At 66.8% G+C, this 113004-nt stretch carries 105 protein-coding genes, 1 tRNA gene and 1 pseudogene (2 of these 107 only partly in view); 37 read left to right on the top strand and 70 right to left on the bottom strand.

The genetic code is table 11. The annotated features are described in order from the left end of the window. On the bottom strand, window positions 1–25 hold the 5' portion of the coding sequence (locus MKD50_RS22120) for a hypothetical protein (RefSeq protein WP_115705011.1). The gene continues 221 nt to the left of window position 1, outside the view; the window shows 25 of its 246 coding nt (coding positions 1–25); it begins with the start codon at window positions 23–25; the stop codon falls past the left edge of the window. A 167-nt stretch (window positions 26–192) separates the two neighbouring features. Between MKD50_RS22120 and hemA the strand changes: the two genes are divergently transcribed. The 6 genes from hemA to MKD50_RS22090 all read left to right on the top strand — a co-directional run bounded on the left by hemA (window position 193) and on the right by MKD50_RS22090 (window position 5315). Next, entirely contained in the window at window positions 193–1497 is a 1305-nt protein-coding gene (gene hemA / locus MKD50_RS22115) for a glutamyl-tRNA reductase (protein ID WP_116296233.1), read from the top strand. A 99-nt stretch (window positions 1498–1596) separates the two neighbouring features. Continuing rightward, window positions 1597–2679 (top strand): peptide chain release factor 1, encoded by a 1083-nt coding sequence (gene prfA, locus MKD50_RS22110; protein ID WP_252668657.1) that lies wholly within the window; start codon window positions 1597–1599, stop codon window positions 2677–2679. 192 nt (window positions 2680–2871) lie between these two features. Continuing rightward, entirely contained in the window at window positions 2872–3201 is a 330-nt protein-coding gene (locus tag MKD50_RS22105; RefSeq protein WP_018005248.1) for a hypothetical protein, read from the top strand. A 155-nt stretch (window positions 3202–3356) separates the two neighbouring features. Then, the gene (prmC, locus tag MKD50_RS22100) at window positions 3357–4250 is read left to right on the top strand and encodes a peptide chain release factor N(5)-glutamine methyltransferase (RefSeq protein ID WP_252668655.1); all 894 of its coding nucleotides are present in this window, start codon (window positions 3357–3359) and stop codon (window positions 4248–4250) included. A 121-nt stretch (window positions 4251–4371) separates the two neighbouring features. Next, window positions 4372–4683 (top strand): Grx4 family monothiol glutaredoxin, encoded by a 312-nt coding sequence (gene grxD, locus MKD50_RS22095; protein ID WP_012354019.1) that lies wholly within the window; start codon window positions 4372–4374, stop codon window positions 4681–4683. A gap of 8 nt (window positions 4684–4691) precedes the next feature. Then, a complete protein-coding gene (locus MKD50_RS22090; RefSeq protein ID WP_252668653.1) occupies window positions 4692–5315 on the top strand; it encodes a UbiX family flavin prenyltransferase in 624 nt (207 codons plus the stop codon). Window positions 5316–5343: 28 nt separating this feature from the next. On the opposite strand, the gene MKD50_RS22085 is transcribed toward MKD50_RS22090, so the two are convergent. From MKD50_RS22085 to MKD50_RS22075, 3 genes are all read right to left on the bottom strand, one after another. Further along, complete coding sequence (locus MKD50_RS22085) at window positions 5344–5538, bottom strand: hypothetical protein (protein WP_112776756.1); 195 nt, start codon at window positions 5536–5538, stop codon at window positions 5344–5346. A 144-nt stretch (window positions 5539–5682) separates the two neighbouring features. Then, the gene (gene amaB / locus MKD50_RS22080; protein ID WP_252668651.1) at window positions 5683–7200 is read right to left on the bottom strand and encodes an L-piperidine-6-carboxylate dehydrogenase; all 1518 of its coding nucleotides are present in this window, start codon (window positions 7198–7200) and stop codon (window positions 5683–5685) included. Beyond that, on the bottom strand, window positions 7197–8378 hold the full coding sequence (locus MKD50_RS22075; RefSeq protein WP_115705024.1) for a saccharopine dehydrogenase family protein: 1182 nt from the start codon (window positions 8376–8378) through the stop codon (window positions 7197–7199). Before MKD50_RS22075 ends, amaB begins: the two co-directional genes overlap by 4 nt. A 129-nt stretch (window positions 8379–8507) precedes the next feature. Here MKD50_RS22075 and MKD50_RS22070 point away from each other — a divergent pair, with 129 nt between their 5' ends. Together MKD50_RS22070 and dapB are read left to right on the top strand one after the other, a co-directional pair. Beyond that, a complete protein-coding gene (locus MKD50_RS22070; RefSeq protein WP_010809873.1) occupies window positions 8508–8957 on the top strand; it encodes an Lrp/AsnC family transcriptional regulator in 450 nt (149 codons plus the stop codon). 45 nt (window positions 8958–9002) lie between these two features. Further along, window positions 9003–9812 carry a 4-hydroxy-tetrahydrodipicolinate reductase gene (dapB, locus tag MKD50_RS22065; protein WP_115711005.1) on the top strand — a complete coding sequence of 270 codons (810 nt, stop codon included), beginning with the start codon at window positions 9003–9005 and terminating at the stop codon, window positions 9810–9812. 45 nt (window positions 9813–9857) lie between these two features. On the opposite strand, the gene MKD50_RS22060 is transcribed toward dapB, so the two are convergent. From MKD50_RS22060 to MKD50_RS22045, 4 genes are all read right to left on the bottom strand, one after another. Beyond that, entirely contained in the window at window positions 9858–10586 is a 729-nt protein-coding gene (locus tag MKD50_RS22060) for a hypothetical protein (RefSeq protein WP_252668649.1), read from the bottom strand. Between the two features lie 179 nt (window positions 10587–10765). After that, window positions 10766–12256: a chloride channel protein gene (locus tag MKD50_RS22055; protein ID WP_115705032.1), complete on the bottom strand. Its 1491-nt coding sequence runs from the start codon at window positions 12254–12256 to the stop codon at window positions 10766–10768. 105 nt (window positions 12257–12361) lie between these two features. After that, window positions 12362–13378, bottom strand: a complete 1017-nt coding sequence (locus MKD50_RS22050; protein WP_115705034.1) for a Bug family tripartite tricarboxylate transporter substrate binding protein — start codon at window positions 13376–13378, stop codon at window positions 12362–12364. A gap of 54 nt (window positions 13379–13432) precedes the next feature. Next, on the bottom strand, window positions 13433–14926 hold the full coding sequence (locus tag MKD50_RS22045) for an acyl-CoA synthetase (protein ID WP_252668647.1): 1494 nt from the start codon (window positions 14924–14926) through the stop codon (window positions 13433–13435). Between the two features lie 122 nt (window positions 14927–15048). Between MKD50_RS22045 and MKD50_RS22040 the strand changes: the two are divergent. The 3 genes and pseudogenes from MKD50_RS22040 to MKD50_RS22030 all read left to right on the top strand — a co-directional run bounded on the left by MKD50_RS22040 (window position 15049) and on the right by MKD50_RS22030 (window position 17970). Then, a pseudogene (locus MKD50_RS22040) lies at window positions 15049–15962 on the top strand (LysR family transcriptional regulator). A gap of 132 nt (window positions 15963–16094) precedes the next feature. After that, window positions 16095–16619 carry a winged helix-turn-helix transcriptional regulator gene (locus tag MKD50_RS22035; RefSeq protein ID WP_115705040.1) on the top strand — a complete coding sequence of 175 codons (525 nt, stop codon included), beginning with the start codon at window positions 16095–16097 and terminating at the stop codon, window positions 16617–16619. Then, a complete protein-coding gene (locus MKD50_RS22030; RefSeq protein WP_252668645.1) occupies window positions 16612–17970 on the top strand; it encodes an MATE family efflux transporter in 1359 nt (452 codons plus the stop codon). The genes MKD50_RS22035 and MKD50_RS22030 overlap by 8 nt, the downstream gene beginning before the upstream one ends. On the opposite strand, the gene MKD50_RS22025 is transcribed toward MKD50_RS22030, so the two are convergent. From MKD50_RS22025 to MKD50_RS22010, 4 genes are all read right to left on the bottom strand, one after another. Next, window positions 17959–19407 carry an efflux transporter outer membrane subunit gene (locus MKD50_RS22025; protein WP_252668643.1) on the bottom strand — a complete coding sequence of 483 codons (1449 nt, stop codon included), beginning with the start codon at window positions 19405–19407 and terminating at the stop codon, window positions 17959–17961. The two genes, MKD50_RS22030 and MKD50_RS22025, sit on opposite strands and share 12 nt — an antisense overlap. After that, window positions 19404–22577, bottom strand: a complete 3174-nt coding sequence (locus tag MKD50_RS22020) for an efflux RND transporter permease subunit (RefSeq protein WP_115705046.1) — start codon at window positions 22575–22577, stop codon at window positions 19404–19406. The genes MKD50_RS22025 and MKD50_RS22020 overlap by 4 nt, the downstream gene beginning before the upstream one ends. After that, window positions 22574–23797 carry an efflux RND transporter periplasmic adaptor subunit gene (locus MKD50_RS22015; protein ID WP_252668688.1) on the bottom strand — a complete coding sequence of 408 codons (1224 nt, stop codon included), beginning with the start codon at window positions 23795–23797 and terminating at the stop codon, window positions 22574–22576. The genes MKD50_RS22020 and MKD50_RS22015 overlap by 4 nt, the downstream gene beginning before the upstream one ends. A gap of 188 nt (window positions 23798–23985) precedes the next feature. Then, window positions 23986–26379, bottom strand: a complete 2394-nt coding sequence (locus tag MKD50_RS22010) for a carbohydrate-binding family V/XII (protein ID WP_252668641.1) — start codon at window positions 26377–26379, stop codon at window positions 23986–23988. A 270-nt stretch (window positions 26380–26649) separates the two neighbouring features. On the opposite strand from MKD50_RS22010, the gene MKD50_RS22005 reads away from it, so the two are divergent. After that, a complete protein-coding gene (locus MKD50_RS22005) occupies window positions 26650–27795 on the top strand; it encodes a metallophosphoesterase (protein ID WP_115681263.1) in 1146 nt (381 codons plus the stop codon). Window positions 27796–27906: 111 nt separating this feature from the next. Here the strand turns inward: MKD50_RS22005 and MKD50_RS22000 are convergent, their stop codons facing one another. Then, window positions 27907–28764 (bottom strand): conjugal transfer protein TraN, encoded by an 858-nt coding sequence (locus MKD50_RS22000; protein WP_252668639.1) that lies wholly within the window; start codon window positions 28762–28764, stop codon window positions 27907–27909. Window positions 28765–28899: 135 nt separating this feature from the next. Next, on the bottom strand, window positions 28900–30567 hold the full coding sequence (gene ettA / locus MKD50_RS21995; protein WP_252668636.1) for an energy-dependent translational throttle protein EttA: 1668 nt from the start codon (window positions 30565–30567) through the stop codon (window positions 28900–28902). Window positions 30568–30716: 149 nt separating this feature from the next. Here ettA and MKD50_RS21990 point away from each other — a divergent pair, with 149 nt between their 5' ends. Together MKD50_RS21990 and MKD50_RS21985 are read left to right on the top strand one after the other, a co-directional pair. Further along, a complete protein-coding gene (locus tag MKD50_RS21990; RefSeq protein ID WP_010812270.1) occupies window positions 30717–30941 on the top strand; it encodes a hypothetical protein in 225 nt (74 codons plus the stop codon). Between the two features lie 49 nt (window positions 30942–30990). Beyond that, the gene (locus tag MKD50_RS21985; protein WP_252668687.1) at window positions 30991–31524 is read left to right on the top strand and encodes a M48 family metallopeptidase; all 534 of its coding nucleotides are present in this window, start codon (window positions 30991–30993) and stop codon (window positions 31522–31524) included. Here the strand turns inward: MKD50_RS21985 and MKD50_RS21980 are convergent. Next, on the bottom strand, window positions 31506–32390 hold the full coding sequence (locus MKD50_RS21980) for an endo alpha-1,4 polygalactosaminidase (protein ID WP_252668634.1): 885 nt from the start codon (window positions 32388–32390) through the stop codon (window positions 31506–31508). The two genes, MKD50_RS21985 and MKD50_RS21980, sit on opposite strands and share 19 nt — an antisense overlap. Before the next feature lie 417 nt (window positions 32391–32807). Between MKD50_RS21980 and MKD50_RS21975 the strand changes: the two genes are divergently transcribed. The 4 genes from MKD50_RS21975 to MKD50_RS21960 all read left to right on the top strand — a co-directional run bounded on the left by MKD50_RS21975 (window position 32808) and on the right by MKD50_RS21960 (window position 37843). Further along, window positions 32808–33710 (top strand): amidohydrolase family protein, encoded by a 903-nt coding sequence (locus MKD50_RS21975; protein WP_012354042.1) that lies wholly within the window; start codon window positions 32808–32810, stop codon window positions 33708–33710. A gap of 45 nt (window positions 33711–33755) precedes the next feature. Continuing rightward, window positions 33756–34670, top strand: a complete 915-nt coding sequence (locus MKD50_RS21970; protein ID WP_115681267.1) for an amidohydrolase family protein — start codon at window positions 33756–33758, stop codon at window positions 34668–34670. A 101-nt stretch (window positions 34671–34771) separates the two neighbouring features. Then, a complete protein-coding gene (locus MKD50_RS21965; RefSeq protein WP_252668632.1) occupies window positions 34772–36214 on the top strand; it encodes a UbiD family decarboxylase in 1443 nt (480 codons plus the stop codon). Window positions 36215–36451: 237 nt separating this feature from the next. After that, complete coding sequence (locus tag MKD50_RS21960) at window positions 36452–37843, top strand: nucleobase:cation symporter-2 family protein (protein ID WP_115705060.1); 1392 nt, start codon at window positions 36452–36454, stop codon at window positions 37841–37843. 16 nt (window positions 37844–37859) lie between these two features. On the opposite strand, the gene MKD50_RS21955 is transcribed toward MKD50_RS21960, so the two are convergent. Beyond that, window positions 37860–38783, bottom strand: coding sequence for a LysR family transcriptional regulator (locus MKD50_RS21955; RefSeq protein WP_501993634.1), 924 nt, complete (start codon window positions 38781–38783; stop codon window positions 37860–37862). A 209-nt stretch (window positions 38784–38992) separates the two neighbouring features. Here MKD50_RS21955 and MKD50_RS21950 point away from each other — a divergent pair, with 209 nt between their 5' ends. The 5 genes from MKD50_RS21950 to MKD50_RS21930 are packed head-to-tail and all read left to right on the top strand — an operon-like array spanning window position 38993 to window position 44423. After that, window positions 38993–39877 (top strand): FAD binding domain-containing protein, encoded by an 885-nt coding sequence (locus MKD50_RS21950; RefSeq protein ID WP_252668630.1) that lies wholly within the window; start codon window positions 38993–38995, stop codon window positions 39875–39877. Further along, entirely contained in the window at window positions 39865–40377 is a 513-nt protein-coding gene (locus MKD50_RS21945) for a (2Fe-2S)-binding protein (RefSeq protein WP_240072801.1), read from the top strand. Before MKD50_RS21950 ends, MKD50_RS21945 begins: the two co-directional genes overlap by 13 nt. Then, on the top strand, window positions 40377–42665 hold the full coding sequence (locus tag MKD50_RS21940; RefSeq protein ID WP_252668686.1) for a xanthine dehydrogenase family protein molybdopterin-binding subunit: 2289 nt from the start codon (window positions 40377–40379) through the stop codon (window positions 42663–42665). Before MKD50_RS21945 ends, MKD50_RS21940 begins: the two co-directional genes overlap by 1 nt. Continuing rightward, complete coding sequence (locus MKD50_RS21935; protein ID WP_252668628.1) at window positions 42662–43258, top strand: UbiX family flavin prenyltransferase; 597 nt, start codon at window positions 42662–42664, stop codon at window positions 43256–43258. Before MKD50_RS21940 ends, MKD50_RS21935 begins: the two co-directional genes overlap by 4 nt. 55 nt (window positions 43259–43313) lie before the next feature. Next, window positions 43314–44423: a CobW family GTP-binding protein gene (locus MKD50_RS21930; RefSeq protein ID WP_115705071.1), complete on the top strand. Its 1110-nt coding sequence runs from the start codon at window positions 43314–43316 to the stop codon at window positions 44421–44423. 31 nt (window positions 44424–44454) lie between these two features. Here MKD50_RS21930 and MKD50_RS21925 read toward each other — a convergent pair whose 3' ends face one another. Beyond that, a complete protein-coding gene (locus tag MKD50_RS21925; RefSeq protein ID WP_252668626.1) occupies window positions 44455–45462 on the bottom strand; it encodes an AraC family transcriptional regulator in 1008 nt (335 codons plus the stop codon). Window positions 45463–45973: 511 nt separating this feature from the next. Between MKD50_RS21925 and MKD50_RS21920 the strand changes: the two genes are divergently transcribed. The 3 genes from MKD50_RS21920 (at window position 45974) to MKD50_RS21910 (ending at window position 49746) form a co-directional block, all read left to right on the top strand. Continuing rightward, on the top strand, window positions 45974–47323 hold the full coding sequence (locus MKD50_RS21920) for a nucleobase:cation symporter-2 family protein (protein ID WP_252668624.1): 1350 nt from the start codon (window positions 45974–45976) through the stop codon (window positions 47321–47323). A gap of 4 nt (window positions 47324–47327) precedes the next feature. Then, window positions 47328–48740, top strand: coding sequence for an amidohydrolase family protein (locus tag MKD50_RS21915; protein ID WP_252668622.1), 1413 nt, complete (start codon window positions 47328–47330; stop codon window positions 48738–48740). An 817-nt stretch (window positions 48741–49557) separates the two neighbouring features. Continuing rightward, complete coding sequence (locus tag MKD50_RS21910) at window positions 49558–49746, top strand: DUF1484 family protein (RefSeq protein WP_115711056.1); 189 nt, start codon at window positions 49558–49560, stop codon at window positions 49744–49746. A 110-nt stretch (window positions 49747–49856) separates the two neighbouring features. On the opposite strand, the gene MKD50_RS21905 is transcribed toward MKD50_RS21910, so the two are convergent. Genes MKD50_RS21905 through MKD50_RS21895 form a run of 3 tightly spaced genes read right to left on the bottom strand, consistent with a single transcriptional unit; the run spans window position 49857 to window position 54271 of the window. Next, window positions 49857–51731: a TRAP transporter large permease gene (locus MKD50_RS21905; protein WP_252668620.1), complete on the bottom strand. Its 1875-nt coding sequence runs from the start codon at window positions 51729–51731 to the stop codon at window positions 49857–49859. 38 nt (window positions 51732–51769) lie between these two features. Further along, a complete protein-coding gene (locus MKD50_RS21900; RefSeq protein ID WP_240072830.1) occupies window positions 51770–52789 on the bottom strand; it encodes a TRAP transporter substrate-binding protein in 1020 nt (339 codons plus the stop codon). A 36-nt stretch (window positions 52790–52825) separates the two neighbouring features. After that, window positions 52826–54271 (bottom strand): mannitol dehydrogenase family protein, encoded by a 1446-nt coding sequence (locus MKD50_RS21895; protein WP_252668618.1) that lies wholly within the window; start codon window positions 54269–54271, stop codon window positions 52826–52828. Window positions 54272–54542: 271 nt separating this feature from the next. Here MKD50_RS21895 and manD point away from each other — a divergent pair, with 271 nt between their 5' ends. The 4 genes from manD (at window position 54543) to MKD50_RS21875 (ending at window position 58215) form a co-directional block, all read left to right on the top strand. Then, window positions 54543–55751 (top strand): D-mannonate dehydratase ManD, encoded by a 1209-nt coding sequence (gene manD, locus MKD50_RS21890; RefSeq protein ID WP_252668616.1) that lies wholly within the window; start codon window positions 54543–54545, stop codon window positions 55749–55751. A 33-nt stretch (window positions 55752–55784) separates the two neighbouring features. Beyond that, window positions 55785–56819 carry a Zn-dependent oxidoreductase gene (locus MKD50_RS21885; RefSeq protein ID WP_252668614.1) on the top strand — a complete coding sequence of 345 codons (1035 nt, stop codon included), beginning with the start codon at window positions 55785–55787 and terminating at the stop codon, window positions 56817–56819. 1 nt (window position 56820) lies between these two features. Next, on the top strand, window positions 56821–57753 hold the full coding sequence (locus MKD50_RS21880) for a sugar kinase (protein ID WP_252668612.1): 933 nt from the start codon (window positions 56821–56823) through the stop codon (window positions 57751–57753). Window positions 57754–57894: 141 nt separating this feature from the next. Continuing rightward, entirely contained in the window at window positions 57895–58215 is a 321-nt protein-coding gene (locus tag MKD50_RS21875) for a 2TM domain-containing protein (protein ID WP_025585803.1), read from the top strand. Window positions 58216–58252: 37 nt separating this feature from the next. Here MKD50_RS21875 and MKD50_RS21870 read toward each other — a convergent pair whose 3' ends face one another. Continuing rightward, window positions 58253–59014: a LytR/AlgR family response regulator transcription factor gene (locus MKD50_RS21870; protein WP_252668610.1), complete on the bottom strand. Its 762-nt coding sequence runs from the start codon at window positions 59012–59014 to the stop codon at window positions 58253–58255. Window positions 59015–59028: 14 nt separating this feature from the next. After that, window positions 59029–59943 carry a sensor histidine kinase gene (locus MKD50_RS21865; RefSeq protein WP_252668608.1) on the bottom strand — a complete coding sequence of 305 codons (915 nt, stop codon included), beginning with the start codon at window positions 59941–59943 and terminating at the stop codon, window positions 59029–59031. Between the two features lie 319 nt (window positions 59944–60262). Here MKD50_RS21865 and MKD50_RS21860 point away from each other — a divergent pair, with 319 nt between their 5' ends. Continuing rightward, entirely contained in the window at window positions 60263–62095 is a 1833-nt protein-coding gene (locus tag MKD50_RS21860) for a 3'-5' exonuclease (protein ID WP_252668606.1), read from the top strand. Between the two features lie 64 nt (window positions 62096–62159). On the opposite strand, the gene MKD50_RS21855 is transcribed toward MKD50_RS21860, so the two are convergent. From MKD50_RS21855 to petA, 6 genes are all read right to left on the bottom strand, one after another. Next, window positions 62160–62235: transfer RNA gene (locus MKD50_RS21855), tRNA-Thr, on the bottom strand. Between the two features lie 51 nt (window positions 62236–62286). Then, entirely contained in the window at window positions 62287–62775 is a 489-nt protein-coding gene (locus MKD50_RS21850) for a ClpXP protease specificity-enhancing factor (protein ID WP_012354071.1), read from the bottom strand. A 57-nt stretch (window positions 62776–62832) separates the two neighbouring features. Further along, complete coding sequence (locus MKD50_RS21845; RefSeq protein WP_010812311.1) at window positions 62833–63444, bottom strand: glutathione S-transferase N-terminal domain-containing protein; 612 nt, start codon at window positions 63442–63444, stop codon at window positions 62833–62835. A gap of 204 nt (window positions 63445–63648) precedes the next feature. Next, window positions 63649–64392 (bottom strand): cytochrome c1, encoded by a 744-nt coding sequence (locus MKD50_RS21840; RefSeq protein WP_115705096.1) that lies wholly within the window; start codon window positions 64390–64392, stop codon window positions 63649–63651. A gap of 36 nt (window positions 64393–64428) precedes the next feature. Then, a complete protein-coding gene (locus MKD50_RS21835; RefSeq protein WP_115705098.1) occupies window positions 64429–65832 on the bottom strand; it encodes a cytochrome b in 1404 nt (467 codons plus the stop codon). Window positions 65833–65834: 2 nt separating this feature from the next. Then, window positions 65835–66452 (bottom strand): ubiquinol-cytochrome c reductase iron-sulfur subunit, encoded by a 618-nt coding sequence (gene petA, locus MKD50_RS21830; RefSeq protein ID WP_018004948.1) that lies wholly within the window; start codon window positions 66450–66452, stop codon window positions 65835–65837. Window positions 66453–66666: 214 nt separating this feature from the next. Here petA and mscL point away from each other — a divergent pair, with 214 nt between their 5' ends. Beyond that, the gene (gene mscL, locus MKD50_RS21825; protein WP_018004947.1) at window positions 66667–67092 is read left to right on the top strand and encodes a large conductance mechanosensitive channel protein MscL; all 426 of its coding nucleotides are present in this window, start codon (window positions 66667–66669) and stop codon (window positions 67090–67092) included. Window positions 67093–67148: 56 nt separating this feature from the next. Here mscL and MKD50_RS21820 read toward each other — a convergent pair whose 3' ends face one another. Next, complete coding sequence (locus tag MKD50_RS21820) at window positions 67149–67895, bottom strand: Nif3-like dinuclear metal center hexameric protein (RefSeq protein ID WP_240072850.1); 747 nt, start codon at window positions 67893–67895, stop codon at window positions 67149–67151. Between the two features lie 20 nt (window positions 67896–67915). Here MKD50_RS21820 and MKD50_RS21815 point away from each other — a divergent pair, with 20 nt between their 5' ends. After that, window positions 67916–69109: a Do family serine endopeptidase gene (locus MKD50_RS21815; protein WP_018004945.1), complete on the top strand. Its 1194-nt coding sequence runs from the start codon at window positions 67916–67918 to the stop codon at window positions 69107–69109. A gap of 420 nt (window positions 69110–69529) precedes the next feature. Here MKD50_RS21815 and MKD50_RS21810 read toward each other — a convergent pair whose 3' ends face one another. The 27 genes from MKD50_RS21810 to MKD50_RS21680 all read right to left on the bottom strand — a co-directional run bounded on the left by MKD50_RS21810 (window position 69530) and on the right by MKD50_RS21680 (window position 90651). Next, the gene (locus MKD50_RS21810; protein WP_115705102.1) at window positions 69530–70624 is read right to left on the bottom strand and encodes a porin; all 1095 of its coding nucleotides are present in this window, start codon (window positions 70622–70624) and stop codon (window positions 69530–69532) included. A gap of 232 nt (window positions 70625–70856) precedes the next feature. Further along, window positions 70857–71663: a twin-arginine translocase subunit TatC gene (gene tatC, locus MKD50_RS21805; RefSeq protein WP_115681296.1), complete on the bottom strand. Its 807-nt coding sequence runs from the start codon at window positions 71661–71663 to the stop codon at window positions 70857–70859. A 124-nt stretch (window positions 71664–71787) separates the two neighbouring features. Further along, the gene (gene tatB, locus MKD50_RS21800) at window positions 71788–72312 is read right to left on the bottom strand and encodes a Sec-independent protein translocase protein TatB (RefSeq protein WP_252668604.1); all 525 of its coding nucleotides are present in this window, start codon (window positions 72310–72312) and stop codon (window positions 71788–71790) included. Between the two features lie 93 nt (window positions 72313–72405). Beyond that, window positions 72406–72636, bottom strand: coding sequence for a Sec-independent protein translocase subunit TatA (gene tatA / locus MKD50_RS21795; RefSeq protein ID WP_018004941.1), 231 nt, complete (start codon window positions 72634–72636; stop codon window positions 72406–72408). Between the two features lie 147 nt (window positions 72637–72783). Then, window positions 72784–73140, bottom strand: a complete 357-nt coding sequence (locus tag MKD50_RS21790) for a histidine triad nucleotide-binding protein (protein ID WP_018004940.1) — start codon at window positions 73138–73140, stop codon at window positions 72784–72786. A 62-nt stretch (window positions 73141–73202) separates the two neighbouring features. Further along, window positions 73203–73592: a DUF4870 family protein gene (locus MKD50_RS21785; protein ID WP_115705107.1), complete on the bottom strand. Its 390-nt coding sequence runs from the start codon at window positions 73590–73592 to the stop codon at window positions 73203–73205. Window positions 73593–73654: 62 nt separating this feature from the next. Beyond that, window positions 73655–74026 carry a phosphoribosyl-ATP diphosphatase gene (locus tag MKD50_RS21780; protein ID WP_115705109.1) on the bottom strand — a complete coding sequence of 124 codons (372 nt, stop codon included), beginning with the start codon at window positions 74024–74026 and terminating at the stop codon, window positions 73655–73657. Continuing rightward, window positions 74023–74427 (bottom strand): phosphoribosyl-AMP cyclohydrolase, encoded by a 405-nt coding sequence (hisI, locus tag MKD50_RS21775; RefSeq protein ID WP_115705111.1) that lies wholly within the window; start codon window positions 74425–74427, stop codon window positions 74023–74025. The genes MKD50_RS21780 and hisI overlap by 4 nt, the downstream gene beginning before the upstream one ends. Window positions 74428–74429: 2 nt before the next feature. After that, window positions 74430–75200 (bottom strand): imidazole glycerol phosphate synthase subunit HisF, encoded by a 771-nt coding sequence (hisF, locus tag MKD50_RS21770; RefSeq protein WP_252668603.1) that lies wholly within the window; start codon window positions 75198–75200, stop codon window positions 74430–74432. Between the two features lie 69 nt (window positions 75201–75269). Then, window positions 75270–76016 (bottom strand): 1-(5-phosphoribosyl)-5-[(5-phosphoribosylamino)methylideneamino]imidazole-4-carboxamide isomerase, encoded by a 747-nt coding sequence (gene hisA / locus MKD50_RS21765; protein ID WP_115705113.1) that lies wholly within the window; start codon window positions 76014–76016, stop codon window positions 75270–75272. Between the two features lie 155 nt (window positions 76017–76171). Then, a complete protein-coding gene (gene hisH, locus MKD50_RS21760; protein ID WP_240072867.1) occupies window positions 76172–76825 on the bottom strand; it encodes an imidazole glycerol phosphate synthase subunit HisH in 654 nt (217 codons plus the stop codon). After that, entirely contained in the window at window positions 76822–77445 is a 624-nt protein-coding gene (locus tag MKD50_RS21755) for a YchE family NAAT transporter (RefSeq protein ID WP_111521347.1), read from the bottom strand. Before MKD50_RS21755 ends, hisH begins: the two co-directional genes overlap by 4 nt. An 89-nt stretch (window positions 77446–77534) precedes the next feature. Further along, window positions 77535–78122 (bottom strand): imidazoleglycerol-phosphate dehydratase HisB, encoded by a 588-nt coding sequence (gene hisB / locus MKD50_RS21750; protein WP_013958203.1) that lies wholly within the window; start codon window positions 78120–78122, stop codon window positions 77535–77537. Between the two features lie 4 nt (window positions 78123–78126). Then, entirely contained in the window at window positions 78127–79227 is a 1101-nt protein-coding gene (gene hisC, locus MKD50_RS21745; protein WP_115705115.1) for a histidinol-phosphate transaminase, read from the bottom strand. A 36-nt stretch (window positions 79228–79263) separates the two neighbouring features. Continuing rightward, complete coding sequence (hisD, locus tag MKD50_RS21740) at window positions 79264–80601, bottom strand: histidinol dehydrogenase (RefSeq protein WP_115705117.1); 1338 nt, start codon at window positions 80599–80601, stop codon at window positions 79264–79266. Between the two features lie 32 nt (window positions 80602–80633). Continuing rightward, a complete protein-coding gene (gene hisG, locus MKD50_RS21735) occupies window positions 80634–81308 on the bottom strand; it encodes an ATP phosphoribosyltransferase (RefSeq protein WP_062801929.1) in 675 nt (224 codons plus the stop codon). 20 nt (window positions 81309–81328) lie between these two features. Next, window positions 81329–82579, bottom strand: coding sequence for a UDP-N-acetylglucosamine 1-carboxyvinyltransferase (gene murA, locus MKD50_RS21730; protein WP_115705119.1), 1251 nt, complete (start codon window positions 82577–82579; stop codon window positions 81329–81331). An 85-nt stretch (window positions 82580–82664) separates the two neighbouring features. After that, complete coding sequence (locus tag MKD50_RS21725) at window positions 82665–82913, bottom strand: BolA family protein (RefSeq protein ID WP_115705121.1); 249 nt, start codon at window positions 82911–82913, stop codon at window positions 82665–82667. Window positions 82914–82963: 50 nt separating this feature from the next. After that, window positions 82964–83785, bottom strand: coding sequence for an ABC transporter permease (locus MKD50_RS21720; protein ID WP_115705123.1), 822 nt, complete (start codon window positions 83783–83785; stop codon window positions 82964–82966). Continuing rightward, window positions 83782–84732 (bottom strand): ABC transporter ATP-binding protein, encoded by a 951-nt coding sequence (locus MKD50_RS21715; protein WP_240072869.1) that lies wholly within the window; start codon window positions 84730–84732, stop codon window positions 83782–83784. The genes MKD50_RS21720 and MKD50_RS21715 overlap by 4 nt, the downstream gene beginning before the upstream one ends. 258 nt (window positions 84733–84990) lie before the next feature. After that, window positions 84991–85305 carry an STAS domain-containing protein gene (locus tag MKD50_RS21710; protein WP_501993635.1) on the bottom strand — a complete coding sequence of 105 codons (315 nt, stop codon included), beginning with the start codon at window positions 85303–85305 and terminating at the stop codon, window positions 84991–84993. A 130-nt stretch (window positions 85306–85435) separates the two neighbouring features. Beyond that, on the bottom strand, window positions 85436–86065 hold the full coding sequence (locus MKD50_RS21705) for an MlaC/ttg2D family ABC transporter substrate-binding protein (protein ID WP_240072871.1): 630 nt from the start codon (window positions 86063–86065) through the stop codon (window positions 85436–85438). A gap of 197 nt (window positions 86066–86262) precedes the next feature. After that, complete coding sequence (locus MKD50_RS21700; protein ID WP_252668601.1) at window positions 86263–87186, bottom strand: MlaA family lipoprotein; 924 nt, start codon at window positions 87184–87186, stop codon at window positions 86263–86265. Next, entirely contained in the window at window positions 87183–87695 is a 513-nt protein-coding gene (mlaD, locus tag MKD50_RS21695) for an outer membrane lipid asymmetry maintenance protein MlaD (protein WP_115705133.1), read from the bottom strand. The genes MKD50_RS21700 and mlaD overlap by 4 nt, the downstream gene beginning before the upstream one ends. Window positions 87696–87779: 84 nt before the next feature. Next, the gene (gene mlaE, locus MKD50_RS21690; protein ID WP_240074676.1) at window positions 87780–88559 is read right to left on the bottom strand and encodes a lipid asymmetry maintenance ABC transporter permease subunit MlaE; all 780 of its coding nucleotides are present in this window, start codon (window positions 88557–88559) and stop codon (window positions 87780–87782) included. A gap of 8 nt (window positions 88560–88567) precedes the next feature. Next, the gene (locus tag MKD50_RS21685; protein ID WP_252668599.1) at window positions 88568–89386 is read right to left on the bottom strand and encodes an ABC transporter ATP-binding protein; all 819 of its coding nucleotides are present in this window, start codon (window positions 89384–89386) and stop codon (window positions 88568–88570) included. A 176-nt stretch (window positions 89387–89562) separates the two neighbouring features. Beyond that, a complete protein-coding gene (locus MKD50_RS21680; protein ID WP_115705137.1) occupies window positions 89563–90651 on the bottom strand; it encodes a tripartite tricarboxylate transporter substrate binding protein in 1089 nt (362 codons plus the stop codon). A gap of 220 nt (window positions 90652–90871) precedes the next feature. On the opposite strand from MKD50_RS21680, the gene MKD50_RS21675 reads away from it, so the two are divergent. Beyond that, entirely contained in the window at window positions 90872–91411 is a 540-nt protein-coding gene (locus MKD50_RS21675) for a GNAT family N-acetyltransferase (protein WP_252668597.1), read from the top strand. A gap of 75 nt (window positions 91412–91486) precedes the next feature. Here MKD50_RS21675 and MKD50_RS21670 read toward each other — a convergent pair whose 3' ends face one another. The 11 genes from MKD50_RS21670 to pilM form a co-directional block, all read right to left on the bottom strand. Continuing rightward, window positions 91487–92950: a glutamate synthase subunit beta gene (locus MKD50_RS21670; protein ID WP_115705141.1), complete on the bottom strand. Its 1464-nt coding sequence runs from the start codon at window positions 92948–92950 to the stop codon at window positions 91487–91489. A 116-nt stretch (window positions 92951–93066) separates the two neighbouring features. Continuing rightward, complete coding sequence (locus MKD50_RS21665; protein WP_371925385.1) at window positions 93067–97869, bottom strand: glutamate synthase-related protein; 4803 nt, start codon at window positions 97867–97869, stop codon at window positions 93067–93069. Between the two features lie 282 nt (window positions 97870–98151). Continuing rightward, window positions 98152–98871, bottom strand: coding sequence for a transposase (locus MKD50_RS21660; RefSeq protein ID WP_252668595.1), 720 nt, complete (start codon window positions 98869–98871; stop codon window positions 98152–98154). Window positions 98872–98926: 55 nt separating this feature from the next. After that, entirely contained in the window at window positions 98927–100069 is a 1143-nt protein-coding gene (locus MKD50_RS21655) for a deoxyguanosinetriphosphate triphosphohydrolase (protein WP_012354108.1), read from the bottom strand. Window positions 100070–100117: 48 nt separating this feature from the next. Beyond that, window positions 100118–101224, bottom strand: coding sequence for a 3-dehydroquinate synthase (gene aroB, locus MKD50_RS21650; RefSeq protein ID WP_115711109.1), 1107 nt, complete (start codon window positions 101222–101224; stop codon window positions 100118–100120). Continuing rightward, window positions 101221–101901, bottom strand: a complete 681-nt coding sequence (locus tag MKD50_RS21645; RefSeq protein WP_371925384.1) for a shikimate kinase — start codon at window positions 101899–101901, stop codon at window positions 101221–101223. Before MKD50_RS21645 ends, aroB begins: the two co-directional genes overlap by 4 nt. 224 nt (window positions 101902–102125) lie before the next feature. After that, the gene (locus MKD50_RS21640) at window positions 102126–104261 is read right to left on the bottom strand and encodes a type IV pilus secretin PilQ (protein ID WP_115705149.1); all 2136 of its coding nucleotides are present in this window, start codon (window positions 104259–104261) and stop codon (window positions 102126–102128) included. Further along, window positions 104258–104806 carry a pilus assembly protein PilP gene (locus MKD50_RS21635; protein WP_115705151.1) on the bottom strand — a complete coding sequence of 183 codons (549 nt, stop codon included), beginning with the start codon at window positions 104804–104806 and terminating at the stop codon, window positions 104258–104260. The genes MKD50_RS21640 and MKD50_RS21635 overlap by 4 nt, the downstream gene beginning before the upstream one ends. Beyond that, window positions 104803–105477 carry a type IV pilus inner membrane component PilO gene (locus MKD50_RS21630; protein ID WP_115705153.1) on the bottom strand — a complete coding sequence of 225 codons (675 nt, stop codon included), beginning with the start codon at window positions 105475–105477 and terminating at the stop codon, window positions 104803–104805. The genes MKD50_RS21635 and MKD50_RS21630 overlap by 4 nt, the downstream gene beginning before the upstream one ends. A gap of 2 nt (window positions 105478–105479) precedes the next feature. Beyond that, window positions 105480–106145, bottom strand: coding sequence for a PilN domain-containing protein (locus MKD50_RS21625; RefSeq protein ID WP_115705155.1), 666 nt, complete (start codon window positions 106143–106145; stop codon window positions 105480–105482). A gap of 17 nt (window positions 106146–106162) precedes the next feature. Then, complete coding sequence (pilM, locus tag MKD50_RS21620) at window positions 106163–107233, bottom strand: type IV pilus assembly protein PilM (protein ID WP_172582580.1); 1071 nt, start codon at window positions 107231–107233, stop codon at window positions 106163–106165. A gap of 400 nt (window positions 107234–107633) precedes the next feature. Here pilM and MKD50_RS21615 point away from each other — a divergent pair, with 400 nt between their 5' ends. Then, window positions 107634–110009: a penicillin-binding protein 1A gene (locus tag MKD50_RS21615; protein ID WP_252668594.1), complete on the top strand. Its 2376-nt coding sequence runs from the start codon at window positions 107634–107636 to the stop codon at window positions 110007–110009. Window positions 110010–110093: 84 nt separating this feature from the next. On the opposite strand, the gene cyaY is transcribed toward MKD50_RS21615, so the two are convergent. Further along, complete coding sequence (gene cyaY / locus MKD50_RS21610; protein WP_062801950.1) at window positions 110094–110429, bottom strand: iron donor protein CyaY; 336 nt, start codon at window positions 110427–110429, stop codon at window positions 110094–110096. Between the two features lie 144 nt (window positions 110430–110573). Here cyaY and MKD50_RS21605 point away from each other — a divergent pair, with 144 nt between their 5' ends. Both MKD50_RS21605 and lysA read left to right on the top strand, forming a co-directional pair. Further along, window positions 110574–110795 carry a hypothetical protein gene (locus MKD50_RS21605; RefSeq protein ID WP_115705161.1) on the top strand — a complete coding sequence of 74 codons (222 nt, stop codon included), beginning with the start codon at window positions 110574–110576 and terminating at the stop codon, window positions 110793–110795. 2 nt (window positions 110796–110797) lie between these two features. After that, complete coding sequence (gene lysA, locus MKD50_RS21600) at window positions 110798–112057, top strand: diaminopimelate decarboxylase (RefSeq protein ID WP_115705163.1); 1260 nt, start codon at window positions 110798–110800, stop codon at window positions 112055–112057. Window positions 112058–112083: 26 nt separating this feature from the next. Here lysA and msrQ read toward each other — a convergent pair whose 3' ends face one another. Next, on the bottom strand, window positions 112084–112767 hold the full coding sequence (gene msrQ / locus MKD50_RS21595) for a protein-methionine-sulfoxide reductase heme-binding subunit MsrQ (protein WP_371925383.1): 684 nt from the start codon (window positions 112765–112767) through the stop codon (window positions 112084–112086). Between the two features lie 14 nt (window positions 112768–112781). Then, window positions 112782–113004, bottom strand: the 3' portion of a protein-coding gene (msrP, locus tag MKD50_RS21590; protein ID WP_115705167.1) for a protein-methionine-sulfoxide reductase catalytic subunit MsrP. It continues 779 nt past the right edge of the window; the window shows 223 of its 1002 coding nt (coding positions 780–1002); the start codon falls outside the window, past its right edge; the stop codon is at window positions 112782–112784.

Below are 113004 nucleotides of genomic sequence, written 5' to 3'. Positions count from 1 at the left end.
AACCCACGATCAAGGTGCCCAGCATCCGCTTCTCCTGTGTTGTCCGCATCACAGCCGGCAAGCGGCCGAGGCGTAACGATACTGCAATCCGGCGCCCCTGCCACCCACCGCGGCGGGCGACTGCAATCATCGGTCCCGGCGGTATAATGACATCCGGTCCGGCCGCGCTTCGGGCCACACCAGTCCCCAACAATGCAACTGCTCGCGATCGGCATCAATCACACTACGGCACCCGTCTCGCTGCGCGAGCGGGTGGCGTTTCCGCTCGAGCAGATCAAGCCGGCGCTGGGGGCCCTGCGCTCCCACCTGTCGGGGCGCAGCGGCACCGAAGCCGCGATCCTGTCCACCTGCAACCGCACCGAGATCTACTGCGCCACCGACGTGCTGACGCCCGGCACGGACGGCTTCGAGCACACCCTGCGCTGGCTGTCGCAGCATCACAATGTGCCGGCCACGGAGCTGGCGCCTCACCTGTATGCGCTGCCGCAGTCCGAAGCCGTGCGCCACGCCTTCCGCGTGGCCAGCGGGCTGGATTCGATGGTGCTGGGCGAGACCCAGATCCTGGGCCAGCTCAAGGACGCAGTGCGCACCGCCGGCGAAGCCGGCTCGCTCGGCACTTACCTGAATCAGCTGTTCCAACGCACCTTCGCGGTGGCCAAGGAAGTGCGCGGCCAGACCGAGATCGGCGCGCATTCGGTGTCGATGGCCGCGGCCGCGGTGCGGCTGGCGCAGCGAATCTTTGAAAGCGTCTCGACCCAGCGCGTGCTGTTTATCGGCGCAGGCGAGATGATCGAGCTGTGCGCCACCCACTTTGCTGCGCAGCAGCCGCGCCAGATCGTGGTGGCCAACCGCACCGTGGAACGTGGCGAAAAGCTGGCCGAGCAGCTCAGCGGCCAGGGCCTGACCGCCAACGCGATCCGCCTGTCGGACCTGGGCGAGCGCCTGCATGAGTTCGACATCGTGGTGTCGTGCACCGCCAGCTCGCTGCCGATCATCGGCCTGGGCGCGGTGGAGCGCGCGGTCAAGCGGCGCAAGCACCGCCCCATCATGATGGTTGACCTGGCCGTGCCGCGCGACGTCGAGCCCGAAGTCGCGCGCCTGGACGACGTCTTCCTCTATACCGTCGACGACCTCGGCGCGGTCGTGCGCGAAGGCAACGCCCTGCGCCAGGCCGCGGTGGCGCAGGCCGAAGCCATTATCGAAAGCCGCGTGCAGAACTTCATGCACTGGCTGGAAACCCGCAGCGTGGTGCCGGTCATCCGCGAACTGCAGAGCAGCGGCGAAGCCATCCGCCAGGCCGAACTGGAGCGCGCGCGCCGCATGCTGGCGCGCGGCGACGATCCGCAGGCCGTGCTCGAGGCGCTCTCCGGCGCGCTCACGCGCAAGTTCCTGCACGGCCCCACGCACGCGCTCAACCACACCCAGGGCGAGGACCGCGAGGCGCTGCTGCGCCTGGTGCCGGGCCTGTTCCGCCACAGCAGCCATTCCGAGCGCTAGCCGCGCTCGCCTTGCCGGCGCGCCGCGCCCGGCACGCACTCGCCGCCGCCCCCGCGATCGCGCGCGCGGCCCGGCCCACCCCATTCCCTGTCCGCCCCGATGAAAGCCAGCATGCTTGCCAAGCTCGACCAACTGGCCGAGCGACTCGACGAAGTCAACGCCCTGCTCGCGCGCGCAGACGCGACCGCCAATATCGACCAGTACCGCAAGCTCAGCCGCGAACATGCGGAGCTGTCGCCCGTGGCCGAGCAATACGGCCAGTACCGGCAGGCCCAGGACGACCTCGCCACCGCGCAGGCGCTGCTCGACGACCCGGAGATGAAGGACTTCGCCGCCGACGAGATCGCCGCCGCGCGCGACCGCCTCGAAGCGCTGCAGGCCAGCTTGCAGCGCCTGCTTCTGCCCAGGGACCCGAACGACGACCGCAACCTGCTGTTGGAAATCCGCGCCGGCACCGGCGGCGAGGAAAGCGCGCTGTTCGCCGCCGATCTGCTGCGGATGTACACGCGTTATGCCGAACGGCAGCGCTGGCAGGTCGAGGTCATGAGCGAATCGGAATCAGACCTCGGCGGGTACAAGGAAGTGATCGTCCGGATCGCCGGCGATGCCGCGTTTTCGCGGCTGAAGTTCGAATCGGGCGGCCATCGCGTTCAGCGCGTGCCCGCGACCGAGGCGCAGGGCCGCATCCATACTTCCGCCTGCACGGTGGCCGTGATGCCCGAGGCCGACGAGGTCGGCGAGGTCGAGATCAACCCGGCCGACCTGCGCATCGACACCTTCCGCGCCTCCGGAGCGGGCGGCCAGCACGTCAACAAGACCGATTCCGCGGTGCGCCTGACCCACCTGCCCACCGGCATCGTGGTCGAGTGCCAGGATGACCGCAGCCAGCACCGCAACAAGGACAAGGCGATGAAGGTGCTCGCCGCCCGCATCAAGGACATGCAGGCGCGCGCCGCGCAGGCGCGCGAGGCCAGCACCCGGCGCAACCTGATCGGCTCGGGCGACCGCAGCGACCGCATCCGCACCTACAACTTCCCGCAGGGCCGCGTGACCGACCACCGCATCAACCTGACGCTGTACAAGATCGACATGATCATGGACGGCGACATGGACGAGCTGCTGTCGGCGCTGGCCGCCGAGCACCAGGCGGACCAGCTGGCGGCGCTGGGCGATGACGCCTGAGCTGCTCCTTTATGACACCCAGTCGAGGCTTCGGCGATGAACACCGCGTAAAGTCGCCGATGTCTTTGTATCTGTTGTAAATGCTTGAAACAGCACTGGCGGGGGTAAAGTCGCTGTCTATAATCGATTTCGACCGGCAAACGGAGAATGGTGCCGGGTAGTCACTCCCGAGAACATAGCTAGGACGAAATCATGAAAAAACTGCTCGCGCTGTTGATGATCACCGCGGCCATGGCCGCTTGCAGCAAGAAGGAAGAAGCGCCGCCCGCCGCCTCGAACGCCGAGAGCGCGATGCAGAGCGCCGCGGAATCCGCCAAGGCCGCCGCAAGCGATGCCGCCGCTGCCGCCAGCAACGCCGCAGATGCCGCCAAGGCTGCCGCCAGCGACGCGGCCTCCAACGCTTCCGCCGCCGCGGAGAAGGCCAAGGAAGACGCCGGCAACGCCATGGAGCATGCCAAGCAGGCCGCCAAGGATGCCGTCAACGCCGGCGCGGACAAGGCCAAGGACGCCGTCAATAAGTAATCGCCCCGGCGGGGTCATTGCGCCCGCCGCCGCCGATGAGCGGTACACTGGCACGAAGCCGGAAGTTTCACCAGAGCACCGCCCCAAAGCCCCGCCAGGTCCCGCACCGGTGGGGTTTTTTGTAGCCGGCACCAGAACCGTCTTTTACCCACTCGATGTCCACCCCCGACTCCACCGCGCTGCCGGCAACCCCCACGCTGCGCGAGGCGCAGACCCTGGCCGCCATGGCCGGGCTGCCTGCGCTGGAAGCGCGCATGCTGCTGACCCACGTCACCGGCCTGAGCCGAACGCAGCTGATCACGCGCGACACCGACGTGCTCACCATCGCCCAGCGCGACGCGTTTGCGACGCTGCTGGCGCGGCGGCTGGCGGGCGAGCCGATGGCCTACCTGATCGGCGAACGCGAGTTCTTCGGCCGCAAGTTCCGGGTCACGCCCGACGTGCTGATCCCGCGCCCCGATACCGAGGTCGCCGCGGAAGCCGCGCTGGCGCGGCTGGCCACGGTGCCGCAGCCCAACGTGCTGGACCTCGGCACGGGTTCCGGCATCCTTGCCGTGACGCTTGCGCGCGAGCGGCGCGACGCGCGGGTCTGGGCCACCGACATCTCGCCCGGCGCGCTCATGGTGGCGCAGGACAATGCCCGCGCGCTGGGCGCCGAGCATATCCAGTTCCTGGTCTCGGACTGGTACGCGGCGCTGCCGCCGGAGCTGCGCTTCCACCTGATCGTCAGCAACCCGCCCTATATCGCCGCGGGCGACCCGCACCTGGCCGAAGGCGACCTGCGCTTCGAGCCGATCGACGCGCTGACCGACCACGACGACGGCCTCTCCGATCTGCGCGCCATCGTAGGCGGCGCCGGCGCGCGGCTGCTGGCGGGCGGCTGGCTGCTGATGGAACACGGCTACGACCAGGCCGCGGCCACGCGCCAGCTGCTGCAAGCCGGCGGCTTCGACGAGGTCTTCACCGCGCGCGACCTGGCCGGGCTGGAGCGCTGCACCGGCGGACGCTGGCCAGGCGCCCAGCCCGACGGTACTGCCGCGGCACCCTGAAGCGCCGCGGCGATTCCGGTAAAATCGGCGTCAGATTCCCGCCGTGCGGCCCCGCCGCACGGTATCCCTTCCTCCTCAGGCGGCGCCCGCGACACGGCCTCGCCCCACTGAAAAGCAAACCATGAGCGACGTGCAGCAACAGATCGACCAGATCGTCAAGGGCAACCCGGTAGTCCTGTTCATGAAGGGCACCGCGCAATTTCCGATGTGCGGTTTCTCGGGCCGCGCCATCCAGATCCTGAAGGCCTGCGGCGTCGATGCGCCGACCACGGTCAACGTGCTGGACGACGAAGGCATCCGCCAGGGCATCAAGGAATACGCCAACTGGCCGACCATTCCGCAGCTCTACGTGAACGGCGAGTTCATCGGCGGCTCGGACATCATGATGGAGATGTACCAGAACGGCGAACTGCAAACCCTGCTGAAGGGCTGAGCTGCGCCATGTCCGGGGCTGGCGGCACACCGCAACGGCTGATCGTCGCCATCACCGGCGCCACCGGGGCCATCTACGGCGTGCGCCTGCTGCAGGTGCTGCGCGCGGCGCCCGCGGTGGAAACCCACCTGCTGATTTCGCCGGCCGGCGTGATGAACCTGCAGCACGAGCTGGACATCGGCCGCGCCGAGGTCGAAGCGCTGGCCAGCGTGGTGCACAACGTGCGCGACATCGGCGCCACCATCGCCAGCGGTTCATTCCGCGCGCAGGCCATGGTGGTGGCACCCTGCTCGATGCGCACGCTGGCGGCGATCGCCCATGGTTTCTCGGACAACCTGATCACGCGCGCCGCCGACGTCACGCTCAAAGAGCGCCGCAAGCTGGTGCTGCTGGTGCGGGAAACGCCGTTGAACCTTGCGCACCTGCGCAACATGACGGCGGTGACGGAAATGGGCGGGATCGTGTTCCCGCCGGTGCCAGGCTTCTACCAGAAGCCGCAGAGCATTGCCGAACTGGTCGACCATACGGTCGGGCGCGTGCTGGACCTGGTGGACCTGCCGCAGATCGGGCAGACCCTCGCGCCAAGCTGGGGCGGGCTGAACGCCCGCGCCAGCGACGCGGCCGGGAACTGAGTCCGGCCGCCCGGGTTACCGGGATCGATTACCAGCGGCGATAGCCGCGGCCATAGTACCCGTACCCGCCGTAGTAGTACGGACGCGGCGCCACCACCACCGGCGCGGGCGCCACGTACACCGGCGCCGGACCGACCGCCGGGCCGGCGGGCGTGGGATAGACGGCGCAGCCGCCCAGCAGGGTCACCGATGCCGCACCGGCAGCCAGTCCAATCGTCAGCATTCTCATCATTTCATCCTTGGGGTCGCAACGGGCATGTGCCTGCCTTGCTGACGTTATACGGGCAGAACACGTAATACGGCGTCAAAGCCGTGTAACGCTTGTTACCGTTCCCTACGCGCGATGCCGCCTGCGCAAGGAGAGACCTCAGATTTCGAAGCGGATACCTTGTGCCAGCGGCAGCGAATCACCGTAGTTGATGGTATTGGTGGCGCGGCGCATATAGCCCTTCCACGCATCCGAGCCTGACTCGCGGCCGCCGCCGGTCGCCTTCTCGCCGCCGAAGGCGCCGCCGATTTCCGCGCCGCTGGTGCCGATATTGACATTGGCGATGCCGCAGTCGCTGCCCGCCGACGACAGGAAGCGCTCGGCCTCGCGCATCGATTCGGTGAAGATGCACGACGATAGCCCATGCGCGGCGGCATTGTTCAGCGCGATGGCCTCGTCCAGCGAGGTGTACGGCATCAGGTAAAGGATTGGCGCGAAAGTCTCGGTCAGCATGGTGTCGTGCTGCGCGTCGGTCATCACCAGCGCGGGCCGCACGTAGCAGGCATGCGGATAGCGGTCGGCCAGCAGGCGCTCGCCGCCGGTGACGATATTGCCCTGCGCCCGGCACGCCGCCAGCGCGTTGGCCATGGCGTCGCCGGCGGCGCTGTCGATCAGCGGGCCCACCAGCGTGCCGTCCGCCAGCGGATCGCCGACCGGCAGCCGGTCGAACACCGTGATCAGCCGGCTCGCCATGGTGTCCATCAGGTCGGCATGGATAAAGCAGCGGCGCAGCGTGGTGCAGCGCTGACCCGCGGTGCCGGCCGCGGCAAAGGTGATGGCGCGCACCGCCAGCTCGATATCGGCCGAGGGCGCGACGATGGCGGCGTTGTTGCCGCCCAGCTCCAGGATGCAGCGCTTGAAGTGCCCGGCGCAGGCGATGCCGACCTCGCGGCCCATGCGGGTCGAGCCGGTGGCGCTGACCAGCCGCACCGCGGGGTGCTCGACCAGGTGGCTGCCCAGGTTGCGTCCGCCCGGCAGCACCGCCGAGATGCCACTGTGCTGAGGCGCCGCCGCGGCCAGCACGCGCTCCAGCAGGCCGTGCGCGGCGAGCGCGCACAGCGACACCTTCTCCGACGGTTTCCAGATCACGCCGTTGCCGCACACCAGCGCCAGCGCCGCGTTCCACGCCCACACCGCCACCGGGAAGTTGAACGCCGAAATCACCCCGCATAATCCGTACGGATGCCAGGTCTCGCGCATCGCGTGCTGCGGGCGCTCGGAGGCGATGGTCAGCCCGTGCAGCTGGCGCGACAGGCCGACCGCGAAGTCGCAGATGTCGATCATCTCCTGCACCTCGCCCAGCCCTTCCTGCAGGATCTTGCCGGATTCGAGCGACACCAGCCGGCCCAGCGCCGTCTTGTGTTCGCGCAGCACCTCGCCGAAGCGCCGCACGATCTCGCCGCGCGCCGGCGCCGGCAGCAGCGCCCAGGTGCTCTGCGCAGCGTGGGCGCGCGCGATCAGCGCGTCGGCCTGCGCCGGCGTGCAGGCCGGCAGGTGGCCGATGGCCTCGCCGTCGACCGGCGAGCGCACCGTCACGGCACCGGCAGGCGTGCCCTCGCGCCATGGCCGCGGCAGGCCCAGCGAATCCCAGCAGGCGGCAAACTCTTGCGCTTTCATACGAGACTCTCCTGGAGCGGATGCTGCGTGTAGTGGCGGCCGAAGCGGTTGGCCAGGAAGGCATCGAGCGGCATCGACTCCTGCCGCACGAAGCCGGCCTGCGGCAACGCGCCGGTGGCCACCATGTCGAGCGCGGTGCAGATGCCCGCGGCAGTGGTCAGCTGGATCGCATTGACATGGCCGCCCTCACCGTCCACGCCGCCGATGCGCGCCGAGAACGAAGCCTGCGTCAGCGGCCCGCGCCCGCGTTCGCCCCCGGCCGGGTAGCCGGTGGCGGTGGCGAACACGATCACCACGTCCTGCTGGGTCACCGGAATGGCGCGATCGAAGATATCGCGCAGCCAGTCGCGGCGTTCGCGCAGGCGCAGGTCGTTGAGCAGCAGTTTCATCAGCGCGCAGTGGCCGGGATAGCGGATCGACTTGTAGTCGACATGGCGCGCGCGCCCGGCCAGCGTCTCGGGCAGCGTGCCGAGCCCGCCCGATGTATTAAAGGCTTCATATTCGATGCCGTCCAGCGCAAAACTCTCCAGCCCTTCCAGCGCCGTCAGTTCGACGCGCCGGCCGTCGACGATGGCCTCGCACGGGTTGCAGTATTCGTTGATCAGTCCCTCGGTGCTCCAGGTCAGGTTGTACTTGAGCGCATTGCTGGGATAGCGCGGCAGCGCCCCTACGCGCATCTGCAGGTCCAGCAGCTCGCCGCCGCCGCGCAGGAAACGCTGCGCGAGATCGTGGCCGACCACGCCGATAAATCCTGGCGCCAGTCCGCATTGCGGCATCAGCACCGAGCGCGCGCCCTGCGCCAGCTGGCGGATGGCCTGGGTGGCGGCGACGTCCTCAGTCAGGTCGAAGTAATGCACGCCCAGGCGCGCCGCCACCGAGGCCACGCTGATCGCGGCATGGAACGGCAGCGCGTTGAGCACGGCGTCGGCGCCGGCAAGCAGCGCGGCGCAGGTGCCGGGCTCGGTGGGATCGCCGGCGCGCGCCAGCACGCCGCGCGGCAGGCCATCGAGGCGGCGCCCGTCATGGTCGACCACGCTGACGCGGTAGTCGCCGCTGTCGTGCAGCATCGCCGCGATGGTGCGGCCGATCTTGCCGGCGCCAAGCACCGTCACGTGCAGCGGGCGGGCCGCCTTGGGCAGGTCGCGCGGGGCCTGCCGGCCCAGGTTCGAGGCTTGCATGGTGTCTCCGTCCACAAGAAGAAAAGGATTCGGTTGACTGGAGTATGGATAGCCCGGCCGACACAATGAAGGCACAAGAACGACGAAAAACCGCCATAATCGAACGAAACGACGAGACATCCCGACGCAATGACCGAACTCGACACCACCGACCGCCACCTGCTGTCGCTGCTGCAGGCCAACGCCCGTGAAAGCGCCGCCAACCTGGCCCGGCACCTGGGGATCGCGCGCACCACGGTGGTGGCGCGCATCGCGCGGCTGGAGCGCAGCGGCGTGATCGCCGGCTACGGCGTGCGGCTGGGCCAGCGCATGGAAGACAATGCCATCCTGGCCTATTGCGGCCTGTCGGTGCAGCCCAAGGCCGCGCCCGCGATCCTGCGCGCGCTGCAGCGGCTGCCCGAGATCGAAGAGGTCAATTCCGTCAGCGGCCCGGTCGACTACCTGGTGGCGATCCGCTGCGACACGCATGACCGGCTCGACCGGCTGCTCGACGAGATCGGCATGCTCGACGGTGTCAACCACACCACCACCTCGATCGTGCTGGCGCGCAAGCTCGACCGCCGGCGCGCCGCCGGCTGACGCGGTATGCTGCCAGACCCATCAGCCATTGCGGAGAAACAGAACATGAGCAACCCGATCCGTGTCGCCGTGGGCGGCGTGACCGGCTGGGCCGGCGGCGAACTGGCGCGCGGCGTGGCCCATGCGGCCGACATGGCCCTGGTGGCGGGCTTGTCGCGCGGCGCCGCCGGCCAGACCCTGGCGCAGCTGACCGGCCATGCCGATACCCCGGGCGTGGCCGCCGCCAGCATCGAAGCGCTGGGCCAGACGCCGTACGACGTCTACGTCGAATACACCAAGCCCGGCATCGCCAAGCACAACATCCTGCAGGCGCTGGCGCACGGCGCGCACGTGGTGGTCGGCACCTCCGGGCTGACCGACGACGACTATGCCGAGATCGACGCGGCCGCGCGCCAGGCCGAGCGCGGCGTGCTCGCCTGCGGCAATTTCGCTATCACCGTGGTGCTGCTGCAGAAGTTTGCCGAGATGGCGGCGCGCCACCTGGAACACTGGGAGATCATCGACTACGCCAAGGCCGGCAAGATCGACGTCCCCTCCGGCACGGTGCGCGAGCTGGCGTACCGGCTCGGCCAGGTCAAGGCCGCCGCGCAGGCGGTGCCGGTCGACCAGGTCAACGGCCCGAAGGAGACCCGCGGCGCGACCATGTCGGGCACGCAGGTGCACGCCGTGCGGCTGCCGGGCTACCAGCTGGGCGTGGAAGTGATCTTCGGCGCCGACGGCCAGCGCCTGCACCTGAAGCATGAGGCCGGCGACGGCTCCAAGCCCTATGTTGCCGGCGCGCTGCTGGCGATCCGCAAGGTGCACACCGTGCGCGGCGTGGTGCGGGGGCTGGACAAGGTGATGGAAGGACTGTGAGGCAGCCGGCGGCGCAGGCGAGCGGAGCGCCGCCTGCCTGTGCCGTTACCAGCTGCCTGGCTTTTCCGGCTTGGCCGGTGCCTTCGGCGCGGGCTTGGCCGCGGCGGTCTTGCCCTTGGCCGCCGGCGCCGAGGCCGGATTGAGCTGCTTGTCGACCTCGGCGTCCTTGTCCGCCATCAGCGCGCGCGCCTGCGGCAGCAGCATCTCGATGGTGCCGGTGCTGGGGTCTTCCGGCATCGCGTACAACTCCACCGTCAGCGGCCGCTGCGTCCAGCCGGCATGCAGCGTCTTGACGGTCTTGCCGGCCTTGTCCCGCATGTCTTCCTGCTCCTGGCGGAAGGGCTTGCCGTACAGCGCGCTGATGCTGTCGGCCGCGGCCTGCTGCGAGTTGGCGCCGGCGGTCGGCACCACCAGGCCGACCAGCGCATTGCGGTCGACAAAGGCCACCACATAGGGGCCATCCATGAACGCCGGGCGCTGCGCCCGCGGCACGCCAACCTGGCGCATCAGGCCATCGCCCTTCAGTTCGACGCAATAGCCCGTGACATCGCGGCCGTCGGGCGAGCGCTTGTCGGCGCAGTCGGGCAGCGCCGGCAGCGGGTTGCCGATTTCCAGCATGGCCAGCAGCGGCGCCAGCGCGCTGTTTTCGGCCGTGGCCACCGGCCTGGCGGCCGGTGCGGAGACGGGGGAAGCGGCAGCCGCAGCAGGGGCGGCATTGGCGCCGGCGGCGCCCAGCAGGCCGGCAAGCGCCAGCCCGGCAACGGGGAATTTCAAGACGGGACTCCTGGTGAAAGGCTCCGGGTTGGAGCCCGCCCCCGCCGGGTTGTTCCTGCACGGCGCGAGATCGTGGCGGACGATTCACTTGCGGCGCGCACGGCAAGGGGCGACAAGGGGGCGTGCGCTAGCTTACCCGATGGCACCGGCGCCGCCGTCACTTGCGCCCCGCGCCGGCATTACCCCGCCGGCGCCTTGCGCGTCAGCGCCAGGGCCTCGCGCCGGAAGGTGTGGCCGACCTGGTGGTAGAACGGGTGCGGCGAGAACTGCCGCGAGATGAACGATGCCAGCAAAGACGCCGCCAGCAGGAACACCGTCAGGTCCTGCGTGCGCGTCATTTCCATCACGATCACGCTGGCGGTGATTGGCGCCTGCGTGGCTGCGGCCAGGAACGCCGCCATCGACACCAGCGCCAGCACGCGCGGCTCGGCCATGCCGCTGACGAAATGCGCGACGTTCTCGCCGATGCCCGCGCCGATCGCGAGCGCTGGCGTGAAAATCCCGCCCGGGATGCCGGCGAAGTACGACACCACGGTCGCCACCAGCTTGGCCAGGCCGAACCACAGCGTGGCATGCGATTCGCCATTGATCAGCGCCGCGGCCTGCTCATAGCCGGTGCCGAAGGTTGCGCCCGCAGTGGCCCAGCCGAGCAGCGCCACCACCAGCCCGCAGCCAAACGCGGTCCACACCGGATGCCGCCCCGGCCAGTCGCGCCACGCCGCCGGCAGCAGCGCCGGCACCCCGCCCTTGAGCGCCTTGGCGAACACGCCGCCCAGCACGCCGGTGACGACCGCGCACAGCAGCACCGGACCCCAGGCCTCATGCAGCCCGAGCATCGGCACCTTGACCACGAAATACGGGTTGTTGCCCAGCACCGCCAGCGACAGGAAACCGGCGGTGAGCACGCCCGACAGCACCAGGCGGTCCCAGCGCACCGCGGTGCCGCGACCCAGTTCCTCGATGGCGAACACCACCCCGGCCAGCGGCGTATTGAACGCCGCCGCCAGCCCGCCGGCCGCGCCGGCCGCGATCAGCGCATTGGGATGAAAGCCGATGCGAAAGCGCAGCTTCTCCTGGCACCAGCGGCCCCAGGCCAGCATCGCCGCCGCACCCACCTGCACCGACGGGCCCTCGCGCCCGACCGAGGCACCCGCCAGCAGCGCCGCGGCAGTCAGCACCACCTTCCACATCGACTGGCGCAACGACACCAGCAGCGTCTGTGCCGGGCCCGACGGCGGCAAGGTGACCGCCGCGATCACCTGCGGAATGCCGCTGCCGCGCGCCTGGGGCGCCAGCCGGATGGTCAGCCAGCGCAGCGCGGCCAGCCCGAACGGCAGCATCACGAACGCCAGCCACGGCGTGGCCTGGGTCAGCTGGCGGTTCCAGTGCAGCGCGACCTCGGCGATCCACGCGAACACCAGCGAGAACAGCCCGACGCAGCCGGCGCCGAACATGAACACGGCATAGCGCAGCGTGGTGCGCGAGATGCGCCCGGCCTGGCGCGACTTGCGCCACGCCGCCACGCGCGCGCGGCGGCTGATCTGGTTCAGCAGGCGGGGATCGGGGGGCGGCGCGCCGGTGTCGGGCTGCGCCTGGGAGTCCGGGCTATCGCCCGGTGCGGCGGACGAGGACGAGGCAGGCTTGGGATCGTGGGAGTCGCGATCGGTCATGGCTGGGAGCGGGCGCAGGCATCCGGCGGGAGCGCGCCCCGCCGCCTTGATGAGCTGAAACTATACGCCCATCGCCCACCGGTCCCTGCGCGCCCGGCCGACGCGTCAGTCCAGCGAGATGTTGTTCGCCTTGATCACCTTGCCCCAGTGCGCGCGGTCAGCCTCGAGATAGCGGTCGATCTCTGCCTGCGTGCGCGGTGGCTGCACCAGCAGCCCGAGGGCGCTGAAAGTGGCGCGGAACTGCGGGTCCTTCAGCACGTGGTCGGCGGCGGCCTGCAGCCTGGCCACCGCTTCGGGCGGCGTCTGCGCGGGCACGGCCAGGCCGAACCAGGTCGCGGCCTGGAAGTTGGGATAGCCGCTCTCGGCCACGGTCGGCACGTTCGGCAGCACCTCGAGCCGGCTGCGCCCGGTGACCGCAAGCGCCTTGAGCTTGCCCGCCTTGATATGCGGCAGCGAGGTGCTGACCACATCGACCATCAGCTGCACGTCGTTGGCCAGCAGCGCCGCCAGCGCAGGCGCGCTGCCGTTGTAGGGCACGTGCGTGACGCCGATGCCCAGTTCGGTCTTGAGCATCTCGGTGGCCAGCTGCAGCGCGTTGCCCAGGCCCACCGAGGCGTAGTTGAGCTTGCCGCCCTCGGCCTTGGCGTAGGCCGCGAACTCGCGGATATTGCCGGCCGGCACGCGGGTGTTGGTGACCACTACCAGCGGCGCCTCGGCGCCAATGCTGAAGATGCGGAAATCCTTGGGCGGATCGTACTGGATCTTCTTGTACAGCATCGGGTTGAGCACCATGCTGCCATTGGTCGCCAGCACCATGGTGTAGCCGTCGGCCGGCGCGCGCGCCACGCTGGTGGTGCCGATCATGGTGGCCGCGCCGGGGCGGTTTTCCACCACCACGGTCTGGCCGAGCTGGCGCGACATGCCATCGGCCAGCGCGCGGCCGAACTGGTCGGTCGAGCCGCCCGGCGTGTAGGGCACCACCAGCTTGAGCGGGCGGTCGGGATAGGCCGCCTGCGCGGCGCCGCTCCAGATTGCCAGGGCAAATCCTGCGCCGGCCGCGATCGTGGCGAGCCAGGCGCGCCGTGGCTTGCGTCCGGTGGTCTTGGTCGGTTTGTTCCGCATCTCGTCTCCTCCTGTCGTTATCGGCTTGTGCTTCGTGCAGTCCCGCCGGTGCACTCAGACGCGGCGCTGGCGGCCTTCCCAGTATCGGTCGCGCAGCCGGCGCTTGGCCAGCTTGCCGGTTTCATCGCGCGGCAATTGCGCCTCGACCACGATGCTGCGCGGCACCTTGAAGCCGGACAGCCGCTCGCGCAGCCAGTCGATCACCTCGGCCTCGCGGATCTCGGCGCCCGGCATGGGCTGCACCATGGCCAGCAGGCGCTCGCCGTATTCCGCGTCGGGAATGCCGAACACCACGCAGTCGGCCACGCCGGGGTAGCGCACCAGCTCATGCTCGATCTCCGCCGGATAGATGTTGACGCCGCCGGAAATCACCATGTCAGAGGCGCGGTCGCAGATGAACAGGTAGCCGTCGGCGTCGACATAGCCCATGTCGCCCAGCGTCACCAGCCCGTCGCGGTCGATGGCGGCGCGCGCGGCCTCATTGTTGCGGTAGGTGAAGTCAGGGTAAGCGGGCTGGCGCACGTAGACCAGGCCGATTTCGCCCGGCGCGCACTGGCGGCCTTGTTCGTCGAGGATGCGCAGCTGCGCGTCGTCGACCGGCCTGCCGGCGGTGCCCGGGCGCGCGGCGGCGTCGGCCGGGGTGGCCACGGTGATCATGCCGGCTTCGCTGGAGGCGTAGGTTTCATGGATCACCGGACCCAGCCACTCCAGCATCGCGCGCTTGACCTCGGGCGCGCACGGCGACCCGGTCGAGGCGACGAAGCGGATGGAGGACAGGTCGTATCTGGCGCGCACCTCGGGCGGCAGCTTGAGCAGGCGCACATACATGATCGGCACCAGGTAGAGCACGTCGATGCGGTGCTGCTCCACCAGCGCCAGCACCTGCTCGGCGTCGAAGCGCGGCGTCAGCACCAGGCGCTCGGCCATCTGCAGCGCGTTCTGGATAAACGAGCCCGGCGCACTGTGGTACAGCGGCGCCGACATCAGCGCGCGGCAGCCCGGCTCCAGCCCGTAAGTCTGCCGCACCACCGAACGCATGCGCTCCAGCTGTTCCTCGAGCCCGTCCAGCGGCAGCGCCTGGCGCAGCACGCCCTTGGGCCGGCCGGTGGTGCCCGACGTATATGCCATATGGCCGCGCGGCGCCACGCGCGGGCCGTCATAGGCGGGCTGCTGCGCGAGCCACGCTTCATATTCAGTCGCGCCCGCGGCAGGACCGCCCACCGACAGCACCGGCATGCCGGCCGGGACCGCGTCGCGCACCGCGGGCAGCAGGTCGTCCTGCACCAGCAGCACCCTGGCGCCGCTGTCGCTCAGCAGGAAGCGGACTTCGTCCGCGGTGAAGTGCCAGTTGATGGGACAGTAGTAGCAGCCGGCGATGCGGCAGGCATGGACCACGTCGGCGTACACCGGGTCGTTGCGCAGCAGTACCGCGATCACCTCGCCCTCCTGCACGCCGAGCGCGCGCAGGCCGCCGGCCAGGCGGGCGCCGCGCGCCAGCAAATCCTCGCCGCTGCGGTGCATGTCTTGATACCAAAGGTCCGTGGCCATCCGCTGTCTCCAAGCTTGGGTTTTGTCAGCCGACCACTGTATCGGCGTAGCCACGCATCGACAATCAGGCCGGGTGGAATCACAATGTTGCGCCAGACGTGACAATGCTGCAGACAATCCCGATGGACCTCAACCTGATCCAGGCCTTCGTCGACATCGTCGATGCCGGCAACCTTGCCGAAGCCGGGCGCCGGCGCGGCGTCACGCGGTCGCAGGTCAGCCGCCAACTGCGCGAGCTGGAACACCAGGCAGGCGCGCAGTTGCTGCGCCGGACCACGCGCCGGCTCGAGCTGACCGAGCCCGGCCATGCGCTGTACCAGCACGGCGTGCGCATCCTGCAGGAAGTGGCCTCGGCGCAGGCCGAAATCGACAGCCTGGGCAAGACCCTGCGCGGCCATGTGCGCGTAAGCGTGCCTACCGGGCTGGGTGACGCCTATATCGCGCCGCTGCTGCTGCAGTTCGCGCAAAAGCATCCCGGCATCACGCTGCGAGTGTTCTTTGCCAATCGCGTCAACGACCTGATCGCGGCCGAGATCGACGTGGCGCTGAAGGTCACCTCGACGCCCCCGCTGGACCACGTGGCGCGAGAGATCTGCGATATCCGCTGGCAACTGTATGCATCGCCGCAGTATCTCGCCAGCATTGCGCCGGTGCGCGTGCCGCCGGATCTGGCCGGCTGCAGCTTCCTGTGCCCGCCGTTCCCACCGCGACAGTTCCCGCTGTCGCTGTACCGCGACGGCCAGCGCGTGGACGTGGCACTGACGCCCACGCTGCAGTCCGAACACTTTCTGTTCCTGGCGCGCGCCGTGCGTGAAGGCCATGGCATCGGCATGCTGCCGGTCTATATCGGCTGGGAAGAGGTGCGGGCGGCCACCTGGTGCCGGTACTGCCGGACTGGCGCCCGGAGGGGCTGGGCAACAAGCTGTTCATCATCACCACGCCCAACCTGCATCCGTCGATGGCCACGCGCGCGCTGATCGGCTTCCTGCGCGAGGCACTGGAGAAGCTCGAGGTTTTTCGCGACGCGGTGAAGTAGCCGGCACCGCCGGCCGGTGAACGCACGCTTTTGCCAGGTCAGGAAGGGCCGCGCCTGCAAACTTTCGATTTGCAAGCTATGCTGCAGCCAGCTTGCAAACTGAAAGCAAGCAGCACACAACGGCGGAGACCCATGCCCCCTACCGATTTCACCGCGATGCCCTGTCCCGTGGCCCGCTCGATGGCCGTACTGGGCGAACGCTGGGCCATCCTCGTGCTGCGCGAGGCCTTCTACGGCAGCACCCGCTTCGACGAGTTCGAGCGCAACCTGGGCATCGCCCCCAATATCCTGAGCGCGCGCCTGAAGACGCTGGTGGCGCACGGGCTGCTGGCGCGCATCATGCCCGAGGGCGGCGCGCGCCATGTCTACCAGCTGACCGACAAGGGCCGCGACTTCTTCCCCGCCTACGTGGCGCTAAAAGCCTGGGCCGACCGCTGGATGACCGACGACAAGGGACCGCTGACGCTGCTGCAGGACCGCCGCACCGGCACCGAGATTGCCGAGCCGGCATTGACCCGCGCCGATGGCAGCGCGATCACGCTGGACGACGTGCGTGTGTTGCCGGGCCCGGGCGCGGGCCGCTTCCTGCGCCAACGCTTCGGCGACGCCGGGGCCGCCGCGGTCGCGGCGGGCGGGCAGGAGACCGGCCATGACTGACACGCGCGCATTGCCCGCCGGCACGCTCCCCGCCGATGCGGTGCCGGCCACGGAAATCGCCCGCCGCATCGGCAAGCTGGCCGGGCCCACCGCGCTGATTGCCCTGCTGCAGGCGGTGGCACAGCTGATCGAAACCTGGCTGGCGGCGCGCCAGGGCACCGCGGCGCTGGCCGGCTGGGCCGTGGTGCTGCCGTTTGCGCTGCTGCTGCAGCAGATGTCGGCCGGGGCCATGGGCGGCGGCGTGGTCGCGGCCATCGCGCGCGCGCTGGGCGCCAACAAGCGTGACGATGCCTCGGCGCTGGTGATGCATGCGCTGTGGATCGCCGTGATCGCGGGGCTGGCGTTTGCCGTGGCGCTGGCCGGGTTCCCGCGCGCGGTGCTGGGCGCGGTGGCCGGCGCTACCGCCGCCGAAGCGGCCGCCACTTATGCGATCTGGCTGTTCGGCGCCGGCGCGATCCCGGCCTGGCTGGCCAACACGCTGGCGTCGGTGCTGCGCGGCGGCGGCCGCCATGCACTGGCGGCGCGCGTGCTGGCGCTGATGTGGATCGCGTTCCCGGCGCTGTCGTGGCTGCTGGCGGAGCCCGCCGGCATGGGCCTGGCCGGCATCGGCGCGGCGCTGGCGGCGGTGTCGTGGGGCGCGGCGCTGGCGATGGCGATCGTGGTCGCGCGCGGCGGCGCGGGCTTCGTGCCGGTGCTGCGGGTGCGGCTGTCGTGGCCGCTGTTCGCGCGCATCCTGTCGGTGGGGCTGGTGGCGTGCGCACTGGCCTCGGTCGCCAACCTGACCACCATCCTGGTCACCGCGCAGCTGCGCCACCATGGCACCGCCGCAGTGGCGGCCTACGGCATCTCGGCGCGGCTGGAATTCCTGATGATTCCGCTGGCCTTCGGCGTGGGCTCGGCGCTGACGGCGCTGGTCGGCCGCGCCGTGGGCGCCGGCGACTGGCATACGGCGCGGCGCACGGCCTGGGTGGGCGCACTGCTGGCGCTGGCCATCGCCGGCACCGCGGGCGCCGCCGTCGGCATGGCGCCGGTGCGCTTTGCCAGCCTGTTCACCCATGACCAGGAAGTGATCGCCATCGCCGCGCGTGCGCTGTCATGGGTGGGGCCGGCATTCGGCGGCTTCGGCTTGGGCATGGCGCTGTACTTCGCCTCGATGGGCGCGGGCCGGATGCGCTGGCCGGTGGCGGCCGGGCTGTGCCGGATCGCGCTGGCCGCGGGTGGCGGCTGGTTATTGGCCAATGTGTTCGGGATGGGGTTGGACGGGCACTTCCTTGGGGTGGCGCTGGGAATCACGGCGTATGGCGTGGTGACGGCGCTGGGCGTGCGGCAGGGCGAATGGTCAGCGCGTTAGCACCGGCGCATCGCCCTGCATGCCCGCGCCCCGGACCGGTTCCGGCACCGCCGGCCAGCCACCGCCCAGCGACTTGTACAGCGCCGCGGTGCCGGTCAGCACGTCCACCTGTCCCTGGATCGCCGCCAGTTGGGCGTCGAACAGCTTCTCGCGCGCATTGGTGACCTCCAGGTAGCTGGAATAGCCGCCCTCATACCGGGCAAAGGCCTGGTCGGCATAGATGAACAGGCTCTGTTCCTGCCGGCGCAGGCTGCCCAGCCGCGTGCGGGTTTCGACGCCGTTGGCCAGCGCGCTGTTCACATCCGCCAGCGCCGCCAATACCGTGCCCTGGTAAGCGAGCATGGCCTGCTCGCGCTGCGCGGACGCGCTCTGCACCTGCCCGCGGATGGCGCCGCCCTGGAAGATTGGCTGGGTCAGCCCCGCGCCGAAGGCCCACACCCGCGACGCGCTATCCCACAGCGCGGCGGGCGACGCCGCCACGGCGCCGAACAGGCCGCTCAGGTTGACCGCCGGCAGATAAAGCGCCTGCGCCGCGCCCAGTTGCGCATTGGCGGCGATAGCGGTCTGCTCGGCCTGCAGCACATCCGGCCGGCGCGACAGCAAGGCCGCCGGCAGGTCGGCACCGACTGGCGGCGCCTGCAGTTCGCCGATGGGCTTGCCGCGCTCGATCGGGCCCGGCGGCCGGCCCAGCAGCACCGACAATGCGTTTTCCGTCTGCGCGATCGCAGTACGCAGCGGCGGGATCGAGCCCTCGGCCACGTAGTAGTCGTTCTCCGCCTGGGCCAGTTCGAGTTGCGAGATCACACCGCCTTCATAGCGCTGGCGGAAGATATCCAGCCCGCTTGCGCGCGACGCCAGCGTCTGCTGCGCGACGTCGAGCTGCGCATCGAGCCCGCGCAGCGTGGCATACCCCTGCACCACGGAAGCGGCCAGCGACAGCACCACGCCGCGTCGCGCGTACTCGGCATTCCACAGGCTGGCCTCGGCCGCTTCGGCCTGGCGGCGGATGCGGCCCCACAGGTCGAGCTCCCAGCTGGCGTTGGCGAGAAGCTGGTAGGAATTGCCGGTGACGGTGCCCGAGGCGAACTGCGTGCCGCTCAGCCTGCCGATGCTCTGGCGCGCGGCGGCCGCGGACAGGTTCAACTGCGGGAAGAAGCCCGAGCGCGCCACCATCAGCTGGCCACGGAACTCATCGATCCGCGCCGCGGCGATGCGCACGTCGTAGTTGCCGGCCAGCGCGGCATCGACCAGCGCATTCAGCGCCGGATCGTTGAACTGGTTCCACCAGTCGCTGTCGGCGGCAATCGCCAGCGCGCCGGTGTCGAGGCGGTACTGCGCCACGTCCGGGGTCTGCGGGCGCTGGTAGTTGGGGCCGATCGCGCAGCCGCCAAGCGTTGCCACCGCGCAGGCCGCCAGCATCCACGCACGTGCACTCATAGCGTTTCTCCGGCCGGCGGCGTGGCGGGCGGCTGCGGCGAATCGCCGGCCCTGGCTGCCGCCTTGGGCTTGCGTTCTGACAGGCGCTCCAGCCCCCAGAAGAACATCGGGATAAAGAACAGCGCGATCACCGTCGCCCCGAGCATGCCGCCGATCACGCCGGTGCCGAGCGACTGCCGGCTCGCCGCCGAGGCGCCGCTGGCAATGGCCAGCGGCACGCAGCCCAGGATAAAGGCCAGCGAGGTCATGATGATCGGCCGCAGCCGCAGCTTGGACGCGTGGATGGCCGCGTCATACGCGCTCAGCCCTTCCTTCTCGCGCATTTCCACCGCGAACTCGAAGATCAGGATCGCGTTCTTCGCCGCCAGCGCAATCAGCACCGTCAGGCCGATCTGGAAGTAGACGTCGTTCTCCATGCCGCGCATCAGGATGCCCAGCAGCGCGCCGAACAGTGCGAACGGCACGGCCAGCAGCACGCCGAGCGGCAGCGACCACTTCTCGTACTGCGCCGCCAGGATCAGGAACACCATCAGCAAGGCAAAGGCGAAGACGTAGACTGCGGTGGAGCCGGCGGTCTTTTCTTCGTAGGCCTGGCCGCTCCAGGCGTAGGCGTAGCCCGGCCCCAGCACCTCCTGCGCTACCTCCTCCATGGCCTTGATGGCTTCGCCGGAACTGTAGCCGGGCGCGGAATCGCCCATGACCTTGGCGGCCGGGAAATTGTTGAAGCGCGTGACGATGTCCGCGCCCGGCACATACTTGGTGGTGGTCACCGCCTTGATCGGCACCATATCGCCGTTGTGGTTGCGCACGTAGACCTTGTCGAGGTCTTCCGGCCGCGAGCGAAACTCCGGCTCGGCCTGCAGGATCACCTGGAACAAGCGGCTGTTCTTCGGGAACTGGCTCACGTAGAGCGAGCCGAACATGGTCTGCAGCGCCGAATAGACGTTCTCGACCGGCACGCCCTGGGTTTCGGAGCGCTCCCGGTCGACTTCGACCAGGAACTGGCGCGAGCGCGAATTGATGGTTGAGTTCACGCCGCTCAGTTCCGGCCGATGGCGGGCCTTGGCGATGAACTCATGGACCTTCTGCTCGAGCTGCTGGTAAGTCCCGTCTGCCGTGCTCTGCAGCCAGAACTCGAAGCCGCCGGTGGTGCCCAGGCCCGGGATCGACGGTGGATTCAGCGGGATCACGACGCCGTCCTGGTAGCGGGAGAACTCCTGGCGGGCCTTCTGCATCAGTTCCATCGCCGTCTGGCCGGCACCCCGCTCATGGAAGCCCTTGAGCGTGACGAACAGCGTGCCGGCATTGGCCTTGTTCTGGGAATCGATCAGGCTGTAGCCATCGACCGACGCCACCGACGAGACGCCGGGCTGCTTGGCGAACCAAGTCTCCGCGCGGCCAGACAAGGTCTGGGTCCGGTCCAGGCTGGCGGCGTCCGGCATCACCACCGCGCCGAACAAGTAGCCCTGATCCTCCACCGGCAGGAACGAGGTCGGGATGCGCATGAACATGACCACGCTGACCGCCACCATCGCCAGGATGATGGCGATCGACATCACGGTGCGCCGGATCACGATCTGCAGCGACTTGTCATAGCCGGCCACGAGGCGGTCGAAGGAATTGTTGAACCAGGTGAAGAAGCGGTTCTTCTTGTGCTGGCCGGGCTTGAGCAGGATCGCCGCCATCGCCGGCGACAGCGTCAGCGCGACCACGCCGGATAGCACCACCGACACCGCGATGGTGATGGCGAACTGCTTGTACAGCTGCCCGGTGATGCCCGACAGGAACGCCACCGGGATGAACACCGCCAGCAGCACCAGCACGATCGCGACCACCGGGCCGCTGACCTCGTCCATCGCCTTCTTGGCCGCCTCCTTGGGCGGCAGGTTGAACTCGGTCATGTTGCGCTCGACGTTCTCGATCACCACGATCGCGTCGTCGACCACGATGCCGATGGCAAGCACCATGCCGAACAAGGTCAGCATGTTGACCGAGAAGCCGAACGCGCTCATGCCGACGAAGGCGCCGATGATCGACACGGGCACGGCCAGGATCGGCACCAGCGTGGCGCGCAGGCTCTGCAGGAACAGGAACACCACCAGGATCACCAGGATCACCGCGTCGCGCAGCGTGTGCACCACCTCGTCGATCGACTCCTGCACGAACTCGGTGGTGTCGAGCGCAACCTCGTACTCCAACCCCGGCGGGAAGCTCTTCTTCAGCTCCGCCAGCGTGGACTTCACCTGCTTGGCCACATCCAGCGCATTGGCCCCCGGCTGCTGGTACACCGCCAGCAGGGTGGCGGTCTTGCCGTTGTAGCGGCTGCGCAGCGAGTAGTCCTTGGACCCGAGCTCGGCGCGGCCGATGTCCTTCAGGCGCACCAGCGCGGCGTCGCCGGACTGAGCGCGCAGGATCATGTTGTCGAACTCGGCCGGCTCGGTCATGCGGCCCTTGGTGGCGATCGGGAAGGTCTGCTGCACCGGCCCGGTGGTCGGCGACTGGCCGATGCGCCCCGCGGAGAACTGCTGGTTCTGGTTGGCGACCGCGTTCTTGACGTCCTCGGTGGTGATGCCCAGCGACGCCATCCGGTCCGGCCGCAGCCAGATGCGCATGGCGTAGTCCGGGCTGCCAAAGATCGACGACTGGTTGGCGCCGGGAATGCGCTTGAGCGCATCCAGCACGTAGATGTTGGCGTAGTTGCCGACGAAGGTCTGGTTGTAGCTGTTGTCGGGTGAATAGATGGCAATCACCATCATGAACGCCGACGACCGCTTCTGCACCGAGACGCCCTGCGCCGTCACCGCATCGGGCAGCGTCGGCAGCGCCAGGTTGACGCGGTTCTGCACGTCCACCTGCGCGAGCTCGGGGTCGGTGCCGATCTCGAAATAGGTGGTCAGCGTCAGGTCGCCGGTCGATGAACTGGTCGAGTTCATGTACATCATGCGGTCGGCGCCGTTGACCTGCTGCTCGATCGGCGCGGCCACGTTCTGCGCCACCACCTCGGCACTGGCCCCGGGGTATCGGGTCGTGACCGTGATGGACGGGGGCGTGATATCCGGGAACTGGGCGATCGGCAGCTTGGTCAGCGCCACCAGCCCGCCCACCGTGATGATGATGGACAGTACCGATGCGAAGATCGGCCGGTCGATAAAGAAATGGGCAAGCTTCATGGCTTGCCCCCGGTGGTGCCGGCTGCCCTCGGCGCGGCGGCGCCGGAGGCGGCCGGCGCCGCAACTGCCTCTGCGCCGCTGGCCGGGCCATGCGCGGCCGCCTGAGCCACCGGCACGGCCTTGACCGGCGCATCCGGCATCAGGCGCAGGATCCCGCTCACGGCCACGCGCTCACCGGCCTTCAGGCCCGAGCGCACCACCCAGTTGCTGCCGGTCCATTCGCCTACGTCCACCACGCGCTGCTGCGCCTTGTTGTCCGGGCTGATGACCCACACCGTCTGGCCGCGCGGGCCTTGCACGATCGCTTCCTGCGGCACGGCAATGGCTTGGGTGCGCATCGCGCCGTGCACCTTGACCCGCACGAACTGGCCGGGCCTGAGCGTGCCCTGTGGGTTGGCGACCTCGGCGCGGACCAGGTAGGTGCCGGTTTCCTGGCTGAACGAAGCGTCGGCAAAGGCAATCCTGCCGTGGTGCGGAAACTCCGATCCGTCGGCCAGCACGATGACGATGTCGAAGGCTTCCTGCGCCGGGTACTTGATGGCGCCGGATTTCTCCGATGAGCGGATCGACAGGACCTCGTTCTCCGACAGGCTGAAGTTGACCCACATCGGGTCCAGCTTGGCGACATAAGTCAGCAGGCTGTTGGTGGTATCGATATAGGAGCCCACCTGCCGCTTGGCGAAGCTCGACAAGCCCGCCACCGGCGACTTGATCGTGGTGTAGCTCAGGTTCAGTTTGGCATTGATCACATTGGCGCGCGCCTGCTCCACCGCGGCCGCGGCCTCCTGCTCCTTGCCAGTGGCGTCATCCAGGTCGCGCTGGCTGAGGGCATTGCGCGCCGCCAGCGGGCGCACGCGGTTCAGGTCGGCACGGGCGGTGTTCAGCCGCGCCTGCTGCTGCGCCAGTTCGGCGTCGGCCGCCTTCAGCGTGGCCTCGAACGGCTTGGGATCCATCAGGAACAGGGTCTCGCCCGCCTTGACCAGGGCGCCTTCCGTATAGACCCGCTTCTCCAGAAAGCCATTGACGCGCGCGCGTATCTCCACCTGCTGCGAACTCTGGGTCTGGCCGACGAAGTCATAGATGAGCGGCACGTCGCGCAGCGCCACGGTGATGACGCCCACCTCGGCTGCCGGTGGCGCCACCGCCGCCGGCTTTTCCTTGCCGCAGCCCGCCACCAGCAACAGGGCCAGCAGGCCCGCCGCGCCGCACCCGTTGAGCATTGTCCTCACGTGACCTCCTCCGTCAGCAACCATGGCTGCCCCCGATGCCGGACGTAGTGCGCCTGCCACCCGATCCGGTGCCTGTTCAGGCAGGTTAAGGCGCGCTCATGGACGCGCCTATTCAATCTTTCTTGTGCCCGTGTTTAGTCATTTCGACGGCCGCGGCCGGGTCGCAGGGGCAGTCCGCCTCAGCGGCGGAAGCCGCCATGGAACCGGCCTCCGCCGCGGAATCCGCCGCCGCCAAGCCGGCCCGCGCCCTGCCACTGCTGCGCCATGCCGCTGAAGCGCTGCTGCCCCACTTCACGGGCCTGGCGCTGCTGGTCCAGCCGGCCGGTGACATCGTTGCCGGCCTGTACCGGTTCCCAGCCGCCGGGGGTGTGCTTCTGCCAGCCGTTGTCGGTGTGCTGGTACACGGAGCCGTCGTGGCCGGCATATACATTGCCGTTGTTCCACACCACCGCGTTGTTCTTGTCCGGGTTGGCCACAAAACCGCGGCTGCCCGCCGCATGCTGGCCGGTCTGGGTGTTGCCGGCGATACCAGCCTCGGCGGCGCCGACGCGGCCGGTCTGGGCGTCATAGCCCGCCGCCTGCCGCCCCGCCGCATAGTCGCCGGTGTAGGTGTTGCCGGCCACGCCGCCGCGCGCGGCGCCTTCGCGCCCGCTCGACGGGTTGGCGAACGAGCCCTGGCGTCCCGCCGCATAGTTGCCGGAATACGGATTGAACGCCGCTCCGCGGCTGCCCTGGTAGCGCGCGCCGGTGGCGGGGTTGTAGCCCGCGCCGGCGGTGCCGCGCCACTCCGTGCCGGTCCAGGCGTTCCAGCCCTGCGCGTGCGTCACCGTACCCTGGCCCCAGCGCCCGTAGAAGTTGGCCTGGTTCACGTTGACGTAGTTCCAGTTGTACGGGCCGCCCCACCAGTATGGGCCCCAGTACGGCGCGGCCGCGCCCCAGAACGCGCCCGCGGCGAAGCCGAAGGCAAAGCCCTCGGCCAGGCCGATGCCGAAGCCGGCGCCGTAGCCATAGGTAACCGGATAGCCGTAGTAGACCGCGCCCACGTAGGGGGGATAGACATAGCCCGTGCCGTAGACCACGGTGCCGTCGGCACTCACCACCACCCCCATGTAGCCGGGCGTGTAGCCCACCACCACGGTCTGCGGCGTGACGGCATAGATACGCACGTAGGTCACGTAGTACACCGGCGAGGTCGGCGGGATGGTATAGATCGCCGACGGCACCTCGGTGGCCACCTGCCACGGGCCGGCGGGCGCCGGCGCCGTGAACCAGACGCCGTTGGCCACCGCGTAGTAGTGGCTGCCATCGACCTCGATCACCGGCGTGCCGGTATTGATCGCGTAGCTGAGCGAAGTGCTGGTGATCGGCACGAAACGCGGCGCGCCGTCATACGCCACGGTCAGGCTGGCCTTGCTGCGCGACACCGTGGCGGTCTGCGGGATGGTGGCGGCGATCTCGGCCTCGCGCGCCTGCGGCGTGCCGGGCACGGAGACCAGCACATTGGCCTTGGGATCGGTGGGCGGGATGCGGGCAAAGTCGGGCGGCAGCCGGCTGCCCGGCACGTACTGCCACGGCCCGGTCAGCATCGGCGCGCGGAACCAGCGCCCCGAGACCAGCACGTAATACTGGTTGGCGGCCGGATCGACGAAGACCGCGTGGTCGGCGTTGGCCATGGTCAGCAGGCTGACGCCGCTGACCGGCGCCATCTGCGGCGCGCCGCTGGTCACCACCAGCTCGGTCGGCTGGGTGGCAAAGAGGATGGCCGGGGCGCGGGCGGGGCGCTTGCCGTCGGCGGGCAGCATCGTGTCGGGCTTCATGCTGGCGGCCTCCTTGCCGGCCGCGCTCTCCAGCGCCTTGGGCACGGTCGTCATCACTTCCCAGGCGCCGCCGGCGGATTCCGAGCGATACCAGTAGCCGGCCGCCTTCAGCCATAGCTCGCCGTCAGCCGCGCGCAGCAGCAGCGCGCGGCTGTTCAGCGCGCGCTCGTACGACGTCCCCGGCACGGTACGCCAGGCGGGCTCGCCATCGACCAGCACCAGCAGCGTCGGCGTGGTGGCGAACAGGATCTGCGGCGCGTCATTGCGCACCGCGACGCGGCCGGCTTTCGCGATTTGCTGCGACACCGCGTAGCTGGCCTGCAGCTGGTCCAGCGGCACCGTCAGCCCGTTGGCCGGCAGACGCGACACCAGCGACTGGCGCACGCGGTCGGCGGCGTCGGGCTGCGTCGGCACTTCGACGCTGTCGACCGTGATGCGGCTCAGCTGCACCAGCCCGGAGGGCTTGTCGATATCGCCGGTGGCAGAGAAATGGACCACGCCGTAGGTCGGCGCGCCCGTCTTGTCGCCCACCGCCACCGCGGCGCGTCCGGACAGGCGGTTGCCGTCCCAAGTCTCGATCTGGGGCTGGTACAGCTCGATATGGTCGGGGGCCGCATCAAAGTTGCGCGGCCAGGTCAGGGGTGCCGTGGCCACCGCCGACGACTTCTCCGGCGTGGCGGCCTGCGCGGCGAGCGGGGCCAGCGCCAGCCAGGCCGCCGCAACCAGCGCGCTGGTCTGGTTTATCCGAAACGACATGGGGTTTCTCCGGGAGGGCGCCGCCTGCCGGCTGCCGGCACGCGCGGGCAGGATGCTGCACAACAGGCGGCCCATTGCGCGAATCTAAATTAGCCCTTCAAGCCGAACAATCCGAATTGAAAACATTCAGGATCCGCCAGAAAAAAGACAGATCAGAGGCGGGCGCCGGCCCAGCGGGTGCGCATCTTGCATCGCCTGCGCCCTCCGCCGCGGCCCTTGAAGCGGTGCGTCGCGGCCTCATCTCTTGGCACTCCACCCCGGCCCACGCCCATGCCTCCACGCACCACCATCCTGACCGCTGCGTTCGTCACGGCCCTGCTGCACGGCTATATCGGGCTGCGCCTGCTGCCGGCGATGCCGGTACCGATGGCGGTCAAGGCGCTGGGGGTAGCCTGGCTGGCGCTATCCTGCGCACTGCTGCCGGCCGGACTGCTGGCGCGGCGCGTCAGCCAGCCCTGGTCGGACCTGGTGTCCTGGGTCGGCATGCTCGCCATGGGATTCTTCTCATCGCTGCTGGTGCTGACGCTGGTACGCGACGTGGCCCTCGCCGCCGCCTGGCTGGCGGGGCAACTGCTGGGGTGGCGCGCGCCCGGCCTGGCCGCCGGCAGCGCCGTGGCAGTGCCGCTGCTGGCCTTGCTGGTCACGCTGGCCGGTTATGTCAATGCGCGCCGCCTGGCGCGCGTGGTCGAGGTCGACGTGCCGGTGCAGGGCCTGCCGGATGCGCTGCACGGCTTCACCATCGCCCAGATCAGCGACATCCATGTCGGCCCCACGATCAAGCGGCCTTACCTCGACCGCATCGTCGACCGCGTCAACAGCCTGCAAGCGGACGCCGTCGCCATCACCGGCGACCTGGTCGACGGCACCGTGCGCGAACTGTCGGCCCACACCGCGCCGCTGGCCCGGCTGCAGGCGCGCCATGGCACTTACTTCGTCACCGGCAACCACGAGTACTATTCCGGCGCACAGCCGTGGATCGACGAGCTGCGCCGCCTGGGCGTGCGCGTGCTGATGAACGAGCACGTGGTGCTTCACCATGACGGCGACGCGCTGGTGCTGGGCGGCGTGACCGACTACTCCGCCGGCCGCTTCCACGAAAGCCACCGCAGCGACCCGCAGCGCGCCATCGCCGGCGCCCCCGCCGATGCCGGCGTACGCGTGCTGCTGGCCCACCAGCCACGCACCGCGCCCGCGGCGGCGCAAGCGGGTTTCGACCTGCAGCTGTCGGGACATACCCACGGCGGCCAGTTCTGGCCGTGGAACCTGTTCGTGCCGATGCAGCAGCCCTACACCGCGGGCCTGGTGCGGCATGGCTCGCTGTGGATCTACATCAGCCGTGGTACTGGATATTGGGGCCCGCCGAAGCGGTTCGGGGCACCGTCGGAGATTACGCGGGTGAGGTTGGTGCGGGGGTAATTAGGAAACTGCCGTAGAAGGCGAAGACATTGCGCGGGCATGGCGCAGTAAAAAACCCCGCTCATGTGAGTCGAGGCTCTTGTTTGTAGCGCGGATTCTGCATGCTCATCGCTACCGGCGGTCGGGGCCCTTGCGCTTTACTTGCCCTTCAGGTTCATCGAGCTGAATGCCTTTCGCGCCAAGTCGGAGATGCGTTTCTTGTTCCGCCTTAGCTCGGCGATTTCGGATCTCGTCAGATGTACGGAAACCGATGAGGTATCCCGCTTCATCCGCGGTGAGGGCGTGGGTGGCAATGCCGAAGATCTTGCGGATTTCATCGCCATACCTCCTTTCCAGTTCACGAATTACCCTGCCGGGTGCCATCAGTCTACCAGAGCGCCCTGCGCACACGAGGACGATTGCTGCGATCACGCCGCCACCGTGACATTGAATATAGTTGGCAAGCTCGGCTAGCGTGCCCCCCATTGTAGTAACGTCGTCGACCAGCACATAACGCCCATCTGGCACGACATATCCGGAAAAGCTAGCGCGCAGATTCAGCCGCTCCATTGGGTCTGCGCCGGTGTGGAATACCTTGGTTGTCTGCACGATGGTTTCATCGACTGATCCGTCCAGGACATGGTGTAAATACATTGCCAGCACTTGCGGGATGGCATTCTCGCCTGCGGCTTCTTTCGCATGGGGCGCGACGAAGATGCATGAACGTGGAAAGGCTTCGTCGAGCAACCTTGTCACCAGCGGCGGTGCAAGGTCGGCAATCAGCTGTATTGCCGCTTCGGCGCTGCCGGCTTTGGCACCCTTGTAGCTCGGATGCGCCTTGAGTTCGGCATCGGACCGATAGAGGAAAAATGGCGAATCGACCGTCCCCGGAAACGGGTACTCGCGATCCTGTCGAACCTCGAATGGCAGCCGCCTTCGGTGACGTCCAGGTAGCCGCTTTAGAACGAAGAGGTGGATTGACTTTCGCATCCACCAAACCTATCCGGCATCACACTAATGCCAAAGGTCTGGCGACGTGTTTCAGAATTTTCGACAGCGCATACAGCCAGCACCATAAAAAAACCAGGCCCACAGGCCTGGCTCTCTTGCTTGCTCAGCAGTCCCTCACCGCACGATCGGCTTGTACCGGATCCGCTTAGGCTTGGCCCCTTCTTCACCCAGGCGCTTCTTCTTGCCCGCCTCGTACTCCTGGTAGTTGCCCGGGAAGAACTCGACATGCGAGTCGCCCTCGAACGCCAGGATGTGCGTGGCGATCCGGTCCAGGAACCAGCGATCGTGCGAGATCACCATCACGCAGCCGGCGAACTCCAGCAGCGCGTCTTCCAGCGCGCGCAGCGTTTCCACGTCGAGGTCGTTGGACGGTTCGTCCAGCAGCAGCACGTTGCCGCCGGCGATCAGCGTCTTGGCCATGTGCAGGCGGCCGCGTTCGCCGCCCGACAGCGTGCCGACCTGCTTCTGCTGGTCGCCGCCCTTGAAGTTGAAGCGGCCGATATAGGCGCGCGACGGGGTCTCGTAGCGGCCCACGGTCAGCACGTCGGCGCCGCCGGAGATTTCCTCGAACACGGTCTTGGTGCCGTCCAGCGCGTCGCGGCTCTGGTCGACAAAGGCCATCTTCACGGTCGGCCCGATCTTGATCTCGCCGCTGTCCGGCTGCTCCTTGCCGGTGAGCATCTTGAAGAAGGTCGACTTGCCGGCGCCGTTCGGGCCGATGATGCCGACAATGGCGCCCGGCGGCACCTTGAAGCTCAGGTTTTCGATCAGCATGCGGTCGCCGAAACCCTTGCTGACGTTGTCGAACTCGATCACTTCGTTGCCCAGGCGCTCGCCCACCGGGATGAAGATTTCCTGGGTTTCGTTGCGCTTCTGGTATTCCTGGCTGTTCAGTTCATCGAAGCGGGCCAGGCGCGCCTTGGACTTGGCCTGGCGGCCCTTGGGGTTCTGGCGCACCCACTCCAGTTCCTTGTGCAGCGCCTTCTGGCGCGCCGATTCGCTGGCCTCTTCCTGCTTCAGGCGCGCTTCCTTCTGGTCCAGCCACGAGCTGTAGTTGCCCTTCCAGGGGATGCCGTGGCCACGGTCCAGTTCCAGGATCCACTCGGCGGCGTTGTCGAGGAAGTAGCGGTCGTGGGTCACGGCCACCACGGTGCCGGGGAAGCGCGTCAGGAACTGCTCCAGCCAGTCGACCGATTCGGCGTCCAGGTGGTTGGTCGGTTCGTCGAGCAGCAGCATGTCGGGGCGCGACAGCAGCAGGCGGCACAGCGCCACGCGGCGCTTTTCGCCGCCGGACAGGTGTTCGATCTTCGCGTCCCACGGCGGCAGGCGCAGCGCGTCGGCGGCGATTTCCAGCTGCAGTTCGACGTTGTTGCCGTCGCTGGCGGCCAGGATGGCTTCGTACTTGGCTTGGTCGGCGGCGAGCGCGTCGAAGTCCGCGTCCGGCTCGGCATACGCGGCGTAGATTTCATCTAGCTTCTTGCGCGCCTCGAACACGCCGCCCAGCGCCTCTTCCACCGATTCGCGCACGGTCTGCTCGGGGTTGAGCTGCGGCTCCTGCGGCAGGTAGCCGATGTTCAGGTTCGGCATCGGCGTGGCCTCGCCCTCGATTTCCTTGTCGAGGCCGGCCATGATCTTGAGCAGCGTGGACTTGCCCGAGCCGTTCAGGCCGAGCACGCCGATCTTGGCGCCCGGGAAGAACGACAGCGAGATGTCCTTCAGGATGTGACGCTTGGGCGGAACGATCTTGCCCACGCGGTTCATGGTGAAAACGTACTGTGCCATGGGTGCGTGTTGGTGATGATGCTGGAGTAGGTGCGGGAATGGCGGAGTGTATCAGGCACGCCGGGGCGTCCAGCCCTGGCCCGGCCAGCTTTGGCCTCCGCCGGTACAATCACAGGTTCGTCTTTCCGCTGATTTTTCAAGCCATCGCCATGAGCAAACCCGCCCTGACCCTGAAGTTCAAGTGCAAGAAGTGCACCAAACCCGTCACGCTGTACCTGCAGAAGACGTCGGCGTGCTCGCACATCACCCCGTACCAGGGTTTCTGCAAGTGCGGCGAAATGATGCGCCACGCCACCGGCGACAAGGACGCGGTCGAGTCCTTCGTCAATTCGCTGGACAACAGCTGGATGCACCACCATCACCACCACCACTGAGCCGGCCACCGTGGTGAACGAGACCTGGCGTCCCGCCGGCAAGGACCCGATGCGCTTTCTGGGCGGCTATCCGCCCGGCGTGCTGGAGCAGGTGCGCGAGCTGGTCGCCGCCGGCCGGCTCGGCGACCATCTGGCCCGCCGCTACCCGGGGCGCCACACCGTGCAGACCGACCGCGCGCTGTACGAATACACCACCGACCTCAAGCAGGAATACCTGCGCAGCGCGCCGCCGCTGCACAAGGTGGGATTCGATGCGCGCCTGGATTCCGCCCAGCGCGCGCTCGGCCTGCATACCGCGATCTCGCGCGTGCAGGGCGGCAAGCTCAAGGCCAAGAAAGAGATTCGCGTCGCCTCGCTGTTCAAGGAGGCGCCGCCTGAATTCCTGCGCATGATCGTCGTGCACGAGCTTGCCCACCTGAAGGAAAGCGAGCACGACAAGGCCTTCTACCGGCTCTGCGAATACATGGAGCCGCGCTACCACCAGCTCGAGTTCGATACGCGGCTCTACCTGGCCTGGCGAGAGCTGGAACGCGCCGCTCCCGCCGCCGGCATCGCCCCGCGCGCTCAGGCGTCGCAGGCGTAGCGGAACGACCCGTTCAGCGTCCTGGGCAGCACCAGCGTGCGCAGGTTGGCCGCCTGGGCCTTGGCGCACAGCCCGGCGCGCGTGGCGGCGTCCCGGTACTTGGCGGCGTATTCGATCTGGAACACCGGCTTGCCCTGCCCCGTGAACGCGGTATAGGCACCGCACTCGCGGTACTGGAAGCACTGTTCGTTGATGGCGAAGTCAAAGCTCGCGGCCAGCTCGGCCACCTGTCCCACGTCGTTCTTCAAGCCCACCGCCAGCCCGCGCGCATGCGCCTGCGCCGCCAGGAAGCGGTTGTAGTCGAGCTGGGTCTCGGCCGTCAGCGGCAGGCCGGGGCTGTTGGTATAGCCATCGACATTGTCGGGATCGACCGCATCGCAGCCCTTGCTGACCGCCAGGTCCATGCGCGCCTGCATGATGCGACGCACGTTGGCCGAGCGCGTATCCAGCCAGCGCTCGCCGGCCCAGCCCGACAGCGGCGCGCCCTGGTCCGCCTCGGTGAACTGGTTGAAGTCGGGACGCCAGTCCTCGGAACTGCCCGCCGAGAAATAGCAGATCACGCGCCGGCCCTGCGCCTTGAGCGCATCGATGGTGGCCTGCGGCGTATCGAACAGGTCGAAGTCATAGGCGGTCACCGCATAGCTGGTATTGAGCCTGCCGGTCAGCTGGATCTGCCAGGTGTCGGTAAGCGCGGGGGCCCAGCGCGTGGTGGCACTGGTGGTAGTTTCGGCGATGGACCGCGTCGTGGCCGCGGCCGTGGGCGACACCATCCCGGTCTGTCCGCCGTCGCCACCGCAGCCCCCCAGTGCCAGGCTCAGCGCAACCGACAGCATCGCCGCGGCCTTCTTCGCATCGTTGCCGTGCATATTCTTCCCCCTTCCCTGTGATGAACCCCGTTCGAAGCGAGCGGCCCTGTTGTCGATATGCCGCGGCGGCCGGGCCTGCCGCTGCGGTCCCCGCAATGTAGCGGATTCGCGGCCCGGTCTGGAATACAGGCCGGCCCCACTGTTCGTGCGGCGCAACACATGATGCGCTTGACCCATGCCGAGGCGCTATGTATAAAGAGCGCGTGGGTAGAAGCGGTCGATTGGACAGCAGCGGTGCAATGCCGCGACGTCCAACTGGAGATTGCTCACTGACGGAGTATTTCGTCGGTGGCGCAGTGGTCCAGACGCTCCCCTGACAAAGACTCCCGATCGCAGCATGCAAGGCCGGCCCCGCGGCGTTGTTCGCGCGCGCCCGCCGCATGCGTGTCCAACCTAGTCATTGTTAGGGGATCTCCCATGATCATCGACACCAGCTGTTATCCGACGAACCTGGTGGACCTGGCCTGGCGCCACGACGGCGACCCGTTCACCGGCGAGCGCCTGATCCAGATGATGGACGGCCCATTCACCATCAACGGCAAGCCGCGCCGCATCGACAAGGCCTTTATCCAGCCGCCGCAGGGCAACACCATCTACACCTATACCGACGGCGTGAAGTCCGGCAGCGAATCGATCGACGCGTACATGGCCTATACCGTCGAGATGGTGAAGAAGTATCCCGACCGCTTTATCGGCTGCTTCGTCTACAACCCGCGCTGCGGCGTGCAGAACGGCGTCAACGCCATCGAGCACTACGTGAAGAAGCTGGGCTTCAAGATGGTCCAGTTCCAGGCCAACATGCACGCCTACCGGCCGGACCGGGCGCTCGACTGGCTGCGCCCGGCGCTGCAGAAATGCGCAGAGCTGGGCGTGCTGGTCAAGCTGCATACCGGCGATGGCCCCTACAGCATCCCCACCGAATGGGTGCCGATGATGAAGGAATTCCCGACGGTGAACTTCATCATGGCCCACTTCGGCGTGCAGACCGGCGGCGTGTACTGCTTCGAGCCGTTCCAGATGGCGATGGACATGCCCAACGTCTACTGCGAATCGGGCTGGTGCCTGCAGTCGCGCATCGTCGAATTCGCCAAGGTGCTGCCCAAGCACAAGATCCTGTTCGGGTCCGACACCCCGCCGAACGAGCCCGGCATGTGGCTGCGGCTGCTGGAAGTGCTGTGCTTCGAGCCGCCCCAGGGCCTGAACCTGGATGAAGACACGCTCGAGGACTACCTCGGCAACAACGTCGCCCGGATGATCGGCCTCGAGCCGACGCCGGTGCCGCGCACGCTGGAAGAAGCGAAAGCGCGCCTGGCCGCATAAGGTCCGCACCCGCGCCAACGACAACGGACTCCGGAGCACCCGAACATGATTATCGATACCCACCTGCACCCGACCAACCTGGTCGACGAAGCCTGGCGCCACACCGGCGAGCCCTTCAACGGCGAGCGCATGCTCAAGATGATGGACGGCCCCTACATGATCAACGGCAAGCCGCGCCGCATCGACATGGGCTTTATCCAGCCGCCGCCGGGCAACACCGGCTACCGCGACGGCAACCGCCGTGGCCGCGAAGGCATCCGCGACTACATGGCGTATATCGCCGAACTGTGCCAGAAGTACCCTGACCGCTTTATCGGCAACTTCACCTTCAACCCGCGCTGGGGCCCGGAGGAAGGCGCGCTGGAGCTGGAATTCCACGTCAAGGAGTACGGCTTCAAGATGCTGAAGCTGCATGCCAACATGCACGGCTACCGGCCCGACCGCGCGCTCGACTGGCTGCGCCCGGCGATGAAGGTCTGCGCCAAGTACAACGTGGTGGTGCTGATCCACACCGGCGACGGCCCGTACACGATCCCGACCATGTTCTATCCGATCATCCGCGAATTCCCGATGGTCAATTTCATCATCGGGCATTTCGGCATCCAGACCGGCGGCAACTATTCGTTCGAGGCGTTCTGGATGGCGATGGACACGCCCAACGTGTATTGCGAATCGGGCTGGTGCTTCCAGTCGCGCATCGTCGAGTTCGCGCGCCAGCTGCCGCGCGACAAGATCGTGTTCGGCACCGACACGCCGCCCAACGAGCCCGGCATGTGGCTGCGCGAGCTGGAAATGCTGTGCGGCCCCGCGCCGCAGGGCATGGACCTGGACGAGGACGGGCTCGAGGACTACATGGGCAACAACATCGCCCGGCTGGTCGGCATCGAGCCGACCGCGCCGCCCAGGACGCAGCAAGAGGCCCTGGCGCGGCTGAAGGATACCTACGCCAGCACCCGGTAGTCGCTAGCTGTTCGGCAGGCAGGCACGGCACGGCGGCCGGGACATTCCCGGCCGCCGGGGCAGCCTTCGCCCTGGCCCACCCTGACCGCAGGAGCCGATCCATGAACTCACCCTCAGCGCCCTTCGCCACCGCGACGCCGGCGCGCCAGCCTTTCCACGATACCTCGCAGGACTTCCACCAGTTCCTGGCCGCCTACCGCGAGGCCTTTCCCGACGACGTGCTGCATATCCGCGAGCCGGTCGGCAACGACCAGGACCCCACCGCGCTGGTGTGGGCACTGGCCGCGCAGGGCCGCCATCCGGCCCTGCTGTTCGACCATGTCGAAGGCCTGGGCACGTCGCTGGCCACCAACCTGTTTGCCTCGCGCGAACGCGTCGGGCGCATGCTTGGCGGCGTGCCGGCCGCCGGCATCCATGCCGAATACCAGGCCCGCAGCCGCCGCATGGTGGCGCCGCGCGTGCTGGACAGCGGCGCCGTCACCGGCCATGTCGAGACCGAGCATATCGACCTGCGCACGATTCCGGCGATCCGGCATTTCGCCACCGACCGCGGCCCCTATATCACCAACGCCATCCTGATCGCGGAAGATCCCGACAGCGGCATCGGCAACGCCAGCTACCACCGCTCGATGCTGCATTCGCCCACCGAGATCGCCACCAGCCTGCATTCGCGCGGCCACCTGTGGCGCATGCAGCAGCGCGCGGCCGAGCTGGGCCGCCCGTTGCCGGTGGCAATGGTGATCGGGGCGCATCCGCTGTTCATGCTGGCCGGCGCCGCGCGGCTGCCGTTCGGCGTGGACGAGCGCCATGTGGCCGGCGGCCTGTTCGGCGCGCCGCTGGAAGTGGTACGCACGCCGCGCCACGGCATCCTGGTGCCGGCGCATGCCGAGATCGTGCTGGAAGGCGTGATCGATCCCGAGGCCCGCGTCGACGAAGGCCCGTTCGGCGAGTTCACCGGCTACTCGTCGGACCGCTCGACCAACAACCTGCTGCGCGTGCAGAGCGTGATGCGGCGCACGGACGCGTGGCTGGTCGACGTGGTCGGCGGCAATTCGGCCGAGCACCTGAACCTGGGCCGGATCCCGCGCGAGTCCGAGATGGTGGAGAAGCTGCGCGAGCGCTTTCCCGGCGTCACCGCGGTGCACTACCCCAGCTCCGGCACCCATTTCCACGCCTACGTGGCGCTGCGCCAGAGCCGCCCCGGCGAGGCCCGCCAGGTGATGCTGGGTCTGCTCGGCTGGGACCCGTACCTGAAGACGGTGGTGGCGGTGGACGAGGACGTCGACATCACCCGCGACGAGGAAGTGCTGTGGGCCATGGCCACGCACCTGCAGCCGCACCTGGACGTGGTGGTGGTGGACGGCCTGCCCGGCAGTGCGCTCGATCCGTCCGCGTCCGGCGTCGGCACCACCTCGCGCATGGGGCTGGATGCGACGCGCGGGCCGGGCTTCGACGGCATCCGCGCGCGCATCGATCCTGCCGCGATGGCGCGCGCGGCCGCGCTGCTGGCGCGGCTGGAGCGTGCGGCATCCCACGTGCCGTGAGGCGCGGCTCAGGGATAACCCGCTGAAAACGGCGGATTCATCGTTTCACCCGATCGATAAATCCGCCGCGAACGTTGTACCTTCCCTGCGCCGCTGTCATGCTGGATTGACAAGACAGGACAGGCGCGGGCTTCGCACGAGAGGATGGCAGCACCATCCCGCAAGAGGAAGCGCCGGCACCTTGGCGACACGTTAGCGCAATGCGCAACCGGCGTGATACCGACCAAAGGAGACAGCATGAACCCCACCCTGCCTACGCAAGGGAATGCCGCCGTGCATCCCGTCGACGAGGTCCTGCCCCCGCCGCGCCTGCTGGCCCTGGGCCTGCAGCATGTGCTGGTGATGTATGCCGGCGCCATCGCGGTGCCGATGATCATCGGCGGCGCCCTCAAGCTGCCCAAGGACCAGATCGCCTTCCTGATCGCCGCCGACCTGTTCTGCTGCGGCCTGGTGACGATGATCCAGAGCATCGGCATCTGGAAGGTCGGCATCCGCCTGCCGGTGATGATGGGCGTCACCTTTACCGCGATCGCGCCGATCATCGCCACCGGCTCCAATCCGTCGCTGGGGCTGCCGGCGGTGTTCGGCGCGGTGATGGTGGCGGGCGTCTTCACTTACTTTGCCGCGCCCTATGTCGGCAAGATGGTGCGCTGGTTCCCGCCGGTGGTGACCGGCACCGTGGTGCTGGTGATCGGGATCTCGCTGATGCGGGTGGGGATCAACTGGGCGGCGGGCGGCAATCCCACCCTCAATACCGCGGCAGGCCCGGTGCCCAATCCCAATTTCGGGCTGCCGGTGAATATTGCCATCGCCACCGCGGTGCTGTGCACGGTGCTGGCGCTGGTGGCGTTCGCGCGCGGCTTCCTGTGCAATGTGGCGGTGCTGATCGGCATTGCGGTGGGCTTCGGCATCGCGCTGGCGCTGGGCAAGGTCAGCTTTGACGGCCTGCACGGCGCGCACTGGGTCGAGTTCATCACGCCCTTCCACTTCGGCTGGCCGACCTTCGACGCCATGACCTCGGTCACGCTGTGCGTGGTCATGATCGTGATCATGATCGAAGGCGTGGGGCAGTTCCTGGCGCTGGGCGAGATCGTCGGGCGCCCGGTCGATTCCGAAGACCTAGCGCGCGGCCTGCGTGCCGACGGTGTCGGCGCGCTGGTGGGGGCGGTGTTCAACACCTTCACCTACACCTCCTACGCGCAGAACGTGGGGCTGGTGCAGGTCACCGGCGTGCGCAGCCGCTGGGTCTGCGCCACCGCCGGCGGCATCCTGATCGTGCTGGGCTGCCTGCCCAAGCTGGCCTTCTTCGCGGCCTCGATCCCGCAATACGTGCTGGGCGGCGCGGCGCTGGTGATGTTCGGCATGGTAGCGGCCACGGGCGTGCGCATCCTCGGCCATGTCGACTTTGTCGACAACAAGAAGAACGCCTACATCGTCGCCGTCAGCGTGGCGCTGGGCATGATCCCGCTGGTGTCGGACAAGTTCTTCGCGCAGATGCCGGAGCTGCTGGCCAAGTTCTGCCAGAACGGCATCCTGCTGGGCACGCTGGCCGCGGTGCTGCTGAACCTGCTGTTCAATGCGCGTTCGCCGGCCCCCCAGCCCCACGGCCTGGCCAAGGAACCGGCGTGACGGAGTTGGCCGGCAGTCAGCTGGCCTCGGCCAGCCTGGCGCGGTAGCGCATCAGCAGGTCGCGGAAGGCCTGCGCCGGCGGCGACAGCGACCGGTCCGCGTGCCCCAGCAGCGAGATCTCGCGGTGGATCACCGGATCGGTCGGCATCACCGTGGCCAGCCCCAGCGCGCCGGTAAGACGCGTGACTGCCGCGCTCATCACGGCGATGCCCAGCCCGGCGTCGACCATGCCGACCATGGTCAGCGGCAGGAACACCTCGTGCACCCGCTGCAGCGTGATGCCGCGCGCGGCCAGCGCGGTATCCAGGCAATCGCGGATCGGGTTGCCCTTGTGCGGTCCGATCACCGGCAGCCCGGCCACATCCTCCCAGCGCAGCGTCTTGCGCCGGCGCAGCGGATGGTGCGCAGGCATCACGATCACGAAGGCATCGTCCATCAACCGGTGAGCGCTCAGGTCGGGCTGGCCCGCGGGGATGGTGCCGATGCCGAAATCGACCTCGCCCGAACTGACCATCCTGGTCACTTCATGCTCGGACACATCGTGCAGCTCCACCTTCACGCCCGGATGGCTGACGCAGAACTCGCGGATCACGCGCGGCAGCATCAGCGCCGCCTGGATCGACGATGCCGCGATCGACACGCGCCCGCGTCCCAGCGTGCGCAGCTCGCTGGAGTTCTCGATCACGCTGTCGATATCGGCCACGGCCTTCTTCACCAGGGGCAGCAGTTCCGCGCCCGCCTGCGTGATATGCAGCTGGCGCGTGTGCCGGTCGAACAGCTTCAGGCCGAGGTTGGCCTCCAGCTCGTGGATCAGCGCGCTGACCGACGACTGCGACAGGTCCAGCTTTTCTGCCGCGCGGGTGAAGTGGCGCTCCTGCGCCACGGCGATGAACGCGCGCAGCTGGCGCAGCGACACGTTCATGTTGCTGAGGTTGGGCACGTTGTCTGTCTCCGGAGGTTCGGGGTGCGCGCTTGCTGTGGCCTGGGTCCGGCTGGCGCGTCTGATTCAGAGGGTAACACGATCAATTAATCCGTTTCCGGGTCTTTACCGATGAAGACCGGCCGCCCATGATGGATTCGACGGCGCGCGCCCCGCATGACCTCGGCAGGACCGGCAGCCGCCGCCGATGGCACAGACCAGGAGGAGCAATGAGAGCGTTTGAGTATTTCGAACCATCGACGCTGGCCGAAGCCTCGGCCATGCTGCACCGGTGCGGCGGCAAGGCCAGCGTGCTGGCCGGCGGCACCGATCTGCTGGTGCAGATCAAGGAGTCCGTGCGCAAGCCCGAGCAGGTCATCAACATCAAGAAGATCCCGGGCATGGACGTACTGACCTTCGATCCGGTCAACGGCCTGCGCATCGGCGCGCTGGTGACCACGCGCGCGGTCGAGACCTGCGGCTTCGTGCAGCGCCACTACGCCGGCCTGGCAAAGGCGGTGACGGATTTCGCCTCGATCCAGGTGCGCCATCGCGCCACCGTGGTCGGCAATGTCTGCCGCGCGTCGCCGTCGGCGGATTCGATCGCGCCGCTGGTCGCCGACGGCGCCTCGGTGCACCTGTACGGCATGTCCGGCTCGCGCGAGCTGCGTGTCGAGGATTTTGTCACCGGCGTCGGCAAGACTGCCATCGCGCCGGACGAGATCGTTACCCGCATCACCGTTCCGGCGCCTCGCGCCAACACCGGCAAGGTCTACCTGAAGCATGGCCGCCGCGTGCAGATGGAGCTCGCCACGGTCGGCGTGGCGGTTTCGCTGACGGTGCAGGCCGGCCACTGCGCCGATGCGGCCATCGTGCTGGCGGCGGTCGGCCCCACGCCCGTGCGCGCGCTGCGCGCCGAGCACGTGCTGCGCGGCCAGCGCGTGACCGACGCCCTGATCCTGCAGGCCGCGCACGCCGCCATGGATGAAGCACGTCCGATCAGCGACGTGCGCGCCAGCGAAGCCTATCGGCGGCAGATGGTCAGCGTGCTGACCCGCCGCGCCCTCGAACAAGCCCTGGAGGCCGCCTTGCGCGGAGCATCATGCGAAAAATGATCGAACTCGTTATCAACGGCGAGCCGCGCGAACTGGCGGTGGCACCGCACAGCACGCTGCTCGACGCCCTGCGCCACGACGCCGGCCTGACCGGCACCAAGAAAGGCTGCGACGTGGGCGAATGCGGCTCGTGCACCGTCATCATCGACGGCCGGCCGATGAACAGCTGCCTGGTGCTGGCGCCCGAGGCGCACGGCTGCCACATCACCACCATCGAAGGCGTGCAGCCCGCGCCCGACACCGTGCATCCGCTGCAGGAGCAGTTCATGCGCTGCGGCGCCGCGCAGTGCGGCTTCTGCACGCCGGGCTTCGTGGTGATGGCCAAGGCGCTGCTGGACGACAACCCGCATCCCACGCGCGACGAGATCCGCTTTGCCATTGCCGGCAATATCTGCCGCTGCACCGGCTACACCAAGATCATCGAGGCCATCGAGCAGACCGCCGCGGCCATGGACCCCGCCGGGTGCGTACACCGTACCCGCGCCAGCGAGGAGGCATGATGAGCCACGCCGTGATCGGACACAGCGTCAAGCGCACCGACCTGCTCGACAAGGTCACCGGCAACGCCAAGTACGTTGCCGACATGCACTTCCCCGGCCTGCTGTACGGCAAGATCAAGCGCAGCAGTGTCGCCCACGCCCGCATCCGCCGCATCGACGCCTCGCGCGCGCTGGCGTTGCCGGGGGTCAAGGCCGTGCTGACGCACGAGGACGTGCCGCGCGTGCTGCATGCCGGCTCGCCGCATCCGCGCTCGGCGTCGGTGACCTGCGACCAGTACATCCTGGACGACAAGGTGCGCTACTGGGGCGAGGGCGTGGCCGCGGTGGCGGCGGTCAGCGAAGAGATCGCCGAGCGCGCGCTCGAGCTGATCGAGGTCGAGTACGACACGCTGCCCGCGGTCTTCACCACCGAAGACGCGGAGCGCTCCGACGCACCGCGCATCCATGAGCGCGAGCCCGGCGGCAACCTGGTGCTGCCGCCGGTGATCGTCAGGCGCGGCGATGTCGAGGCCGGCTTTGCCGAGGCCGACTTCATCCTCGAAGGCGTCTACGAGGGCGGCCGACCCACCCCCGCCTACATGGAGCCCAACGTGCTCACCTGCAGCTGGGACGGCAACGGCAACCTGACGGTGTGGATCTCGACCCAGACCGCCTTCATGGTGCGCGGCATCATGGCCGAGGTGCTGGGGCTGCCGCTGCACAAGGTGCGCGTGCTGGTCGACCACATGGGCGGCGGCTTCGGCGCCAAGCAGGACCTGTTCCAGCATGAATTCCTGTGCGCGCTGCTGGCGCGCGAGACGCGCCGGCCGGTGCGCATGGAATACACGCGCGAGGAAACTTTCCTCGGCGGCCGCACGCGACATCCGGCAAAAATCTGGCTGAAGCAGGGCTTCCGCAACGACGGCACCATCACTGCGCGCCAGGCCAGGGTGGTGTTCAATTCCGGCGCCTACGGCTCGCACGGCCCGGGCGTGACCAATGTCGGCACCGCCGCGCTGGTATCGCTGTACCGCTGCGACAACGTGCTGCTCGAAGGCCGCTGCGTCTACACCAACAGCCCCATTGCCGGCGCCTTCCGCGGCTACGGCGTGGTGCAGACCTACTATGCGCTCGACGTGCAGATGGACGAGGCCGCCGCGCACCTGGGCATGGATCCGGCCGAACTCAAGGTCAGGAATGCCGTGCGCGAAGGCGATATCGCGCCGTCCAACCATCCGCTGATCGGGCACGGCCTGGAGGCCTGCATCGAGCAAGGCATGGCACTGCTCGACTGGCCCGCGCTGCGCCGCCGCCCGCGCGACACCACCGGCCCGGTCCGCACCGGCTGGGGCCTCGGTTGCGAGATGCACGGCAGCAGCGCCTATCCGGGCATCAAGGAGCAGGGCAACGCCATCATCAAGATGAACGAGGACGGCACCGTGGTGCTGCTGACCGGCGCGGCCGGGCTGGGCACCGGTGCGCATACCGCGCTCGCGCAGATCGTTGCCGAGGAACTGACGTTGCCGTTCGAGGCGGTATCGGTCGTGCACGGCGACACCGACGTGGTGCCCTGGGACATCGGCGCCTTTGCCAGCCACACCACCTACATGGTCGGCAAGGCCGCGCAGATGGCGGCCGGCGAAATCAAGCGGCAGCTGTTCGAGCGCGCCGCGAAGCTGATGGAGTGCGAGCCCGAGGCCCTGACGCTGGCCGACGGCGTCATCGCCGTGCGCGACCGCGACGGCCCCACGCTGACGGTGCGCGAGGCGGTGATGCCGCGCAAGGGCATTCCTGCCGCGCAGCTGGTGGGCACTGCCACCTACCACCCGACCAAGTCTTATTCGTTCGCCGCGCATTTTGTCGAAGTCGCGGTCGATACCGAGACCGGATTCATCACCGTGCGCCAGGTAGTGCCGGTGCACGACGTCGGCAAGGTCATCCACCCGGTCGCGGCCGCGGGCCAGATCGAAGGCGGCATCCAGCAGGGCATCGGCCATACGCTGTACGAGGACTACCAGATCGACATGCGCACCGGCCGCTCGCTCAACGCCAACTTCGTCGACTACAAGATGCCGCTGGCGATGGATATGCCCGAGATCCGCACCGTGATCCTAGAAGCCGCGCCGGATCCCGGCGGCCCGTTCGGCGCCAAGGGCGTGGGCGAAGACCCGATCGTCGCGATCGGGCCGGCGATTGCCAACGCGGTGTTCGATGCCATCGGCGTGCGCTTCCGCCACTACCCGATCAAGCCCGAGCAGGTGCTGCAGGCGCTGGCGGAGAAGGCGGCGCGGGAAGGCGGGCGCGCATGAGCCGCAAGCAACGCCTGGTGGTCGCCATCACCGGCGCCAGCGGCGCGGTGTACGGCGTGCGCATGCTGCAGGCGCTGGCGGCGCTGGACGGCTGGGAGACCCACCTGGTGTGCTCGCCGTCCGGCCTGCTGACCGCGCATCATGAGCTGGGCCTGCAGCGCCCGCAGATCGAGGCCATGGCCGACGTGGTGCACAACGTGCGCGATATCGGCGCCACCATCGCCAGCGGCTCGTTCCGCTGCGACGGCATGGTGGTGGCGCCCTGCTCCATGCGCACGCTGGCGGCCATCGCCACCGGGCTGGCCGACAACCTCCTCACCCGCGCCGCCGACGTGATGCTCAAGGAGCGCCGCCGGCTGGTGCTGCTGGCGCGCGAGACCCCCTTCCACCTGGTGCACCTGCGCAACATGACCACGGTGACCGAGATGGGCGCCATCGTGCTGCCGCCGGTGCCGGCCTTTTACGCGCATCCGCAATCGGTGGACGACATCGTCGACCACACCGTGGGGCGCGTGCTGGACTTGTTCGACGTGCCGCACGACGGACTGGTGGCGCGCTGGCAGGGCCTGCGCCCCAGCGTCGCCACCGCTTGAAGAGAACTTCCGCCTCGCGCTCGCGGGGAACGCAGCACCCTAATCAGGAGACAACATGAACGCACCTGCCGTCGCACAACAGCCGCCCGTCCCGGTCACCATCCTTACCGGCTTCCTCGGCTCGGGCAAGACGACGCTGCTCAACCACATCCTGACGCAGAAGCACGGCCACCGCATCGCCGTGATCGAGAACGAGTTCGGCGAGGTCGACGTCGACTCCGACCTGGTGATGACCTCGGACGAGGAGATCTACCAGATGACCAACGGCTGCATCTGCTGCGTGGTCGATGTGCGCACGGACCTGGTGCGCATCCTGCAGAAGCTGCTGGAGCGCCCCGAGCGCTTCGACCATATCCTGGTCGAGACCAGCGGCCTGGCCGACCCGACCCCGGTGGCGGCCACCTTCTTCATGGATAACGAAGTCGCCAGGCAGGTCACGCTCGACGGCATCCTGACGCTGGTCGACGCGGTGCATATCGAAAGCCATCTCGACGACCCCCAGCTGACCGGCTTCGACAACCAGGCCGTCGACCAGATCGTCGCCGCCGACCGGGTGATCCTCAACAAGACCGACCTGGCCGACGCCGTGCAGCTCGACCGGCTGGAAGCCCGCATCCATCGCCTGAACGAGGGCGCGCAGATCCTGCGTTCCAATTTCGCGCAGGTGGACCTGGGCAAGATCCTGGGCATCGGCGGATTCACGCCGGGCACGATCCAGGCGCAGGTGCACGACGACCACGATGCTCACGGGCACGCCGGCCACGCGCACGATCGGCACGACGCGCAGCACGACCACGTATGCGACGAGCACTGCGAGCACGCGCACGATGACGACAGCCACGGCCACCGCCACGACCCGTCGGTGACCTCGGTTTCGCTGGTGTTCGACCAGCCGTTCGACCGCCAGCGCCTCGAGCATGGCCTGAAGGCACTGCTGGCCGCACAGGGCGACGATGTGTTCCGCATGAAGGGTATCGTCGCGGTGGAGGGCGATGAGCGCCGCTACGTGCTGCAGGCGGTGCACCGGCTGATGGACCTGCACCCCGCCGAGGCGTGGGGTACGGAACCGGCGCAAAGCAAGTTCGTATTCATCGGCCGCCATCTCGACAAGCTGCGGCTGCAGACGCTGCTGAAGGTGTGCCTCCCGGTGGCGCACGCGGCCTGACTGCCCTGGCGGCAGCGGGACTGGCTTGGCGTCAGTCCCGCTGCAGCGCTGCCGTGCGCAAGGTCTGCGACGGCAGCTCGCCGAACTCGCGCCGGTACTCGCGCGAGAACAGGCTCAGGTGGCTAAAGCCGTGCCGCAGCGCGATCGCGCCGACCATGCCCTTCTCGGGCCGTGCGCGCTGCAGGTCGGCGCGCGCGCCATGCAGCCGCAGCAGCCGCAGGTACTCCATCGGTGTGGTGTCCTTGCTCTTGCGGAAACCCAGCTGCAGCGTGCGCGCCGACACGCCGCAATGCGCGGCGATCTGCTCCAGCGTCAGCGGCTGGTCCAGGTTGGCACGCAGATAGGCAATCGCATGACGCACGTAGTCAGGCAGCACCGCTTCGAAGCGGCGCGGCAGCATATTGCCGTCGGCGGCAAAGCGGTCGAGCAGCAGCGTCGACAGCACGATGCGCTCGATGCTGGCATCGACCGCCGGCACGCCGCCGCCTTCGCGCCGCACCCGCGTTTCCGCGCGCAGGTAGCCCACCAGCGCCTGCCAGCGCTCGGCACGGCCATCGTCCGCCACTGGCTGCATGTCGAATTCGATCGGCGCCGGCGGCTCGAAGCTGAACTGGTGGCGAAACGCCTCTTCGATCAGCTGGCGGCGGATCACCACGCTGAAGCGCTCGCAGCCCGGATCCAGCGACAGCGTGGTCGGCACGGTGGGCGAAAACACAAAGGTCGCCCCGGGCGGCATCAGCATCGCGCCACGCGGCGTTTCCACGCGGCAGGTGCCGGCCAGCACGGTCTGGATCACGAACTCGTCCTTGTTCGGCTGCGGCTCGATCTGCACCGCCTGGTTGTAGGCGATGGTCACCAGCGTGAGCCGGCCGATGGTGCTGGTATCGATGCGCGCATCGAGCGCCGCATCGTCCTGCGCCGCGCGCAGCCGCGTGGGGCCGAATACGCGGCCGGACAGCGACTGGATGCGATCGAGGTCTCCACCGCGGCCAAGGGGCGAACGAGAGGGTGCGGCGAACCATCCGGCAGTGGGTGACATGGCGTTGGAAAAAAGGTGAACGGATCAACGGCTACCGCTCCATCAACATCCGACTGTTTGCACCCCTCTCCCGCTTGCGGGAGAGGGGCGGGGGAGAGGGCAGGAGCTTGCAATTGCGATGCAGTATCAAAAGCCACCGGCGCAATGGCTCCCAGCCATACATACCACCTCGCTTTCGCACACGCTGGCCCTCGCCCCCAACCCCTCTCCGAGGGGTGCAAACAAGCGGACCACGGCAAGCGCATCCATCCTATGGCCACCCCCGCCCTCGCGCAACCCAAGGGAAACCCCTGATCCCCCCGGCGCGCATTTTGCAAGCCCGCTTGCGGCCCCGTGCCACGGCCTTCGCAATAACGCTATGACGGCATGCGGCGCATCACTACTGTGCAAGGCATGCGTGGGCCATGCGCCGCGCATGGCACCGTGACGGACCGAGCCCGGCAACCACAGACCGGGCCAGCCGCCGCCGGCATGGCGCACTTTTCCCCAGTACGCGGCAGGAGACCACATCATGCAAGCAGCGGTTCACCCCGTCGACCAGATCCTGCCGGCACGCGCCATGGCGTCGCTCGGTTTCCAGCACATGCTGGTCAGCTACCTCGGTGCCATCGCGGTGCCGATGATCGTCGCCGGCGCGCTCAAGATGACGCCGGCGCAGACCACCATGCTGATCAGCACCGCGCTGTTCACCTCCGGCATCGCCACGCTGCTGCAGACCGTGGGCTTCTGGAAGTTCGGCGTGCGCCTGCCGCTGATGCAGGGCGTGGCGTTCAGTTCCGTGGGCCCGGTCATCGCCATCGGCACCGATCCCACGCTCGGCTTCAACGGCGTTTGCGGCGCCATCATCGCCGCCGGCGTGATCGCGATGTTCCTGGCGCCGGTGATCGGCAAGCTCAAGCGCTTCTTCCCGCCAGTTGTGAGCGGCTGCACCATCACCGCGGTCGGCCTGTCGTTGTTCCCGGTTTCGTTTCACTGGTTTGGAGGCGGAAGGGGCGCGCCGGATTTCGGCGCGCCCATCTTTTTCCTGGTCGCCTTCGGCGTGGTGGCACTGATCCTGCTGATCAACCGGCACGGCGGCGAACTGGTGCGCAACCTGTCGGTGGTGATCGGCCTGCTGGCTGGCGGTGCGGTAGCGTGGATGCTGGGCATGGGCAGCTTCGATGAAGTCACGCGCGCGCCGTGGTTCACCATGGTGACGCCGTTCGCATTCGGCATGCCCACCTTCAACATCGGCGCCATCACCACCATGGTGATCGTGATGGTGGTGCAGATGGTCGAGTCGATGGGCCTCTTTGTTGCCGTCGGCGACATCGTCAAGCGTCCGCTGACCGAGCGCGATGCCACCCGCGGCCTGCGCGCCAACGGCCTGGCAAGCGCCATCGGCGGCATGTTCGCGGCGTTCCCGTACATCGCCTTCATGGAGAACGTGGGGCTGGTCATCGTCACCGGCGTGCGCAGCCGCTGGGTGGTCGCCACCTGCGGCGTAATGCTGTGTGCGGTGGCGCTGGTGCCCAAGATCGGCGCGCTGTTTGCATCGATCCCCGCCGCCGCGCTGGGCGGCGCCACCATGGTGATGTTCGGCGTGGTCGTCGCCGCCGGCATCAAGACGCTGGGCGAAGTGGAGTACGAGCGCAATCCCAACAACCTCTCCATCGTTTCCATCACGCTCGGCTGCGCAATGATGCCGGTGATGCTGCCCGGCATGCTGGAGAAGCTGCCCGGCTTCCTGCAGCCCTTCGTCCATAGCAGCGTGATCATCGCCTGCGTGGTTTCCGTGGTCCTCAACCTGATTCTCAACGGCCTGCCAGCCCGTGAAGCCGACGAGCTGCCCGCCAGTGCCGACAACGTCCAAGGGGTCTGACAACATGGTGCACAACACCAACGCCACCAACGCCACCAACGCGCCGGCCGGCGCGCTGCTGATCCGCAACGCCGCCGCCGTGATGACCGGCCGCGCGGGCGCCGCCGCGCGCGCCGGCGCCGCCGACATCCGCATCCGCGACGGCCGCATCGCCGAGATCGGCATCAGCCTGCCGCGTCACGACGGCGAAGCCCTGCTCGACGCCAGCGGCTGCGTGATCTATCCCGGCTGGGTCAACACCCACCATCACTTGTTCCAGAACCTGCTGAAGGCCGTGCCCAGCGGCATGAACGCCGGACTCGAGCAATGGCTGGCGGCCGTCGCCTACCCGCGCCTGGCGCGCTTCAGCCCCGAGATCTTCCGCACCGCGGTGCGCCTGGGCATGGCGGAGTTGCTGCTGTCCGGCACCACCACTTGCGCCGACCACCACTACCTGTATCACCACGGCCACGGCGCGGAGACCGGCGACGTGCTGTTCGAGGTGGCCGAAAAACTCGGCATGCGCCTGGTGCTGTGCCGCGGCGGCGCGATCCAGTCCGCCTCCGATCATCCCGGCATGCGCGCCACCGCGCTGGTGCCCGAGACGCTGGACGAAATGCTGGCCGATATCGAACGGCTGAAATCACGCTACCACGACCCCGCCCCTGACGGCCTGCGCCGCGTGGTGGTGGCCCCGACCACGCCCACCTTCTCGCTGCCGCCCGCCCTGCTGCGCGAACTCGCCGCCTTTGGCCGCGGCATGGACCTGCGCCTGCATTCGCACCTGTCCGAGACCGACAACTACGTCAGGTTCTGCCGCGAGAAATACCAGTGCACGCCGGTGCAGTTCGTCGCCGACCACGACTGGCTGGGACCCGACGTTTGGTTCGCGCACCTCGTCACCGTCAATCCGGAGGAAATCCGCATGCTGGCCGTGACCAACACCGGCATGGCGCATTGCCCCGTCAGCAACGCACGCCTCGGCAGCGGTATCGCGCCGGTGCGGGCGATGGCGGATGCGGGCGTGCCGATTTCACTCGGCGTCGATGGCGTTGCTTCCAACGAGTCGGGCAGCATGGTGCATGAGGCCAACTTCGCCTGGCTTGTACACCGCGCCCTCGGCGGCGCCGCGCAAACGCGAGTCGAGGAGGTGATTCATTGGGGCACTGCCGGTGGCGCGCAGGTTCTGGGGCTGCCCGGTATCGGCACGCTTGCGCCGGGACAATCGGCGGACCTGGCGATCTATGACGTCAGCGGGCTGCGGTTTCATGGATTCCATGACATCGGCACCGCGCCGGTCGCGGCTGGGGAGCCGACGCCTGTGCGTGATGTGCTGGTGCGGGGGCGGCAGGTGGTGCGGGATGGGGCGGTGGTGGGGCTGGATTTGGAGAAGTTGAGGCGGGAGGCGCGGGAGGCGTTGGTGTCGCTTGTGGATTGAGCGGGCTTAACTCACGACACCATCACGTACGCTGCCCCGAAACTTCCAATACCCGATGTAATTCCCTGGATGCGTAAGTTGCAAAGCTCCCCGCCCGTACCATGGCGCATACCAGTTGTTCTTTCCACCGACCTCTACGAAGGTACTCAGCCAGATCGTTTCTTGTACCGAGTTGCCTAAGAAGACGGCAAGACGCCGCCGCGTAGTTACCCCATATTTTCGCCACATGGTGTTCAACTGCTTATAGTGGAATGCGATCAACGTCCCGGCCCTAACCTGTGCTGCTTCATAAACTATCTTGGCCGGAATTCCTGCCCCAATGCCTCGCAGCATCCTAGCCGGCACGGCCTGCCTGAGCTCATCAACACTAAGCCACAGCGCCCGACGGGGATCCGGATTCGAAGCCCGATATTCATCTCGATCAAATATCCAGAGCTTTTGTCCCTTCAACGGGACGAATTCTCGGTTCGAATGCGCACTTAGGATTTCGGCTATTTGCTAACGTGCGAGCCTCGGGCAGGATGCGGCGTCCGTATAGGAATGCGAACTGTCTTATCGCGTCGCGTGCCGTGCCGCGAGAGACTGGGGCTGTCATCGAACAACGGTGACCGAGTGTGGAAACTCGATGTCTCAACCGAACGGTCGTCCATGACGACCGTTCTTGCCTATACGTGCAAGCCACCCATGGCGGGCCGGATGAGGCAGCCGAAAGGCTGACCGGCAATAGTTGTGACACCGGTTTCCACCCTCGTCGTCAGGCCCGCCGCCCTCCCCTTGCGTCGCGCGGCGGACCTTCATGCAACGATTGGAGGATCCTATGTCGGAAATCGATCTATCTACGGCGCGGTACAGTCTCTTGGCGGTGGCAGCAGGCATTGATGGGGTACTTGCCTTGCTGGAGCAGCAGAGTGAATGGTGGGAAGGCGGCTTTGCGGCGTTTTGCCTGTTGGGATTGGTGAAGGCGCAGTTGGAGCGGGTGCTGGAGGACGATCTGCCGGCCTCTTGATGCTGGCCGCTTGCTGGACATTGCGGTTAAGCGCGTCTCCTCTCGCTTGTTATCTCCCTCTCCCGCAAGCGGAAGAGGGAGATAACAGCACCAACCAGCATAATGTCCAATTACAAAAACCCAATCGAAAACCAAGGCACCAACGTCAACAAAACCAGCGCCACAAACAGCGCCGCCATATGCGGCCACACCTTTGGCATCGCCACGTCCGGCGACACGCGCCCGATCGCGCAGGCAGCATAGAACCCCACGCCGAACGGCGGCGCGAACAACCCCAGCCCCATCGCAAAGATCACCACCATGGCGTAATGCACCTCATGCACGCCGACCAGTTTCGCAATCGGGAACAGCAACGGCCCGAACAGCACGATGGCGGGGATGCCTTCGAGCAGGCTGCCCAGGATCACGAACGCCAGCGCCGACACCAGCAGGAAGCCGGTCTTGCCGCCGGGAACGGCCGACAGAATTTCCACCAGGTCTTGTGCGAAGCCGGACTGGGTCAGCGCCCAGGCCATCGCGGTGGCACAGCCCACGATCAGCAGGATCGCGCCCGACAGTGACGCCGTGTCCAAGAGCATCGGGTAAATTCGGCGCCAGTTGAACTGGCGGTACACCAGGACCCCTGCCACCACCGCATAGAAGACGCCAATGGTGGATACCTCGGTGGCGGTGGCCACGCCCTCCACCACGGCCGTGCGAATGATGACGGGCAGCGCCAGCGCCGGCAGCGCAACCAGCAGCGCCTTCACGATCGCCGGGCGGGACGGCCGCGGTACGCGGCTCATGTCTTCTTTGCGGGTCTGGAACCAGACCACCAGCGACATCATCACCAAGCCCACCGCCGCTGGCATCAGGCCACCGATGAACAGCGAGGTGATCGACACCCCCGTTACCGATCCCACGGTAATCAGCACGATGCTGGGCGGGATGGTTTCGGACATCGCGCCCGAGGCCGACAGCAGCCCGATCAGGTCGCCGTCCTTGGCACCGCGCCGCTTCATTTCGGGGAACAGGCTTGGCGCCACGGCGGCCATGTCGGCGGCCTTTGCGCCGGAGATCCCGGAGACGATATACATCGCGCCGAGCAGCACATACTGCAAGCCACCGCGCAGATGGCCGATCAGGCTGACCAGGAAGTGGATCATCGCGCGCGCCAGGCCGGTCATCTCGATCAGCGCGCCCAGGAAGACAAAGAGCGGCACCGCCAGCAGGATCAGGTGGGACATGCCTTCCTGCATGCGGTTCGGAATGATGGACAGCGGCGTGGTGGTCGACAGCGACAGGTAGCACAGCGTGGCCAGGCCGAAGGCGAAGGCGATCGGTACGCCGATTGCGACGCATGCGACCAGCATCAGCAGGAAGAAGATCACCAGGTTGACATTGCCCAGCGTCATCAGCGTCGGCGACAGCAGCCACAGCAGGCCGCCGCACAATGCCACCATCAGGCCGGTCGCCGCCACCGGCTTCCAGTGCGCCGAAAGCAGGCGCAAGATTGCCGCCACCAGCATCAACACGACGCCGGCCAGCACCGCGGCGGCGCGGTAGCCTTCACTGATCTCCAGCGTCGGCGTCGACACCTCGAGGTGCTCGGTCAGATGCTCCCACGCCGGCCGCAGTAACAGCGCCAGGAATGCCACCACCAGCCACATGCCGAGCGCATCCACCCAGGCGCGCCTGGCCGGCGGCAGGGCCTTGATAAAGGTGGTCAGCTGCATGTGCGAGCCGCGGTCCAGCGCGATGATGGCGCCGAGCATCGCCAGCCACAGGAACAGGATGCTGGCCAGTTCATCCGTCCAGGGCACCGGTTGATGCAGGGCGTAGCGCGCGAACGCGCCGCCGCCCAGCAACAGGATCTCTGCCAGCACGATCAGCGCAGCCGGCACCTGCACCACGCAGGTCATCAGGCGGCGCCAGCACGCTGCGGCGGCTGACGGCGTTGACCGCGCCAATGGCGCCGGCGCAATGGCTTCAGCGGTGTGCTCCATCGATGTCTCCTTTCCTGCTTTATTGTTTGTGCCAGCCGTCATGCGAGAGGGCCCGCATATTTCTCCAGCCTGGACCATGCGTCGTCGCCGTACTTCTTCTTCCACTCGGCATAGAAGCCGGCGCCTTGCAGCAAGGCACGGAACGGCGCGGGATCGGGCCGGTTGAAGATGATGCCGAGGCGGCTAAGCTCGGCTTGCGCATCGGTATTCAGGCGCGCGATGTCCTCGCGCTGCTTCAGCGCCGCCGCGGTGAAGTGTGTCGTGATGGCGGTCTGCACTTCGGCTGGCAGCGCCCGAAATTTCTTCGCGTTGCCGAAGATGAAGTGACCATCCCAGGTGTGTCCGGTGAGCGCGCAGAACTTCTGCACTTCAAAGAGCTTGGCGCTGCGGATCAGCGCAAGCGGGTTCTCCTGCCCATCGACGACGCGGGTCTGCAGCGCCGAATACAGTTCGCCGAACGGGATGGCCGTGGGCGACGCGCCGAGGGCCTTGAACATCGAGATCCACAGCGGAATGCCGGGCACCCGCACCTTGAAGCCCTTCAGATCCGCCGGCGTGTTGATCGGCCGGCTCGCCGAGGTGATGTTGCGATAACCGTTGTCCAGGCATTTGTCGAAGACGTGCAGATTCACCTTGCCCAGGGCAGCACGCACATAGGCGCCGACGTCCCCGTCCATCGCGGCCCAGACCGTGGCGTAGTCCTTGAAGGCAAAGGCCACGCCGTTGATGCCGGCGGTCGGCACCAGAGTCTGCAGGTTGGTGCCGGCCGTCGACATGAAATCCATGGCACCGGTCCGCACCTGCGCGATCATGTCGGGCTCGCTGCCCAGCTGGCTGTTGGGATAGACCTGCAGGTCGACCTTGCCGCCGGTGTCCTGGCGGATCGCCACCGCCGCCTGCTGGATCCGCAGCGTGCCCGGATGGTCGGCGGGAAATGCGGTGCCATACTTCAGGCGGATGGGCGCGGCCTGGGCCAGCACGTGTGCAGCCGGCAGGGTCATCGCCAGCGTGCCGGCGGCTAGCGCGCCAAAACGGCGTCGGGTTAACAGAACGGCCATGGTGGGGTGGTCTCCTCGTTGTCGGTTGGGGATGGCTCAGGTCGACAGCAGCGCGGCGGCGCCGCCGGCGCGCAGCACCGCCAGGTGACGGGCCAGGCGATCAGCCAGCGGCGCGGGCCACGGCTCGCTGCCAAAGACAGGGGCGTGCGCGAGTGCCTGGCTGACGGCGTCGGCATCGCTGTTGGCGTCACGCAGGCACGCCGCCAGCGCGGGCGCGCCCGGGTCGTTGAAGGCAAGCGCGTGGCCGCTATCGCTGCGTGCGCTGCGCAGGCAATGCAGCCAGGCCGCAAGCGCGCGTTCCAGCCAGGGCCGCTCGGTGCCGGCACTGGCGCGCAGCGCGGGCAACCAGCGCACCGGCACCTTCTGCGTGCCGTCGGCAGCAATCTGCGCGGTGCGATGGTCGAGCGCGGCATTGCGCAAGCGCTGCAGCAAGGCCTCGCTGTAAGCGGCCACGTCATACCCGGGCGGCGCTTGTACGGTGGCGCGCAGGTCAGCCATCACACCGCGGGTGAAGGCGCCGACCAGCGGATCGTCCATGGCTTCGGCAACGGTCTGCAGCCCGCACAGTTGCCCCGCATAGGCGATGGCGGAATGCGTGCCGTTGAGCAGCTGCAACTTCATCGCCTGGAACGGCCGGACATCGCCTGTCATCAGCGCGCCGCCCGCTTCCCATGCCGGCCGGGGCCCGGCAAAGCGATCCTCGATCACCCACTGCGTGAAGGCTTCGCAGACGATTGCGGCCTCGTCGCGCAAACCCAGGCGGCGCTGCGCGTCACGGCGCGATGCCGGTGTGGCAGCGGGGACGATGCGGTCCACCATGGTGTTGGGGAACGCCACGTCGTCGCGCACGCGGCGCGCCAGCGCGGGGTCCGTCAGCGCTGCGAACTGCGCCAGCAGCTTGCGCAGCGTGTCGCCGTTGGTTTGCATGTTGTCGCAGCAGACGATGCTGAGCGGCGCCCCGGCGGGTCGACGGCGCAGTCCGGCAGCCAGTACGCCGAGGGTGCTCCTGGGCGTGCCGGGATGGGCCAGGTCGTGTCGGATATCGGGATGGTCCGTATCCAGGTCGGCGCTGGACGGATGCTGGCAGTAGCCCTTTTCTGTCACGGTGCAGGTCACCACGGCGATGCCGGGATCGGCCAGCGCTCCGAGCACCTCCGCCAGCGCATGCGGGGCATACCACGCCTGCACCACGGCGCCGACGATGCGCGTCGTGGCCGCAGCGCCTTCGCATTCCGTCACCGAATACAGGAAGTCCTGTGCCGCCAGCGTGCGCGGTGTGCGGGGCTCCCGCAGGCTGACGCCGACAATGCCCCAGCGGCTGTCGCCGGCGCGGATCGCGGCCTCGGTGTACAGCGCCTGGTGCGCGCGATGGAAAGCGCCGAGGCCCAGATGCAGCACGCCGCGCGACAAGCGGCTGCGATCGTAGCCGGGCTGTTGCACTTCAGCGTTGGCGCGGCAACTGTTGCGTTGCGTGAGCCTCATCGGCGGTACCCCGGCAAGTCAGACGTCAGCAGCATCATGCGCGCATCCAGCGTTGTCTTCGATGCGATGAAGTTTGCACGCAGCCGTCGTGTCCAACGTGCGGGGCTTTCGCGATTCAACTGCGGCAAACGCTGCATTTGATTGCGGAATCGGCCGTACTCCGCCGCAATCCGCCCGCAGTACTCTGGCCAGCATCCACACCGATGCGGGCGTTGCGCAACCATGCGGCGCCGTCGGGCCACGACAACGACGATCCGGCCGGAGACACCCTTTGAAGATCGAACAGATAAAAACCATCGTCACCTGCCCGGGGCGCAACTTCGTGACGGTCAAGGTGGTCACCGATGCAGGCGTGTACGGACTGGGCGACGCCACGCTCAACGGCCGCGAGCTGGCAGTACGGGCGTACCTGGACGAGCATGTGATCCCATGCCTGATCGGCCGCGATCCGCGCAGGATCGAGGACATCTGGCAATACCTCTACCGCGGCGCCTACTGGCGGCGAGGTCCCGTCACGATGACCGCCATCGCCGCCATCGACATGGCGCTGTGGGACATCCTCGGCAAGCTGGCCGGCATGCCGGTGTTCCAGTTGCTGGGCGGGCGTAACCGCCATGGCCTGATGGTGTACGGTCACGCCACCGGGCGCGACCACGCCGAGGCTATCGACGCGGTGCACCGCCATATCGAGCAAGGCTACAGGGCGATTCGGGTGCAGTCAGGCGTGCCTGGCTTGTCCAAGGTGTATGGCGTCGGCACCCAACCCGGCCACTATGAACCGGCGCAGAAGGGCCTGCCGCCGGAAGAGCCCTGGGACACCTCGCTGTACCTGCGCCACACGCCGGAACTGTTCCGCAAGGTGCGCGAGGCCGTCGGCTTCGCCCCGCATTTGCTGCACGATGCACACCACCGGCTGACACCGATAGAAGCGGCCAGCCTCGGCAAGGCGCTGGAGCCCTTCAGCCTGTTCTGGCTTGAAGATCCAACGCCGGCCGAGAACCAGGAGGCGTTCCGGCTAATTCGCCAGCACACCACTATCCCGCTCGCAGCCGGTGAAGTCTTCAATTCCCTGTGGGACTGCAAGGACCTGATCGGGCATCAGCTGATCGACTACATCCGCACCACCATCGTCCACGCCGGCGGGATCACGCATGTGCGCCGCATCGCGGATTTCGCCGCGATCCACCAGGTGCGCACCGGCTTCCACGGCGCCACCGACCTGTCGCCGGTGTGCATGGCGGCGGCGGTCAACTTCGGGCTGTGGGCACCGAATTTCGGCATCCAGGAACTGATGCCGCATGGCGCGCTGATCGACGAGGTGTTTCCACACAACTACCGGCTGGAGGACGGCTACCTGGTGATGGACGACGTGCCGGGCCTTGGCGTCGATATCGACGAGGCGCTGGCGGCCCGGTATCCGTACGAGCGCGCGTACCTGCCGGTGGCGCGGCTGCGCGACGGTGCGATGTGGAACTGGTAGCCGCCGCATCAGTTGACCGAACAAGGAGCAAGCATGTTGAGCATAGTCGTCGAGCAACCGCATCACATGGCCGTGCGCGAGCGGCCCAACCCATGCCCTGCCGAGGGCGAGGTGCGCGTGCGCGTCCGTCTTGCCGGCATCTGCGGTTCGGACCTGCACATCTTCCATGGCAAGAACCCGTTCGCGACGTATCCGCGCGTGATCGGGCATGAGTTCGCCGGTCACATCGATGCTGTCGGCGCTGGCATCAGCGCGGACCGCATCGGTGAGCGGGTGGTGGTGGATCCGGTGGTCAGTTGCGGCCAGTGCCATGCCTGTCGCATCGGCCGGCACAATGTCTGCCAGCGGCTCCAGGTGATCGGCGTGCACCGCGATGGCGGCTTCAGCCAATTCGCCTGCGTGCCAGCACGTAACGCCTACACGGTGCCCGACAGCATGTCGACCGCCAGTGCCGCGGTGATCGAGCCGTTTGCCGTGGCGGCCAACGCCACCCACCGCACCGGCGTGCTGCCCTCCGACGTGGCACTGATCTACGGTGCCGGGCCGGTCGGCCTTAACCTGCTGCAGGTATTGAAGCGTGTGTATGGCGTACGCACCTTCATCACCGACCATGTCGACGAGCGGCTGGCCCTCGCGCGCGGCTGCGGCGCGGCAGAGGACGAGATCATCAACACCGCGCGCGAGCCGCTGGCCCGGGCCCTCGAACGCCGCGGCGTGGCGGGTGGGCCGACGCTGATCTACGACGCGGTCTGCCATCCCGCCATCCTGCAGGAAGCCGTGGCCATGGCCGCGCCGGCGGGGCGCATCGGCGTGCTGGGTTTTTCCGCCACGCCATCTGCCCTGCCGCAGCAGGCGCTGACCAGCAAGGAACTGACCCTGTACGCATCGCGCCTGAACTGCGCGATGTTTCCCACCGCGATCGACTGGATCGCGCGCGGGCTGGTGGACCCGGGCCGGATCGTCACGCACCAGATCAACTTCCGCGACGTGGCCGGCGCCTTCGATCTCGCCGAAAGCCACCCGCGTGCCTGCTGCAAGGTGCTGCTCGACCTGGGCGAGGACGCCTGAGATGCGCGCGGCATTCGACATCGTCGCGCTCGGCGAGCCCATGGTGGAGTTCAACCACACCGGCCCGCGCGATTCGCGCACCTATGTGCAGGGCTTTGGCGGCGATACCTCCAACGCCATCATCGCCGCGGCACGCCAGGGGGCGCGGTGCGCCTACGTGACCAGGCTGGGCGACGATGAATTCGGCCGCATGTGCCTGTACCTGTTGCGCACCGAGCACGTCGACACCAGCGGCGTCGTCATCGACCCCTCGGCACCTACCGGCCTCTACTTCGTCCATCACGGGCCGGATGGCCACGCCTTCACCTACCGGCGCGCGGGTTCCGCCGCGAGCCGGCTGCAGCCAGCGGACCTGCCGGTCGCATTGCTGGAGCGGTCCGCGTGGCTCCACGTTTCCGGAATCAGCCAGGCCATCAGCACCTCGGCCGCGCGTACCGTGCGCGAGGCCATCCGCATCGCCCGCCAGGCGGGCACCAAGGTGTCCTACGATCCCAACCTGCGGCTTACGTTGTGGCCATTGGAGCGCGCCCGTGACGTCATCCTCGCCACTCTTCCGCTGTGCGACTTGTTTCTGCCCAGCCTGGACGACGTGCGCCAGCTTGCCGGCATCGACGATCCCGCCGGCATCATGGACTGGTGCCACCGGATGGGCGCACGGCAGGTGGTCTTGAAGCTGGGCCCGAAAGGTTGCCTGGTATCCGACGGCGGACCGCTCACCGCCGTAGCACCACTCCGCGTCAACGCGGTCGACGCGACCGGCGCCGGCGACTGTTTCGACGGCACTTATCTCGCGCGGCTGGTGGCCGGGGATGACGCTGTGTCCGCTGCGCGATGGGCGGCGGTGGCGGCCGCCCTCGCCACCACGGGCCAAGGCGCCGTGGCCCCCCTGCCAGGCGTGCAAGCCGTCTGGAATGCGCTGAAAGCGCAAGCCTGAAGGTGGCGCCGCCGCGACATTCACCCTGAGCGCGCCCCCACTCGCGAACGAAATCCGTCGATTCAGCCCATGGGTCTGGAACGACGCCTGGTGGTGGCCTATACCTGTCGCATGCCAACCTTCCTGATGACGAGGTACCCCATGCACCACGCCTTCCCGCCCAACGACCCCAACGCCATGGCCTACTGGCGTGCGCGCCGCATGGTGCGCGCCTTGCGCGGCTGGTATATCCACCTGCTGGTCTACGCCGTGGTCAATGCGTGGCTGTGGTTCCGCTTCTTCTACTTCCCGTCGCCGCCGTGGTCGCATTACGCCACCACCGGCTGGCCGTGGCCACTGACCACCACGCTGGCCTGGGGCCTGGGACTGGCGTTGCACGGATTGCTGGTCTGGACGCGGCTGTCGCGCCGAGGCCGCGACTGGGAACAGCGCAAAATCCAGGAGTTCATGGACCGGCACTAGTCGGATCCCCGGCCGCCGGCGCACGGCGCCGGCCGGCTTACATCTGCCGGAACCGATGCATGTAGGCGCGCGACACCGGCAGTTCGGCATCGCAGCCGCGCATCCTGACAAAGAGCCGGCCCGACTCGTCGCGCCGCGTGCCGGCCACGTACTCCATATTGACGATGGATGAGCGGTGGATCTGCCAGAACACCTCCGGGTCCAGCCCGGCCATCAGTTCCGCCAGCGGCGTGCGGATCAGGTGCTCGCCATCCCGGGTATGCACCACCACGTACTTGTCGTCGCTCTGGAAGTACATCACCTCCTGGATCGGCACGTGGCTGGTGGTATTGCCGCGGCTGGCGCGGACCCATCGCAACTGGGCGCCACCTTCCGCGCGCGGCTGGGCTCGGGTCAGCTGGTTCAGCAGCTGCGCCAGTTCGGGCAGGGGCGCGGCTTCCTGCAGCGCCTTGCGCAACCGCTCGATGGTGCGGCCGAGCCGTTCCTCGCTGACCGGCTTGACCAGGTAATCCACCGCCGCGCGCTCGAACGCATCGAGCGCAAATTCGTCATAGGCCGTGACGAACACGAGCCGCGTATCGGTTTCTATGCCCTGCGCAACTTCCAGCCCGGACAGACCCGGCATCTTGATATCGAGGAAAGCGACGCTCGGCGATAACCGTGCAATGGCATCGGCGGCCTCGATGCCGTTGGTCGCCTCGGCAACGATCTGCAGCTCCGGCCACAGGCGCTGCAGCTTGCCACGCAGGTATGCACGCAGGTGCTCTTCGTCATCGGCAATCAGGGCGGTTGGCATCATCGGGCGGCTCCGGTTCAGGATGCAGGCGGCAGCGGCAGATCGATCAGCACCGCGGTGCCGGGCGAGCGCTCTTCGATCCTGACGTGGGCATCGCCGTCATACAGCACCGCCAGCCGTTCGCGCAGATTCGACAGGCCGACCCCGGCCCCCACCGACGGCCGGAACCCCATGCCATCGTCCTCGATCGTCGCCAGCATGCGCGCGCCGCGCTGCTCCAGCCGGACCAGCAGCCGCCCGCCTTCGATCTTCGGCTCCAGCCCATGCTTGATCGCATTCTCGACCACCGGCTGCAGCAGCATCGGCGCCAGCGGCATCGGTTCGAGTTCCGGATCGACATCGACCGTGTAATGCAGCCGCTCGCCCATGCGGATGCGGATCAGCGCCAGATAGTCGCGCAGCAGCTTCGCCTCCTGCGCCACCGTGCCCTGCGTCGCACGGCTGGCGGCAAGCGACGCGCGCAGGTAGGCGATGAAATGCTCCAGCATCATCGTCGCCCTCTGCGGAGCGGGCTCGATCAGGCTGACCACGTTGGCCAGCGTGTTGAACAGGAAGTGCGGCTCGATCTGCGCCTGCAGCAGCTTCATGCGCGCCTCGACCAGCTGCTTCTCCGTCGACAGCGTGCGCACCTGTTCCTGCGCCATGTATTCGGCAATCTTGCGCTCTTCCCACCGCCGCCCAAGCACGCCCACACGACCCCAGGTCATGATGCCGTGCACCGCCAGGCCGATGCCCCAACCCATCAGCGGACCACCGGCCCAGGGCCGATGCGATGATCCCATCAGATGGAAGCCGATCAGCAGCGCGTTCACTACCACGTAGACCATGGCGTGCAGGTAGAAGAAGCGCAGCGCGCGCACGCGGTGGCGGGCTTCTTCGTAGGCACGTTGCTCGGGGGCGGCGCGCCAGAGGCGGGAGTGGGGGAAAGGCACGGGGGGTTGTTGGGGCGGCAATTGGGCGCAGGTTACCACTGGCTTCAGGGGTTCTCACATGGCGGTGCCGCAAATCGACAGGTTTGCGGTGTGAATCGACGGAAAACAGGTGCCGATGGCCGGCCGCCGTGCTTTCCGTTGGCGAGTCCATCGATACAACAGCAGCACGAATCACCAAATTTGCCGAACTAGCCACTGTTTTGGTTTTGTGCATACAATGGCCGCATTACAAGCCTGCCTGACCGCCGTCGTACTGGGTCCGCGACAACACGCCGCGGCCAGCGCAGTTTCTAACGGGCAATAAGAAGAACAACAGGACATGGCCACGCTGATTCCCGCGCTGGGTTCGGTCACTTCGCGCATGACCAGTGGAGAGAAACGCTTCGCCGAGCGTCTTGAGACCAAGCTGGAAGACGATTACCTGTGTTGGTATGACATCGCCATTGGCGAGAAAACCAGGCATCCCGATTTCATCGTCTTCCATCCCAGTCGAGGCCTGCTGGTGCTGGAGGTCAAGGACTGGCGGCTGGATACAATCCGGGACATCGACAAACAGGATGTCACGTTGCTGACGGATCGCGGACTGGTACGAGAGTTGAATCCCCTCGAGCAGGCCCGGCAGTACATGATCTATGTCACCAACCTGCTGCAGCGCGATCCGCAACTAGTCTGGCCCAGTGGCTCACTGAAGGGCAAGCCGTTCTTCCCTTATGGCTGCGGCGTCGTGCTCTCCAATATCACGCGGGCCCAGTTCGACAAGACCAACCTCGGCGACGTCCTGCCCCCGCATCTGGTGATCTGCCAGGACGAGATGTACGAAACGGTCGACACAGAACGCTTTCAGCAGCGCCTGTGGGAGATGTTCCCGGTCAAGTTCACCTTCAAGCTTTCCCTGCCGCAGATCGAGCGGATTCGCTGGCACCTGTTCCCGCAGATCCGCATGCCTGAGCAACGCGCGCTCTTCCCGGAGGACCTCGCGGAGCCGCTGGATATGCCTGACATCCTTCGCGTCATGGATCTCCAGCAGGAGCAGCTGGCACGCAGTCTCGGCGAAGGCCATCGGGTCATTCATGGTGTCGCCGGCTCTGGCAAGACGATGATCCTCGGCTACCGGGCTGAACATCTGGCAAAGATCGCCACGCGGCCAGTGCTCGTGCTCTGCTACAACAAGACACTCGCCGCCAAGCTGGCGGCGACGATGATCGAGAAAGGCATCGAAGAGAAGGTCCACGTCTACAACTTCCATGCGTGGTGCGCGCGGCAGTTGGAGGCTTACAGCATCGACCGCCCCAAGGGCCGCCCCAGCGACGCGCTGTTTGAGGAAATGGTGAACCGGGTTATCCAGGGCGTGGACCGGAAGGCGATCCCCGCCAGTCAGTACGACGCCGTGCTGATCGATGAGGGGCACGACTTCCGGCCCGAGTGGTTCAAGCTGGTCGTCCAGATGGTGAATCCGGAGAGCAATTCGCTGCTGGTGCTCTACGACGACGCGCAGTCCATTTATGGCGGCGCCAGAAAGCGCGGGATGACCTTTGCCAGCGTGGGCATCCACGCCCGAGGCCGTACGACCATCCTCAAGCTGAACTACCGCAATACGCAGGAGATACTGGCCGTCGCGCGCAGCTTTGCGGAAGAGCTGCTGCGGCCGACCGATGCAGCCGAAGACGAAGTGCCTACCGTGCAACCTGTCGGTGCGGGGCGACGCGGCAACAAACCGCTGCTGATCGAATTGCCGACTGCAGAGGCGGAAGCTGAGCGCATTGCGCAGATCCTGACTGACGAAAACCGGGCTGGTACGCCGTGGTCAGAGATGGCGGTGCTCTATCGCCATTGGGACACGGTTGGACACGTCACCAGCGCACTGACGCGCAAAGGCATTCCCTACGAATGCCCTCAGATCACCAAGCGATTTACGCCCGGCGCGGACAGCGTCAAGGTGATCACTATGCATAGCAGCAAAGGATTGGAATTTCCGCTGGTTTGCATTCCGGCCATCGGGATGCCGCATAAGCATGATGAGGCGGAGGAAGATGAGGCGCGACTGGTGTACGTCGCCATGACGCGGGCTACCAGACAATTGGTATTGACACATGGCGCAACATCGCGGTTCGCGGGGAAGCTACGGGATGCCGTGGCCCGGCTCTCCTCTTGAATAACCCCTCGGACACCCCCAAAAACAAAACGGGCCACGCAACGCGTAGCCCGTTCTTCAATTCTGGTGCCGGCTGCAGGACTCGAACCCGCCACCTGATGATTACAAATCAACTGCTCTACCTGATGAGCTAAGCCGGCATATGGATGCAGACCGCGATTCTACTGCATTGCGGTCGGCTTTGGGATGGCTTACTTCACCACTTTCAGTGCAGGCTTCTTGCCGCCGATGCGGGGCACCGGGGGCGGCGTGTCGTCGTCGCCGGGGCCGGTGTCGCTGGTCGTTGCCGGGGTTTCGGCTTCGACCGGGGCGAGCTTGGGCGGCGGGTTGTTTTCACGCTCGGTCGCGGCCTGGGTTTCCGGCAGGCTGCGCTCGACCGGGAAGGCCATGCCCTGTCCGTTCTCGCGCGCGTAGATCGCCAGCACGTTCTCGACAGGCACGTCGATCTTGCGCGAGACACCGCCGAAGCGTGCGCTGAAGGTGATCCACTCGTTGCCCATGTCCAGGCCGCTGGTGGCGTCGAAGCTGACGTTCAGCACGATCTCGTTGTTCTTGACGAACTCGCGCGGCACGTTGGTGTTGGCGTCGACGAAGACGGCGATGTACGGCGTGAAGCCGTTGTCCGTGCACCATTCGTAGATGGCGCGGATCAGGTAGGGCTTGGTGGAGGTTTCAGGCATTGTGCTTCCAATGGCGCCGCGATGGCCCGAAGGCGGGTGCCGTCGGGCCGGTGCCGGTTAGCGGCGCATGACCTTTTCGGACGGGGTCAGCGCTTCAATGTACGCGGGACGGCTGAAAATGCGTTCAGCATACTTCAGCAGCGGCGCGGCGTTCTTCGACAGCTCGATGCCGTAGTGGTCCAGGCGCCACAGCAGCGGCGCGATGGCGACGTCGAGCATCGAGAACTCTTCGCCCAGCATGTACTTGTTCTTGACGAAGATCGGCGCCAGCTGCGTCAGCCGGTCGCGGATCGCGGCGCGGGCGCGTTCGTGGTTCTTTTCCGCGGCCTTGCCCTTTTCGTTCTCCAGCGTGTAGACGTGGGTGAACAGTTCCTTTTCGAAGTTGAACAGGAACAGGCGGGCGCGGGCGCGCTGCACCGGGTCGGCCGGCATCAGCTGCGGGTGCGGGAAGCGCTCGTCGATGTATTCGTTGATGATGTTCGACTCATACAGGATGAGATCGCGCTCGACCAGGATGGGCACCTGGCCGTACGGGTTCATCACCGAAATATCTTCGGGCTTGTTGAACAGGTCGACGTCGCGGATTTCAAAATCCATGCCCTTTTCGAACAGGACAAGGCGGCAACGTTGGGAAAACGGGCAAGTCGTACCCGAATACAACACCATCATGGTTGGATTCCTTGGGCTTAGCCGGAACAGGGTCGGACAGTAAGGTCTGCCATTCTGCCAAAGTCGGCTATCGAAAAGCAAATAAGTGGCAAGTGCGTCGCTTTCTGTGACTATCGCCTGTAAAAAACCAGGGGCGGCGCTGCCTTTTTCGCAGCGACCGCCCCTGGCCTTCTTGGTCAGGGCCCGCTCAGGCCCTGCCGCGGTTTACTTCACGTCTTTCCAGTACGCAGCATTCAGGCGCCAGGCGAACACGGTGAATATGCCCAGGAACAGAAGCACCCAGACGCCCAGGCGCTTGCGGTGGTTCTGCGCAGGCTCGGCCATCCAGTCCAGGAAGCTGACGAGGTCGGCAGTCATCTGGTCGTACTCGACCTTGCTCAGCTTGCCCGGGCTCAGTTGCTCGAAGCCGGCGAACTTGTGCACCTTCTCGCCGTGCTCTTCCACTTCGGTGAACTTGGCGGCGCGCTGGCCCTGCAGTTCCCACAGCACGTGCGGCATGCCGACGCTCGGGAACACCAGGTTGTTCCAGCCGGTGGCGCGGCTGTCGTCGCGGTAGAACGTGCGCAGGTAGGTGTAGAGCCAGTCGTCGCCACGGGCGCGCGCGATCACCGACAGATCAGGCGGCTGCGCGCCGAAGAAGGCCTTGGCTTCCTTCGGCTGCATGGCGATGTTCATGGTCTCGCCAACCTTATCACCGGTGAACAGCAGGTTCTCGCGGATCTGGTCGTCGGTCAGGCCGATGTCCTTGAGCCGGTTGTAGCGCATCATCGATGCGCCGTGGCAGTTCAGGCAGTAGTTGACGAACACCTTGGCGCCGCGCTGCAGCGACGACAGGTCAGCGGTGTTCACCGGCGCCGGCTCGAGGGGGAAGCCCCCCTCGGATGCCATGGCGGGCGCGCCGGCAATGCAGGCGCCGGCCAGCGCGAGGATCGAAAGCAGCTTTTTCATCTTGTGTCCTTGTGCTCTTGTCGGGGTTCGCTTCGCTCAGTGCGGGTGGAACGTGACACGCTCCGGGACCGGCTTGAACTCGCCGACACGGCTCCACAGCGGCATGGTCAGGAAGAAGGCGAAGTACAGCAGCGTACCGAGCTGCGACACCTTCTCACCAACCGGCGACGGCGGTTGCACGCCGAGATAGCCGAGCACCAGGAACACCACCACGAAGACGATCAGGATGGTCTTGTGGAAAGCGGGCCGATAGCGGATGGACTTGACCGGCGAGCAGTCGAGCCACGGCAGGAAGAACAGGATCACCACCGAGCCGCCCATCACCAGCACGCCCCAGAACTTGGCGTCGATGAAGTAGAAGCCCACGGCCAGGATCACTGCGATGGCGACGGCGCCGATCTTCACGCGCGCATCCTTGCTGCGCAGGAACACCATGCCGAGCAGCAGCGCGAAGAACACCCACAGGATTGGCAGGAAGTTCGACGTAGTGGCGCGCAGCATCGAGTAGAACGGCGTGAAGTACCAGACCGGCGCGATATGCGGCGGGGTCTTCAGCGGATCGGCCGGGAAGAAGTTGTTGGCTTCCAGGAAATAGCCGCCCACTTCGGGGAAGAAGAAGATCACGGCCGAGAACAGGATCAGGAAGCCGCCCACGCCGAGCAGGTCATGCACCGAGTAGTACGGGTGGAACGGGATGCCGTCCAGCGGGATGCCGTTTTCGTCCTTGTTGGCCTTGATCTCGACGCCGTCCGGGTTGTTCGAGCCCACTTCGTGCAGCGCGATGATGTGGGCGATCACCAGTCCCAGCAGCACCAGCGGCACGGCGATGACGTGGAACGAGAAGAAGCGGTTCAGGGTCGCGTCGCTGACCACGTAGTCACCGCGAATGAACAGCGACAGGTCCTGGCCGATCACCGGAATGGCCGAGAACAGGTTCACGATCACCTGGGCGCCCCAGTACGACATCTGGCCCCACGGCAGCAGGTAGCCCATGAAGGCTTCGGCCATCAGGCACAGGAAGATCAGGCAGCCGAAGATCCAGACCAGCTCGCGCGGCTTGCGGTACGAACCGTACAGCAGCCCGCGAAACATATGCAGGTAGACCACGACGAAGAACGCCGAGGCGCCGGTCGAATGCATGTAGCGCACCAGCCAGCCCCACGGCACTTCGCGCATGATGTATTCCACGCTGGCAAAGGCCACGGGAATGCCGGCGGCGTTCAGCGTGCCGTCCGGCTTGTAGTTCATCACCAGGAAGATGCCGGTGACGATCTGGATCACCAGCACCAGCAGCGCCAGCGAACCGAAGAAATACCAGAAGTTGAAGTTCTTCGGCGCGTAGTAGCGGGACAGGTGGTCTTCCCACAATTGGGTCGCGGGAAAGCGGGCGTCGATCCAGCCCAGCAGGCCGGTCGTCTTGACTTGTTTTTCGGCCGCCATGATCAGGCTTCTCCTTTCTCATCCTTGCCGATCACGATCTTGCTTTCGGACAGGAACTGGTAGGGGGGAACATCGAGATTCTGCGGAGCCGGCTTGTTCTTGAAGACGCGCCCGGCCAGGTCAAAGGTCGAGCCGTGGCACGGGCACAGGAAACCGGGATCAGTGCCGAGCTGAGGATTGGCACCGGGGGCGAAGGGGCCCGACGGGGAACAGCCGAGATGGGAACAGATGCCCACTACCACCAGCACGTCCTTGTGCTCGGGACGCGAACGGGTTTCGTTCTTGCAGTACTCGGGCGTCTGCATGGTGAACGGGATATCGGAATTGGGATCGGCAACTTCGCCGTCCGTCTTCTTCAGCGACGCCAGTTGCTCCTCCGTGCGCCGCATGATCCAGACCGGTTTGCCACGCCACTCGACGGTCATCATCTCGCCCGGCTTGAGGGCGCCGATATCCGCCTCGACTGGGGCACCCGCGGCCTTGGCCTTCTCCGATGGTGCAAAGGTACTGACGAAAGGAACCGCTACCGCTACGCCTCCGACGCCGCCAGCGACGGATGTCGCGATCAACCAATTGCGGCGACCTTTATCCACGCTCTTCACGTCTTGCTGGTCACTCATTCCAAACCCCAGGGGAAGTCAATTTAGATTTTGCGTCAACCATAAAGTGTACCTTAGACACCTGCGCACTAGATAGGCAGAAAATGCCACGACCTCGCGCGATTATCGGACATGCATCCCGGAAATCCGCCTCCACGCTTGATTTCCGGTGAGTGATGCGGCAGGCTTCCAGCTTGAAACCGTTCACCCATCGCCACAAGAAGGAGAACCCCCCATGGGCATGATCTCGGAATTCAGAACCTTCGCCGTACGCGGCAACGTCATCGACCTGGCGGTTGGTGTGATCATTGGCGCGGCGTTCGGCAAGATCGTGGATTCGGTGGTCAACGACCTGATCATGCCGTTGGTGGGCCGTGTCGTGGGCAAGCTGGATTTTTCCAGCATGTTCATCGTTCTGGCGGATCCCCCTCCCGGAACCCCACTGACGCTCGATGCCCTGAAGAAGGCCGGCGTACCGGTGTTTGCCTATGGCAATTTCCTGACCATCGTCGTCAACTTCATCATCCTGGCCTTTATCATTTTTCTGATGGTGCGCGCCTTCAACCGGATGCGCGCCGAAGAACCGGCGCCGCCGCCCGCCGCCCCGCCCGAGGAAGTGGCGCTGCTGCGTGAAATCCGTGACAGCCTGAAGGCCCGCTGATTTCGAAGCCAGAACGATAAAACGGCCCCGCTGGGGCCGTTTTGTTTTTTGTCAGATCAGACCGGATTCGGAATATCGATAAAGGTATGGCGCAAGCCGAAGCGTTCGGCCACATGCTCGCCGAGCGAGCGGATGCCATAGCGCTCGGTGGCATGATGGCCAGCGGCGAGATATGCCACGCCGCTCTCGCGCGCCAGGTGCGTGGTCTGCTCCGAGACTTCGCCGCTCAGATAAGCATCGACGCCTGCGGCCACCGCGGCATCGAAATACCCCTGCGCCCCGCCCGTGCACCAGCCAACGGTGCGGATCATCTGCTCCGGCGCGCCGATCGCGAGCGGTTCGCGCCCGAGCACGCCGCCGACATGCGCAGCCAGCGCAGCCAGTGGCATCGGCGCGGGCAGCGTGCCGGTCCAGCCCAACTGGTCGTCGCTGAAGCGGCCGGTGGGGGTGAAACCGAGTTGCAGGCCCAGTTGCGCGTTATTGCCGAATTCCGGGTGATTATCCAGCGGCAGGTGGTAGGCGAACAGATTGATATCGGCCCCGAGCAGGCGCTTCAGACGCGCATGCTTCTGCCCAACCACGCGCGCATCCTCGCTCTTCCAGAAATAACCGTGATGCACGAGGATGGCGTCGGCACCCGCCTCGACCGCGGCATCGACCAGCGCCAGGCTTGCCGTCACCCCGGTCACCACATGTGTGATCTCCGAGCGACCTTGCACTTGCAGCCCATTGGGACAATAGTCCTTGTAGCGGGAAACTTCCAACAGGTCGTTCAAGTACAATTCAAGCTCTTTTGTTTTCATTTTCTGCTCAAAACTCCAATATGTTGCGGCGCTTTTGGCTGTTCTTTGCCCAGGCTGTCACCGTCGTGCTGGCGGTCTGGTTCGTCGTGGCAACGCTCAAGCCTGAATGGCTGCAGAGGGGGCGCGTCGCGGTCCAATCCGGCTCGCCCATCGTGGCGCTCAAGGAGGTCGTGCCCAACGTGTCCGGTCCTGCGGCCGAAGGGTCATACAGCGAAGCCGCCCAGCTGGCCATGCCGGCGGTGGTCAATATCTTTACCAGCAAGAACGGCAACAAGCGCTCGCCCAACCCGCAGGCCGAGGACCCGTGGTTCCGCTTCTTCTTCGGCGACCGCCTGCCCGAGCGGCAAGAGCCAGTCTCCAGCCTGGGGTCCGGCGTCATTGTCAGCGCCGAGGGTTACATTCTAACCAACCACCACGTGGTCGACGGCGCCGACGAGATCGAGATCGCGCTGACCGATGGCCGCAAGGCCAACGCCAAGGTGGTCGGCTCCGACCCGGAAACCGACCTGGCCGTGCTGAAGGTGACGCTCAAGGATCTGCCCGCGATCACGCTGGGCCGGCTAGAGAACGTGAAGGTCGGCGATGTGGTGCTGGCCATCGGCAACCCGTTCGGCGTGGGCCAGACCGTGACCATGGGCATCGTGTCCGCACTTGGCCGCAGCCACCTGGGTATCAACACCTTCGAGAACTTCATCCAGACCGATGCCGCGATCAACCCCGGCAACTCGGGCGGCGCCCTGGTGGATGCGCAGGGCAACCTGCTTGGCATCAATACGGCGATCTATTCGCGCTCGGGCGGCTCGCTGGGTATCGGCTTTGCCATTCCTGTATCGACGGCCAAGCAGGTGATGGAGTCGATCATCTCGACCGGCAGCGTGACGCGCGGCTGGATCGGCGTCGAGCCGCAGGACATGACGCCGGAGATCGCCGAGTCGTTCGGACTCGATGCCAAGGAAGGCGCACTGATCGCCGCCGTGGTCCAGGGCGGGCCGGCTGACAAGGCAGGCGTGCGGCCTGGCGATGTGCTGACCAAGGTGGATGGCTTGTCGATCACGGACACCACGGCCCTTCTCAATGCCATTGCACAGCTCAAGCCCGGCGTGGACATCAAGATGACGGTGATCCGCCGCGGCAAGCCGACGGATCTGACGGTAACCATCGGCAAGCGGCCTCCGCCGCCGCGCCGCTCGCTGCCGTTCGAAGAGGAAGAATAAGCCGGGCCGTGCCTTTACCGGAGTCAGCAAACCCGCCAGCGATGGCGGGTTTTTTCATGTCCGCATCGATTCCGGGACTGGGGCCATAGCCGCGAGACGGGTCTGCCTGCGTCCGATTTCGGCAGAACCGCAGCGTCCTGCCTTACAACGCCAGTTGTCCTGGCGATGACAGCCCGTCCGAATGGGTCTGCCAGCGTGCCATGCCTGACCGCCACTAACCGCGCGGTTTGAATGGGCAAATGCAGACCGGTCCTGTCCCAATAGAAATTCGCACGATCTGACGGCAGCGCGGACGCAGCGCAAGGCGCCAGCCTTGCTGTCGACTGCCTCGCCTGGGATTGCGCAAAAGAAAACGCCGGCATCCTTGCGGATGCCGGCGTTTTTCAAGTCAACCGTCAGCGGGCGGAAGCCCGCGTCAGATTAGAACTTGTGGCGCAGGCCGACCACAGCACCGAACTGGTCCTTGCCGGCTTGGACGGTGTTGAAGCCGTTCACGCCCAGCAGCGAACCGTTGTCGTTCAGAGCGTACGACAGCGAGGTGTACACGTCGGTACGCTTCGACAGCGCGTAGTCGGCGGTCACGACGAATTGCCACGGATCGGCGTCGGTCTTGCGGAAGTCCTGGTAGTAAGCAGCGCCCGACAGCGAGAACGCCGGGGTCAGCTGGTAACCCAGACCCAGCCAGTACAGGTTGGAGGTACCGTTGATGCCCAGCGGGTTGGCGGCAGTCGCCACTTGGCCCGGCAGGGCAGCGCCGTCAGCAGCCTTGGCCCAACGGTAGCCAGCGTACACCTTGGCCGGGCCGAAGGCGTAGTTGGCACCAACGGTGGCGCGGCGGATACGCTGACCGCTTGCGTCGACAGGAGCAGCGGCGGGGCCGGTGGTCGTGCCGTGAACTTCGTCATAAGCAGCACCAACCGAGAACGGGCCAGCTGCGTAGCTCAGCAGCGCGCCGTACTCTTGGCCGCGGCGGAATGCGCCGGCAACTTCTTGGCCGTTGTTGTTGAAGCTGTAGAAGGCCGAAGCGGTCAGGCCACCGAACTTGCCGATGTACTTGACGGTGTTGTCAGCGCGCGAAGCGAAGGCGGCGTCCTGAGCCAGGATACCGTAGCGCGACGAGATGGCCATCGGGTCATACATCAGGCCGAAGTCGTAGAAAGCGGTCTGTTGACGGCCCAGCAGCAGCGAACCGAAGTTGCTTTGCAGACCGACGTAGGCTTGACGACCGAACAGACGACCACCTTGGGCCGAACGGCCGTCATCGAGGTCGAAACCGCTTTCCAGGACGAACACGCCCTTCAGACCGCCACCCAGGTCTTCCACGCCACGCAGGCCCCAGCGCGAACCGGACTGGTTACCCGACGACATGCGGAACAGATCGTCGCCGGCAGCGTTGGCCTTGCTGACATATTCGAGGCCGACGTCAGCCACGCCGTACAGGGTTACGCTCGACTGGGCATACGCGCCGCCAGCGGCCAGAGCGGCGACGGCAGCAGCAAACAGTTTCATCTTCATATCGACACTTTCCTTGTCAACTGATTGGGAAATCTTGGTTGCCCAAGTGCTTGGGCGACGCATTTACATTCACGTCTGCTGCGTATTATGTGCCAGCCCCCCCGGCCGTCAGAAGGCTTTTTCGGCGTAAACCATGCTGACTTGCGCTTTTTGTTGTCAGGGAGCAACAGGAATGCAGGCAAAAATCCCCATTTTGGTGCAATCGGGCAGCCAGCCTGCAAAAAAGCCTGCTTCAGCGCGATTCGTCCGGCTGTGTTTCTGCGGAAGTGGCCTCTTCGGCTGCCGGGCGGCCGATGAAACGGGCCAGGATCAGGCCAAGTTCATAGAGCGCCACGAGAGGAACCGCGAGCAGCAGTTGCGACAGCACGTCCGGCGGAGTGACGATGGCGGCAATGATGAAGGCCCCGACGATCACATAGGGGCGGATCTGCTTGAGCTTTTCCAGCTCCACCACGCCGAACCGCACCAGCACGATCACCACCACCGGCACTTCGAAGGTAATGCCGAAGGCCAGGAACGTGGTCATGGCGAAGCTGAGGTATTTGTCGATGTCGGTGGACATCTCCGCCCCCAGCGGCGCGTTGTAGTGCGCCATGAAATGGAACACCGTGGGGAACACCAGAAAATATGCAAACGCCACGCCGCACAGGAACAGGAAATAACTGCTCGACACCAGCGGCAGGATCAGGCGCTTCTCATGCTGGTACAGGCCGGGCGCGACAAACTGCCAGACCTGGTACAGCACCCATGGCAGCGCGATCAGGAACGCCACCAGCAAGGTCACCTTCATCGGCACGAAGAACGAGCCGGTCACATCCGTGACGATCATCTTGCCGCCCTTGGGCAGCGACTCCATCAGCGGCGCGGAGAACAGGTTGAAGATGACCGGCGCCCAGTAGACCAGCGAGACGAACACCAGAATGATGCCGGCCACCGCCTTGACCAGTCGCTGGCGCAACTCGATCAGGTGGGAGATAAAGGTTTCCTGCTGCGACTCGTCTTGCGGGTCTTGGGGATCGGAGGACCGGGTGTCGCTCATGGCGTGAACCGCTCAGCCGCGAAGGCTGGCAAGTGGATCGATGAAACCGCAACGTGGCGGCGTGGGGAGGCGGACACAACGACAGCGGCCACGGCGGCCGGCAGGAGTTCGCCGCGCGCCATGCTTACTCGAAGAAGGAACGGGAGGGCCGGCGCGCCGGCCGGTGCCGCTTGACGCGCGCTGCACCCGACTGCACCCAGACGCGGACATTGTGCTGGCGCTTGAACCACAGCGGACGTGCGCCCTGCTTGACGCGCCAGCTCTTGCGCCCGTTGTGCGCCTTGTGCGCCGCGTCCCAGCTGGGCACGAAGCCCCCCCTGGCGTCGCTGCTGCTGCCGCCGGCGCCGCTGGCTGCGTCGGCTTCGGCGCCGCCGAGCGCTTCATTGAGCGCCTGGGTCTGCTCGCTGACTTCCTTGTGGATGGTGCGCTCGACATCGCGCGCGGCGTCCTCGAATTCCGTGCGCATCTTGCGCAGTTCTTCCAGTTCGACCTCGCGGCTGACCTCGGCCTTGACGTCGTTGATGTAGCGCTGCGCACGGCCGACCAGCGCGCCTACCGTGCGCGCGACCTTGGGCAGCCGTTCGGGACCGATCACGATCAGTGCCACGGCGCCGATCAGCGCCAGCTTGGAAATGCCGAGATCAATCATGCGGACACATCATGCGGACAACATGCGGAATAGCGCGGTCGCGCAACGACACGCGCAGCGAGATTTGCGTGGAAGGGAGGGCACACCGCCGGCTTATTGCTGGCGGGACTTTTCCTTGGCGTCGACGTCGATGGTGGTGGAATCGCGCAGTTCCTTGGACGCGCCCGGCTGGGCGCCTTTGTCTTCGCCGTCCTTCATGCCGTCCTTGAAGCCCTTGACCGCGCCGCCCAGGTCCTGGCCGATATTGCGCAGCTTCTTGGTGCCGAACACCAGCATGACGATCACCAGCACGATCAGCCAGTGCCAAATGCTAAACGAACCCATCTCTTGCTCCTGATGCAGCCGCGGGCGCAATCATAGATGCCCGGACCCGTTGTTCCGTCCCGTGATGGCCGCGCCGGGCGACGGTTGCCGGCACAGCTTCTGCCCGGGCGTTGCCGCCGCGGACACTCCCCTGCCAAGGCTGCCCGGTCAGGGCAGCGGTCCCTTCCAGGCGTGGCGCGGTCCACCGAGCACATGCAGATGCAGGTGGTAGACCTCCTGTCCGCCGTCCGGGCCGGTGTTGATCACCGTCCGGAAGCCGTTGGAACAGCCGGCCGCGCGCGCCAGTTCTGGCACCTTCAGCATCATTCTAGCAAGCACCTCTCCTTCGCCGGCGCCGCAATCGGCCAGCGAGTCGACATGTGCCTTGGGAATGACCAGCAAGTGTACCGGGGCCTTGGGATGGATATCGTGGAAAGCCAGCATGTCGTCGTCTTCATAGACTTTGTTCGACGGCAGCTGGCCGGCCACGATCTTGCAGAAGATGCAATTATCCTGAGCGTTCATGAAAATTTCATTGCGACGGCCGCGGCACCGGTGACCACCTCGTGCATCGGTCTGCCCGACCCTCAGAATTGCTGATCCGGGTACATCGGCTTGCTGTCGTTCAGATACAGCCAGCCCTTGACGATACGATACAGCATCCACAGCGACAGCACGCCCCAGACCGCAAAAGCCAGCGGCATCAGCACGACCGTCGCAAACAGTACCCCGCCCAGCACGCCCCAGGCCACCGACCACCAGAACGAGCGGATCTGCCAGGCGAAGTGCGAGGCATACAGCGAACCGCGCGCGTCATCGCGCTTGACATAGTCGATCACGATGGCGATCAGCGCGGTGATGCCGCCGGTGAGCCAGAAAATTGCATACAGCGCGTAAAGGATGTGCAGCAGCTTGCGCAGGCTGCCCAGCTGTTCGCCGCTGGGAGTGGTGACCTGCCCGGTGTAGTCGTTCGCCATATTCGCCCTCGGTTGTAAGCCTGCCTCGCGGCAGGCGGGAAACCGGCCGGCATCCGCGCCGGCTAGTCCTTGCGCCGGGCCTTTTCTTCCAGGCCGGACAGCCCTTCGCGCCGCGCCAGCTCGTTGACCACGTCAGCCGGCGTCAGGCCGAAGTTTGCCAGCAGCACCATGCTGTGGAACCACAGGTCGGCCACTTCATAGACCACCTTGCCGGCCGCGGCGCCGCTCTCGCCGGCGGCGCGCGCATCCTTGGCGGCCATCACGGTCTCGGTGGCTTCTTCGCCGATTTTCTTCAGGATGGCGTCGTCGCCCTTGCTGAACAGGCGCGCCACGTAGGACTTGTCGGGATCGCCGCCGTTGGCGGGCTTGCGCGATTCCAGCACCGCGGCCAGGCGCGCCAGGACATCGTTGCTGCTGAGTGCGTCGTCGCTCATGGCTTGGTGTAGATCTGGGCAGGGTCCTTCAGCACCGGCTCGACCGTCTGCCAGTCGCCGGCGTCCGCATCGCCCTCGAATTTCTGGAAGAAGCAGGAATGGCGCCCGGTATGGCAGGCGATGCTGTCGATTTGCGTCACCTTCAGCAGCACCACGTCCTCATCGCAGTCCAGGCGGATTTCGTGCACCTTCTGCACGTGGCCCGATTCTTCGCCCTTGTGCCACAGGCGCTTGCGCGAGCGCGACCAGAACACGGCCTCGCCCAGCTCCACGGTGCGCAGCAGCGCCTCGCGGTTCATGAACGCGAACATCAGCACGTCGTTCGAGCTGACTTCCTGCACGATCACCGGCACCAGGCCGTTGTCGTCCCACTTAACCTTGTTGAGCCACTTCTTCGGCATGATCAGATCCGCACGGGAATGCCCTCGCGGGCCATGAATGCTTTGGCTTCCCCCACGGTGTGCTGGCCGTAGTGGAAGATGCTGGCGGCCAGCACCGCGTCGGCGCGGCCCCGGGTGATGCCGTCGGCCAGGTCCTGCAGGCCGCCGACGCCGCCCGAGGCGATCACCGGCACCGGTACCGCGTCGCTGACCGCGCGGGTCAGTTCCAGGTCGAAACCGCTCTTGGTGCCGTCGCGGTCCATGCTGGTGAGCAGGATCTCGCCTGCGCCGCGGGTCGCCACCTCACGCGCCCATTGCACCGCATCCAGCCCGGTTGCCTTGCGCCCGCCGTGGGTAAAGACTTCCCAACGCGGCGCTTCGCCCGGAGCTGAGCTGCGCTTGGCGTCGATCGCCACCACGATGCATTGCGAGCCATAGCGCGCGGTAGCGTCCGACACCAGTTGCGGGTTGGCGATCGCCGACGAGTTGACGCTGATCTTGTCGGCGCCGGCATTGAGCAGCCGGCGCACGTCTTCGACGGTGCGCACGCCGCCGCCCACCGTCAGCGGGATGAACACCTGCGAGGCGACGTCCTCGATGATATGCAGCATCAGGTCGCGCCCGTCGCTGGTCGCGGTGATGTCCAGGAATGTGATTTCGTCGGCGCCCTGCTCGTCATAGCGGCGCGCGATTTCCACGGGATCGCCCGCGTCGCGCAGCTCGACAAAGTTGACGCCCTTGACCACCCGCCCGTTGGTCACGTCCAGGCAGGGAATGATACGTTTGGCTAGCATGAGATTCCTTGTCCGCCACCGCTGCCGTGCCGGCAGCGGGCAGGCGGCCGCGCCCCGCGGCGCCGTTGCTTATTGCCCGTCGCGCAGCTTGTCCGCAAGCGCCTGCGCGTCGGCAAAGTTGAGGTCGCCGGAATAGATCGCGCGGCCGCAGATGACCCCTTCCACGCCCTCGCCTTCGACCGCGCACAGGTTGTCGATATCGGCCAGGTTGGACAGTCCGCCGCTGGCGATCACCGGGATCGACATCGATTGCGCCAGCTTGACCGTGGCATCGATATTGATCCCCTGCAGCATGCCGTCGCGGCCGATGTCGGTGTAGATGATGGCCTCGACGCCGTAGTCTTCGTACTTGCGCGCCAGGTCCGCCACCTCGTGGCCGGTCAGCTTGCTCCAGCCGTCGGTGGCCACCTTGCCATCCTTGGCATCGAGCCCGACGATGATATGGCCTCCGAAGGCCGAGCAGGCGTCCTTCAGGAACCCCGGGTTTTTCACCGCCGCGGTGCCGATGATGACGTACGAGAGCCCGTCGTCCAGCCAGCGCTCGATGGTGTTCAGGTCGCGGATGCCGCCGCCCAGCTGCACCGGGATCTCGTCGCCGACCTCGGCGATGATGGCCTTGATGGCGGCCTCGTTGCGGGGCTTGCCCACGAACGCGCCGTTCAGGTCCACCAGGTGCAGGCGGCGGGCGCCCTGCTGCACCCAGTGGCGTGCCATGGCGGCGGGATCTTCGGAAAAGACGGTGGCCTGGTCCATGTCGCCTTGTTTGAGGCGTACACACTGACCGTCCTTCAGGTCGATGGCCGGAATGAGCAACATATGCGTGACGAGCGTGGTTGAGTGAGTGAGATTGAGCGAGACCGGCGCGTGCCGGTCAGGTCGGGTCGATAGTCGATCGGAAACGGGTCAGGTACCGGGTCGGTTAGCGGTCGAGCAACGGGTAAACAAGCGATTCGCGAATGGCAAGCTGCGCTTCAGGGATTCCAGTGGACGAAGTTCCGGTACAGCTGCAGGCCCATGGCCGCGCTTTTTTCGGGGTGGAACTGCGTCGCGAAAATATTATCGCGCGCTACCGCGCTGGTAAACACGACTCCGTATTCCGTTTCGCCGGCAATATGGGCCGGATCCTGCGCCTGCACATAGTAGCTGTGGACGAAATAGAACCAGCTGTCGTCCGGGATGCCGCTCCACAGCGGATGCGGCCTGGCCTGGCGCACCCGGTTCCAGCCCATCTGCGGCACCTTGAAACGCGAGCCGTCCGGTTGCGTCATGCCATCCAGCGCAAACCGTACGACCTGTCCGGGCATCAGCCCCAGCGCCGGGGTGCGATCCGTGCCGGCCCGGCTTTCGGTGCTGAACTCGAACAGCATCTGCTCGCCCACGCACACGCCCAGCATCGGCTTGCTCGCGGCGGCCTCGACCACCGCCTGCTGCAGCCCGGACGCCCCCAGCGCCGACATGCAGTCGGGCATCGCGCCCTGGCCCGGCAGCACCACGCGGTCCGCCGAGCGGATGCCTTCGGGCGCATCCACGACCCGGACATCGGCTTCCGGCGCCGCGGCACGCAGCGCCTGCGCCACCGAGCGCAGGTTGCCCATGCCGTAATCCACAATTGCTATGGTAGTCATGATTTCAAAACAGGCAACAATGTCTTCAGCCCGTCCACGATGAATTCCACGGCCAGCGCCGACAGGATCAGACCCATCAGGCGCGTGCCGATATTGATGCCAGTGCGCCCGATCACCCGGGCGATCGGGTCCGCCGCGCGGAATACCAGGTACACCACCGAACCCAGCAGCACGCCGATGCCGACCAGGATCAGCAGCTGGTACCAGTGCTGGGTCTTGCCGGCATAGACGATCACCGTGCTGATCGACCCCGGCCCGGTCAGCAGCGGCAGCGCCAGCGGCACCACCGCAATGCTGGACTTTACCTCGGCCTCGTCCTCTTCTTCCGGGGTGGCCTTGGTGCGGCTGGTTTGCGCATTCAGCATGTTCATGGCCATCATGATCATGATGAGCCCGCCGCCCACCTGCAGCGATGCCACCGAGATATTGAAGAACTCGATGATCTGCTGGCCCAGCAACGCCGACACCGCCACCACGATCGCCACCGAGATCGATGCGATCTTGATGGTACGCAGCTTTTCCGCTTCGGTCTGCTGGCTGGTCAGGCTGATGAAGAACGGGATCGCCCCGATCGGGTTGATCAGCGCCAGCAGCGAGATAAACGACTTGAGCGTATCCATCGGTTGCGGTTGCCAGCATCGCTGGCCGTATTGGCTAAAGAGGTGGGCGGGCGCCGCAACCAGCCGGCACGCCTACGGATTCAGGATGCTCAGAGCGTACCCTTGGTCGACGGGATCGTGTTGGCCGCGCGCGGGTCAAGCTCCACCGCCATGCGCAGGGCCCGGCCAAAGGCCTTGAACACGGTTTCGCACTGGTGGTGGGCATTGATGCCGCGCAGGTTGTCGATATGCAGAGTCACGCCGGCATGGTTGACGAAGCCGCGGAAGAACTCGATGGTCAGGTCCACGTCGAAGCTGCCCACACGCGCACGCGTGAAAGGGACGTGAAACTCCAAACCCGGGCGGCCGGAGAAATCGATCACCACGCGCGACAGGCATTCGTCCAGCGGCACGTAGCTGTGGCCGTAGCGGGTAATGCCCTTCTTGTCGCCGATGGCCTTGGCCACCGCCTGCCCGAGCGTGATGCCCACGTCTTCGACCGTATGGTGGTCGTCGATATGCGTGTCGCCGGTGGCTTCGACCTCCAGGTCGAACATGCCATGCCGGGCGATCTGGTCCAGCATGTGGTCGAGGAACGGCACGCCCGACGCCAGTTTCTGGCGGCCGCTGCCGTCGAGATTCAGGGAAACGCGAATCTGCGTTTCCGAAGTATTGCGGGTGACCTCTGCAACACGCATGGTGTTAATCCTGCAGCGACGCTGCGAATGCCTCAAGGAACTGCGCGTTTTCTTCGGGCGTGCTGACCGTGACGCGCAGACAATTGGCCAGCAACGGGTGCATTTTACTCACGTTCTTGATCAATACCTTCCGCGCCAGCAGGCGCTCGAAGGTCTGTGCGGCATCCGGCACGCGCACCAGCAGGAAGTTGGCCGCGCTCGGGAACACGGTGACTCCGGGCTGCGCGGCCATGCCGTCGGCCACGCGCGTGCGTTCGCCCCGCAGTTGCGCGGCCTGTTCGTCCAGCACCGCCACATGCTCGAGCGCGAACAGCGCGGCGGCCTCGGTCAGCACGTTGACGTTATAGGGCGGACGCACCTTGTCCAGCTGCGCGAGCCATTCCGGCGCGCCGGCCAGGTAGCCCAGGCGGATGCCGGCCAGGCCGAGCTTCGATACGGTGCGCATCACCAGCAGGTTGCCGAAGTCAGTCAGGCGCGGCATCCAGCTGTGCTGGGCGAACGGCTGGTAGGCTTCGTCGACCACCACCAGGCTGTTGCAGACCTCGCCTTGGGCAGCGCGGATGATGGCCTCCATGTCTTCGGCGTCGAACAGGTTGCCGGTAGGGTTGTTCGGGTAGGCCAGATAGATGATGGCGGGCTGCTGCGCGGCCATCGCCGCCAGCATCGCGGCGCGGTCCAGCGTGAAGTCGGCGCGCAGCGGCACGCCGACGAACTGCAGGCCGGCAAACTGCGCGGACATCGCATACATGACGAAGCCCGGCACCGGCGCCATCACCTTCGCGCCCGGCCTGGCCGCGGCCAGCGCCAGCATGCTGATGAGCTCGTCCGAGCCGTTGCCGAGCAGCACGTCCATGCCGGCCGGCACCTGCATCACGCGCTTGAGCGCGGCGCGCAGCGCTTCGCTGCTCGGCACGGGGTAGCGGTTCAGCGCGACTTCGCCCAGGCGCTCGGCCAGTTGCTGGCGCAGCGCGGGCGGCAGGCGGTACGGGTTCTCCATCGCGTCGAGCTTGACCAGACCGTGCGAATCCGGCACGTGGTAGGCGCCCATGGCGCGCACGTCGTCACGGATAATGCGTTCGATCAGGGAGGGCTCTACGGCTGACATGGAAAACTCCAGGTTTGACTGCGTTGGTTCAGGAGATCAACTGCGCTTGAAACGATATTCCGCGCTGCGGGCGTGGGCCTGCAGCCCTTCGCCATAGGCCAGTTCGGCGGCGATCTGGCCCAGCATCTGCGCGCCGCCCTCGCTCACCTCGATCAGGCTCGAGCGTTTCTGGAAGTCATAGACGCCCAGCGGCGACGAGAAGCGCGCGGTGCGCGAGGTCGGCAGCACGTGGTTGGGGCCGGCGCAGTAGTCGCCCAGCGACTCGCTGGTATAGCGGCCGAGGAAGATGGCGCCGGCGTGGCGGATCTTCTCGCTCCACTGGCGCGGGTTCTCGGCCGAGATTTCCAGGTGTTCCGGCGCGATCGCGTTGGCAATCTCGCAGGCCTCTTCCATGTCGCGCACCTTGACCAGCGCACCGCGGCCGGAAATCGACGCGGCGATCACGTCGCGGCGCGGCATGGTGCCAAGCTGGCGCTGGATGCTGGCTTCGACGCGGGCGATATAGTCCGTATCCGGGCACAGCAGGATCGACTGCGCCAGTTCGTCGTGCTCGGCCTGCGAGAACAGGTCCATCGCCACCCAGTCGGGGTCGGTGGTGCCGTCGCAGATCACCAGGATCTCGGAAGGGCCGGCGATCATGTCGATGCCGACGGTGCCGAACACACGGCGCTTGGCCGCGGCCACATAGGCATTGCCCGGGCCGACGATCTTGTCGACCTGCGGCAGCGTCGCGGTGCCGTAGGCCAGCGCGCCCACAGCCTGCGCGCCGCCGATGGTAAAGACGCGGTCCACGCCGGCGATCTGCGCGGCGGCCAGCACCAGTTCGTTGCGCACGCCGCCGGGCGTGGGCACGACCATGATGATTTCCTTGACGCCCGCCACGCGCGCCGGAATCGCATTCATCAGCACCGACGACGGGTAGGCGGCCTTGCCGCCCGGCACATAGATGCCGACGCGGTCCAGCGGGGTCACCTTCTGGCCCAGCATGGTGCCGTCGGCCTCGGTGTATTCCCAGCTGTGGCTGCCGCATTCGATCTTCTGCTTCTCGTGGTAGGCGCGCACGCGCGCGGCGGCGGCCTCGAGCGCGGCGCGGCGCTTGGGCTCGAGGTCTTCGAGCGCGGCTTCCAGCTGCTGCTGCGATACCTCGAGCGCGCCCATCGACGCCGCCTCGACGCGGTCGAAGCGGCGCGTGTATTCCAGCACCGCGGCATCGCCGCGCGACTTCACGTCGGCCAGGATCTGCGCGGCGGCGCGGTCGATGGCCTCGTCCTCGCCGGCCTCGAAGGCCAGCACCTGACGCAGTGCCTCGGCAAAGCCCGGCTCCCTGGAATCGAGCCGGCGGATCGGCAGGCTTTCCATTTCGGTTGGGTTCATGACTTCTGTTCCTGTCAGGCGGCGACCCGGCCTCAGGCCAGCGCCGCAGAAGCGCGTTCGAAGGCGTCGAGGATCGGTGCCAGCCGCTCGCGCTTGAGTTTGAGCGCGGCCTGGTTCACCACCAGCCGCGACGAGATCTGCACGATCTCTTCCACTTCCACAAGATTGTTGGCGCGCAGCGTGCTGCCGGTGCTGACCAGGTCGACGATGGCGTCGGACAGGCCCACCAGCGGGCCCAGCTCCATCGAACCGTACAGCTTGATCAGGTCGACGTGAACGCCCTTTTTCGCAAAATGCTCGCGCGCGGTTTGCACGTACTTGGTGGCCACGGCCAGGCGCGCACCCTGGCGCACGGCCTTGGCGTAGTCAAATCCTGCCGGTACCGCCACCGACATGCGGCAGCGCGCGATGTTCAGGTCGATCGGCGCATACAAGCCGGCCATGCCGCTTTCCATCAGCACGTCCTTGCCGGCCACGCCGAAATCGGCCGCGCCGTACTGCACGTAGGTCGGCACGTCCGAGGCGCGCACGATCACCACGCGCACCGCCGGATCGGAAGTCGGCAGGATCAGCTTGCGCGAGGTCTCGGGATCCTCGGTGACGCGGATGCCGGCCGCCTCCAGCAGCGGCAGCGTCTCGGTGAAGATGCGGCCCTTGGACAAAGCCAGCGTCAGCTGGTTGGGCGATGCGTTGAAAGCGGGGCTCATCGGGCTTCAGTCCTTGGTGCTCAGGCAATGCGGCGGATCTTCGCGCCCACTGCCGACAGCTTGTCTTCCATGCGGTCGTAGCCGCGGTCCAGGTGGTAGATGCGGTCGATCACGGTTTCGCCCTCGGCTACCAGGGCGGCGATCACCAGGCTGGCCGAGGCGCGCAGGTCGGTCGCCATCACGTTGGCGCCCGACAGGCGCGGCACGCCGTTGACCACCGCGGTGTTGCCTTCGACGGTGATGTCGGCGCCCAGGCGGTTCAGTTCCTGCACGTGCATGAAGCGATTTTCGAAGATGGTCTCGGTCACGCGCGCGGCGCCTTCGGCGACCGCGTTCAGGGCCATGAACTGGGCCTGCATGTCGGTCGGGAAGGCGGGGTATTCTGAGGTGCGGAAGCTCACCGCGCGGGCCCGGTGCGGCATCGCCAGGCGGATCCAGTCGGCGCCGGTCTCGATGCTGGCGCCGGCTTCGCGCAGCTTGTCGAGCACGGTGTCGAGGATCTCGGGCTGCACGCCGCGCAGCACCAGGTCGCCCAGCGTCGCGGCCGCCGCGCACAGGAAGGTGCCGGCCTCGATGCGGTCGGCGATGACGCTGTGGCTGGCGCCGTGCAGGCGCTCGACACCGTGCACCACCAGGCGGTCGGTGCCGATGCCGTCGATCTTCGCGCCCATCTTCACCAGAAGCTGGGCCAGGTCGGTCACCTCGGGCTCGCGCGCGGCGTTTTCCAGCACGGTCTCGCCTTCGGCCAGAGTGGCGGCCATCAGCAGGTTCTCGGTGCCGGTCACGGTGATCATGTCGGTGACCACGCGCGCGCCCTTCAGGCGCTTGGCGCGCGCATGGATAAAGCCATGCTCGATGGTAATCTCGGCGCCCATCGCCTGCAGGCCCTTGATGTGCTGGTCGACCGGGCGCGCGCCGATGCCGCAACCGCCCGGCAGCGACACGCGGGCCTCGCCAAAGCGCGCCACCAGCGGACCCAGCACCAGGATCGAGGCGCGCATGGTCTTGACCAGCTCGTACGGGGCCTCCAGCACGTTGACGTCGGCGCCGTTCAGGGTCACGCGCGCGCCGTCGAACTCGGCCTGCATCCCCATCAGGCGCAGCAGCTTGAGCGTGGTGCGCACATCCTGCAGGTTGGGCACGTTGTCCAGCGCGACGGTGTCGGCCGTCAGCAGGCCCGCGCACAGGATCGGCAGGGCGGCATTCTTGGCGCCCGAGACGCGGATTTCACCCTTGAGCGGGCCGTTGCCGTGAATCTGGAATTTGTCCATGTTCTATGGTTTGTTCCGGGCACGCGCCCGGCATCATTGTTCTGGAGCCGCGCAGGCGCGCGGCGTATGGTGCGTTCTTGGCGCTCTACTTGCCTGCGTCCGCCTGCCACTCCGCGGGCGTCAGGGTCTTCATCGACAGCGCATGGATCTCGGCGCGCATGCGGTCGCCCAGCGCCGCGTAGACACGCTGGTGGCGCTGGATCAGCCGCTTGCCTTCGAATTCGATGCTGACGATGGTGGCAAAGAAATGCTGGCCATCGCCCTCGACTTGCAGATGTTCGCAGGGCAGTCCTTGGGCAATGTAGTCCCTGACTTGTTCCGGTGTAGGCAGCATGGGGTTCTCTTCAGCGTGATTCAGCTTGATTCAACAGGGCCGGCCGCCGCTCAGTGGCGCAGCTTGTATCCGGACTTCAACAGGCGCAGCGCCAGCGCGGCCAGCACCACGAACGCCGATCCGACCACCGCCAGGCTGAACAGCGGCGACACGTCCGAGACGCCGAAGAAGCCATAGCGAAAGCCGTCGATCATGTAGAAGAACGGATTGGCATGGGACACCGCCTGCCAGAAGGCCGGCAGCGAATGGATCGAATAGAACACGCCGGACAGGAAGGTCGCCGGCATGATCAGGAAGTTCTGGAACGCGGCGAGCTGGTCGAACTTCTCGGCCCAGATGCCGGCGATCAGGCCGAGCGTGCCCAGGATACCCGCGCCCAGCAGCGCAAATACCAGGATCCAGCCGACGTTGGCGAAATGCAGGTTGGCGAACCACGCCGTCACCAGCAGCACGCCCAGGCCGACGGTCAGGCCGCGGATCACCGAGGCCACCACGTAGGCGCCGAACATCTCCCAGTGCGACAGCGGCGGCAGCAGCACGAACACCAGGTTGCCGGTGATCTTCGACTGGATCAGTGATGAAGAACTGTTGGCGAACGCGTTCTGCAGCACGCTCATCATAACCAGCCCGGGCACCAGGAAGGCGGTGTAGCTGATCTGGTCGTAGACCTTGACCCGGTCTTCCAGCACATGGCCGAAGATCAGCAGGTACAGCACTGCGGTCAGCACCGGCGCGGCCACGGTCTGGAAGCTCACCTTCCAGAAGCGCAGCACTTCCTTGTACAACAGCGTGCGGAAGCCCACCAGGCCGCCGACGGCCATCGGGCCAAGGCGGGTGTCTTCCAAGATTTCGATGTCGCCAGGCTGCTTCATGCCGCGGCCTCCATCGCCGGGTCGGGCAGCGCGCCGGGCATATGCCCCTCGCGGCGCATGATCTGCACGAATACGTCCTCGAGGTCGGCCTTGTTGATTTCCATGTCTTCGATGTCACAGCCCGCTTCGCGGCAGGCGGCAAGGATCGGTTCGACCGCCTGGTAGCCTGACAGCCGTAGCCGCACCGCGCGCTCGCCGGGGTTGGCCGGCATGCGCAGCGGCTCCAGCGCGGCCGGCAGGCCGCCGCGCGCGAAGGTCAGCACCAGCTGCAGGCCGGCAAACTGCGTCAGCAGGTTGCTGGTGCGGTCCAGCGCCACTACTTCGCCGAACTTGAGCATGGCGATGCGGTCGCACAGGGCCTCGGCCTCTTCGAGGTAATGCGTGGTCAGGATGATGGTGTGCCCTTCGCGGTTCAGGCGCGAGATGAACTTCCACAGCGTTTGCCGCAGCTCAACATCGACGCCGGCGGTGGGCTCGTCGAGCACGATCACCGGCGGGCGGTGCACCAGCGCCTGCGCCACCAGCACGCGCCGCTTCATGCCGCCGGACAGCTGGCGCATATTGGCCTCGGCTTTCCCGGTCAGGTCCAGGTTGGCCATGATTTCGTCGATCCAGTCGTCGTTGCGGGTCAGGCCGAAATAGCCGGATTGCAGCCGCAGCGTCTCGCGCACCGTGAAGAACGGATCGAACACCAGCTCCTGCGGCACCACGCCCAGCATACGCCGCGCCATCCGGTAATCGGCGACGACATCGTGCCCCAGCACACTGACGCGGCCGGAATCGGCCCGGTTCAGGCCGGCGAGGATCGAGATCAGCGTGGTCTTGCCGGCGCCGTTGGGCCCGAGCAGGCCGAAGAATTCGCCGCGTTCGACGGTGAAGCTGACGCCCTTGAGCGCCTGCAGGTTGCGGTAGCGCTTGCGAACGTCGTGGATTTCAATGGCTTTCATGGCCGATTGTTTGTGGCGGGTCCAGCTCTTTCGGGGCCGGCCGCCAGGAAATGGGGAGCAAAGCGTGCCCGGATATCCTGCTCCGGCATGGATTGGGCCGGCAACAGGCGGGGGGATGGGCGAACAACCCGGAATTATAGGGGATGCGGGGTCGGTCCCGCTTGATCCCCGCCGGATCCGCCCCGGGGCTCGACGGCCGCATCAGCGGTCGCCGCGGCATCGCGTGCGGCCGCCTGGCTGGCGACCGGCGATGCCGGATCAATGTCGGTGATGGTGTGCGGGTGGGACGGCGGCGGGCGCCAGGCCAAGCAGGCCGTCGACGCCGTACAGGCTGGCCAGTTGCGCCAGCTGTGCCGGCACGCCACGTAGCACCAGCGCCTGGCCGCGCGCCACGGCGGCCCGATGCCATGCCAGCAGCACGGCGACGGCCGAGGAGTCCACCTGCGCCAGGCCCGTGCAGTCCACGTCGACGTCGCCCTGCGCCACGCGTGCCAGCCCGTCGCGCAACACCGCGGCGGCATTCTGGTTGGTCAGCGAGTTACCCGGCGAAAGCATGGCGTCAGTGGCCTGGATGCGGAAAGAAGAAAAGGGATTTTAAACGAAGACTCCCGCGCGGGGCGGGAGTCTGTGTCGCGAACAGCCATTGTAGTGCAACTTCGGCGCGCCGTGCTGCATCGCAGCGGCGCACCGCGGGCATGTCCCGTCAGCTCTTGGCGTTGGCGAGCTGGCGGTTGCGGTCCTGCAGCGTCTTGATCACGCCCTCGACGCCCTGCTGGCCGACGATGGTATTGAAGCTGCCCTTGTAGGCCTCGGTCAGCCATGCGCCCAGCACGTTGATGTCATAGACCTTCCAGCCCTGCGCGGTCTTTTCCAGGCGGTAGTCCATCTGGATCGGCTCGCCCTTGTTGATGACCTGGGTGCGGATGGTGGCATCGGTATCGTCGGCGGTGCCGCGGTACGGGCGGTACTGCACGGTCTGGTCGCGGATCTGCGCGATGGCGCCGGCGTAGGTGCGGATCAGCAGGGTCTTGAATTCCTCGGTGATCTGCTTCTGCTGCTCCGGCGTAGCCTTGGACCAGTTGCGGCCCATGGCGATCTGCGTGGTCTTCTGGAAGTTGGCGTTGGGGATGATCTTCTGTTCGACCAGCGCGGTGATCTTGCCGATATTGCCGGCCTGCATGTCCTTGTCGGCCTTCACGGTCGACATCACGTCATTGACCACGGCCTTGACCAGCCCGTCCGGGGTGGCCGTGTCCTGAGCCGATACCTGGGCCTGCGCGGTCCCCGCGAAGGCAACCGCCGTCAGGAGGGGGAGCAACAGTCGCTTGAGCATGTGAGATTTCCTTCTTTATCAAAGAGGTCGTGACCCGCAAGCCGGCGCTCGATGCGCGCTGGCCGGCTACGGGCCTGTCAGATTGGAACATAGCGGCGTCGGGCGCGTTGCCTTCAAAAGCGCATCGAACGCCACCCACAAACAATTTGTTTCAGCGGTCACAGCGCATTCACAGCGCCAGTGACGCCTTCGCCGCTTCAGCGGAAGCGCACTCCCGGCATACCCGGCAGCACCGGCGGCACCGGCATGCTCTGGCCTTCCGGCTGGGTCTCGCCCGCGGCGCCCGGCTTGGGCGGCTCCGCGGCCGGGGCCGAAGCGCCATCCGCCGCTGGAGCCGGAGCCGGTGTGGGTGCCGGGGCGGCACTGGCGTCCGTCGCGGCGGGTGCCGGCGCCACGCCTTCGACCTCGGCCTCGTCTTCGCTACCCGGCGGATTGCCGTCGTAGATCAGGTACTGGCGCCGCTGCAGGTAGGAGTCACGCAGGAACGAGTACTTGTCCAGCGCCGCCTGCTCCAGCAGGTTGCTGGCACCCAGCAATTGGGTGCGGCCGGCGACGATGCGCACGCCGACCAGCGAATTGCGCAGCGAAACCGGGTAGAAGTACGCCGACGGATCCGCCTGGCGGTCGACCAGCATGCCGGCGGTGTCGCGGAAGGTGCTCGGGCCGAACAGCGGCAGCACCAGGTACGGGCCGGCCGGCACGCCCCACACGCCCAGCGTCTGGCCGAAATCTTCCTTGTACTTGGGCAGGCCGGCCGGGGTCGCGATGTCGATCAGGCCGCCGATGCCCAGCACGGTGTTCATGGCCACGCGCATGGTGTCTTCGGCCGCGCGCGTCGGCTTGCCCTGCAGCAGGTTGTTCACCGCCGAATAGACATCGCTGACATTGGAGAAGAAGTTCTCCACCGCGCGCTGCACCGGCGTCGGCGTGTAGTCGGCATAGAGTTCGGCCACCGGGCGCAGGATGCCCTTGTCGAAGTCCTCGTTGATCTTCGAGACTTCGCGGTTGAACGGCTCGAGCGGGTCTTTCGGGTTGGCGGTGGGGCCGGTGGCGCAACCGGCGAGCGCCGCGGCGGCCGCGGCCGTGGCCAGGAGGTTGCGGATGTGGCGGGGGGCGTTCACTTGAGGTCTCCAGCCGGGGCCGGCGCGCTGGCGCCGGGGGACGAGCCGCCGCCGGCATCGGCGGCCTTGTTGTACAGGAACTGCCCGATCAGGTTTTCGAGCACCACCGCGGACTGCGTCATGGTGATGCGTGCGCCGTTGCCCAGCATGGCGGTGTCGCCGCCGGCTTCGAGGCCGATGTACTGCTCGCCCAGCAGGCCCGAGGTCAGGATCTTGGCCGAGGTGTCCTTGGGAAACTGGTAGCGCGTTTCCAGGCTCATCTCGACGGTGGCCTGGTAGGTCTTGTCGTCGAAGCGGATCGCCGCGACCCGGCCGACCACCACGCCCGCGCTCTTGACCGGCGCGCGCGGCTTGAGCCCGCCGATATTGTCGAAGCGGGCCTGCACGCTATAGGTGTCCTGGAAGCTGAAGGCGCTCATGTTGCCCGCCTTGAGGGCGAGGAAGAGCAAGGCGACGAATCCCGCCGCCACAAACAGCCCCACCCAGAAATCGAGTGTGTTCTTTTTCATTGGAATCTCTTTCTTCAACCCCGTAGTGTCTGTCGCTGCCGTCTTGTTATCGTAGCGCCCGCATGGTTGCGGCGGGCATCAGCCTCAATTGCTGAACATCAGCGCCGTCAGCAGGAAATCCAGCCCCAGCACCGCCAGCGACGCGATCACCACGGTGCGGGTGGTCGCGCGCGAGACGCCTTCCGGCGTGGGCTTGGCCTCGAATCCCTGGTACAGCGCAATGAACGTCACCGCGATGCCAAAGATAAAGCTCTTGATGACGCCGTTGAGCACGTCGGCGCGCACATCGACGCCGCCCTGCATCTGCGACCAGAAGGCACCGGCGTCGACGCCGATCAGTTGCACTCCGACCACGTAGCCGCCCAGGATGCCCACCGCGCTGAAGATCGCGGCCAGCACCGGCATGGCGATCACGCCCGCCCAGAAGCGCGGCGCGACCACGCGCTGCAGCGGGTTCACCGCCATCATTTCCATGGCGGTGAGCTGCTCGCCCGCCTTCATCAGCCCGATCTCGGCGGTCAGCGACGTGCCGGCGCGGCCGGCGAACAGCAGCGCGGTCACCACCGGGCCCAGTTCCCGCACCAGCGACAGCGCCACCAGCAGCCCCAGCGCCTGCTCGGAGCCGTAGCGATTGAGCGTGTAGTAGCCCTGCAGCCCCAGCACGAAGCCGACGAACAGGCCCGACACCGCGATGATCACCAGCGACAGGTTGCCGACAAAGAAGACCTGGTCGGTCACCAGCCGGAAGCGGCGCAGCAGCGTCGGCGACAGTGCCAGCACGGCCAGGAACATGCGCGTGGCGTGGCCCAACCCGGAAATGCTGCGGCGCACGGCCGCGCCGATGGCGCTGAAGAATCCCGTCAGGAAGCCGGTCATCGCGGCCCTCCGACGAAATCCTCGGCCAGCGACGGTCCGGCATAGTGGAACGGCACCGGGCCGTCGGCCTCGGCGTGGACAAACTGGTGCACGAACGGATCGGTGGAGGCGCGCAGGGCCGCGGGCGTGCCTTCGGCGGCAATGCGCCCGTCGGCAATGAAATAGACGTAGTCGGCGATCTGGAAGGTCTCGTGCACGTCGTGCGAGACGATGATGGTGGTGGCGCCGAGCGCGTCGTTGAGGCTGCGGATCAGCCGCGCGGTCAGCCCCAGCGAGATCGGATCCAGGCCGGCGAAGGGCTCGTCATACATCAGCAGCGCCGGATCGAGCGCGATCGCCCGCGCCAGCGCCACGCGCCGCGCCATGCCGCCGGAGATCTGCGACGGCATCAGGTCGCGCGCGCCGCGCAGGCCGACCGCGTTGAGCTTCATCAGCACCAGGTCGCGGATCATCGACTCGGGCAGGTCGGTGTGCTCGCGCAGCGGGAAAGCGACATTGTCGAACACCGACAGGTCGGTAAACAGCGCGCCGAACTGGAACAGCATGCCCATCTGGCGGCGCACCGCGTACAGGCCAGCGGTGTCGAGCTGATGGATGTCCGTGCCGGCAAAGCGCACCGCGCCCGCCTGCGGCCGCACCTGGCCGCCAATCAGCCGCAGCACCGTGGTCTTGCCGCAGCCCGAGCCGCCCATCACCGCGATCACCTTCCCGCGCGGGAATTGCATGGTCAGGCCGGACAGAATCGGCTTGCCGTGGTCCGCGTAGGCGAAATCCACCGCAGTCAGTTCGACAAGGTTTTGAGCAGAATCGGTCACGTTGGCACCGGTCGGGACAGGGGCGCATTATAAGGTGTACTACCTAGCCCTGCTGGTACCCGTGTGTCTCGCGCCACATGAAGCGCGGCTGTGGTGCCTCAGAATTCTCCTGGTCGGGCGGCAGACTGGCCGATTTCCCGGAAACCGGCCACTGTCCCACCGCGCCGCGGTGCCGCTCAGGGCTCCTGCGCGAGCGGCACGTCCCTTAGGATGACCTGCCATTGGATCGATTCCGAGCGGATCGCGGTGGCAAACGCCTCCGGCGAGTCGCGCAGCGGCGTCAGGCCGGCGGCCTGCAGGCGCGAGCGCACCTCGCGCTCGGACATCACGTCGTCCAGCTCGCCCGCAAGCCGCGCCACGATGGCGCGCGGCGTCTTGGCCGGCGCCATCACGCCAAACCAGGCCGCCGCGGCGTAGCCGTCCTGCCCGGATTCCTGCAGGGTCGGCACCAGCGGCGCCAGCGGGGAGCGCGCCACGCCGGTCACGCCGACCAGCCGCAGCCCGCCGTTCTTGACCTGGCTCTGGACTGCCGCGAACGAACAGAAGCAGGCGCTGATGCGGCCGGCCAGCATCTCCTGCACCACCGCGGCCTCGCCCTTTCCCGTGACCAGCGGCACACCGCCGCGCAGGCCGCGCACCGCGTACTCGGCGTACAGGTGCGAAGGGCTGCCGGGCTGACCGTAGCCGTAGCTGTAGGAACCGGGACTCGACCTGACCGCGGTCATCCATTGCTCCGGCGTACGCATCGGCAGCCGGGCGTCGATCACCAGGAACAGCGGCGTGGTGGCGACGCGCGCCACCGGCGTGAAATCGCGCACGACGTCGTAGGGCACCGGCTCCAGCCCCGGCTGGATCAGCATATTGGCCTGGTGGAACAGCAGCGTGTGGCCGTCGGAGCTGGCCTTGGCGACGACATCGCCGGCAATGGTGCCGGCGCTGCCGGGACGGTTGTCGACCTCGACCGGCACGCCGAGCCGGGCCGACAGGCGCTCGGCCAGCATCCGCGCCACCGCGTCGGCAACGCCGCCGGCCGGGAACGGCACGATCAGGCGCATCGGGCGATCGGGGAACGACATGCTGCGCGCAAGCGGCTGGGTGCCGGCATGCGCGGGCCTGGCTGGCACGGCGAACGCCAGCGTGGCGCATCCCAGGGCGACCAGGCACAGCACGGGCGGGAGCCAGCGCCGGGCAGCGGCCGCGGGCAGGCGCGGCGCGATTTTCGCTTTACCTCGCCAAAGTCGCGACAAGTTGCGCACTTCGGACATCGTTTTCCTCCGGCCCGTCTCCTGAGAAGACGGCAAACTGGTTCTGGGGAAAAAGGATTGGCGAGGCAGTTTCCGTTAGTTGTTTTTGAAAATTGTAAGGACAATGTCCGGGCCGCCACAGGCACGTAAACCATAGCCGGGAGAACCCTGAAGGCCTTGCTGCGCCTTGCCAAATGCGCCCTTGGGGCGAGCGTGCGAACCCCGCGGCTATAATCCGCCGATGACGAATTTCACCGTGCGGCCCATGGTCTTGTCCGACCTGCCGGCCGTGCTGGCGGTGCAAGCCAGTTGCTATACCGAAGTGCTGCTCGAAGGCGAGTCGGCGCTGGCCAGCCGGCTGGCGCTGTCGCCGGCCACCTGCTGGGTCGCGCACGAGCCCGCGCAGCACGGCACCCTCGCCGCCTACCTGTTCACCCACGCCTGGCCCGAAGACAGCCTGCCGCCGCTGGACGGCGTGCTCGACGATGGCTGGCGCCAGCATGCCGCCCCGGACACCCTGACCTGGTTCGTGCATGACATGGCCGTGGCGCCCGGCGGCCGCGGCGCCGGCCTGGCGCCGCGCCTGTACGCGGCGGCGCAGGCGGCCGCGCACGCCGCCGGGCTGCGGCGCTCGCGGCTGATCGCGGTACAGTCCGCGGCGCCATGGTGGCGCAGGCTTGGATACGCCCCGGTGCCGGCGCAGACGGCGGCGCGGCATGCCGGCAAACTGGCGGCATACGGTGCCAGCGCGGTGCTGATGGAGCGGACGCTGGCCGGCTGACGCCGCCATCACGCAGACAAAAAAAAGCCCGCCGGCTTGCGCCAGGCGGGCTTTTTGTTGCGGCGCTGACGCCGATCAGCGCGGCAGGTCGCTATGCCCCATCAGGAACGCATCGACCGAACGCGCGGCCTGGCGGCCTTCGCGAATCGCCCACACCACCAGCGACTGGCCGCGGCGCACGTCGCCCGCGGCGAACACCTTGGGCACGCTGGTATGGTAGGCACGCTCGCCTTCGGTCGAGGCCTTGGCGTTCTTGCGCGCGTCGGTGTCGACGCCGAAGGCTTCCAGCATCGAGCCCACCGGGTTGGTAAAGCCCATCGCCAGCAGCACCAGGTCGGCCGGCAGGATGAACTCGCTGCCTTCGACTTCCTGCATGCGGCCGTCCTTCCATTCGACGCGGCAGGCCTTCAGCGCGGTGACCTTGCCGTTCTCGCCGATGAATTCCTTGGTGGCGACCGACCAGTCGCGCTCGCAGCCTTCGTCGTGCGACGACGAGGTGCGCAGCTTGATCGGCCAGTACGGCCACACCAGCGGCTTGTTCTCTTCTTGCGGCGGCTGCGGCAGCAGTTCGAACTGGGTTACCGAGGTGGCGCCGTGGCGGTTCGACGTGCCCACGCAGTCGGAGCCGGTATCGCCGCCGCCGATCACGATCACGTTCTTGCCTTCGGCGCGGATCTCGTTGGCGCCGTCGCCGGCCACTTCCTTGTTCTGCGGGATCAGGAATTCCAGCGCGAAGTGGATGCCGGCCAGGTCTCGGCCCGGCACCGGCAGGTCGCGCGGCACTTCGGAGCCGCCCGCCAGCACCACGGCGTCGAACTGGTCCATCAGGGCCTGCGCCGAGATGGTTTCGCGCGCATAGTTCTTGATGCCGGCCGGCAGGTCGCCGTCGGTCACCATCACGCCGGCGCGGAAGGTCACGCCTTCGGCCTGCATTTGTTCGATGCGGCGGTCGATCAGCGACTTCTCCATCTTGAAGTCGGGGATGCCGTAGCGCAGCAGGCCGCCGATGCGGTCGTTCTTCTCGAACACGGTCACGTCATGACCGGCGCGTGCCAGCTGCTGCGCGGCAGCCATGCCGGCGGGGCCGGAGCCGACCACGGCGACGGTCTTGCCGGTCTTGTGGCGCGGCAGTTGCGGCTTGACCCAGCCCTCTTCCCAGGCTTTGTCGATGATGGCGTGCTCGATCGACTTGATGCCCACCGGCAGCTCGTTGATGCCCAGCGTGCAGGCGGCCTCGCACGGGGCGGGGCAGATGCGGCCGGTGAACTCGGGGAAGTTGTTGGTCTGGTGCAGCACCTCGATCGCCGACTTCCAGTCCTGGCGGTACACCAGGTCGTTGAAGTCGGGGATGATGTTGTTGACCGGGCAGCCGTTGTTGCAGAACGGAATGCCGCAGTCCATGCAGCGCGCACCCTGGAGCTTCGCTTCGCTGTCGGACAGCGCGAACACGAATTCCTTGTAGTGCTTCACGCGCTTGACTACCGGTTCGTAGCCCTCATTCTGGCGCGGAAATTCGAGAAAGCCAGTCGCCTTACCCATGTTGCGTCCTTGGTCATGCTGCGCGGGACCGGCGGCTTCGCCGGCCCCGCTGTGGGGTCAGTATCTTGTCCGGTCCGCGGCGGTTGCCGCGGGCCTTCGCTGCGTCGGTGCTGCGCTCAGGCCGCGATGGCTTCGCGGTCGCTGTCGCGGGCGGCCTGTTCCTTGGCGTACATCTCGCCCAGCGCGCGCTTGTACTCGGTCGGGAAGACCTTGACGAACTTGCGGCGTGCCGTGGTCCAGTCGGCCAGCAGCGCCTTGGCGCGTTCGGAACCGGTGTAGCGGAAGTGCTGCTCGATCAGGTTGCGCAGGATGGTTTCATCCAGCACGCGCTTGCCGTCGACCTTGTGCCACGAAGCCTGGGGCTGGCCCTTCTCCTGGTCGGCCGAAGCCAGCACCGCTTCCAGCGCCACCATCGAGGTGTTGCAGCGCTTGTCGAACAGGCCGTCCTCATCGTAGACGTAGGCCACGCCGCCCGACATGCCGGCCGCGAAGTTGCGCCCGGTGCCGCCCAGCACCACCACGGTGCCGCCGGTCATGTACTCGCAACCGTGGTCGCCGGTGCCTTCCACCACTGCCACGGCGCCCGAGTTGCGCACCGCGAAGCGCTCGCCGGCAACGCCGTTGAAGAACGCTTCACCGGCGATGGCGCCGTACAGCACGGTGTTGCCGACGATGATGTTGCGGGTCGGATCGCCGCGGAACTCGTGCGGGGCACGCACGATCACGCGGCCGCCCGACAGGCCCTTGCCGACGTAGTCGTTGCCGTCGCCGACCAGGTCCAGCGTGATGCCGTGCGCCAGGAACGCGCCGAACGACTGGCCGGCGGTGCCCTGCAGCTGGATGTGGATGGTGTCGTCGGGCAGGCCTTCATGGCCGTACTGCTTGGCGACCACGCCGGACAGCATCGCGCCGACGGTACGGTTGACGTTCTTGACCGGCTGGATGAACGACACGCGCTCGCCCTTCTCGATCGCCGGACGGGCCTTGGCGATCAGCACGTGGTCGAGCGCCTTGCCAGCCTCGGCCGACAAGCCGTGGTCCTGCACATCGGTGTGGTACAGCGGCACATCCGCGCCCAGCGACACCTGGTGGAAGATGCGGCTGAAGTCCAGGCCGCGCGCCTTCCAGTGCTCGATGCCAGCCCTGGTGTCGAGCAGGTCGGCGCGGCCGATCAGCTCGTCGAAGGTGCGGATGCCCAGCTGGGCCATGATCTCGCGGGCCTCTTCAGCGACGAAGAAGAAGAAGTTCACCACGTGTTCCGGCTTGCCCTGGAATTTCTTGCGCAGCTGCGGATCCTGCGTGGCCACGCCCACCGGGCAGGTGTTCAGGTGGCACTTGCGCATCATGATGCAGCCCTCGGCAACCAGCGGCGCCGTGGCGAAGCCGAACTCGTCGGCGCCCAGCAGCGCGCCGATGACGACGTCGCGGCCGGTCTTCATCTGGCCGTCGGCCTGCACGCGGATGCGGTTGCGCAGGCCGTTGAGCAGCAGCGTCTGCTGCGTCTCGGCCAGGCCCAGCTCCCACGGCGAGCCGGCGTGCTTGATCGACGACCACGGCGAGGCGCCGGTGCCGCCATCATGGCCAGCGATCACGACGTGGTCGGCCTTGGCCTTGGACACACCCGCGGCCACGGTGCCGACGCCTACTTCGGACACCAGCTTGACCGAGATATCCGACGACGGGTTGACGTTCTTCAGGTCGTGGATCAGCTGCGCCAGATCCTCGATCGAGTAGATGTCGTGGTGCGGCGGCGGCGAGATCAGGCCCACGCCCGGCACCGAGTAACGCAGCTTGCCGATGTAGTCAGAGACCTTGTGGCCCGGCAGCTGGCCGCCTTCGCCCGGCTTGGCGCCCTGCGCCATCTTGATCTGGATCTGGTCGGCCGAAGCCAGGTACTCGGCGGTCACGCCAAAACGGCCCGACGCCACCTGCTTGATCTTCGAGCGCAGCGAGTCGCCATCCTGCAGCGGCAGGTCAGCCTCGACCACATCGCCCAGCAGGCTCTTCAGGCTGTCGCCCTGCTTGATGGGGATGCCGCGCAGCTCATTGCGGTAGCGCTTCTCGTCCTCGCCGCCTTCGCCGGTGTTGGACTTGCCGCCGATGCGGTTCATCGCCACGGCCAGCGTGGCATGGGCTTCGGTCGAGATCGAGCCGAGCGACATCGCGCCAGTGGCGAAACGACGCACGATTTCCTTGGCGGGCTCGACTTCCTCCAGCGGAATCGCCTTGGCCGGATCGACCTTGAACTCGAACAGACCGCGCAGCGTCATGTGGCGCTTGCTCTGGTCGTTGATGATGTTGGCGTATTCCTTGTACGTCTGATAGGCGCCCTTGCCGTCGTCGGCGCGCACCGAGTGCTGCAGCTTGGCGATCGAGTCCGGGGTCCACATGTGCTCTTCGCCGCGGATACGGAAGGCGTACTCGCCGCCGGCGTCCAGCATGTTCTCCAGCACCGGGTTGTTGCCAAAGGCGTCCGTGTGCAGGCGCAGCGCTTCCTCGGCGACTTCGAAGATGCCGATGCCCTCGACGTTCGACGGCGTGCCGTGGAAGTACTTCTGCACCAGCTCGCGCGACAGGCCAATGGCTTCGAAGATCTGCGCGCCGGTGTACGACATGTAGGTCGAGATGCCCATCTTGGACATCACCTTGAACAGGCCCTTGCCGACCGCCTTGACGAAGTTCTTGACCGCCTTCTCGGGCGACAGGTCGCCCGACAGGCCGCTGGCCATGTCGGCCAGGGTTTCCATCGCCAGGTAGGGGTGCACGGCTTCGGCGCCGTAGCCGGCCAGCAGCGCGAAGTGGTGCACTTCACGCGCAGTGCCGGTCTCGACCACCAGGCCGGTCGACGTGCGCAGGCCCTTCTCCACCAGGTGGTGGTGAATGGCGGACGTGGCCAGCAGCGCGGGGATGGCGACATGGTCGGCATCGACCGGGCGGTCGGTGACGATCAGGATGTTGTAGCCCGAACGCACCGCATCCACGGCTTCGGCGCACAGCGAGGCCAGGCGCGCTTCGATGCCTTCCTTGCCCCACGCGGTCGGATAGCAGATGTTCAGTTCGTACGAACGGAACTTGCCGCCAGTGTAGTGCTCGATGTTGCGGATCTTGGCGATGTCCTTGAAGTCCAGCACCGGCTGGGACACTTCGAGGCGCATCGGCGGGTTGATGTTGTTCAGCTCGAGCAGGTTCGGCTTCGGGCCGATGAACGACACCAGCGACATCACCATGTTTTCGCGGATCGGGTCGATCGGCGGGTTGGTGACCTGGGCGAACAGCTGCCTGAAATAGTGGTACAGCGTCTTGTTCTTCGACGACAGGACCGCCAGCGGCGAGTCGTTGCCCATCGAGCCGGTGGCTTCTTCTCCGGCCAGCGCCATCGGCGCCATCAGGAACTTGACGTCTTCCTGGGTGTAGCCGAAGGCCTGCTGCCGGTCCAGCAGCTTGGCCACGGGCTTCTTCTCGGCGGCGACGTCTTCGGGCTTGGCGTCGATCTCGTCCAGCTTGATGCGCACGGCGTCGATCCAGCTCTTGTACGGCTTGGCGTTGGCCAGGTTGTCCTTGAGCTCCTTGTCGTCGATGATGCGGCCCTGCTCCATGTCGATCAGGAACATCTTGCCCGGCTGCAGGCGCCACTTCTCAACGATGCGCGACTCGGGGAACGGCAGCACGCCGGCTTCCGAGGCCAGCACCACGATGTCGTCCTCGGTCACGTAGAAACGGGCCGGGCGCAGGCCATTGCGGTCCAGCGTGGCGCCGATCTGGCGGCCATCGGTGAAGCAGATCGCGGCCGGACCGTCCCACGGCTCCATCATGGCGGCGTGGTACTCATAGAAGGCGCGGCGATTGTCGTCCATCAGCGTGTGCTGTTCCCAGGCTTCCGGGATCATCATCATCATCGCGTGGACAAGCGGGTAGCCGGCCATCGTCAGCAGTTCGAGGCAGTTGTCGAACGATGCCGTATCGGACTGGCCCGGGTAGATCAGCGGCCACAGCTTGGGCAGGTCATCGCCCAGCACCGGCGACGAAATCGCGCCGGTACGCGCGTTGATCCAGTTGACGTTGCCCTTGACGGTGTTGATTTCGCCGTTGTGGGCCACCATGCGGTACGGGTGGGCCAGTTCCCAGGCCGGGAAAGTGTTGGTCGAGAAGCGCTGGTGCACCAGGGCCAGGGCCGACACGGCGCGCTGGTCCTGCAGGTCCAGGTAGTACTCGCCGACCTGGTTGGCCAGCAGCAGGCCCTTGTACACCACGGTACGGGCTGACATCGACGGCACGAAGTATTCCTTGCCGTGCTTGAGCTTGAGCGCCTGGATGGCGTGGCTGGCGGTCTTGCGGATGACGTAGAGCTTACGTTCCAGCGCGTCGGTGGTCATGATGTCGCGGCCGCGACCGATGAAGATCTGGCGGATTACCGGCTCGGTCTTGCGCACCGTCGGGGACATCGGCATGGCGGCGTCGACCGGCACGTCGCGCCAGCCCAGCACGACCTGGCCTTCCAGGCGGACCGTGCGCTCCAACTCCTGCTCGCAGGCCAGGCGCGAGGCGTGTTCCTTCGGCAGGAAGATCATGCCGACACCGTATTCGCCCGCGGGCGGCAGGCTGACGCCCTGCGCGGCCATCTCTTCGCGGTAGAACTGGTCAGGAATCTGGATCAGGATACCGGCACCGTCGCCCATCAGCGCGTCAGCGCCGACCGCGCCCCGGTGGTCCAGGTTCTCCAGGATCTTCAGGCCCTGGGAAATGATCTCGTGCGACTTCTTGCCCTTGATATGCGCGACCATGCCGACGCCGCAGGCGTCATGCTCGTTGCTCGGGTCGTACATGCCTTGCGCCTGCGGACGCAGGTCGAGGGCGGAGGAAGACTCGCTGATTTGCTCGCTGGTCTGCGCTTGGGCCGAAGGGTTCTTCATTTGGTCCACGGGCTGAATTCCGGTGAAGGCTGCGCGAACTGCTGGACTACCGGAACGGGGACCGCGCGCTTTCTGAAATCCACCCAAACCGGTGGACCGGCGGGAAGGGAAATGGGGACGAAGCTGTCAGCGGGCCGCAGCGGCGTACACGAGCGTGACGCGCCGCACAATGACTGTGGGTGGAGCAACTATATGGGAATCGCCTGCGCCTCGCAAAAATTTTAAATGGGGTCGGAACACATTAAATAACGCACCGTTTCGGTGAATGAAATAAATAGGGACACATAAATTTCATGCCGTTTTCGGCGCATTTTCCGCTGGCTTTTGCACCTTTTTGGGGCGGCCCTTCGGCAAGGGCTGGACCCGTCGTGAACCATGTCGCTCCAGCTGTGCCAGGAACGCGTCGCCTCCGAGCGGCCAGCCGCTATGCGCATGGGCGCGCAACGTGTCCAGGGTTTTGCCGGACAGGCCTTCGGCGCTGAGCATGCGGTAGTTCGATTGCCGCTCGAACGGGGTATTGCCCAGCTCCCAGTAGGCGGCATGGTCGCTGACAAAGGGACTGGCCTCGATGCCGGCATGGTGGCGGTAGCTGCTCCAGCAGTCGGCCTCGGGAGCGCTGACCTCCCCCGCGCGCACCGCATTGCCCTCGACGTAGAGCATCGCCGGCAGCAGCCACTGGGCCGGTTCGAACACGGCGGAGCGAAAGCGTCCCTCCCACAAGGTGCCGGTGCGGCCCGCCACGCGGTTGAAGTAGCGCGCGTAGCGGCGCCCGACCGCCTGCATGGTCAGGCTAAGCGCGTCCTCACTTTTTGGCGTTGCCACCAGGTGAACATGGTTGGGCCGCAGCGCATAGGCGTGGACGGCGAGGTCGTGCTCGCGCGCGGCCATGCGCAGGCAATCGAGGTAATGCAGGTAGTCGTCGGTGCCGAGGAACACCGCTTGGCGGTTGTTGCCGCGCTGCAACACCAGCGCGGGCAGTCCGGTCGGCGAAAAACGGGGAAGGCGGGCCATGTCAGGGTCGTGCGGGCTGCGATGCCCGCATCATAGCCTGATCCGTCCCTAATTTTCAGGGAGCGGTACCCTCGCTGACCGCGAAGATGCGGCGATGCTCGCGGATGGCGTAGCGGTCGGTCATGCCGGCAATGTAATGCGAGATCAGCCGCGACTGGTCGCCGCCATGGCTGGCCTGGTACTGCGGCGGCAGCAGGCGCGGATCGGACATGAAGGCCTGGAACAGGTCGCCGACGATGCGCTGGGCCTTGGCCGACATCCGCATCACCAGGTAATGCCGGTACAGGTGCCGGAACAGGAAGCGCTTGAGCGCGGCGGCTTCCTCATGGATCTGCGGGCTGAAGCCGACCAGCGGGCCAGCGGCACGCACGGCGTCGATATTGCGCGGGTTGGCGTCGGCGATATTGCGGCTGGTGGTTTCGATCAGGTCGACGATCAGCGTGTTGATCATGCGCCGGACCGTTTCGTTGATGGCGCGCCGGCCATTGATGCCGGGGAAGGCCTCGGCCACCTCGGCCCGGTGGCGGCCCCACATCGGCACCTCGTCGAGCTGCTCCAGCGTCAGGAGCCCGGAGCGCAGGCCGTCGTCGATATCGTGGTTGTTGTAGGCGATCTCGTCGGCAAGGTTGGCCAGCTGGGCCTCCAGCGACGGTTGCGTGCCCTCCAGGAAGCGCCGGCCCAGCTCGCCCAGCGCCGACGCATTGACGCGCGAGCAATGCTTGAGGATGCCCTCGCGCGTCTCGAAGGTCAGATTCAGGCCGTTGAAGCCGCCGTAGCGCTCTTCCAGCTCGTCCACCACCAGCAGGCTCTGCAGGTTGTGCTCGAAGCCGCCGTGGTTCTTCATACACTGGTTCAGCGCATCCTGCCCGGCGTGGCCAAACGGGGTGTGCCCCAGGTCGTGCGCCAGCGAGATCGCCTCGACCAGGTCCTCGTTCAGGCGCAGGTTGCGCGCGATCGAGCGGGCGATCTGCGCCACTTCCAGGCTGTGGGTAAGCCGGGTGCGGAACAGGTCGCCCTCGTGGTTGACGAAGACCTGGGTCTTGTACTCGAGCCGCCGGAACGCCGTGCTGTGGATCACGCGGTCGCGGTCGCGCTGGAATTCACTGCGCGACAGCGACGCGGGTTCGGCGTGCACGCGCCCGCGCGTCTGCGCGGAGCGGGCGGCGTACGGGGCGAGGTGGCTTTCAAAGTCGGTCATGCAGCGCGTCCGGTGGCTGGGTCGGGGTGGCGAGGCATAACCGATCGGTCAGGCGACCGGTGCCTCGGTGGGAGGTTTCAGGACGGCGTGGGCCAGCGTCGCGCGCAGATCCGCGTCCGGTACGCTGGTGATGAAGGCCTCGCCGAGCTTCTTCAGCAGGATGAACTTGATGCTGCCGGCCTCGGCCTTCTTGTCGACCTTCATCAGTTCGATATAGCGGTCGGCGCCCAGTTCCGGCGCCACCACCGGCAGCATCGCCGCCTGCGTCAGCGTGCGCACGCGCGCCAGCGTCTCGATATCGATAAAGCCCAGCCGGTGCGACAGGTCGGCGGCCATCACCATGCCGCAGCCCACCGCTTCGCCGTGCAGCCAGGCGCCGTAGCCCATGCCGGCCTCGATCGCGTGGCCGAAGGTATGGCCGAAATTGAGGATGGCACGCAGTCCGCCCTCGCGCTCGTCCTGCGCCACCACGCCCGCCTTGATCTCGCACGAGCGCTGCACGGCAACCGCCATCAGCTCCGGATCGCAGGCGTTCAGCGCCTGGATGTTGCGCTCGATCCAGCCGAAGTAATCGGCGTCGGCAATGGCGCCGTGCTTGATCACCTCGGCCATGCCGGCGGCCAGTTCGCGCGGCGGCAGCGTGCGCAGGGTGTCGATGTCGGCGATCACCGCGTTGGGCTGATGGAACGCGCCGATCATGTTCTTGCCCAGCGGGTGGTTGATGCCGGTCTTGCCGCCCACCGACGAATCGACCTGCGCCAGCAGCGTGGTCGGCATCTGGATGAAGGGCACGCCGCGCATGTAGCAGGCGGCGGCAAACCCGGTCATGTCGCCGACCACGCCGCCGCCCAGCGCCACCAGGGTGGTCTTGCGGTCGGCGCCGGCCTGCAGCAGGGCGTCGAAGATGCGGTTCAGCGTTTCCCAGTGCTTGAAGGCCTCGCCGTCGGGCAGCGTGACGGTGCGCACGGTCTTGCCTAGCGCGGCCAGGGTTGCCTCGACGCGCGCCGCATAGAGCGGGCCGACGGTTTCATTGGTGACGATGACGGCGTGCTGGCCGCGCACGTGCGGGCGCAGCAGCTCGGCGTTGTCGAGCAGGCCGGTGCCGATATGGATGGGGTAGCTGCGCTCGCCCAGGTCGACTTCAAGGGTAATCATGGATTGGGGTCCTGCGCCGGCGGCTCGACATCGCCCGCGGGCGGGGACGCCGGCTGCGGGGGATCGATCCGGAAACCGGCCATTTCAAGTTGCATCAACACCATATTAGCAAGCTGCGCCACCGAGGGCTTGCCGGTTTCGATGATGAAATCGGCGACTTCCCGGTACAGCGGATCGCGCTCGGCGTACAGCGCCTCGAGCTTGCCCTTGGGATCCTCGGTCTGCAGCAGCGGCCGGTTGCGGTCGTGCCGGGTGCGCAGCCACAGGTCGTGCGGGCTGGCGCGCAGGTACACGACCGTGCCGCGGGCCTTCAGCACCTCGCGGTTCTCGGCGCGCAGCACCGCGCCGCCGCCGGTGGCCAGCACGATGCCCTGGCGCTGCGCCAGCTCGCGGATCATGGCGGCCTCGCGGTCGCGGAAGCCGGCCTCGCCCTCGAGTTCGAAGATCACCGGGATGCGCACGCCGCAGTGCGCCTCCAGTTCGTGGTCGGAATCGAAAAACGGATAGTGCAGGCGCCGCGCCACCGTGCGGCCCACGGTGGTCTTGCCGGCGCCCATCAGGCCGACGAAAAAGAGGTTGGGTCGATCGGATTCCGGGCGGTCGGCATCGGATCGTTCGGCTTCGCGCCGATCCGGCGCCTGGCGCTGCGCCGCCGGCCCTGTCGCTGAGGCTGTCACGGGACTGTGGTTCGGGAGCGCGGCATGCGGGCCGCCCTCCCCGTTTGGGAACTGCATCATCTTCTTATGTTGTGGCGCGGCCGGCAAGTGCCGAATGCGGCATAGGCCGCATTTTCTTGACGTTGCGCGTGCATTCCGGGCTGGGCCGTGGCAGCGCGCGGCGCGAAAAAAAGGCCGCATCTGCCGATGCGGCCTGCCAGTCTACTGTATCCGGCGCCCCGGCCCTACCTGAGCGATACGCTTTCGTTCAGGATGCGCGGGGTCAGGAACACCAGCAGCTCGGTCCGGTTGCGGACCTTGGCGTTGTTCTTGAACAGGTAGCCCAGCACCGGGATATCGCCCAGCAGCGGCACCTTGTCGACATCGGTGGACTCGGTCTGGGTGTAGATGCCGCCGATCACCACGGTGCCGCCGTTCTCGACCAGCACCTGGGTCTGCACATGCTTGGTGTCGATGGCAAAGCCCGAGGTGGTCTGGATCCCCACGCTGTCCTTGTTCACGTCCACGTCCAGCAGCACATTGCCTTCGGGCGTGATCTGCGGCGTCACCTCGAGCTTCAGGTTGGCCTTGCGGAACTGCACCGAGGTGGCACCGCTGGACGTGGCGGCCTGGTAAGGCAGTTCGGTGCCCTGCTCGATCAGTGCCTTGATGTTGTTGGCCGTGACCACGCGCGGGCTGGAAATGATCTTGCCCTTGCCGTCCGCCTCCAGCGCGGACAATTCCAGCGCCAGGAAGCGCGTGGCGGCGCTGTTGAACAGGCTCACCGCGATATTGGCCGGGTTGGTACCGTTGATGGATCCCGCCGGCAGGCTCAGGAACGGGCCGTTGTCGGAGGTCGCCCCCGGCAGCACGTTGTTGTAGGTGTTGCCGACGCGGGCATTGTTGTACTGCCCGGCAAAGCCCAGCTTGACGCCCAGGTTGCGGCTGAAGGTATCGGTGGCCTCGACGATGCGCGCCTCGATGATGACCTGACGCACCGGGATGTCGATCTTGCCGATAAAGCTCTGCACCTCTTCCAGCTTGGAGGCGATATCCGAGACAAAGAGCTGGTTGGTGCGCGCATCGGCCGTCAGCGAACCGCGCTTGGACAGCATGCGCGTGCTGGCGCCCGCCGCCCCAGCGGACCCGATGGGCGCGGCCGCGCCGCCGCCGGCGCTCATGCCCAGCAGCATCCTGCGCACGTCCTCGGCGCGCTGGTAATTGAGCTGGAACACCTGGCTGCGGATCGGCTCGAGGTCGTTGATCTGCTGCTGCGACTCGAGCTCCAGCTTCTCCTTGGTCTGCAGCTCGGCCCTGGGCGCCACCCACAGCACATTGCCGTTGCGGCGCGAGGCCAGCCCCTTCGCATCCATCACGATCTGCAGCGCCTGGTCCCACGGCACGTCCTTGAGCCGCAGCGTGATGTTGCCCTGCACGCTTTCGCTGGTGATGATGTTCAGGTTGGTAAAGTCGGCGAACACCTGCAGCAGCGAGCGGATGTCGATGTTCTGGAAGTTCAGCGACAGGCGCTCGCCGCGGTAGCCCGGGCCGCTGATCAGCTTGGTCGGGTCTTCCTTGACCGGCCGGACCTCGACCACGAACTGGGTGTCGGTCTGGTACGAGCTGTATTCCCAGTTGCCGCGCGGCTCGATGGTCAGGCGCGCATTGCCGTTGGCGTCGGAGGCGCGCATGCCCTGCACCGGTGAGCCATAGTCGCTGACGTCGAAGTGCCGCCGCAGGTTCTCCGGCAGCGTGGTGCCGAGGAAATCGACCACCACGTTCTTGCCCTGTTGCGCGATATTGATGCCCGACTCGCGCGAGGACAGGTCCACCACCACGCGCCCGGCGCCGTCGGCGCCCCGGCGGAAGTCGATAGCCCGCACCGACGGCCGCCCCGCCGCCGCGCCAGGCGCGGTCGCGGCCGGCGCGAAGGTCGGCGCAGCGCTCTTGGCCGCCGGCGCCACGTTGTCCAGCGACACCACGAAGATATTGCCGCGCTGGTCGGTGCGATAGGTGGCGCTGCGCGTCAGGTCGAGGATCACGCGCGTGCGGTCGCCGATCTGCATCACATTGGCGGCCTTGACCAGCTTGCCGCCGTATTCATATTGCGCGCGCCGCTCGGCAAAGCCGGTATCGAAGAAATCGATCGCCAGCCGTGCCGGGTTCTGCGTGGTGAAGTCCGCCGGCTTCTGCGCCAGCGGCCGTTCCAGTTCGACCACCAGCACGGTCTGCTCGCCGGTCGTGCTGACGTCGACCGACTTGATCCGGTTGCTTTGTGCCAGCGCCTCCGGTGCGGCCAGCGCAAGCCCTAGCGCCAACGCGGTGGCCATGGCCCTCATCACGGCGCCCGCGCGCGCACGATACCAGCGCGCGGGGGTCATGCCGCCGCATCCAGCTTCAGGCTGGTCATTTTCTCTTTCCACTCGGATACCCCCTCCCGGACCAATTCGCGCAGCACGATCTCCTGATCGGTGATGCGGACCACCCGGCCATAGCTCTGGCCGAGATACTGACCCACCTTCACATGGTGGATCTTGTTATCAACCCGGACGATGCCGAAGGTTTCCCCCTGCTTCTTCATCATCCCGAGCATCTTGAAGTTTTCGAGCGGATAGTCCTCCAGCGGCTCGCGGCGCCGGCCGGCTTCGGGCGAATCCGCCAGGGTCTTGTTCAGTTCGCCGATCTTGGCCTGTGCGAAGGGCTCGGGCGCACTGGCCGCGGCGTATTCGCGCGGCACGTAGGGCCGGGCGTCGGGCACGGGCTCGGGCGGCTTGGCGCGGGCGCTGCGGGTGGCCTCCATCCACTGGCGCAGCGCATCTTCATCGCTGGCGCCGCAGGCGCCCAGCAGGCCGAGCGCCAGCGCCGCAGCGAGCGTGCGCCGCGACGCGCTCCATGCCAGGGCGCGGGTTCGAACGGTGCGGCTCATTTCGCGCCTCCTGCCTTGGCTGCGGCCGCGGCGGCCGCGGCGGCCTTGCGTTGCGCCGCCTGTTCTTCGGCGTCGAGCGCGCGGTAGGCCATCGCCACCGCTTCCATCGACAGCCCGCCATCCTTGGTATTGGCCAGCTGCAGGTTCTGCATCGACACGATCCGTGACAGCGCCGCGACATCGGCATTGAACTGCGCCACCTCGTGATAGCGCCCGGTCACGCGCAGGTTCACCGGGATCTCGGCAAAGTAGGGCTTGATCACCGCCGCCTGCGGCTTGAACAATTCGAACTGCAGTCCGCGCGCCACGCCGGCATGGTTGACGTCGGCCAGCAGCGCGTCCATTTCCGTCTTGTTGGGCAACTGCCGCTCCAGCAGCGCCACGCGCTGCTCGACCTGTTTCTTCTGCTCGCGCAGCGCCTCGAGGTTGGCCACCTGCGCCACCTTGGACTGGTACGCCTGCTTCAGGTTTTCCTGTTCCTGGCGCTGGCGCTCGAGTTCGTCGAACTTTGCGCTCCAGTAGAACTGCCAGCCCAGCAGCAGCACCACCGCCGCAGCCAGGATCGCGAACAGCACGCGCGGCGCGGCCGGCCAGGTCTCCGGCTCGTTCAGGTTGAGCCCGCGGAACTGGCTGGTCAGGTCAGCCAGGTTGATTTCGGTATTGAGCGCCATGATCAGGCCTTTCCGGCCGCGGGGGCGGGTGCAGGTGCGGGGGCGGCGGATGGCGCCGAAGCGCCCGCTGCAGCCTTCTTGCCGTCGGCCGGGGCCTCGGGCGCACGGTACGCGAAGCGCATCGAGAAATCGAACAGCCGGCGCTGCTCGCGCAGGTTGTTGGTCATGGTGACCGCCTTGGATTCGACCAGCTCGGCCTTGTCGAGCCAGGCCACCCCGCCCAGGTTGCGCAGCAGCTCCGAAATACGTTCGTTCGACTGCGCCACGCCGGCGATGGTGAAGGCCTCGCCGGCCTGCTTCAGGCTGGTCAGGTAGACGCCTTCGGGCACCTGCCGCACCAGTTCCTCGAGCAGCTGCACCGGGCGGTTGCGCTCGGTCTGCAGGCTTTCGACGGCCTTCTGGCGCTGCAGCAGCGCGTCAATGTCTTTCTTCAGCGTGTTGACTTCGCGGATCTGGCCGTCGAGCCGGGCGTTTTCCGCGCTCAGCACCTGGTTGAGCGCCACCACGGAGGCGATGCGCCCGTCGATATAGAGGCCGCCCAGCAGCACCACGGCCGCGCCGGCGGCCGCCGCTGCGCCCAGCATGGTGTAGACCTTCTTGCGCCGCGCCGCCTTGCGGGCTTCGTGGTAGGGCAGCAGGTTGACCGAAGGCAGTGTGTTCGTTGACATCTCGTGCCTCCGGTACGTTATTGCAGGCCGCGCAGGGCCAGGCCGACACTGACGATATACGCCGGCAGGTCGCGCTGCAGGTAGCGCTCATTGACCTTGGCGTTGGTCGCCATGTTGGCGAACGGATTCGCCAGCGTGGTGGTGATCTTGGTCTGGTGCTGGATCGCCGCCTGCACGCCGAACAGCGATGCATGCCCGCCGGACAGCAGGATCTCGTCGACCCGGCCCAGGCTGGAACTGGCGATGAAGTTGCCGATCGCGGACTGCACCTCCATGGCCAGGGCATCGAGCGACGGCTTGAGCAACTGGGCGCGCCAGGCCTCGGGCAGCGTGTTCTTGCGCTTCTTGATCTCGGCCTTGAGCGCGTCGAGCGTAAACATGCGCGCGGCGCTTTGCGTAAGCTGGTCGCCGTAGCTGTTCAGCGGCTGCTCATAGAGTTCTTTCCAGCCCTGGTAGAAGATGGCCTTGGAGCGGCTGCCGCCCAGGTGGACCACCGCCACCACCGGCAGCGCGCGCGCGTCGGCTTCGGACATCTCCTGCGGTACGCCCAGCATCTGCACGATCGAGCGCTGCACCGCGTATTCCTCGACGTCCATCACGTGGGGCTTGAGGCCGGCCATTTCAGCCGCGGTCACGCGCTCCTGCACGCGATCGCTGTTCGCCGCGGTGACGCGCACGCCGATGCCGCCCTCGGTCTCGCTGGGACCGATCACGGCGAAATCGAAGTTGACCGCCTGCGACGGCGGATAGAGCCGATGCGCCTCGGATTCGACCTGGGAATAGAGTTCGTCTTCGGACAGATTGTCCGGCAGGCTGACCGTCTGCGATTCGGTCAGCATGGAAGGAACGCCCAGCACCACGTCCTTGGAGCGGATGCCGGCCTTGCCGAGCGCGCGCCTGAGCGCGATCCCGACCGCCTCGATATTGATGACGTTGCCATCGGCAACGGCATTGCGGTCCAGCAGTTCGCTGGCGCATTTTTCCAGCCGGTAGTCTTGCCTGCTGCCCCCCACGGAGAGCTCGACTACCTTGACACTGGACGACCCGATATCCACGCCGACCGTAGTCCGGCGCAGAAGCCCCGACAGAATGCCCCGACGCAAGGTGACCCCCTGACTTTTGAACTCGCCCCTGGCTTGAACGCTCTAATCGGGCGAGCCTAGTTTCTTGAATGAAACGTGTGCTTTTTATGTTGGCCGATTCTCACAAAATCCAGCATCGGTGGCAACGTGCCGAACTGGGCCAAACTTGTTTTTGAGAGAGCCCTCATCAATCCGTTGCCAAAACCCCACGGTCGTCGGGTTCCCTTCCATGCCTGCCTGTGCCCCGCGCTTCCCCCCGTAGTCGCCGCCAACGTCGCCCTGCGCGCCGGCATCCGCGGCCTTACATCTTGTAACAGCGCGATAGCGGCGCCCCCGCCACTGTGCGCCCGGGCGGGCCGATGCCGGAAGATATAATCGCGGGCACCCCTGACTAGGTATTTCCCTTATGGCCACAGCACAACACAAGCCGCCCCACCCTGCCCGTCGTTCGATCTGGACGCGGCTCATGTTCTGGGCGGTGGGACTGGTTGTCGCCGGTGCCGTCGTGATTGCGCTGCTGCTGGGCTACGCGCTGCTGGTGGCCGCGCCCAACCTGCCGTCGCTGGACACCATCACCGACTACCGGCCCAAGATTCCGCTGCGGATCTACACCGCCGACAATGTGCTGATCGGCGAATTTGGCGAAGAGCGGCGCAATTTCGTGCCCATCGCCGAAATTCCGGACGTGATGAAAAAGGCAGTGCTGGCGATCGAGGACGACCGCTTCTACGAGCACGGGGGTGTCGACTTCGTCGGCGTGATGCGTGCCGGCCTGGCCAACCTGCGCGGCGGGCTGTCGCAGGGCGCCTCGACCATCACCATGCAGGTGGCGCGCAATTTCTTCCTGTCCAGCGAGAAGACCTACACCCGCAAGATCTACGAGATGCTGCTGGCGTACAAGATCGAGGCTAATCTGAGCAAGGACCAGATCCTCGAGCTGTACATGAACCAGATCTACCTGGGCCAGCGCGCCTACGGCTTCGACAGCGCCGCGCGCGTGTACTTCGGCAAGTCGGTGCGCGATGTGACGCCGGCCGAGGCGGCGATGCTGGCCGGGCTGCCGAAGGCGCCGTCGGCGTACAACCCGGTGGTCAACCCGCGCCGCGCCAAGGTGCGCCAGGAATACATCCTGCAGCGCATGCGCGACCTGCGCTACATCACGCCCGAACAGTACGACGAGGCCGTGCAGGCCGAGCTGAAGGTACGCACCGAAGGCAACGAGTTCTCCACGCACGCCGAATACGTGGCCGAGATCGTGCGCCAGCTGATGTACGCGCAGTACCGCGAGGAAACCTACACGCGCGGCCTGACGGTCTACACCACGCTGACCAAGACCGACCAGGACGCCGCCTATGAAGCCGTGCGCGCCGGCATCATGAACTACGAGCGCAAGCACGGCTACCGCGGCCCCGAAGCCTTCATCGACCTGCCTTCAGATCCGGCCGAGCGCGAGCAGGCCATCGACGATGCGCTGGTCGAACACCCGGGCAGCGGCGACCTGCGCTCGGCCGTGGTCACCAGCGTGTCGTCCAAGCAGGTCAAGGCGACCCTGCTGTCCGGCGAAGTCGCGACCATCGAAGGCGGGGCGCTGCGCTTTATCTCGCCGTCGCTGTCGGCCAACGCGCAGCCCAAGATGAAGATGCGCCCCGGCGCGGTGATCCGCGTGACGCAAGACGAGAAAAACAACTGGTCGGTGACGCAGCTGCCGGAAGTGGCGGCGGCGTTCGTGTCGATCAACCCGCAGGATGGCGAGATCCGCTCGATGGTGGGCGGCTTCGACTTCAACCGCAACAAGTTCAACCGCGTGACCCAGGCCTGGCGGCAGCCGGGATCCAGCTTCAAGCCTTTCATCTACTCGGCTGCGCTGGAAAAGGGCTTCTCCCCGGCCACGGTGATCAATGACGCGCCGCTGACGATCGGCCCCGATACCGGCGGCCAGGTGTGGGAACCCAAGAACTACGACGGCCGCTTCGAAGGCCCGATGACCATGCGCCGCGCGCTGGCCAAGTCCAAGAACCTGGTCTCGGTGCGCATCCTGCGTGCGATCGGCACGCAGTACGCGCAGGACTACATCACCCGCTTCGGCTTCGAGGCCGACAAGCACCCTGCTTACCTGCCGATGGCGCTTGGCTCCGGCGCGGTAACGCCGCTGCAGATGGCCGGCGCCTACTCGGTATTTGCAAACGGCGGCTACCGCATCAACCCGTACCTGATCCAGAAGGTGGTCGATGCGCGCGGCAACGTGATCTCTGAAACCCATCCGCAACGCGCCGGTACCGACGCCGTGCGCGTGCTCGACGCGCGCACCGCCTTTATCGCCGACACCATGCTGCGCGACGTGGTGCGCTACGGCACCGCCAACAGTGCCAAGCAGCGCCTGGGCCGCAACGACCTGGCCGGCAAGACCGGCACCACCAACGACGCGGTCGATGCCTGGTTCGCCGGCTACACCCCCAACCTGGTGGCGATCGCCTGGATGGGCTATGACCAGCCCAAGAGCCTGGGCGTGCGCGAGACCGGTGGCGGCCTGGCGCTGCCGATCTGGGTCGGCTACATGAGCAAGGCGCTCAAGGGCGTGCCGGAGTCTCCGGAGCGGCCTGCACCCGAGGGCGTGCTGATGGTGGGCGGCGACTGGACCTTCGAAGAGAACGCCGGCGGCGCCGGCGTGGCGTCGGTGGGCCTGGGCGATCCGTGGCCGGGCAAGCCGGAAGAATCCACCACCCCTTCGGTCGATACCGAGAGCGAGAAACGCAAGATCCTGGAGATGTTCGGCGGCGCCTGAGCGTGCTCGCCAGACAGCACAAAGCCGGCCGCGAGGCCGGCTTTTCCTTTTGCGCTCGGGGGCCCGCGCCCCGCAATGCCGACGTCAGTGAAGACTGAGGCTGGCGCCCGCCTGCTCGCTGACATAGCCCGACAGCGCCGCGTACAACTCGCCGCCGTTGCGGGTATCGACCCAGCGCTCGCCCTCGCGGCGGAAGTGGAAACCTCCCGCGCGTGCAGCCACCCACAGTTCCTGCATCGGCGCCTGGCTGTTGATGATGATCTTGGAACCGTTCTCGAATTCCAGTTCCATCACATTGCCGGTGCGGCTGATTTCAATGTCGGCATCGGCCGCGTCGGCGGCCGCCTCGACCGCGGCTTCGATGCGATCCAGCTCGCGCGTGGCCAGGGCCAGGAACTCGCTTTCGCTCAAGGGGGGCATGCTAAACTCCGAGACCGCCGTTGCCGCCGCTGCCCGGACGGGCGTACGTGGCGCGAACGGCTTTTTTTGTTAAGAATCCTCCGGATGACTGGCCATCGCGCCGGGTCATCCAACGCCTTGCCAACAAGCCAAAAGGACGACCCGATGCTGCGTCGTGTTGCGATTGTATCGGCGTTTGCCGCCGCCCTTGCGATGCCCCTGCTGGGCGGATGCGGTATCCGCGGGCCGCTGACCCTGCCCCGGGTGCCGGCCGAGCCGACCCCGCCGACCGTGCCGGATCCGGGCCTGGGCCGTGCCGATGCCGTGCAGCCTGCACCGGCCACGCCCGCACCGGCATCGTCCCCCGCCGCCCCCACCACCCGATAACCATGACCGCATTCTTCCATCGCCAGGACGGCGCGCTTGCCGTCGAGCAGGTGCCGCTGGCGCGCATCGCCGCCGAGTTCGGCACGCCGACCTATGTCTATTCGCGTGCGGCGCTGACCGCCGCGTACCAGGCCTACGCCGCCGCCTGTGCGGGACGCAAGGCGCAGGTCCAGTACGCGATGAAGGCGAATTCCAACCTGGCGGTGCTGCAGGTGTTCGCCAGGCTGGGCGCGGGTTTCGACATCGTCTCGGGCGGCGAGCTCAAGCGCGTGCTGGCTGCCGGCGGCGATCCGCGCAAGGTGGTGTTCTCGGGCGTGGGCAAGAGCGCGGCCGAAATGGAACTGGCGCTGGCGCAGGACGTGCGCTGCTTCAACGTCGAGTCGATCCCCGAACTGGACCGCCTCAACGACGTGGCCGGCCGCGTCGGCAAGCGTGCGCGCGTATCGCTGCGCATCAATCCCGACGTCGACGCCAGGACCCATCCCTATATCTCCACCGGCCTGAAGGGCAACAAGTTCGGCATCGCCTTCGAAGACGTGCTGCCGACCTACCGCGCCGCCGCCGCGCTGCCGCACCTTGCCGTGACCGGCATCGACTGCCATATCGGCTCGCAGATCACCGAGGTCGAGCCCTACCTGGAAGCGCTGGACAAGGTGCTGGACGTGGTCGAGGCGCTCGAGCGCGAAGGCATCAGCCTGGAACACATCGACGTGGGCGGCGGCCTGGGCATTACCTACACCGACGAGACCCCGCCGGACATCACCGGCTTCGCCACCACGCTGCTGGAGCGCGTCGCCGCGCGCGGCCATGGCCATCGCGAGGTGCTGTTCGAGCCGGGCCGCTCGCTGGTGGGCAACGCCGGCGTGCTGCTGACGCAGGTGGAATTCCTCAAGCCGGGGGCGGCCAAGAACTTCTGCATCGTCGACGCCGCCATGAACGACCTGGCGCGCCCGGCCATGTACGAGGCCTATCATCGCATCGAGCCGGTGGCGCTGCGCGACGGCGCGGCCGTGAACTACGACATCGTCGGCCCGGTCTGCGAATCGGGTGACTGGCTGGGCCGTGACCGCGCCCTGGCGGTGCAGCCCGGCGACCTGCTGGCGGTGATGTCGGCCGGCGCCTACGGCTTCACCATGAGTTCCAACTACAACACCCGCCCGCGCGCCGCCGAAGTGATGGTCGACGGCAGCAAGGTGCACCTGGTGCGCGAGCGCGAGCTGGTCGAAGACCTGTTCCGCGACGAGCGCCTGCTGCAGGACTGAGTCCCGCTGGCCCGGCCCGCCGCTGCTTACGCGGCGGGCTGGCGCGTCCCCCCGGCTGGCTTGCGCAGCCGCCACCACACCCGCATCCCCAGCAGCACGAACACCACCGCGGCGTAGATCGAGACCTCGCCGAAGTCGTTCTTGCCGGCCTTGTGCCACCAGTAGTGCAAGATGGCCAGCACGGCAATGGCATAGACCAGCCGGTGCAGCGCCTGCCAGCGCTTGCCGCCGAGGCGGCGCACCATGCCGTTGGTCGAGGTCAGTGCCAGCGGCACCATCAGCATGAAGGCGGTAAAGCCGACCGTGATGAAGGGCCGCTTGTACACGTCCTTGATCATGTAGGCCAGATCAAAGCCGCGGTCCACACCGATCCACAGCAGGAAGTGCTGCAGCCCGTAGAAGAACGCGAACAGGCCCAGCATGCGCCGCAGCCTGATCAGCCAGTTCCAGCCGGTGAGGCGGCGCAGCGGCGTGATGGCCAGCGTCAGGCACAGCATCACCAGGGTCCAGGTGCCGGTCGAACGCGTGACGAATTCGAGCGGGTTGGCGCCGTACTGTTCGGTCGCGCCCAGGTACAGGAGCCGCATGAACGGCAGCAGCGCCAGCAGCCACAGCGCGAGCTTGAGCGCGCGCACCCGTTGCTGCGACAGCGTTGCCAGGCCTGCCGGCTTGCGCAGGGCTGCCGCGGCGGTGGGGGAAGAGGTTGCCATGCGCTCGCCTTGCATCAGAAGAACTTCTTCAGGTCCATGCCCTGGTACAACGCCGCCACCTGCTGGCCATAGCCATTGAACGGCAGGGTCTTGCGCTTGGGCGCGAACAGCGCGCCAAAGCCGCTGCCGCGCTCTTCGCCGATGCGGCGCTCGGTGGCCTGGCTCCAGCGCGGATGGTCGACATCCGGGTTCACGTTCGAGTAGAAGCCGTATTCCTGCGGCGCGGCCAGGTTCCAG

It is taken from the genome of Cupriavidus mimosae, from assembly GCF_023952485.1.
GTDB classification, from domain to species: Bacteria; Pseudomonadota; Gammaproteobacteria; order Burkholderiales; family Burkholderiaceae; genus Cupriavidus; species Cupriavidus taiwanensis_C.
The sequence above is the reverse complement of the archived record's forward strand: the minus strand, read 5'-3'. Positions and strand labels throughout refer to the sequence as shown.

Bases quoted from the DNA above. Each gene is read 5' to 3' on its own strand.
- hemA (WP_116296233.1), top strand. From the start codon at position 193: ATGCAACTGCTCGCGATCGGCATCAATCACACTACGGCACCCGTCTCG.
- prfA (WP_252668657.1), top strand. From the start codon at position 1,597: ATGAAAGCCAGCATGCTTGCCAAGCTCGACCAACTGGCCGAGCGACTC.
- MKD50_RS22105 (WP_018005248.1), top strand. From the start codon at position 2,872: ATGAAAAAACTGCTCGCGCTGTTGATGATCACCGCGGCCATGGCCGCT.
- prmC (WP_252668655.1), top strand. From the start codon at position 3,357: ATGTCCACCCCCGACTCCACCGCGCTGCCGGCAACCCCCACGCTGCGC.
- grxD (WP_012354019.1), top strand. From the start codon at position 4,372: ATGAGCGACGTGCAGCAACAGATCGACCAGATCGTCAAGGGCAACCCG.
- MKD50_RS22090 (WP_252668653.1), top strand. From the start codon at position 4,692: ATGTCCGGGGCTGGCGGCACACCGCAACGGCTGATCGTCGCCATCACC.
- MKD50_RS22085 (WP_112776756.1), bottom strand. From the start codon at position 5,538: ATGCTGACGATTGGACTGGCTGCCGGTGCGGCATCGGTGACCCTGCTG.
- amaB (WP_252668651.1), bottom strand. From the start codon at position 7,200: ATGAAAGCGCAAGAGTTTGCCGCCTGCTGGGATTCGCTGGGCCTGCCG.
- MKD50_RS22075 (WP_115705024.1), bottom strand. From the start codon at position 8,378: ATGCAAGCCTCGAACCTGGGCCGGCAGGCCCCGCGCGACCTGCCCAAG.
- MKD50_RS22070 (WP_010809873.1), top strand. From the start codon at position 8,508: ATGACCGAACTCGACACCACCGACCGCCACCTGCTGTCGCTGCTGCAG.
- dapB (WP_115711005.1), top strand. From the start codon at position 9,003: ATGAGCAACCCGATCCGTGTCGCCGTGGGCGGCGTGACCGGCTGGGCC.
- MKD50_RS22055 (WP_115705032.1), bottom strand. From the start codon at position 12,256: ATGACCGATCGCGACTCCCACGATCCCAAGCCTGCCTCGTCCTCGTCC.
- MKD50_RS22050 (WP_115705034.1), bottom strand. From the start codon at position 13,378: ATGCGGAACAAACCGACCAAGACCACCGGACGCAAGCCACGGCGCGCC.
- MKD50_RS22045 (WP_252668647.1), bottom strand. From the start codon at position 14,926: ATGGCCACGGACCTTTGGTATCAAGACATGCACCGCAGCGGCGAGGAT.
- MKD50_RS22035 (WP_115705040.1), top strand. From the start codon at position 16,095: ATGCCCCCTACCGATTTCACCGCGATGCCCTGTCCCGTGGCCCGCTCG.
- MKD50_RS22030 (WP_252668645.1), top strand. From the start codon at position 16,612: ATGACTGACACGCGCGCATTGCCCGCCGGCACGCTCCCCGCCGATGCG.
- MKD50_RS22025 (WP_252668643.1), bottom strand. From the start codon at position 19,407: ATGAGTGCACGTGCGTGGATGCTGGCGGCCTGCGCGGTGGCAACGCTT.
- MKD50_RS22020 (WP_115705046.1), bottom strand. From the start codon at position 22,577: ATGAAGCTTGCCCATTTCTTTATCGACCGGCCGATCTTCGCATCGGTA.
- MKD50_RS22015 (WP_252668688.1), bottom strand. From the start codon at position 23,797: ATGCTCAACGGGTGCGGCGCGGCGGGCCTGCTGGCCCTGTTGCTGGTG.
- MKD50_RS22010 (WP_252668641.1), bottom strand. From the start codon at position 26,379: ATGTCGTTTCGGATAAACCAGACCAGCGCGCTGGTTGCGGCGGCCTGG.
- MKD50_RS22005 (WP_115681263.1), top strand. From the start codon at position 26,650: ATGCCTCCACGCACCACCATCCTGACCGCTGCGTTCGTCACGGCCCTG.
- MKD50_RS22000 (WP_252668639.1), bottom strand. From the start codon at position 28,764: ATGCGAAAGTCAATCCACCTCTTCGTTCTAAAGCGGCTACCTGGACGT.
- ettA (WP_252668636.1), bottom strand. From the start codon at position 30,567: ATGGCACAGTACGTTTTCACCATGAACCGCGTGGGCAAGATCGTTCCG.
- MKD50_RS21990 (WP_010812270.1), top strand. From the start codon at position 30,717: ATGAGCAAACCCGCCCTGACCCTGAAGTTCAAGTGCAAGAAGTGCACC.
- MKD50_RS21985 (WP_252668687.1), top strand. From the start codon at position 30,991: ATGCGCTTTCTGGGCGGCTATCCGCCCGGCGTGCTGGAGCAGGTGCGC.
- MKD50_RS21980 (WP_252668634.1), bottom strand. From the start codon at position 32,390: ATGCACGGCAACGATGCGAAGAAGGCCGCGGCGATGCTGTCGGTTGCG.
- MKD50_RS21975 (WP_012354042.1), top strand. From the start codon at position 32,808: ATGATCATCGACACCAGCTGTTATCCGACGAACCTGGTGGACCTGGCC.
- MKD50_RS21970 (WP_115681267.1), top strand. From the start codon at position 33,756: ATGATTATCGATACCCACCTGCACCCGACCAACCTGGTCGACGAAGCC.
- MKD50_RS21965 (WP_252668632.1), top strand. From the start codon at position 34,772: ATGAACTCACCCTCAGCGCCCTTCGCCACCGCGACGCCGGCGCGCCAG.
- MKD50_RS21960 (WP_115705060.1), top strand. From the start codon at position 36,452: ATGAACCCCACCCTGCCTACGCAAGGGAATGCCGCCGTGCATCCCGTC.
- MKD50_RS21950 (WP_252668630.1), top strand. From the start codon at position 38,993: ATGAGAGCGTTTGAGTATTTCGAACCATCGACGCTGGCCGAAGCCTCG.
- MKD50_RS21945 (WP_240072801.1), top strand. From the start codon at position 39,865: ATGCGAAAAATGATCGAACTCGTTATCAACGGCGAGCCGCGCGAACTG.
- MKD50_RS21940 (WP_252668686.1), top strand. From the start codon at position 40,377: ATGAGCCACGCCGTGATCGGACACAGCGTCAAGCGCACCGACCTGCTC.
- MKD50_RS21935 (WP_252668628.1), top strand. From the start codon at position 42,662: ATGAGCCGCAAGCAACGCCTGGTGGTCGCCATCACCGGCGCCAGCGGC.
- MKD50_RS21930 (WP_115705071.1), top strand. From the start codon at position 43,314: ATGAACGCACCTGCCGTCGCACAACAGCCGCCCGTCCCGGTCACCATC.
- MKD50_RS21925 (WP_252668626.1), bottom strand. From the start codon at position 45,462: ATGTCACCCACTGCCGGATGGTTCGCCGCACCCTCTCGTTCGCCCCTT.
- MKD50_RS21920 (WP_252668624.1), top strand. From the start codon at position 45,974: ATGCAAGCAGCGGTTCACCCCGTCGACCAGATCCTGCCGGCACGCGCC.
- MKD50_RS21915 (WP_252668622.1), top strand. From the start codon at position 47,328: ATGGTGCACAACACCAACGCCACCAACGCCACCAACGCGCCGGCCGGC.
- MKD50_RS21910 (WP_115711056.1), top strand. From the start codon at position 49,558: ATGTCGGAAATCGATCTATCTACGGCGCGGTACAGTCTCTTGGCGGTG.
- MKD50_RS21905 (WP_252668620.1), bottom strand. From the start codon at position 51,731: ATGGAGCACACCGCTGAAGCCATTGCGCCGGCGCCATTGGCGCGGTCA.
- MKD50_RS21900 (WP_240072830.1), bottom strand. From the start codon at position 52,789: ATGGCCGTTCTGTTAACCCGACGCCGTTTTGGCGCGCTAGCCGCCGGC.
- MKD50_RS21895 (WP_252668618.1), bottom strand. From the start codon at position 54,271: ATGAGGCTCACGCAACGCAACAGTTGCCGCGCCAACGCTGAAGTGCAA.
- MKD50_RS21885 (WP_252668614.1), top strand. From the start codon at position 55,785: ATGTTGAGCATAGTCGTCGAGCAACCGCATCACATGGCCGTGCGCGAG.
- MKD50_RS21880 (WP_252668612.1), top strand. From the start codon at position 56,821: ATGCGCGCGGCATTCGACATCGTCGCGCTCGGCGAGCCCATGGTGGAG.
- MKD50_RS21875 (WP_025585803.1), top strand. From the start codon at position 57,895: ATGCACCACGCCTTCCCGCCCAACGACCCCAACGCCATGGCCTACTGG.
- MKD50_RS21870 (WP_252668610.1), bottom strand. From the start codon at position 59,014: ATGATGCCAACCGCCCTGATTGCCGATGACGAAGAGCACCTGCGTGCA.
- MKD50_RS21860 (WP_252668606.1), top strand. From the start codon at position 60,263: ATGGCCACGCTGATTCCCGCGCTGGGTTCGGTCACTTCGCGCATGACC.
- MKD50_RS21850 (WP_012354071.1), bottom strand. From the start codon at position 62,775: ATGCCTGAAACCTCCACCAAGCCCTACCTGATCCGCGCCATCTACGAA.
- MKD50_RS21845 (WP_010812311.1), bottom strand. From the start codon at position 63,444: ATGATGGTGTTGTATTCGGGTACGACTTGCCCGTTTTCCCAACGTTGC.
- MKD50_RS21840 (WP_115705096.1), bottom strand. From the start codon at position 64,392: ATGAAAAAGCTGCTTTCGATCCTCGCGCTGGCCGGCGCCTGCATTGCC.
- MKD50_RS21835 (WP_115705098.1), bottom strand. From the start codon at position 65,832: ATGGCGGCCGAAAAACAAGTCAAGACGACCGGCCTGCTGGGCTGGATC.
- petA (WP_018004948.1), bottom strand. From the start codon at position 66,452: ATGAGTGACCAGCAAGACGTGAAGAGCGTGGATAAAGGTCGCCGCAAT.
- mscL (WP_018004947.1), top strand. From the start codon at position 66,667: ATGGGCATGATCTCGGAATTCAGAACCTTCGCCGTACGCGGCAACGTC.
- MKD50_RS21820 (WP_240072850.1), bottom strand. From the start codon at position 67,895: ATGAAAACAAAAGAGCTTGAATTGTACTTGAACGACCTGTTGGAAGTT.
- MKD50_RS21815 (WP_018004945.1), top strand. From the start codon at position 67,916: ATGTTGCGGCGCTTTTGGCTGTTCTTTGCCCAGGCTGTCACCGTCGTG.
- MKD50_RS21810 (WP_115705102.1), bottom strand. From the start codon at position 70,624: ATGAAGATGAAACTGTTTGCTGCTGCCGTCGCCGCTCTGGCCGCTGGC.
- tatC (WP_115681296.1), bottom strand. From the start codon at position 71,663: ATGAGCGACACCCGGTCCTCCGATCCCCAAGACCCGCAAGACGAGTCG.
- tatB (WP_252668604.1), bottom strand. From the start codon at position 72,312: ATGATTGATCTCGGCATTTCCAAGCTGGCGCTGATCGGCGCCGTGGCA.
- tatA (WP_018004941.1), bottom strand. From the start codon at position 72,636: ATGGGTTCGTTTAGCATTTGGCACTGGCTGATCGTGCTGGTGATCGTC.
- MKD50_RS21790 (WP_018004940.1), bottom strand. From the start codon at position 73,140: ATGAACGCTCAGGATAATTGCATCTTCTGCAAGATCGTGGCCGGCCAG.
- MKD50_RS21785 (WP_115705107.1), bottom strand. From the start codon at position 73,592: ATGGCGAACGACTACACCGGGCAGGTCACCACTCCCAGCGGCGAACAG.
- MKD50_RS21780 (WP_115705109.1), bottom strand. From the start codon at position 74,026: ATGAGCGACGACGCACTCAGCAGCAACGATGTCCTGGCGCGCCTGGCC.
- hisI (WP_115705111.1), bottom strand. From the start codon at position 74,427: ATGCCGAAGAAGTGGCTCAACAAGGTTAAGTGGGACGACAACGGCCTG.
- hisF (WP_252668603.1), bottom strand. From the start codon at position 75,200: ATGCTAGCCAAACGTATCATTCCCTGCCTGGACGTGACCAACGGGCGG.
- hisA (WP_115705113.1), bottom strand. From the start codon at position 76,016: ATGTTGCTCATTCCGGCCATCGACCTGAAGGACGGTCAGTGTGTACGC.
- hisH (WP_240072867.1), bottom strand. From the start codon at position 76,825: ATGACTACCATAGCAATTGTGGATTACGGCATGGGCAACCTGCGCTCG.
- MKD50_RS21755 (WP_111521347.1), bottom strand. From the start codon at position 77,445: ATGGATACGCTCAAGTCGTTTATCTCGCTGCTGGCGCTGATCAACCCG.
- hisB (WP_013958203.1), bottom strand. From the start codon at position 78,122: ATGCGTGTTGCAGAGGTCACCCGCAATACTTCGGAAACGCAGATTCGC.
- hisC (WP_115705115.1), bottom strand. From the start codon at position 79,227: ATGTCAGCCGTAGAGCCCTCCCTGATCGAACGCATTATCCGTGACGAC.
- hisD (WP_115705117.1), bottom strand. From the start codon at position 80,601: ATGAACCCAACCGAAATGGAAAGCCTGCCGATCCGCCGGCTCGATTCC.
- hisG (WP_062801929.1), bottom strand. From the start codon at position 81,308: ATGAGCCCCGCTTTCAACGCATCGCCCAACCAGCTGACGCTGGCTTTG.
- murA (WP_115705119.1), bottom strand. From the start codon at position 82,579: ATGGACAAATTCCAGATTCACGGCAACGGCCCGCTCAAGGGTGAAATC.
- MKD50_RS21725 (WP_115705121.1), bottom strand. From the start codon at position 82,913: ATGCTGCCTACACCGGAACAAGTCAGGGACTACATTGCCCAAGGACTG.
- MKD50_RS21720 (WP_115705123.1), bottom strand. From the start codon at position 83,785: ATGAAGCAGCCTGGCGACATCGAAATCTTGGAAGACACCCGCCTTGGC.
- MKD50_RS21715 (WP_240072869.1), bottom strand. From the start codon at position 84,732: ATGAAAGCCATTGAAATCCACGACGTTCGCAAGCGCTACCGCAACCTG.
- MKD50_RS21705 (WP_240072871.1), bottom strand. From the start codon at position 86,065: ATGCTCAAGCGACTGTTGCTCCCCCTCCTGACGGCGGTTGCCTTCGCG.
- mlaD (WP_115705133.1), bottom strand. From the start codon at position 87,695: ATGAAAAAGAACACACTCGATTTCTGGGTGGGGCTGTTTGTGGCGGCG.
- MKD50_RS21680 (WP_115705137.1), bottom strand. From the start codon at position 90,651: ATGTCCGAAGTGCGCAACTTGTCGCGACTTTGGCGAGGTAAAGCGAAA.
- MKD50_RS21675 (WP_252668597.1), top strand. From the start codon at position 90,872: ATGACGAATTTCACCGTGCGGCCCATGGTCTTGTCCGACCTGCCGGCC.
- MKD50_RS21670 (WP_115705141.1), bottom strand. From the start codon at position 92,950: ATGGGTAAGGCGACTGGCTTTCTCGAATTTCCGCGCCAGAATGAGGGC.
- MKD50_RS21660 (WP_252668595.1), bottom strand. From the start codon at position 98,871: ATGGCCCGCCTTCCCCGTTTTTCGCCGACCGGACTGCCCGCGCTGGTG.
- MKD50_RS21655 (WP_012354108.1), bottom strand. From the start codon at position 100,069: ATGACCGACTTTGAAAGCCACCTCGCCCCGTACGCCGCCCGCTCCGCG.
- aroB (WP_115711109.1), bottom strand. From the start codon at position 101,224: ATGATTACCCTTGAAGTCGACCTGGGCGAGCGCAGCTACCCCATCCAT.
- MKD50_RS21640 (WP_115705149.1), bottom strand. From the start codon at position 104,261: ATGACCCCCGCGCGCTGGTATCGTGCGCGCGCGGGCGCCGTGATGAGG.
- MKD50_RS21635 (WP_115705151.1), bottom strand. From the start codon at position 104,806: ATGAGCCGCACCGTTCGAACCCGCGCCCTGGCATGGAGCGCGTCGCGG.
- MKD50_RS21630 (WP_115705153.1), bottom strand. From the start codon at position 105,477: ATGGCGCTCAATACCGAAATCAACCTGGCTGACCTGACCAGCCAGTTC.
- MKD50_RS21625 (WP_115705155.1), bottom strand. From the start codon at position 106,145: ATGTCAACGAACACACTGCCTTCGGTCAACCTGCTGCCCTACCACGAA.
- MKD50_RS21615 (WP_252668594.1), top strand. From the start codon at position 107,634: ATGGCCACAGCACAACACAAGCCGCCCCACCCTGCCCGTCGTTCGATC.
- cyaY (WP_062801950.1), bottom strand. From the start codon at position 110,429: ATGCCCCCCTTGAGCGAAAGCGAGTTCCTGGCCCTGGCCACGCGCGAG.
- MKD50_RS21605 (WP_115705161.1), top strand. From the start codon at position 110,574: ATGCTGCGTCGTGTTGCGATTGTATCGGCGTTTGCCGCCGCCCTTGCG.
- lysA (WP_115705163.1), top strand. From the start codon at position 110,798: ATGACCGCATTCTTCCATCGCCAGGACGGCGCGCTTGCCGTCGAGCAG.
- msrQ (WP_371925383.1), bottom strand. From the start codon at position 112,767: ATGGCAACCTCTTCCCCCACCGCCGCGGCAGCCCTGCGCAAGCCGGCA.